Source organism: Brevibacterium album DSM 18261 (assembly GCF_000426445.1).
Classification (GTDB): Bacteria; Actinomycetota; Actinomycetes; order Actinomycetales; family Brevibacteriaceae; genus Brevibacterium; species Brevibacterium album.
The window spans coordinates 172,595-285,525 of sequence record NZ_AUFJ01000011.1; the positions used below are offsets into that span (position 1 = coordinate 172,595).

Sequence of the window (112,931 nt, forward strand, 5' to 3'; positions counted from 1 at the left end):
AATACGCCGTCGGCACGGCGTTCCTCGACGCCGCGGATCCGGCCGGCGGCCGTGCGCTCGTGGAGGAGCTCGCCCGTGAAGAGGCCCTCACCGTGCTCGGCTGGCGCGAGGTGCCGGTGGAGCCTGCGGTGCTGGGCGCCTCGGCGCGGGCGGCGATGCCGCACTTCGCCCAGGTCTTCCTCGCAGCGGATCCGGACCGCCCCCTCCGGACCGCGGAGAACGGCGAGGCGGATCCCTGGGCGCTCGACCGGCGCGCGTTCGCACTCCGCAAGCGCGCCGAGCGGGCCGGCGTGTACTTCCCCTCGCTGTCCACGCGCACGCTCGTGTACAAGGGCATGGTGAGCACGGGACAGCTCGAGCCGTTCTACCCGGACCTCTCGGACCCGCGGTTCGCCACCCGGATCGCGATCGTCCACTCGCGCTTCTCCACAAACACCTTCCCGTCCTGGCCGCTCGCGCAGCCATTCCGGATGCTCGCGCACAACGGCGAGATCAACACGGTGCGCGGCAACCGCAACTGGATGGCCGCCCGGGAGTCCGAGCTCGCCTCCCCGCTCCTGGCCTCCCCGGACGGGGACGGCTCCAATGCGGACCTCGCGCGGCTGTTCCCCGTCGTCAACCCGCACCTGTCCGATTCCGGCACGCTCGACGAGGTGCTCGAGCTCCTCGTGATGTCCGGCCGTTCGCTGCCGCACGCGATGGCGATGCTCATCCCCGAGGCGTGGCAGTCCGATCCCCACGTCTCCGAGCAGCGGCGCGCGTTCTACCGCTATCACGCCCTCCTCATGGAGGCCTGGGACGGTCCCGCGTGCGTCTCCTTCACCGACGGGGAGCTCGTGGGCGCGGTGCTGGACCGCAACGGCCTGCGGCCGGCGCGGTACACGCTCACGGACGACACCGTCGTCCTCGCGAGCGAGACCGGCGTCATCGACCTGCCCGAGGACCGGGTGCTGGCCCGCGGCCGGGTGCGCCCCGGCCGCATGTTCCTCGTCGACACGGCCGCCGGCCGGATCGTCTCCGACACCGAGATCAAGGCGCGGCTGGGGGCTGAGGCGCCCTATGACGCATGGGTGGCCGAGACGACGATGGCGCTCGGGGAGCTGCCCGAGCGCGAGCGCGTCACCTACCCCCACGCCTCGGTCGAGCGGCGCCAGCGCACGTTCGGCTACACGGACGAGGAGCTGCGCATCCTCATCGGCCCGATGGCGGAGACGGGCGCGGAGCCGCTCGGCGCGATGGGCTCCGACACCCCCGTAGCGGCCTTCGCCGAGCGTCCCCGGCTGCTCTTCGACTACTTCGCGCAGAGCTTCGCACAGGTGACGAATCCGCCGCTCGACGCGATCCGCGAGGCGCTCGTCACCTCCGTGAGCGTGGGGATCGGCAGCGAGGGCAATCTGCTGGCGGCCGGACCGCAGGACATCTTCCAGGTGGACCTGCCCTACCCCGTCATCGACAACGAGCACCTCGCGGCGTTCGTCCACCTCCCGCCCGAGCGGTCGCACGGCGGCAGGGGGACCGCGACCTCGGTCCTGCGGGCCCGCTACCGGCCCGGCGGCGGCGAGAGCCTCGGCCGGCGCCTCGCCGATCTCTGCTCCGCGGCGGACGAGGCGATCGAGCGCGGTGCGCGGTTCCTCGTGATCTCCGACCGGGACTCGAACGCCGAGCTCGCGCCGATCCCCTCGCTGCTCGCGACCTCGGCCCTGCACCACCACCTCATCCGCAACCGGACCCGCACGCGCGTGTCGCTGCTCGTCGAGGCCGGCGATGTGCGCGAAGTCCACCATGTCGCCGCGCTCATCGGCTACGGGGCCTCGGCCGTCAACCCCTATCTCGCGATGGAGACCGCCGCGCTCATGGTGCGCGAGGGCCGGATCGCGGGGGTCGACGAGGAGACGGCGGTGCGCAACGTCCTGCGCGCGCTCGGCAAGGGCCTCCTCAAGGTCATGTCGAAGATGGGCATCTCGACGGTGCACTCCTATCACGCCGCGCAGACGTTCGAGGCGCTCGGGCTCTCCTCGGAGCTCGTCGCCGAATACTTCACCGGCACGCGGGCCCGCCTGGAGGGGATCGGCCTCGACGGCATCGCCGCCGAGGTCGAGGCCCGGCACCGGCAGGCCTACCCCATGGACTCGAATCCCCTCCCGCACCGGCCGCTCGAGGTCGGCGGCGAGTACTCCTGGCGGCGCGAGGGCCCGCCGCACCTCTTCGACCCGGAGACGGTGTTCCGTCTCCAGCACTCCACCCGCACGCGGCAGTACGGGATCTTCAAGGACTACACGGCGCGGGTGGATGCGCAGGCCGAGGAGCTGCTCACCCTCCGCGGCCTCTTCGATCTGCGGCCGGCCGAGGGCGGGCCGGTCCCGCTCGAGGAGGTCGAGCCGGTGTCCGCGATCGTCAGGCGCTTCTCGACGGGCGCCATGAGCTACGGCTCGCTCTCGCAGGAGGCGCACGAGACGCTCGCGATCGCGATGAACCGCCTGGGCGCGAAGTCGAACACGGGCGAGGGCGGCGAGGACGTCGAGCGCCTCCTCGATCCCGAACGGCGGTCGGCGATCAAGCAGGTGGCGAGCGGGCGGTTCGGCGTCACGAGCCTCTACCTCACCGAGGCCGACGACATCCAGATCAAGATGGCCCAGGGGGCGAAGCCGGGCGAGGGCGGACAGCTGCCTCCGTCCAAGGTCTACCCCTGGGTGGCGCGCACGCGGCACGCCACGCCCGGGGTGGGGCTGATCTCGCCCCCGCCGCACCACGACATCTACTCGATCGAGGACCTCGCGCAGCTCATCCACGACCTCAAGCGCGCCAATCCGGCCGCCCGCGTCCACGTCAAGCTCGTCGCCTCGTCCGGCGTCGGCACGGTGGCCTCAGGCGTGGCGAAGGCGCAGGCGGACGTCGTGCTCATCTCCGGGCACGACGGCGGCACCGGCGCGAGCCCGCTCAACTCGCTCAAGCACGCGGGCGTGCCGTGGGAGCTCGGACTGGCCGAGGCGCAGCAGACGCTCATCCAGTCGGGGCTGCGCGAGCGCGTCTCCGTGCAGGTCGACGGCCAGCTCAAGACGGGCCGGGACGTCGTCATCGCAGCGCTCCTGGGGGCGGAGGAGTTCGGCTTCGCGACCGCGCCGCTCGTGGTGAGCGGCTGCATCCTCATGCGCGTGTGCCACAAGGACACGTGCCCCGTGGGCGTCGCGACCCAGAACCCGGAGCTGCGCGGCCGCTTCAGCGGGAAGCCGGAGTTCGTCATCACGTTCTTCGAGTACATCGCGCAGGAGGTGCGGGAGCTGCTCGCCGAGCTCGGCTTCCGGAGCCTGGACGAGGCGATCGGCCAGGTGGAGCGGCTCGACCGCAGGCGGGCGATCCGCCACTGGAAGGCCGCGGGCCTCGATGTGAGCGACATCCTCACCGTCCCGGTGACCGCGGCCGGGGAGACCGCCGTGGTGCGCAAGCGCACGGTGGGACAGGACCACCGGCTCGGGGAGCACTTCGACGCCCCGCTCATCGCCGAGGCCGCCGAGGCGATCCGCGCCCGCCGCCCGCTCGTGCTCACGCGGACGGTGACGAACGTGGACCGCTCGGTGGGCACGATGCTCGGGCACAGGGTCACCGCCGAGCACGGCACGGACCTGCTCGGCGACGACACCATCGAGCTGCGGCTCACCGGCAGCGCGGGGCAGTCCCTGGGCGCCTTCCTGCCGGCCGGCGTGACGATCACGCACACGGGCGATGCCAACGACTACGTGGGCAAGGGGCTCTCGGGCGGCATCGTCTCCGCGGCGCCGGCGCCCAGCGGCGTCGTGGGGGCGGCGGACCTCCGCCCCGAGGACCATGTGATCGCGGGGAACGTGATCGGCTACGGGGCCACCTCGGGCCGCCTCTTCCTCTCGGGCCAGGTGGGCGAGCGGTTCCTCGTCCGGAACTCCGGTGCCGTCGCGGTGGCCGAGGGGGTGGGCGACCACGCCCTCGAGTACATGACGGGCGGCACCGCAGTGGTGCTCGGGCCCGTGGGGAGGAACTTCGCCGCGGGCATGTCCGGCGGCACCGCCTACCTCCTCGACTTCAATCCGGACCGGCTCAACCGCGAGGACAGGGCAGCCGGCCGGTTCCGGCTGCGGGCGCTCTCCGGGGCGGAGACCGATGAGCTGCACGGCATCCTCGCCGAGCACCTCGCGCGCACCGGCTCGCCGCTCACGGCCTCGCTCTTCGCCTCGCTCGACCGCGGCGAAGACGTGTTCGGCCGCTTCACCACCCTCGTCCCCGCCGATTTCCTCTCCGTCACCGCCATCCGCGCGGCCGCGGAGGCCGACGGCGCCGATCCCGACGGTCCAGAGGCCTGGACCCGCATCCTGGAGACCACCCATGGCTGATCCCACCGGCTTCCTCACCGTCCGCGAGCGCGAACTCCCGCCCAAGCGCCCTGTCCCGCTGCGCCTCCTCGACCACCGGGAGATCCAGCAGCGGCAGGACGGTGCGGCGTTCATCCGCCAGGCCGGCCGCTGCATGGACTGCGGTGTGCCGTTCTGCCACCGCGGCTGCCCGCTCGGCAACCTCATCCCGGAGTTCAACGACGCGATGTGGCGGGGGCAGACGGCGCGTGCGAGCGAGCTCCTGCACGCGACGAACAACTTCCCCGAGTTCACGGGCCGGGCCTGCCCCGCACCGTGCGAGGACTCCTGCGTCCTCGGCATCAACCAGCCCGCCGTGACGATCAAGAACGTCGAGGTGACGATCATCGACCGCGCCTTCGAGCAGGGGCTCGTGACCCCGCAGGTGCCGGAGCGGATGTCGGGGCGCACCGTGGCCGTCGTGGGCTCGGGGCCGGCGGGGCTCGCGTGCGCCCAGCAGCTCACGCGCGCCGGGCACGCCGTCGTGGTGTACGAGCGCGAGGACCGGGCAGGCGGCCTGCTCCGCTACGGCATCCCGGACTTCAAGCTCGAGAAGCACCACATCGACCGCAGGCTCGAGCAGATGCGCGCCGAGGGCACCCGGTTCCGCACCGGGATCGAGGTGGGCGTCGATCTGAGCTGGGAGGAGCTGGCCGCGCGCGTCGATGCGGTCGTCGTGTGCACGGGTGCGGTCGTGCCCCGCGAGCTCGCGGTGCCCGGCGCCGAGCTCGACGGCGTGCACTTCGCGATGGACTACCTCGTGCCGGCCAACCGCCGGCAGGCCGGCGATGAGCTCGGCGGAGAGCTCATCGACGCGGCGGGGAAGCACGTCGTCGTCATCGGCGGCGGCGACACCGGCTCCGACTGCATCGGCACGGCGCTGCGGCAGCAGGCTGCGTCCGTGACGAGCCTCGCGATCGGCAGGCGCCCGCCCGGGGAGCGGCCCGAGGACCAGCCGTGGCCGACGGTGCCGCGGGTCTTCGAGGTGTCGACGAGCCACGAGGAGGGCGGGGAGCGGCGCTTCCTCGCCTCGACGGTGCGCGCGGTGGGCGATGAGCACGGGCGCGTGCGCGCGCTCAGCGTCGCCCGCACCGAGTACACGGAGGCCGGCCGTGTGCCGGAGCCGGGGACGGAGGAGGAGATCCCCGCGGACCTCGTGCTCATCGCGATGGGCTTCTCCGGTCCGGAGACGCAGGCGCTGGAGGACTGGGGGCTCGGCCTCTCCGGCCGCGTCCTGGGCCGGGCGGCCGACTACTCCACGGCGCTGCCCGGCGTGTTCGTCGCCGGCGACGCCGGACGCGGGCAGTCGCTCATCGTGTGGGCGATCGCCGAGGGCCGCGCGGCCGCTGCGGCCGTCGACGCGCACCTCAGCGGTGCCACGGCGCTGCCCTCGCCGGTGACCGCGCATGATCGGGCGCTCGCGGTGTGAGGGGTGCCGGGCGGCTCTGACCAGCGGAGGGATGGACTAGGCTGGAGCCATGAGGCATGCCAAGATCGTCGCCACGCTCGGACCCGCCCAGAACTCCTACGAGGACATGCGCGCCCTGATCGACGAGGGCATGAATGTCGCGCGCTTCAACCTGAGCCACGGCACGCACGAGGACCACGCCGTGCGGCTGGACTGGCTGCGGCGGGCGGCGCACGACTCGGGGCGCACGGTCGGGGCGCTCCTGGACCTCCAGGGCCCCAAGATCAGAGTGGGCAGGTTCGCGGACGGGCGGAAGCCGGAGCTCGCCGAGGGCGCGCGCTTCACGATCACGACGCGCGAGGTCGCAGGCGACGCCGAGGCCGTCTCCACGACCTACGCCGGGCTGCCGGGCGATGTGGAGCCCGGCGACCCGCTGCTCATCGACGACGGCAGGATCCGCCTGCGCGCCGTCGAGGTCACGGACACCGATGTCGTCACGGAGGTCGAGATCGCCGGCCGGATCTCCGACCACAAGGGCATCAACCTCCCGGGTGTGGCCGTCTCCGTCCCGGCCATGAGCGAGAAGGACGTCGACGATCTGCGCTGGGGCCTGCGCGCGGGCGTGGACTGGGTGGCTCTGAGCTTCGTGCGCAGCGCGGAGGACGCCCAGGACGTGCGCGCCATCATGGCCGAGGAGGGCGTGTTCGTCCCGCTCATGGCGAAGCTCGAGAAGCCGCAGGCGGTCGATAACCTGCGCGCGATCATCGATGCCTTCGACGGCATCATGGTGGCGCGCGGGGACCTCGGGGTGGAGCTGCCGCTCGAGGACGTGCCGATCGTGCAGAAGGAGGCCGTCGAGCTCGCGCGCCGGCAGGCCAAGCCCGTCATCGTCGCGACCCAGATGCTCGAGTCCATGATCGACTCGCCGCGTCCCACCCGCGCCGAGGCCAGCGACTGCGCGAACGCGGTGCTCGACGGCGCGGATGCGCTCATGCTCTCGGGGGAGACGTCGGTCGGCGCGCACTGGCGCGAGGCGGTGCGCACTATGGCCCGGATCATCGAGTCCACGGAGCAGCGCGGCCTCGATCGGATCCCGCCGCTGGGCACGGAGCCGCACACGCGCGGGGGAGCGGTGACCGCGGCGGCGGTGCAGATCGCCGAGCAGCTCGGCATCGACCTGCTGTGCACGTTCACGCAGTCCGGCGACTCCGTGCGGCGCATGTCCCGCCTGCGCCAGCGGCGGCCCGTGCTCGCCTTCACCCCGGAGGAGAAGGTGGCGAATCAGCTGGAGCTGAGCTGGGGGGTCGTCTCCCACCTCGTGCGGCAGGTCCACCACACCGACCAGATGGCGCGCCAGGTCGACCGGACCCTGCTGCAGCAGGGGATCGCGGACGAGGGCTCGCTGTGCGTCATCGTGGCGGGCTCGCCTCCCGGCATCCCCGGCTCGACCAATGCGCTGCGGATCCACCAGCTCGGCGATGCCCTCCGCGGTGCGACCGCGGCCTATCGCGACGAGGTGGACGACGAAGGGATCTGAGCGGGTCGGGCTCGACGTATGCGGTCTCTGCGCGTGCAGCCCTGCTGCGACGCAGTTAGCACATACGTGCGGTGATCGCTCTCAAGACGACTGTGCCGGATGAGGGACTCGAACCCTCACGCCCGAAGGCGGCGCATTTTGAGTGCGCTGCGTCTGCCGATTCCGCCAATCCGGCCGCGCCCGCCGCACTCCTGCGCGCGGGCACCACAGCAGTGTAGACGAGGTCACGCCGCGAACCGAAGTCCGCGCGCGCCGCAGCACGGCTCAGGGCGGTAGCATGGTGGGCGTGAGTGAAACAGAGAAGACTTCGAACTCCGGCACAGGACCAGTGAAGCGCGTCGTCGTCGCCGAGGACGAGGCGGTGATCCGGCTCGACATCGTCGAGATGCTGCGCGAGGTGGGCTACGACGTGGTCGGCGAGGCCGCCGACGGCGAGTCCGCCATCCGCCTGGCCGAGGAGCTGCGCCCCGACCTCGTGGTCATGGACATCAAGATGCCCGTCCTCGACGGCATCTCCGCGGCCGAGCGGATCGTCTCGGCCCGCATCGCGCCCGTGGTCCTCCTCACGGCCTTCTCCCAGAAGGAGCTCGTCGAGCGCGCCCGCGACGCCGGCGCGATGGCCTACGTCGTCAAGCCGTTCTCCTCGAACGATCTGCTGCCGGCCCTCGAGATCGCCCTCTCGCGCCACGCGGAGATCACCGCGCTCGAGACCGAGATCTCCGATCTCACCGACCGCTTCGAGACCCGCAAGCTCGTCGAGCGCGCCAAGGGCCTCCTCATCTCGTCGATGGGGCTGACCGAGCCGGAGGCCTTCCGCTGGATCCAGAAGACCTCGATGGACCGCCGCCTGACCATGCGCGAGGTCGCGGAGACCGTGCTCTCGCAGATCGGCGCGAAGAAGGACTGAACTCCGCCGAGGGGACGGGCCCCTCAGCCGCCCAGCACCATATTGGAGATGCGGACGATCGACAGCAGTCGGTCGTCCGCATCCGTCATCCTGACCTCGTGGCTGAAGAGGCGCCGCCCGCCGTGCAGCACCTCGGCCCGGGCGAAGACGGTGCCCGCCGTGATCGAGCGCAGATGCGTCGCGTTGAGGTCCACGCCCACGACGGCCGTACCCGTGCGCGCGGCCGAGTGCATGGAGGCCAGGGTCTCCGCGATCACCACATGGCCGCCGCCGTGGAACAGCCCGGCAGGCTGGAGGTTGCCCTCGACGGGGCAGGAGGCCTCCGCGAAGTCGTATCCCAGGCCCGTGAGCTCGATCCCCATCCGCTCCATGAGCGTGCCGGCCGGCATCGCGAACTGCGCGAGCATCCGCGCACAGTCCTCCGGGGTGGACTCGGGCGTGACGCGGGGAACGGCGGACAGCTGGTGCATGGGGACTCCTCTTCTGCGGGCGCCGTTCGTCTGCGGGCGCTGTGCGGTCCTCACTCTAGTCCGGCCCGCGTCCGCGCGGCCCGGTAGGCTGGGGGAGTGACTCAGAACGACAGCTCCTCACCGGAATCGCTCCTGCTCATCGACGGGCACTCGATGGCCTACCGGGCCTATCACGCCCTGCCGCCGGAGAAGTTCGCGACCTCGACGGGGCAGACGACGAACGCCGTGTTCGGCTTCGTCTCGATGCTGCTGACGGCGCTCGAGGCGGAGCACCCCACCCATGTGCTCGTCTCCTTCGACCGCGGCCGGCCCGCCTTCCGGCTGGCGGAACACCCCGGCTACAAGGACGGCAGGGCGAAGACGCCGCCGGACTTCCACGGGCAGGTCGAGCTCATCGAGAACCTGCTCGAGGCCATGCGCATCCCGGTCGTCGCACTGGAGGGAGTGGAGGCCGACGACGTGCTCGCCTCCTATGCCCGCCTCGGTGAGGAGGCGGGGATCGACGTGCGGATCGCCTCGGGGGACAAGGACACCTTCCAGCTCGTCCGGCCCGGAGTCACGGTGCTCTACCCCAAGCGCGGCATGTCGGACCTCACCCGGATGACGCCGGAGGCCGTGAGCGAGAAGTACGGCGTCACGCCGGTCCAGTACCGCGGCCAGGCCGCGCTCGTGGGGGAGAAGGCGGACAACCTGCCCGGTGTGCCCGGGGTGGGGGAGAAGACCGCGGCGAAGTGGTTGAACAAGTACGGCGATCTCGACGGGCTGCTCGAGCACGCCGAGGAGATCGGCGGCAAGGCCGGTGAGAGCCTGCGCGCCCACCTCGACGACGTCCGCCGCAACTATCGCGTCAACCGCCTCCTCGACGATCTCGAACTGCCCGTGCCGGTCGCCGAGGCCCGGCTCACGAGCCCTGATGCCGAGGCGCTCGGCAGCCTCCTCGATCAGCTCGAGTTCGCGGTGCTCGGCAAGCGCGCCGAGGCGGTGTTCGGGATCGCAGCCGGCGGGGGCGAGTCCGGCGGGACCGCCGCGGAGGTCCCGGAGCCGGCCTCCCCGGACTCCGCCGGGGTCACGGCCCTGCTCGAGGGCATGGACCCGGAGACCTGGGTGGGGCTCGCGACGGACGCCGTGTACGAGCTGGGCCTCGGCTCGGCCGATCTCCTCGCCCTCGCGCACGGCGAGGAGACGACGCTCGTGCGGCTCTCCGAGCTCGACGCGGCGGCCTCGGAGGCGGTCGCAGGCTTCCTCGCACGGCACCCGCGCCTCGTCCTGCACGATGCCAAGCCCCAGCTCAAGGCGCTGCGCGTGAGCGGGGTGCCCGGAGCGCACGCGGACTGGGACACGGAGCTCGCCGCCTATCTGCTGGAGCCGGACCGGCGCGGCTACGCCCTCGCGGAGGTCGCCGAGCAGCGGCTCGGCGCGGCCCCGGAGCTGGAGGGACCCGATGCCCTCCATGCGGCGGCGTGGACGATCCTGCAGCTGCGCCCCGTCCTCGCGGAGGCGCTCGAGGACTCGCACCTCACGCGCATCATGGACGAGATCGAGATGCCGGTGCAGGGCGTGCTGGCGCACATGGAGGCCCGCGGCATCGCGGTGGACGCGCAGCGTCTGCACGAGCTGGGGGAGGAGTTCGGCGCACAGGCCGAGGCGAGTGCGCGGGAGGCCTATGCCGCGATCGGCCACGAGGTGAACCTCGGCTCGCCCAAACAGCTCCAGACCGTCCTCTTCGAGGAGCTGGAGATGCCGAAGACGAAGAAGACGAAGACGGGCTTCACGACGGACGCCGACGCGCTCGCGGACCTCTTCGTGCGCACCGGCCATCCGTTCCTCCAGCACCTGCTGGCCCACCGCGACCGCATCAAGCTCCGCCAGACGACGGTGGGGCTGGAGAAGACGGTGAGCGAGGCCGGGCGCATCCACACCACGTACCTGCAGACGGCGGCGGCCACGGGCCGGCTCTCGTCGAAGGACCCCAACCTCCAGAACATCCCCGTGCGCACCGAAGCCGGGCGCCGCATCCGCGAGGTGTTCGTGCCGGGGCCGGGGAGCGAATCGCTCATGACGGCGGACTACTCGCAGATCGAGATGCGCATCATGGCGCACCTCTCCGGCGATCCCTCCCTCATCATGGCCTTCCGGGCCGGCGAGGACCTGCACGCCTATGTGGGCGGGCAGGTGTTCGGCGTCGCGACGGAGGATGTCACGGCGGAGATGCGGAGCAAGGTCAAGGCCATGTCCTACGGGCTCGTGTACGGGCTGTCCGCCTATGGGCTGTCGAAGCAGCTGGGCATCGGGGTGGACGAGGCGCGCGGCCTCATGGACGAGTACTTCGCGCGCTTCGGCGCCGTCCGCGACTACCTCTCCGCCGTCGTGGAGGAGGCGCGCGAGCGCGGATTCACCGAGACGATGGACGGCCGCCGCCGCTACCTGCCCGCGCTCAGCTCCGACCGCAGGCAGCTCAGGGAGATGGCCGAGCGCGCCGCCCTCAACGCGCCCATCCAGGGAAGCGCGGCGGACATCGTCAAGCGGGCGATGATCGCGGTGGAGGCGGCGCTGACCGGGGCGGACCTGGGCTCCCGCATGCTCCTCCAGGTCCACGACGAGATCATCGTCGAGGTCGCTCCCGGGGAGGCAGCGGCCGTCGAGGAGATCCTGCGCCGGGAGATGGGCGGGGCCGCGGAGCTGGACGTCCCGCTGGACGTGAATGTGGGGACCGGCGCGAGCTGGCACGCCGCCGCCCACTGAGCCTGCGGGCCGGCGCCTCGGCGGCCGGCCCGCCTCAGCCCCGCAGGCTCAGCCCCGCAGCCGCGCGGAGAAGATCGCGGTGCCGGGCATGAGCTGCCCGCGCAGCGGCGACCAGCCTCCCCAGGAGAGCTGGTTGGACTCCGGCCACTCCGGCTCCGTGAGGCCGGTGATCTCGAAGCCGGCCTCGACGAGCAGGCGGATCCAGTCGCCCATCGTCCGGTGGTGCTCGGCATAGGCGGGCTCGCCGGAGGCGTCGAGCTCCACATAGGGGGTGCGGTCGAAGTACGAGTACTCGACCGTGAGCCCGCTCTCACCGGGAACGTCCGGGAACATCCAGCGCAGCGGATGGGTGACGGAGAACACCCAGAGCCCGCCCGGGCGTAGCACGCGCGCGGCCTCGGCGAGCACCGCATCGGCGTCCTTGACGAAGGGCAGGGCCCCGTAGGAGGAGCAGGCGATGTCGAAGCTGCCCGAGGGGAACGGCAGCGAGCGCGCGTCCGCCTGGAGGAACGTGGGAGGCACGGAGCCCTCCCGGAGCGGATTCTCGCGGCTGAGCCGGGAGGCCTGCTCGAGCATGCCGGAGGAGAGGTCGACGCCCGTGGCCGTGGCCCCGTGCTCGGCGAGCCAGCGGGTGCACTGGCCGGCCCCGCAGCCCACGTCGAGCACCTGTCTGCCGGTGATGTCGCCGAGGAGCCCGATGTCGTCCTCCCGGACCCCTTCGGGGCACCAGACGAACTCGGAGGCCCCCAGGAAGCTGCCGTGCTCGGCGAGGTACTCCTCTGCGGAGCCGTCCCAGTATGAGCGGTTGGCGCGGACGGACTCCTCGTCCCCGATCGCCAGATAGCCGCCGCTGATGATCTCCGGCGAGTACTCTCCCTCGGTCACGTGCGGAACCTCTCTGTCGATGGGGTGTGCGATGCGGGTGCGGGACGGATCGACGCGTGCGCGAACCGCCCCGGAGGTGCTAGCATATTTGACCGTATGCACTCCGTGCACCTGTATCCCGGACGAGCACGGAACGCATGCGCAAGAGATCCAATCCACCACGAGACCGTGGTCCGTTCCGGGATCGCGGACCGCATTCCATTACACGGAGTCCCTTACCTAATGACCACCACCACGCCGGACGCGGCGAAGCAGAACCAGGTCGCAGTCAACGACATCGGGTCCGCAGAAGACTTTCTCGCCGCCGTCGACGAGACCATCAAGTACTTCAACGACGGAGACATCGTCGAGGGCACTGTCGTCAAGGTCGACCGCGATGAGGTTCTCGTCGACATCGGCTACAAGACCGAGGGCGTCATCCTCTCCCGCGAGCTCTCCATCAAGCACGACGTCGACCCCTCCGAGGTCGTCGAGGTCGGCGATGAGATCGAGGCCCTCGTCCTCACCAAGGAGGACAAGGACGGGCGTCTGATGCTGTCGAAGAAGCGCGCGCAGTACGAGCGCGCTTGGGGCGACATCGAGCGCATCAAGGAAGAGGACGGTGTCGTCACCGGCACGGTCATCGAGGTTGTCAAGGGCGGTCTCATCGTCGACATCGGGCTCCGCGGCTTCCTGCCGGCTTCGCTCGTCGAGATGCGCCGCGTGCGCGACCTCGCCCCCTACATCGGCCAGCAGGTCGAGGCGAAGATCATCGAGCTCGACAAGAACCGCAACAACGTCGTCCTCTCGCGCCGCGCCTGGCTCGAGCAGACGCAGTCCGCGGTCCGCCACGACTTCCTGCAGACCCTGCAGAAGGGCCAGGTCCGTCCCGGCGTCGTCTCCTCGATCGTCAACTTCGGTGCGTTCGTGGACCTCGGCGGTGTCGACGGCCTCGTCCACGTCTCCGAGCTCTCCTGGAAGCACATCGAGCACCCCTCCGAGGTCGTCGCCGTGGGCGACGAGGTCACCGTCGAGGTCCTCGATGTGGACATGGACCGCGAGCGCGTGTCCCTGTCCCTCAAGGCCACGCAGGAGGATCCCTGGCAGCACTTCGCCCGGACGCACGTCATCGGGCAGATCGTGCCGGGCAAGGTCACGAAGCTCGTTCCGTTCGGTGCGTTCGTGCGCGTCGAGGACGGCATCGAGGGCCTCGTGCACATCTCCGAGCTGGCCGTCCGCCACATCGACCTGCCCGAGCAGGTCGTGAGCGTGGACGAGACCATCTACGTCAAGGTCATCGACATCGACCTGGACCGCCGCCGCATCTCGCTCTCGCTGAAGCAGGCGAACGAGGGCGTGGACCCGGAGGCCGAGGAGTTCCTCGACCCCGCGCTCTACGGCATGCTCCAGGAGTACGACGAGGACGGGAACTACAAGTACCCGGAGGGCTTCGACCCGGAGACCAACGAGTGGCTCGAGGGCTTCGAGACCCAGCGCGAGGAGTGGGAGCAGCAGTACGCCGCCGCTCAGCAGCGCTGGGAGGAGCACAAGAAGCAGGTCGCCAAGGCGATCGCCGCGGACTCGGAGGCAGCAGCGGATGCCGCTGTGGAAGCCGCCGTCCCCTCGGCCGCCTCCTACGCCTCCGAGACGCCTGCCGACGAGGGCACGCTCGCCAGTGACGAGGCTCTCGCCGCGCTGCGCGAGAAGCTCGCGGGCGCCTGAGCACCGGTCGCTTCAGCTGTCCCTGCTGAGCGCTGAACCGAAGGGCTCCCGGACTCCGGTCCGGGAGCCCTTCGGCGCGTCCGAAAGCCTCCTTCGCCGCCCGGTCGCCCGGTGGGCGGGCTTCGCCCTCGTCCTCGCAGCACTCTCGGCACTCGTGTTCCGCGAGGTGCTCGCGGACCTCGGCGGACGGGTCTATGCGACCAGCGACGACAGCTCGCTGTTCATCTGGTGGTTCGCGCACGCCGCAGACGTGGCGGCCTCCTGGTTCGGCGCGGGCTCGGGGGAGACCACGGCGCTGCACACCGTGCGGATGAACCATCCGGACGGTGTGAACGCCGCCTGGAACACGAGCGTCCTGGGGCTCGCTCTGCCGCTGGCCCCGCTCACGTGGTGGCTGGGTCCGGTCGTCGTCTACAACCTGTGCATCCTCGCCTCCCCGGTCGCCGCGGGGATGGCGTGCGCGCTGCTGCTCACGCGGTTCACCCGGCCGGGAGCGGCGTATCCGGCTGCGACCCTCTACGCCTTCTCGCCCTACCTCGTCGCACAGGCCGGGGGCCATCTCAACCTCAGCTTCGCGGCGCTGCCGCCGCTCGTGGGCGTGTTCGTCCATGCGGCGGTGACGGGCCCGCGGGGAGGCGGCCTCGCGCACAGGCTCCAGCGCCTTCTCCCGGCGGGCGTGCTGCTGGCCGCGGCCGTCGGCTGGCAGTTCTACCTCTCCACCGAGCTCCTGGCCGGGACGTTCCTCGCGGCCTCGGTCTGCCTGCTTGCGACCGCCGTCGTGCTGCGCGGGCGCCTGCTCGCGCGACTCGCGCCGGCCGCCGTGGTGGGCGCGGGTGCGGCGGTGAGCGCGCTCCTGCTGGCGGCACCCCTGCTCTCGACGATGCTCGCGGGCCCTGGCGCTCCGCGCGAGGCGCTGCGGCCGCACGGGGTGTGGAGCAACGACCTCGCGGATGCGCTCGTGCCGCCGGGCTTCGCGCCCTTCGGGCAGGAGCCCGAGGCGATCGAGCGCGTCGTGGGCATCGACCCCGCGGAGGTGGGAGGCCACCTCTCACTCGTCTGGCTGCTGCTGGGCGTCTGGGCCGCCGTCCGCATGTGGAACAGCCCGCGGTACGGTGCGCTTGTGCGCATCACGGCGCTCACCGGCGTGCTCGTGTGGCTCCTGTCGATGGGCTCCTCGCTGCGGGTGGGCGGCGGCGACACCGGGGTGCCCGGGCCCTTCGCCCTCGTCGAGCAGATCCCGGTGCTCGACAACGTCCTGCCCATGCGGCTGTCGGTCCACGTCGTCCTCTGCCTCGCGGTGCTCACCGCGGTGCTGCTGCAGGACACGGCCGACCGCGCCGGCCGCAGCCGGATCGTCGCGGTCACCGGGCTCGTGCTCGCAGCGGCCTCGCTCGCACCCGCGGGCGTGCAGGCCAGGGAGATCGCGATCCCGGAGTTCTTCCGGGACGGCGCATGGGAGCAGAGCATCCCGGCCGAGGCCGTCGTCAAGGCGGTGCCGCAGCCGCGCGCGCTCGCGGAGGCCGACGCCGACCAGGCGATGGTGTGGCAGGCGCTCACGGGACTGCACTACCGGGAGACCGGGGGCTATTTCATCGGCTCGACCCCCGAGCACCCGGTGATCTACCAGTCCCTCCTCGACCCGCTCGATCAGGCGCTGGGCCGGATCGGCGAGGAGGGCCTCGACGCAGTCCCGCGGGAGGAACTCCGCACCGCCGTCCTCGACTCCGCGGCGCGGGGCACGGACTTCGTCCTCGTGCCGGCGGACGTGCCTCGGCTGCCCGCCGCCGGCGACGAGCTCGCAGAGGCGCTGCGCGCGGCCTCGGGCGCACAGGCCCGCCTCGTGGACGATGTGTGGGTCCTGGATCTGCGCGGCCTGGCCTGAGCTGTCCTGCCGGAGCGCTTCGCCTGCGCGCCGTCCGCAGAGCGGACTCCCTTTCCCGTCCCATCACTCGTCCTCTAGGCTCCTACTTGCATCCAAGATGGACTCAAGGAGGCCCCGCACTTATGAGGTCGCATGCAGGAGCGCAGGCCAAGCTCATCACCGCGCAGCTGTTCTCGGGAGCCGGCATCGCGTCGGGCTACGCCGTGGGCGGGCTGCTGGCCGAGCAGATCTCCGGCCGGACGGCGATGGCCGGATTCGCGCAGATGAGCGTGATCCTCGGCGCGGGGCTGCTCGCCTATCCGCTCGCGGCCCTGGCCGGCCGGAGGGGCAGGCGCACGGCGCTCACGCTGGGATTCGGGATCGGGACGGCGGGTGCGCTCGTGGTGATGCTCGGTGTCGCCCTCGACCTCATGCCCGTGTTCATGCTCGGCATGCTCATGTGCGGCTCCTCGACCGCCTCGGGCCTGCAGGCCCGCTACGCCGCCGTCGATCTCGCCGCTCCCGGGGCCACGGGGCGGGCGATGTCGCTCGTCGTGTGGGCCACGACGGTGGGCTCGGTGCTCGGACCGACGTTCACGGAGCCGGGGGCGCGGCTGGGGGAAGCGCTGGGGATGCATCCGCTCGCCGGCCCCTACGTCATCTCGATGGGCGCCTTCGCACTGGCCTCGCTCTCCGCGCTCTCCCTCACGGGGGAGGCGAGCGCGCCCGCGACCGCCGGCGAGGGCGAGGATGCGGCCCGCGCCCCGGCGCAGCTCCGGCTGGGACCCGCCCTGCGGTGGGCGCTGGCCCGCCCCGTGCCGCTGTTCGCGATCATCACGATCGTCGCCGGGCAGATGATGATGACCAATGTCATGGTGATGACGCCCGTGCACATGGACCACCAGCACTTCGAGCTGTCCGCGATCGGCATCGTCGTGAGCCTCCACATCGCCGGCATGTACGCGCTGTCCCCGGTCTTCGGCTGGATGTCCGATCGCTGGGGGCCGGCGACCGTCATCGCCTCCGGCGCCGTCGTCTTCGCGCTGACGATCGTCCTCGGGGTCTGGGACGCGCTCGCGCCGCAGTCCTCGATGGGCCTGCTCACGATCGCGCTCATCCTCCTGGGCGTGGGCTGGTCGATGTTCCTCATCGGCGGCTCCTCCCTGCTGACCGCGTCGGTCCCGGCAGAGGCGAAGGTGCCGCTGCAGGGCGCCTCGGACTCGGCGATGAATCTGGGCGGGGCGCTCATGGCCGCGATGGCCGGCACTGTGCTTGAGACGGGCGGCTTCCTCTGGATCAACCTCATGGCGACGGGCGTGCTCGTCGTCGCACTCGTCTTCTTCCTCCGGGCGGCACCGCATCTGCGCCGCTCCGGCCCGTGGGCGCGCGCATGAGCGCGGCCGAGCGCGCCTACCGGACGATCCGCGATGGGATCCTCGAAGGCACCCATGCACCCGGCACCATGCTGGGGGAGGCGACGCTGGCGGCGGAGCTCGGGGTGAGCCGGACACCGGTCCGCACGGCGCTCGCGCGGCTCGCCGACGAGGGCTGGATCGTCGTCTACCCCAAGCGCGGCGTCCTCGTGACCGGGATGAGCGCCGAGGCCGTCGCCGAGCTCGCCGATGCCCGCTTCGTCCTCGAGTCGACGGCGGTCGAGCGCGCCCCGGAGCCCCTGCGGCTGCGGCTCGCCGAGCGGCTCGCCGCATCCGTCGAGGCGCAGCGCGAGGCCTTCGCCCGCGGAGATGTGCGGGCGTTCATCGGCCTCACCCTGGAGTTCCACCACGGCTTCGTCGAAGCGGGCGGCAATGCCGTGCTCCTCGAGCTCTACGAGCGGCTCGCGGACCGGCACCGGTTCGTGCTGTTCGCCGCCGGCGCGAGGCTGCTCGCCCGCTGCGAGGAGATCATCGCCGAGCACGAGGCGCTCGTGGCGCTGCTGCGCGCGGGGGAGACCGCCGGCTTCGCCCAGGCCCTGCGCGCGCACATCGCCGAGGTGGCCCCGGCCGATGCGCTCGGACCGGCACGCCTCGCGGAGCGAGACGTCATCGTAGAGTGGCCCCATGACTGAGAGCACATCCGGCGGCTGCCGGTCGGCAGGTGCCGGCCCGCTGCGCATCGGGCTGACGGGGGGCATCGGCGCGGGCAAGTCCACCGTCGCGGGGCTGCTGCGCGAAGCGGGAGCGGCGGTGGTCGACGCCGATGCGATCGCCCGCGAGGTCGTGGCGCCGGGTCAGCCGGCGCTCGCGGCGCTGGCGGAGGAGTTCGGGCCCGGCGTCCTCACGGCGGAGGGGGAGCTCGATCGCCCGGCGCTGGCCGCAGCCGCCTTCGCCTCCGCTGAGGGCACGGCGGCGCTCAATGCGATCATGCACCCGGCGATCGGGGAGCGGACGCGCGAGCGGATCGCCGGACTCGCCGACCACGCGGTCGTCGTCCACGATGTGCCGCTGCTCGTGGAGAACGGAATGGGCGCCGCCTACCACCTGTGCGTGCTGGTGGACGTGCCGGAGGAGATCCGGCTCGACCGGCTCGTGCGCTCCCGGGGCCTGGACCGCGCGGATGCGCAGCGGCGCATCGCACAGCAGGCCGATGACGCCCAGCGCTACGCGGCCTGCGATGCGGTGCTCGACAACAGCGGCGCCCCGGGGGAGCTGCGTGCGCAGTTCGAGCGGCTCTGGGCCGGCCGCATCGCCCCCTTCGCCCGCGCGCTCGCAGAGGGGCGGCCGGAGCCGGGAGCTGCGGCGAGGGCAGAGCCGGAGACCGAGGCGCAGGCCGCCGTCCGCGCACATGCGGGAGCGCGTCTGCACGCGCGCCTCGCACGCGTTCTCACGGAGAGCGGGACGCTGGCCGAGGCGGCGCTGGTGGAGACGCCGTCGACCCCGACCTCCGTGCCGGGTGTGGGCCTCGCCTTCGATCTCGCGGCCGAGAGCGGCGCGGTGCCCGAGCTCGTGCGCGCCCTCACGGCCGCCGGCTGGCTGCCGGAGGCCGGGGCCTCGGCGAGCGCCGGGGAACGTCTGTTCCGGCACGCGGATCCGGGCCAGCCCGCGCGGCTCCGCCTGCGGACGTGGACCCTGCGGCTCAGCGCAGGGAGGCGCTGAGCGAGACGCTCACGCCCTTGAGCGCCTGCGACACGGGACAGTTCTTCTTCGCCCGCTCGGCCTCGATCCGGAAGTCCGCCTCGCTGAGATCCGGGACGAGGCCCACGACGTAGAGGTGGATGCCGGTGATCCCCCTGGCGGGATCGAACTCGACATCGGCTCCCGTCGACAGCTCCTCCGGGGGAGTCCCCGCCGCGGTGAGCGCATTGGCCAGCGCCATCGAGAAGCAGGCGGAGTGGGCCGCGCCCAGCAGCTCCTCGGGGGTCGTCGCGGAGCGGTCGCCGTCGGCGCGCGCCGTCCAGCTGAGGTCGAGGGCGGGGGCGGAGCCGGCGCTCACGGTGCCGGACCCTTCCCTGAGGGGACCCTTCCAGACGGTGTGGGCCTTCGAGACTGCGGTCATGTTCGCCTCCTGGCGGGGGTTGGCTGCCGCAGGCGAGTCTAGCCGCACGCGTCCGGGCCCACAGGCGGCGGGAGCCCCGTGTCCGTGCCTCGCGCTATCGTGTGGGGCATGAGCGCAGACCCGCAGACAGACGCACAGGCGCAGGGCGGCGAGACCGCCGCAGGCGCCCGGCAGATTCCCGTGCCGCTCGTCGGCCACCGGCCGGAGGTGGTCCGCTCGGTGGCGCCGTTCGAGGTCGTGAGCGAGTACTCGCCGTCCGGTGACCAGCCCACCGCGATCACGGAGATCTCCGAGCGGCTGGCGGCGGGGGAGAAGGACATCGTGCTGCTGGGCGCGACCGGCACCGGCAAGTCCGCGACGACGGCCTGGCTCATCGAGCAGGTGCAGCGGCCCACCCTCGTCATGGCGCCCAACAAGACGCTGGCCGCGCAGCTGGCCAACGAGTTCCGGCAGCTGCTGCCGCACAATGCGGTCGAGTACTTCGTCTCCTACTACGACTACTACCAGCCGGAGGCCTACGTCCCGCAGACGGACACCTTCATCGAGAAGGACTCCTCGATCAACGACGAGGTCGAGCGCCTGCGCCACTCCGCCACGAACTCCCTGCTCACCCGCCGCGATGTCGTCGTGGTCTCGACCGTCAGCTGCATCTACGGCCTCGGCACCCCGGAGGAGTACGTGGACCGGATGGTCTCGCTCACGGTGGGGCAGGAGCTCGACCGGGACGCGCTGCTCAAGCGGTTCGTGGAGATGCAGTACGCGCGCAACGACCTCGCGTTCACGCGCGGCACGTTCCGCGTGCGGGGGGACACGGTGGAGATCATCCCGCAGTACGAGGAGCTCGCGCTGCGCATCGAGTTCTTCGGCGACGAGATCGAGGCCCTCTACACCCTGCACCCCCTCACCGGGGAGGTGGTCCGCGAGGAGGAGGTCGTCCACATCTTCCCCGCGAGCCACTACGTCGCCGGCAACGAGCGGATGGGCCGGGCGATCGGGGACATCGAGACGGAGCTTGCGGACCGGCTGGCCGAGCTCGAATCGCAGGACAAGCTGCTCGAGGCCCAGCGCCTGAAGATGCGGACCACCTACGATCTCGAGATGATGCAGTCGATGGGCTTCACCTCGGGCATCGAGAACTACTCCCGGCACATCGACGGCCGTGCGGCGGGCACCGCCCCCAACTGCCTCCTCGACTACTTCCCCGAGGACTTCCTGCTGGTCGTCGACGAGTCCCATGTGACGGTGCCGCAGATCGGGGGCATGTACGAGGGGGACATGTCGCGCAAGCGCACGCTCGTGGACCACGGCTTCCGGCTGCCCAGCGCGCTGGACAACAGGCCGCTGAAGTTCGGGGAGTTCCTCGATCGGATCGGCCAGACCGTCTACCTCTCGGCCACTCCCGGCGACTTCGAGCTCGAGCGCTCCCGGGGGCATGTCGAGCAGATCATCCGCCCCACCGGGCTCGTGGACCCGCAGATCACCGTCAAGCCCACGCGCGGGCAGATCGACGACCTGCTCGAGCAGATCCGGCTCCGGGTCGAGCGCGATGAGCGGGTGCTCGTCACCACCCTCACCAAGAAGATGGCCGAGGACCTCACGGACTACCTCCTGGAGAACGAGGTGCGCGTGCAGTATCTCCACTCGGACGTGGACACCCTGCGCCGCGTGGAGCTGCTGTCCGAGCTGCGGGCGGGTGAGTTCGACGTGCTCGTGGGCATCAACCTGCTGCGCGAGGGCCTCGACCTCCCGGAGGTCTCGCTCGTGTCCATCCTGGACGCGGACAAGGAGGGCTTCCTGCGCTCGACCACCTCGCTCATCCAGACGATCGGGCGCGCGGCCCGCAACGTCCGCGGCGAGGTGCACATGTACGCGGACACCGTCACCCGCTCGATGCGCGAGGCGATCGACGAGACGGACCGCCGCCGCGCGGTGCAGATCAGGCACAACGAGGAGCACGGCATCGAGCCCCGTGCGCTCACCAAGAAGCTCTCCGACATCACGGAGCGCCTGCGCCGCGAGGACGAGGACACGCGCGAGATCCTCGCGGAGTTCGACTACGGCAAGGGGAAGCGCGGCTTCAACGCGACGATCACGGACGAGCAGCGCGCCGCCCGGGCCGGCCGCGAGACGCTGGCCCCGCCGGCCGAGGACCTCGTGGAGCTCATCGGGACGCTCACGGAGCAGATGCACCAGGCCGCCGCCGACCTCCAGTTCGAGCTCGCCGCGCGGCTGCGCGATGAGCTCGGCGATCTCAAGAAGGAGCTGCGGCAGATGCAGGAGGCCGGTCACGCCTGAGGCGCAGAACACATCGGGTGCGCTCCGCCAGCGTGTACCATAGTGCCTCGGTGAAGGGGAGTATCCCATCTGATCCGCACTCGTCAGCTCGATCCCAGTGAACCGCGCGCCCCAGTGGCGGGCGTGCGGGGTCCGGGTGCGGAGCGGCCCGCAGGGGCTGCGGGAGAGACTTTCGTCCGCGTCCGTCCCGCTTCTCCGCGAAAGGCACTCATGCAAGAGTTCTTCCAGGATCCCTATCACGTGTTCGAGGTCGTCTCGTCCGTGGTGCTGGTCCTCATCCTCGTCGCCGATCTGCTGCTGGTCGTCAAGCGCCCCCACGTGCCCTCGATGAAGGAGGCCTCCCTGTGGGTGGCCTTCTACGTCACCCTGGCGCTGGTCTTCGCGGGCATCCTGTTCGCGATGGGCGATTCCCAGCACGGCGTCGAATTCCTGGCCGGCTGGCTCACGGAGTACAGCCTGAGCATCGACAACCTGTTCGTCTTCGTCATCATCATGACGGGCTTCTCCGTGCCGAAGAAGTACCAGCAGCAGGTGCTCATGGTGGGCATCATCCTCGCGCTCATCTTCCGCGGCATCTTCATCGTCGCCGGCGCCGCCGTCATCGAGCGGTTCATCGAGGTCTTCTTCCTGTTCGGCCTGTTCCTGCTCTGGACCGCCTGGCGCCAGGCCTTCAAGGAGGAGGACGCGGACTCGGAGAACGGCCTCATCCGCATGCTGCGCAAGCGCGTCAACATCACCGACGAGTACCACGGCTCCAAGCTGCGGGTGGACATCGACGGCACCAGGTACTGGACGCCGATGCTCATCGTCTTCATCGCGATCGGCTCGACCGACATCATGTTCGCGCTCGACTCGATCCCCGCGATCTTCGGCATCACGCAGGATCCGTTCCTCGTCTTCACGGCCAATGTGTTCGCGCTCATGGGCCTGCGCCAGCTCTACTTCCTGCTGGGCGGTCTGCTGGACAAGCTCCCGTACCTGCACTACGGCATCGCCGCGATCCTCGCGTTCATCGGCGTCAAGCTGTTCCTGCACGCCCTGCACGAGTCCGACTGGTTCCCCGAGGCCTTCCGTGACAGCGTGCCGGTCATCAACACCTGGGTCTCGCTGGGCTTCATCGTGCTCGCGATGCTCGTGGCCACCATCGCGAGCCTCGTCGCGATGCGCCGCGAGGAGGAGCGTCCGCTGCGCCGCGAGTGAGCTGCCCCTGCACGACAGCAGCCCCTCCGCACCACTTCTGGTGCGGAGGGGCTGTGTGCGTATGCGCGCGTTGCCGTGCGTGCGGCGCTTCAGGCCGAGAAGGGCCCGAAGACCGGCGTCCAGCTGCGGATCACGGTCTCCTCGATGACTCCGGCCTCGGCATAGGGGTCCTGCTGCAGGAGCGCCTCGACCTCCTCCTTCGACTCGGCCGAGAACACGAGCAGCCCGCCGGGCGTGAGCTCGTCCTCGAGCGGTCCCGCCGCGAGCAGCGTCCCCTCCTCGTAGAGGCGGCCGAGCACCTCGCGGTGCGCGGGACGGACCCCCATCCGCTTCTCGGTGTCCGGTCCGTAGACGTATGTGACGGCGAAGACGGCCACAGTGACCTCCCTGGTGATCGTAGGATTGGGTGGTCAGAGCCTAACCCGTCTTCCGTCTAGGAGCTGTTCCACGTGCCCCGACTCGTCCCGATCCCCGAGGACTTCGCCACCGCGGACACCGTGTGGGAGGCCTTCGAGGAGCACCTGAGCGATCAGGGCATCACCCCCTATCCCGCGCAGGAGGAGGCCATCCTCGCCGTGCTCGCCGGCGACAACGCGATCGTCGCGACGCCCACGGGCTCGGGCAAGTCCACGGTGGCGCTGGCGGCGCTCTACTACGCGCTCTCGACGGGGCGCACCGCCTACTACACCGCACCTCTCAAGGCCCTCGTGAGTGAGAAGTTCTTCTCCCTCGTCGAGGCGCTGGGCGCGGAGAACGTGGGCATGGTCACGGGCGATACCGCCGTGAACGCGGATGCGCCGGTGATCTGCGCGACGGCGGAGATCCTCGCCAACCACGCTCTGCGCCGTGGCGCGGAGCTCGATGTCGCCCTCGTGGTGATGGATGAGTTCCACTACTTCGGCGACCCGCAGCGGGGCTGGGCCTGGCAGGTCCCGCTCCTCGAGCTGCCGCAGACCCAGTTCGTGCTCATGTCCGCCACCCTCGGCGATACGAGCGAGATCGAGCGGAGGCTCACGGAGCTCACGGGCCGGGACACCGCCTACATCGGCTCTGCGGAGCGGCCCGTGCCGCTGGAGTTCGAGTACTCGGAGAAGTCGCTGCTGGACAAGCTCGCCGAGCTGGTCCGGGAGGGCCGCGCGCCGGTCTACGTGGTGTCCTTCGTGCAGGCGCGCACCGTGGAGCTCGCGCAGTCGATCCTCAGCGCGAACCTCACGAGCCGCGAGCAGCGCGAGCGGATCGCGGAGGAGGTGCGCGGGTTCCGCTTCGGCAAGGGGTTCGGGCAGACGCTGCGGCGACTCGTCCTCGCCGGCGTGGGAGTCCACCACGCGGGCATGCTCCCGCGGTACAGGAGGCTCGTCGAGCACCTCGCCCTCGCCGGCCTGCTGAACGTGGTGTGCGGCACCGACACCCTCGGCGTGGGGATCAACGTGCCGATCCGCACCGTCCTGCTCACCTCGCTCACCAAGTTCGACGGCAGGCGGGTCCGCCAGCTGCAGGTCCGCGAGTTCCAGCAGATCGCGGGGCGGGCCGGCCGCGCGGGCTTCGATTCGGTGGGCTATGTCGTCGCGCAGGCCCCGGAGCACGAGATCGAGAACGCGGTGGCTCTGGCCAAGGCCGGGGATGATCCCAAGAAGCGGCGGAAGGTGCGGAGGAAGCAGGCGCCCGAGGGCTTCGTCGGCTGGTCGCAGCAGACCTTCGCGAAGCTGGTCGAGGGCACGCCGGAGGTCCTGCGCTCGCACATGCGGATCACGCATTCGACGATCGTCAACCTGCTCGCCCGCCCGCATGCGGGGGTGCACACGATCCGCGACTTCATCGAGCGGACCCACGAGAGCCGCGAGCGGCAGCTCGACCTCATGCAGCGCGGGCTGCAGATCGGCAGGACGCTGCTGGCCGGGGGAGTGATCGAGCGGGTCGAGGGGACGAACGGGCGGATCGAGTACCGGCTGCATGCGGACCTCGGGCCGGACTTCGCCCTCAACCAGCCGCTGAGCCCCTTCGCGCTGGCCGCGCTGGACCTCTTCGACGGGGAGGGGCAGAGCTGGCCGATGGACGCGCTCAGCGTCATCGAGGCGACCACCCAGATCCAGTACCACATCCTCCGCGGCCAGCTCGACCGGATCAAGGGCGATGAGCTCGCAGCCCTCAAGGCCGACGGGGTGGAGTACGCGGAGCGGATGGCGATCCTCGACGAGCTCGACGTGCCCCGGCCCAACCGGGACGTGCTGGAGGAGGCCTTCGAGGCCTATGCGGCCTCGGCGCCGTGGGTGCGGGAGATCGGGATCGAGCCCAAGGCGATCGTCGCGGACATGATCGAGCAGTCGATGAACTTCTCGCAGTTCGTCGCCTACTATGGCCTCGCGCGCGCCGAGGGCGGTCTGCTGCGGTACCTGCTCGATGTGTACCGGGGGCTCACGCAGACCGTCCCGGCCGACCGCCGCGGCGAGGAGCTCTCGCACGTCATCGCCTGGCTGGGCGATCTCGTGGTGCGGGTGGACTCGAGCCTCGTCGAGGAGTGGGAGAAGCTCGCGGACCCGGGGGAGGTGCTGGCCGAGGAGGCGCTCACCGCGCTGCGCGAGACCTTCACCTCGGACCGCCGCAGGTTCTCGGCCGCCGTCCGCAATGCGCTCTTCCACCGGGTGCTGCTTGCGGAGCGGGCCGCCTACCGGACGCTGGGGGACATGGACGGTGCCGACGGCTGGGGCGCACGCGAATGGGAGGACGCGATCGAGGACTTCTACGAGGAGTACGGGGAGCTCGGCATCGACCAGGCTGCGCGCAGTCCCCGCCTCGTGCAGATCGCGGACGGCCCCGGGGAGCGCGAATGGACGGTCCGGCAGACGCTCGCCGATCCGCAGGGCGACCACGACTGGGCGATCACGGCGATCGTAGACCTCGACGCCTCCGATGAGGCCGGCGAGGTGGTGCTCCGCATCGAGGACGTGGGGCCGCTCACGGAGGGATAGGAACGGGCCGGGCACTTGTGTCCGTGGGGTTCACTAGAGTGGGGGGCGTGACTTCGCAGACCATCTCCGCAGACGCGGCGCTCACCCTCCCGCCGGCAGACGCCCCCGCGATCAGGGTCGAGGGCGCCCGCGCGCACAACCTCAAGGACGTGTCCGTGACCATCCCCCGTGACGCCATGGTGGTGTTCACGGGACTGAGCGGCTCGGGCAAGTCCTCGCTCGCGTTCGACACGATCTTCGCCGAGGGCCAGCGGCGCTACGTCGAATCGCTGTCCTCCTACGCCCGCATGTTCCTGGGGCAGGTGGACAAACCGGACGTGGACCTCATCGAGGGACTCTCCCCGGCGGTCTCGATCGACCAGAAGTCCACGTCGAAGAACCCCCGCTCCACCGTGGGGACGATCACGGAGGTCAACGACTTCCTCCGGCTCCTGTGGGCGCGCGTGGGCGTGCCGCACTGCCCCACGTGCGGGGAGCGGATCGAGAAGCAGACCCCGCAGCAGATCGTGGACGCGCTGCTCCAGCTGCCGGAGCGCACGCGGCTGGCGGTGCTCGCCCCCATCGTCCGCGAGCGGAAGGGGGAGTTCAAGGACCTCTTCGCCTCGCTGCTCTCACAGGGCTACTCCCGCGCCGTGGTGGACGGCGAGCAGATCCGCCTCGACGATCCGCCCGTGCTGAAGAAGCAGTTCAAGCACTCGATCTCCGTCGTGGTCGACCGCATCGTCATCCGCGAGGGCATCCACCAGCGCCTCACCGACTCGGTCGAGACCGGGCTGGCGGCGGCCGAGGGCCGCATCGACGTGGAGCTCGTGGACGAGGGCACGGTGCGGACGTTCTCGGAGAACCTCCGCTGCCCCAACGACCACCCCCTCGTGCTCGACGAGATCGAACCGCGGACCTTCTCCTTCAACTCCCCCTTCGGCGCCTGCCCCGAGTGCGACGGGATCGGCACCCGGCTGAGCGTGGACGAATCGCTCGTGGTCCCGGACGAGGACCTCTCGCTCACGGAGGGCGCGATAGCGCCGTGGTCCGCGGGCAAGAACGTCTCCCAGTACTTCCTCCGCATCATCGCAGGGCTCGCGGAGGAGCTCGGCTTCGACCTCACCACCCCGTGGAAGGACCTGCCCGCGAAGGCGCGCAGGGCACTGCTGGAGGGCAAGGACTACAAGGTCCAGGTGAAGTTCAAGAACCGCTTCGGGCGGGAGCGGACCTATTCGACCGGCTTCGAAGGGGTGTACCAGTACATCCTGCGCAAGCACGAGGAGACGGAGTCCGACGCCTCCCGCGAGCGCTACGAGGCGTACATGCGCGAGGTGCCCTGCCCCGTGTGCGGCGGCGCCCGCCTGCGTCCCGAGGTGCTCGCGGTCACGGTCGGCGGCCGCTCGATCGCCGAGGTCTCCGACCTCCCCATCGACGAGGCCGCGGACTTCCTCGCCGGCCTCGAGCTGTCCTCCCGGGACGCGCAGGTCGCCGCACAGGTGATGAAGGAGATCAACGCGCGGCTGCGCTTCCTCCTCGACGTGGGCCTGGACTACCTGAGCCTCGGCCGCACCGCGGGCACCCTCTCCGGCGGCGAGGCGCAGCGGATCCGGCTGGCCACCCAGATCGGCTCCGGCCTCGTGGGCGTGCTCTACGTCCTCGACGAGCCGAGCATCGGCCTGCACCAGCGGGACAACCACCGGCTCATCGAGACGCTCGTCAAGCTCCGGGACCTCGGCAACACCCTCATCGTCGTCGAGCACGACGAGGAGACGATCGAGGCCGCGGACTGGATCGTGGACATCGGCCCGCGCGCCGGCGAGCACGGCGGCGAGATCGTCTACTCGGGCCCCGTCGCCGCACTCACGCATGCGCCGGACTCGCTCACCGGCGACTACCTCGCCGGCCGCCGGCTCATCCCGCTCCCGGCCGCCCGCCGGCCGGTGGAGCCCGAGCGGAAGCTCACGGTGGTCCGGGCCAGCGAGAACAACCTCAAGGACGTCACGGTGGACTTCCCCCTGGGCGTCCTCACGGTGGTCTCCGGCGTCTCCGGCTCCGGCAAGTCCACACTCGTCAACGACATCCTCTACACCGAGCTCGCGAACAAGCTCAACAACGCCAAGCGCGTGCCCGGCCGCCACAAGACGGTGAAGGGCCTCGAACACCTGGACAAGGTCATCCACGTCGACCAGTCGCCCATCGGCCGCACCCCGCGCTCCAACCCGGCGACCTACACCGGCGTGTTCGACCACATCCGCCGCCTGTTCTCCGAGACGGAGGTCGCGCGCATCCGCGGCTACCAGCCCGGCCGGTTCTCCTTCAACGTCAAGGGCGGGCGCTGCGAGAACTGCAAGGGCGACGGCACCATCCGCATCGAGATGAACTTCCTGCCGGACGTGTTCGTCCCCTGCGAGGTGTGCGGCGGCGCGCGCTACAACCGCGAGACGCTCGACGCCCGCTTCAAGGGGAAGTCGATCGCCGAGGTCCTCAGCATGCCCATCGAGGAGGCCGCTGACTTCTTCGAGGCGGTCCCCGCGATCTCCCGGCACCTGCGCACCCTGGTGGAGGTGGGGCTGGGCTACGTGCGCCTGGGCCAGCCGGCCACCACCCTGTCCGGCGGAGAGGCCCAGCGCGTCAAACTCGCCGCGGAGCTGCAGAAGCGCACCCGCGGACGCACCGTCTACGTGCTGGACGAGCCCACCACCGGCCTCCACTTCGAGGACATCTCCCGGCTCCTGGGCGTCCTCCAGGGGCTCGTGGACAAGGGCAATTCCGTCATCGTCATCGAGCACAACCTCGATGTCATCGCCGCTGCGGACCACATCGTCGACATGGGACCCGAGGGCGGTCGCGGCGGCGGACAGGTGGTCGCCCAGGGCACGCCCGAGGAGGTCGCACAGGTCGGGGAGAGCCACACCGGCCGCTACCTCGGGGCGCTGCTGCAGCGGAGGGCCGCCGGTGGATCCGAGTGAGTACCGCCCGCGGACGGGGGAGATCCCCACGTCCCCGGGCGTCTACCGCTTCCGCGACGAGGACCGTCGCGTCATCTACGTGGGCAAGGCCAAGAACCTCCGTCAGCGGCTGAACTCGTACTTCGCGGATCCTGCGGGCCTCCATCCGCGCACCTTCCGGATGGTCCACGCCGGTGCCTCCGTCGAGTGGACCGTCGTGGGCACGGAGGTCGAGGCCCTCCAGCTGGAATGGACGTGGATCAAGGAGTTCACTCCGCGATTCAACGTGATGTTCCGGGACGACAAGTCCTATCCGTATCTCGCGATCACCGCGAAGGACAGGTACCCGCGGGTGTTCGTCACACGCGGGAAGCGCAAGCCGGGCATCACCTACTTCGGCCCCTTCGGACAGGCCTGGGCGATCCGCGAGTCCCTCGACCTGCTCCTCAAGGTGTTCCCCGTGCGCACGTGCACCAAGGGCGTCCTCCAGCGCGCCGAGCGCAGCGGCCGCCCCTGTCTGCTGGGCTACATAGGGAAGTGCTCCGCGCCCTGTGTGGGAAGGGTGAGCGAGGAGGAGCACCGCGAGCTCGTCCGGGGCATCACGGACTTCATGTCCGGCAGCACCGGCACCATGATCTCGGACCGCAAGTGGCAGATGGCCGCCGCAGCGGAGGTCTACGACTACGAGACCGCGGCCCGGCTGCGGGACGAGATCGCCGCGCTGGAGAAGGTGCTCGCGAAGAACGCCGTCGTGCTGTCGATGAGCGCCGACTGCGATGTCTTCGCCGTGCACTTCGACGACCTCGAGGCCTCGGTGCAGGTCTTCCACGTGCGCGGCGGCCGCATCCGCGGCGAGCGCGGGTGGATCGTCGAGCGGCTCGAGGATTCCACACCCGCGACCCTGGCCGCCGACTACCTGCGACAGGCCTATGGGGAGGTCGATCCGCAGGCGGTGCCGCCGGAGGTGCTCGTGGACACGCTGCCGGAGGATCCCGGGGCGCTCACCGCATGGCTCGAGGAGCGCCGGGGCGGTCGGCGGGTGGACCTGCGGGTGCCCGAGCGCGGTGAGAAGCGGGCGCTCATGGACACCGTCCGGCAGAACGCGGAGCAGGCGCTCACGCTGCACCGGACCCGGCGTGCCTCCGACCTCACCACCCGCAGCGAGGCCCTGCGTGAGATCCAGGAGCACCTGGAGCTTACGGAGCCGCCCATGCGGATCGAGGCGATCGACAACTCGCACACCGGCGGCCAGGACGTCGTCGGCTCCCTCGTGGTGTTCGAGGACGGGCTGCCGCTCAAGCGCGACTACCGGCACTTCGCCGTCCGCGGGGAGGCGGCACGCGATGACACCGCCTCGATGTACGACGTCGTCTCCCGCCGGTTCACCCGGTATCTCGAGGCGCTGTCGGCCGAGGAGCCCGATGAGCGGTTCGGCTACCGCCCGTCCCTGCTGCTCGTGGACGGCGGCCCCCCGCAGGTCGCGGCCGCCCGCCGCGCCCTCGACGATCTGGGCCTCGCCCAGATCGCGGTCGCGGGGCTGGCCAAGAGGCTGGAGGAGGTGTGGCTGCCGGGGGAGGACCACCCCCTCATCCTGCCGCGCAGCTCCGAGGGTCTGTACCTGCTGCAGCGCATCCGAGACGAGTCCCACCGCTTCGCGATCGCCTACCACCGCAAGCGGCGCGGGAGGTCGAGCACAGCCTCGGCGCTCGACGGGATCCCCGGCCTGGGCCCGGAGAAGAGGAAGGCGCTGCTGAAGGAGTTCGGCTCCGTGGCCCGGGTGCGGCAGGCCGGACCGGAGGAGCTCATGCGCGTGCGGGGCGTGGGCCGCGTCCTGGCGGATACCATTCAGCGAGAGCTGGGCGGAGGGGAGACCGAAGGTGACGACTGAGAACGAGACGAGACCGGACGGGATCGACGTGCTGCTGGTGACCGGCATGTCCGGAGCCGGCAAGACGACGGCGGCCCGGGTGCTCGAGGACCTGGACTGGTACGTGGTCGACAACCTGCCGCCGCAGATGATCGCCGCGCTGCTGGAGCTCGTGGGCCGTGCCGAGGGAGCGCTGCCCAAGGTCGCCGTCGTCGCGGACATCCGCGGGCGCAGCACCCAGCGCACGGACCTCGACCACGCCGTCGACGAGTACCTCCAGCAGGGGATCATGGTCCGCGTCCTGTTCCTCGACGCGAGCGACGACGTGCTGGTGCGCCGCTTCGAGTCCGTGCGGCGCCCGCATCCGCTGCAGGGCGAGGGCACGCTGCTCGACGGCATCGCGGCCGAGCGCGAAGCGCTGGACAACCTCCGCCACCGCGCCGAGGTCGTCATCGACACCTCCGAGCTCAACGTCCACGAGCTGGGCCGGGCGGTGCGGCAGGCCTTCAGCTCCGAGGAGGAGCAGGCGCTGCGGCTCACGATCATGAGCTTCGGGTTCAAGAACGGCCTGCCCAAGGACGCCGACCACGCCGCCGATGTCCGGTTCCTGCCGAATCCCCACTGGGTGCCGCACCTGCGCCCGTTCACCGGCACGGATCGGGAGGTCGCCGACTACGTGTTCGCCGACCCCGCAGCCGGCGAGTTCCTCGACCACTACACCGCCGCGCTGAAGATCGCGGTCGCCGGCTACATCCGCGAGTCCCGCGGCTATGCGACGGTCGCACTCGGCTGCACGGGGGGAAAGCACCGCTCCGTGGCGATGGCGGAGGAGCTCGGCCGCCGCCTGCGCGAGCAGACGGAGGCGCGCATCACGGTCCGCCACCGCGACCTGGGAAGGGAATGAGCCAGCATGACCGTCGAAACCGGCCGCGCCCCCAGCACGGAGGAGCTCCCTCTCTCCTTCACGGGCGGGCGCAGCGCGCAGCGCAATGAGCCGCAGATCGTGAGCTTCGGGGGCGGGCACGGGCTCTACGCCGCACTGCGCGCCTTCCGCCTCATCACGGACTCCCTCACCGCCGTCGTCACGGTCGCCGACGATGGCGGCTCCTCGGGCCGGCTGCGCCAGGAGATGGGAGGCCTGCCGCCCGGCGATCTCCGCATGGCTCTGGCCGCCCTGTGCGACGACGGCGAATGGGGGCGGGTCTGGCGCGATGTCATCCAGCACCGCTTCACCTCGGCCGGCCACCTCGACGGGCACGCGGTGGGGAATCTGCTCATCGCGGCGCTGTGGCAGCTCAACGACGACCACGTCGAGGGCCTCGACTGGATCGCACGGCTGCTGCGCGCGCACGGGAGGGTGCTGCCGATGTCCTCGGTGCCGCTGGCGATCGAAGCGGACGTCGTCCCCCCGGCCGGGGGGACGCCCCAGCTCGTCCGCGGGCAGTCCGTGCTCGCGAAGACCCCGGGCCGGGTCGCGGAGGTCCGCCTCGTCCCGGGTGCGCCGCCCGCGCGGGCGGAGACCATCGAGGCCGTGGGCGCGGCGGATGTGCTCAACCTGGGCCCCGGCTCCTGGTACACCTCCGTCATGCCCCATCTGCTGGTGCCCGAGCTCGCGCATGCCATCCAGGAATCCTCCGCGCTCAAGAGCCTCACCCTGAACCTCGGGGCCGCGCCGGGCGAGACGGCGGACCTCACGCTCGTCGACCACCTGCAGTCGCTGCATCTCCACGCCCCCCGCCTGCACCTCGACTACGTGCTCGTCGACGCCGTCGCGGCGGCGAAGGAGCCCACCCTGCCGGCGATCGCGGAATCGCTGTTCGGTGCACAGGTGCGCACGCACCCGCTCACCTCGCGCCGGCCGCGCCAGCATGACAGCCTCAAGCTCGCGGCCTGCTACCGTGACATGCTGCTGGACTCGGGTCTGCTCGAGGAGGACCAGTGGTGAGGCGGAGATGCTGAGATCGACGACGGGAGACGGAAGGCGGCCATGGCGCTGACGGCACAGGTGAAGGACGAGCTCGCACGGTGCGAGGTGACGCGGGTCTCGGCCCGGCGTGCGGAAGTCTCGTCGATGCTGCGCTTCGCGGGTGCTCTGCAGCGGTCGCAGGAGGCGGTGCTCGTCGAGGCCGAGCTCGACACCGCCGCGGCCGCCCGGCGCCTCCGGGCGGAGATCCGGGCGCTGTTCGGACCGGTCGCGGAGATCGTGGTGATCTCCGGGGGAACCCGCTCCCGCGGCAGCCGCTACCTCGTGCGCGTGGCGCGCGAGGGCACCTCGCTCGCCCGGCAGGCAGGGCTCCTCGACGCGCGCGGCCGTCCCGTGCGCGGGCTGCCCTCGGCGATCGTGGGCGGTGCGGTCGCGGACTGCGAGGCCGCCTGGCGCGGAGCCTTCCTCGCCCACGGCTCGCTCACGGAGCCGGGCCGGTCCGCTGCGCTCGAGGTCACGTGCCCCGGGCCCGAGGCGGCGCTCGCGCTCGTCGGTGCCGCCCGGCGCCTCGACATCACGGCGAAGGCGCGCGAGGTCCGCGGGGCTGACCGCGTCGTCATCCGCGACGGGGACGCGATCGCGGCGCTGCTCACGCGGATGGGCGCGCATGAGGCCGTCCTCGTCTGGGAGGAGCGGCGGATGCGCCGCGAGGTGCGCGCGACGGCCAACCGCCTGGCGAACTTCGACGACGCGAACCTGCGCCGTTCTGCGCGCGCGGCTGTCGCCGCGAGCGCACGGGTGGAGCGGGCGCTCGAGATCCTCGGCGACGATGTGCCCGAACACCTGCGCTATGCGGGCTCCCTGCGGATGAGCCACAAGCAGGCCTCGCTGGAGGAGCTCGGCCAGCTCGCGGACCCCGTCATGACCAAGGACGCGGTCGCCGGACGGATCCGCCGGCTGCTGGCCACCGCGGACAGGCGCGCCGAGGAGCTCGGCATCCCCGGCACCGACGCGAACCTCACGCCGGACATGCTGGAGGAGGGGTGAGCCGCGGTCGATAGGATGGCGGTGCCGCAGTGCACACACGGCACCGCCCACGAGGAGGGAAGCTCTCGCATGACCACACGCATCGGGATCAACGGCTTCGGCCGCATCGGCCGCTCGTTCTTCCGCCAGGCGCTCACCACCCCGGACGTCGAGGTCGTCGCCATCAACGACCTCACCGACAACGCCTCGCTCGCGCACCTGCTCACCTACGATTCGGTGTGGCGGCGGATCGAGGCGACCGTGGACCACGACGAGGACTCGCTCATCGTGGACGGCAGGCCCGTCCAGACCTTCGAGAAGTCGGTGCCCGGGGAGATCCCGTGGGGCGAGTACGGCGTCGACGTCGTCATCGAGTCGACGGGGCGGTTCCGCTCCGCGAGCCAGGCCGAGGCGCACCTCGAGGCCGGTGCGCGGACCGTCATCATGTCCTCGCCCGGCAAGGGCGTCGACGGCATGTTCGTCATGGGCGTGAACGAGGACGACTTCGATCCGGCCCGTCACCGGATCATCTCCAACGCCTCCTGCACCACGAACTGCCTCGCTCCCATCGCGAAGGTGCTGCACGAGACCGTGGGCATCGCCTCGGGCCTCATGACCACGGTGCACGCCTACACCGGCGACCAGCGCCTCGTCGACGGCAACCACAAGGACCTCCGCCGTGCGCGCGCCGCCGCGGCCAACATCGTGCCGACCACGACGGGCGCGGCCCGGGCGGTGGGCCAGGTGCTGCCGGAGCTGGAGGGGCGGCTGAACGGGCTGGCCGTGCGCGTGCCGGTGCCGACGGGCTCGCTCGTCGATCTCACCTTCGTCCCGGAGCGGGCGACGGACCCGGCTGAGGTCAACGCCGCGCTCCTCGCGGCCGCGCAGGGTCCGCTCAAGGGGATCCTCGCCTGCACGGAGGATCCGATCGTCTCCTCCGACATCGTCATGGACCCGCACTCGGCGATCGTGGACGCCCCGCTCACCGAGCAGGTCGGCGACCAGCTCAAGGTGATCGCCTGGTACGACAACGAGTGGGGCTACTCGCACCGTCTCCTCGATCTCGCCGCCCACGTGGGCCGGCACCTGAACTGAGAATGCAAACGGCGAAAGGCAACCGAATGAAGACACTCGACAGCGCCGGTCCCCTCGCGGGCAGGCGCGTGCTCGTGCGCAGCGACCTCAACGTCCCCATGAGCGAGGGCAGGATCACGGACGCCGGGCGGATCACCGCCTCGGCCCCCACGATCCGCGGCCTCGCCGAGGCCGGCGCCAGGGTGATCGTCATCGCCCACCTCGGCCGGCCCAAGGGGGAGGTCGTGGATGCGCTCTCGCTCGCACCCGTCGCGCCGGCGCTGGCCGAGGCTCTCGGCCGCGAGGTCGCCTTCGCCGGCGACACCGTGGGACCGGAGGCGCGCGCCGCGGTCGAGGGGCTCGCCGACGGCGGGATCGTGCTGCTCGAGAACCTGCGCTTCGATCCGCGCGAGACCGCGAAGGACGACGCTGCGCGCGGCGAGTTCGCCGATGCCCTGGCCGAGCTCGCGGACGTCTTCGTCTCCGACGGCTTCGGCGTGGTCCACCGCAGGCAGGCGAGCGTCGTCGACATCGCCGAACGGCTGCCCGCGTACGCCGGCGGCCTCGTCGCCGCCGAGGTCGAGGTCTCCCAGCGCCTCCTCACGGACCCGGCGCGGCCCTATGCCGTCGTGCTGGGCGGCTCGAAGGTCTCGGACAAGCTCGGCGTCATCGACAGCCTGCTCGAGCGCGCCGATGTCCTCGCGATCGGCGGCGGGATGGTCTTCACGTTCCTCGCCGCACAGGGGCGCGCGGTGGGCAGGAGCCTCGTCGAGGCCGATCAGCTCGAGACCGCGCGCGGCTGTCTCGCGAAGGCCGCCGAGCGCGGCGTCGAGATCCTGCTGCCCACCGACATCGTCATGGCGGCCTCCTTCGCCGCGGACGCCGAGCACTGGGTCGCACCCGTCGAGGCCCTCGAGGAGACCCCGGGAGGGGCCGAGGCGCTCGGCCTCGACATCGGGCCGGACTCCGCCGCGGCGTTCGCCGAGCGCATCCGGGGCGCCCGGACGGTGTTCTGGAACGGTCCCATGGGCGTCTTCGAGTTCCCTGCCTTCGCCGCGGGCACCCGCGCCGTGGCCGAGGCCCTCACCACCGTCCACGGTGGAGCGGAGGAGGGACGCCTCACGGTGGTGGGCGGCGGCGACTCCGCTGCCGCGGTGCGCGCTCTGGGCTTCGTCGACGAGCAGTTCGGCCACATCTCCACCGGCGGCGGCGCCAGCCTCGAGTACCTCGAGGGCCGGACGCTGCCCGGTCTGTCCGTGCTGGAGGGCTGAGGCGATGGCGGCGAACAGGACGGGCGGCTCCCCGCGGACCCGCCTCATCGCGGGCAACTGGAAGATGAACCTCGACCACTTCGAGGCGCTCACCCTCGTGCAGAAGCTCGACTGGGCGCTGCGCGACGCGAAGGTCGACCGTGAGGCGATCGACATCGCGGTGCTGCCCCCATTCACGGACATCCGTTCCGTCCAGACCCTTGTGCAGGGCGAGAAGCTGGTGCTCTCCTACGGGGCGCAGGATCTCTCGCCGCACGACTCCGGCGCCTACACGGGAGAGGTCTCGGGCAGGTTTCTGCAGCGGCTCGGATGCGCCTATGTCCTCATCGGCCATTCGGAGCGCCGCGAGCACCACGGCGAGGACGATGCGCTCATCGGCGCGAAGATCCGGGCTGCGGTCCGCCACGAGCTCGCTCCCGTCCTGTGCGTGGGGGAGGGGCTGGAGACGAGGCAGGCCGGTGCGCACATCGCCCACGTCCTCGCGCAGCTCGACGCCGCCCTCGAGGGGCTCACCGCGGCCGAGGTCCCCGGCCTCGTGCTCGCCTACGAGCCCGTCTGGGCGATCGGCACGGGGGAGACGGCAGGTCCCGAGGAGGCGGCAGAGATGGCGACCGCGCTGCGGGGCCGTCTCGCCGAGCTCATGGGCGAGGCCTTCGCGGAGGCCACGCGCATCCTCTACGGCGGCAGCGTCAAGGCGGACAATGCGGCGGCCATCGTGGCTGCGGCCGATGTCGACGGCGCCCTCGTGGGCGGTGCGAGCCTCGACCCCGCCGGCTTCGCCTCGCTCATCACGGAGGCGGCGGGCGCCTGAGGCGTCGGCACGGCTTCGCTCACGATCCGCATCAGCGGCTAGACTGAAGGGCATTATGGAGATCCTCAACTGGACGCTCACGGCGATCCTCGTCCTCACCAGCGCCTTCCTCATCCTGCTCATCCTCATGCACAAGGGCAAGGGCGGCGGCATGTCCGATATGTTCGGCGGGGGCATGAGCTCCTCGCTCGGCTCCTCGGGTGTGGCCGAGCGCAACCTCAATCGCTTCACGACCCTCGTGGCGATCATCTGGGTGGCGAGCATCGTGCTGCTGGGGCTGGCGGTGCGCTTCGCCTGAGCCGGGCTGCTCGCACACATGAGCGCCTGAGCACGCGGAAGCGGCCCGGAGGGAGAGATCCCGCCGGGCCGCTTCGCTGCGCGCCGGCGCTCGTGCTCCGCTCACTTCTCCCAGCCGCGGTGCGCCCCACGGCTGGGAGAAGTGATCAGACAGCGGGCTGCTGGGCCGGTCCCACGCCGGGCTCGTTCTCCGCGGAGTCTTCGCCCGGCTCACGCTCGAGGGAGCTGTCCTCGGGGGAGTCCTCCCCGCCCGCGCCCTCCGAGCCGGTGATCGCGGCGAACAGGCGGGCCAGACCGGCCTCGCGCTCGCGCAGGTGCACGCGCAGCACCCTGCGGCCGAGGCCCTCGAGGACGGCCGCATCGCCGGCGGCCTGTGCGGCGATGAGACGGGCGAAGCCGAAGCCCGCTCCCGGGACCGCCATGTCCTCCTCGGGCGGCGTCTCCGCCGTGACGAAGAGGTAGGAGCCGGAATCGGGTCCGCCCTTGTGCAGCTGCCCCGTCGAGTGGAGGTACCGCGGACCCCAGCCGAAGGAGACCGCAGCGCCCTCGGCCCGCTCCGCGAGCAGGGGGCGCAGACGTGCCGCCTCCGGATCGCAGATGCTGCTGAGGAAGGCGCACACCGCGAGGTAGCGCTCGTCGTCGCGTTCGGGGAGGACTGCGTCGAGCAGGCCCGGGAGCGTGCGCTCGTGCAGCTCCAGATCGTCGATGAGGTGGGGCGAGGCGTAGAGCTCCACCGCACCATCGACGAGGAAGGGCGCCTCCGGCTCCTGCCCGGCACCATCGGCGGAGTGGGCGTCCTCCGCGTTCCCTCCCGCAGAGCCGTCGTCTGCGGCATCGGCCTCGGCGAGGCTCTCGGTCTGATCCTGCCCGTCCTGCTCCCCGGCAGCCTGCGGGGCCGAGGCGAGGATCTCGCGGGCGCGGATCTTCGCGGACTCCACATCCGGCTGGTCGAAGGGGTCCACTCCCAGGCCCGCGCACAGCAGCGCCGTCGCGGTCTCCCAGATGAGGAACTGCGCGCCCAGCGGGGCCGCACAGGAGACCGCGACGCCCGAGACCGGCTGGTGCTCGCCCACCGGCTCGCCGAGGAAGCACACGCCGGTGCCCGCATCGGCGTCCGTGAAGCCCGGAGCCTCGACGTCCTCGCAGGCGATGGGGAGGACACCTGCCCCGTCCTTGCCGGTCGACTCCGCGATGAGCTGCTCGAGCCAGGCCGGCAGCGCGGCGAGTGCGGGGTCCGTGGCCGCGACCGCGAGCAGCCGGATGCTGCGGGCGTGCGCGGCCGACAGCGCCGAGGCCAGCACGACGGCGGGGTTCTCGGCGTTGTCGGCATGCAGAGCCTCGGCCACGGCTGCGGCCTCGGAGACGACCTGCTCGACATCCGCACCCGCCAGACCCGCGGGCACGAGGCCGAACGCACCCAGCACGCTGAAGCGGCCGCCCACATCCGGATCGGCGAGGAACACCCGGCGCCAGCCCTCCTCGAGCGCCTGCTCGGCGAGCGTCGTGCCGGGATCCGTGACGGCGATGAGACGTCCGGCGGGCTCGATGCCCCGGGCCCGGAGCGCCTGGGCGAACGCGGAGGCCGCCGAGATCGTCTCGATCGTCCCGCCGGACTTGGTGCTCACGACGAGCGCGGAGCGGTCGAGCGAGTCCGCACCGACGACGGCGCGGACGGAGAGGGGATCAGTGCTGTCGAGGATCGTGAGCTCGACGCCGTGCGCGGCCGCGATGACCTCGGCACCCAGCGAGGAGCCGCCCATCCCGGCCAGCACGATCCGGTCGATGCCCTCGGCTGCGAGTTCCTCCCGCAGCGCCGCGATCTGCTCGACGAGGCCCGCGGACCGCGTGTGCAGATCCGTCCAGCCCAGCCGGCTGCCGGCCAGGCGGCTCGCCGCCGGCCCCCAGAGCGCGGTGTCCCGGGCGGCGAGGCGGGAGGCCAGCGCGTCCGCGATCATCCTGTCCTGTTCGGCCCGGTGCTCCTGAGGAGCGGGGAAACCCACTGTCGCACTCATCGCGCACTCTCCCTTCAGACCGCGTCCGCCCGACGCGAGGCGACGACGTCCACCAGCTCGGTCCAGCTGGCGGAGAACTTCTCAAGCCCCTCCGTCTGGAGCCTGTCCATGACCTCGGCGTAGTCGATGCCCAGACCGGCGAGCGCGTCGAAGTGCGCATCCGCGGCCGCGTATGCGCCGGGCATGGTGTCGGCGGGCACCTCGCCGTGGTCGGCGAAGGCCTCCATGGTCTTCTCCGGCATCGTGTTGACGGTGCCGGGGGTGACGAGCCCGGAGACGTACATGGTGTCCGGGTACGCCGGATCCTTCACTCCGGTCGAGGCCCACAGCAGGCGCTGGATGCGGGCCCCCGCGGCGGCGAGGACGCGGAACCGCTCGGAGTCGAAGACCTGCGACTGCACGCGGTGGGTGAGCCGGCAGTTCGCCAGTCCCGCGCCCCCGCGCAGGGCCGCGGCCTCCTCGGTGCCGAGGGCATCGAGCCTGCGGTCGATCTCCGCGTCCACCCGGGACACGAAGACGGAGGCCACAGAGGCGATGGAGGAGAGGTCCGCCCCGTGCTCGCGCGCCCGTTCGAGGCCCGTGAGATACGCCTCGACGACCTTCCGGTACTGGTCGAGGCTGAAGACCAGCGTGACGTTGACGCTGATGCCGGCCTCGAGCACGCGGGGGATCGCGTAGAGGCCGGCCTCCGTGGCCGGGATCTTGATCATGACGTTCTCGCGGCCGACCGCGGCCGCGAGGCGCTTGGCGGCCTCGATGGTGCCCTCGCCGTCGTGTGCGAGGACGGGGGAGACCTCGAGGGACACCCGGCCGTCGATGCCCTCGGTGCGCTCGTACACCCCGCGGAGGGCATCGCAGGCGTCCTGGACGTCGGCGACGGTGAGGAGGTCGATGAGCTCCTCGGGGTCCGCCTCGGCGCCCGCGGTCGCGACGGCCTCGGCGAGCCGGGGCTCGTACGCGGGATCCTGCGAGATGGCCTGGGCGAAGATCGTCGGATTGGTCGTCACGCCCGCGATCGAGTGCGAGGAGAGCATCGCGGCGAGCGAGCCGGAGTCCAGCCGGGACCGGGAGAGGTCGTCGAGCCAGACGGAGACGCCCGCCTCGCTCAGGGAGTGCAGCGGTCCGCTCATGCCGGTCCTCCTGTCCGCGTCGCGGCCAGTGTCGTCCGGGCCGCCTCGACGACGGCCCCGGAGGTGAAGCCGAAGCGCTCGAACAGCTCCGCACCGGGAGCGGAGGCGCCGAAGTGCTCGATCGAGACCGGCACGCCGTGGGTGCCGAGCCAGCGGTGCCAGCTCTGCGCGCCGCCGGCCTCCACGCTCACGCGGGCGGCCACGGCGGCGGGAAGGACGGCCTCACGGTACTCCGCCGGCTGCGCGTCGAACCACTCCATGCAGGGGACGGAGACGACGCGGGCGGCCACGCCCTCGCCCGCGAGCGCCTCGCGGGCGGCGAGCGCGAGCTGGACCTCCGACCCGGAGGCGAGCAGGAGCACGTCCGGCAGGCCCGTGGCCTCGTTCGCGGACTCGGCGAGGACATAGGCGCCCCGACGGGTCTCGGTCGCCGGTGCGAGCTCGCTGCGGTCGAGGACCGGCAGTCCCTGACGGCTGAGGACGAGGCCGGAGGGGCCGTCGGTGCGCTCGAGGACCTTCAGCCAGGCCTCGGCGGTCTCGGCGGCATCCGCCGGGCGGACCACATCGACGCCGGGGATGGCCCGGAGCGTGCCCACGTGCTCGATGGGCTGATGGGTGGGACCGTCCTCGCCCACGCCGATCGAGTCGTGCGTCCACACGAAGATGCTCGGCACCTGCTGGAGCGCGGCGAGCCTCACGGCCGGGCGCTGATAGTCGCTGAACACGAGGAACGTGCCGTTGTACGGGCGGGTGGGACCGTGCAGGGCGATGCCGTTGCAGACGAGGCCCGCGGCGAACTCGCGCACTCCGAAGTGGAGGTTGCGGCCGTAGGGGGTGCCGGGGAACATCGCCGAGGAGCGGTGCTCGGGCAGGAACGACGGCTCGCCCTTGACGAGCGTGTTGTTCGAGCCCGCGAGGTCCGCGGAGCCTCCCCACAGCTCCGGCATGAGGGGCGCGAGCGCATTGAGGACCGTGCCCGAGGCCGCACGCGTGGCGATCTTGGAGCCGGCCTCGAACTCGGGCAGCGCCTCGCGGAGACCGGCGGGCAGCGCGCCCGACTGCAGGCGGTCGAAGAGCTGCGCGCGCTCGGGCTGGGCGGCGCGCCAGGCGTCGAAGCGCTCCCGCCAGGCCGCGTGCGCGGCCGCACCGCGCTCGCGCAGGCCGCGGGTGTGTGCGAGCACTGCGTCCTCGACGGCGAAGGAGGCGGCGGGGTCGAAGCCCAGGAGCTCCTTCGTCGCAGCGATCTCCTCGGCCCCGAGGGCCGAGCCGTGCGCCCCGCCCGTGTTCTGCTTGCCCGGTGCCGGCCAGGCGATGATCGTCGAGAGCCGGATGAAGGAGGGGCGCGGATCGGCCTTCGCGGCCTCGACGGCCGCATGGAGGGCCGCGAGGTCCTCGGTGTACTCGCCGGCGCCGGGGTTGCCGCGGCCGTCGGTGCGGCCCGTGAAGTCGACGTGCTGGACGTGCCAGCCGTAGGCGGCGTAGCGGGCCTCGACGTCCTCGGTGAACGCGATGCTGGTGTCGTCCTCGATCGAGATCCGGTTGTCGTCCCAGATGAGGATCAGATTGCCGAGCTCCTGCGTGCCCGCCAGCGAGGAGGCCTCGGAGGAGACGCCCTCCTGGAGGCAGCCGTCGCCGGCGACGACGTAGATGCGGTGATCGAACACGGACTCACCCGCCGGCGCCTCCGGGTCGAAGAGGCCGCGCTCGCGACGGGCGGCCATCGCCATGCCCACCGCCGAGGCGATGCCCGAGCCCAGCGGGCCGGTCGTGATCTCGACGCCGTCGGTGTGGCCGACCTCGGGGTGGCCGGGCGTGAGCGAGCCCCAGCTGCGCAGGGCCCTGAGGTCGTCGAGCTCGAGGCCGAAGCCGGCGAGGTAGAGCTGCACGTACTGCGTGAGGCTCGAGTGCCCTGCGGAGAGGACGAAGCGGTCGCGGCCGACCCAGCGGGGATCGGCGGGATCGTGGACCATGGCGTGCTGGTAGAGGTAGTAGGCGGCCGGCGCGAGGCTCATGGCGGTGCCGGGATGGCCGTTGCCGGCCTTCTCGACGGCATCGGCGGCCAGCAGGCGAGCGGTGTCCACCGCCCTCGCGTCCAGGTCTGACCACTCGAGTGTGCTCGTGCTTGTCATGCGCGCGAAGTGCTCCTTGCATAGGGCTTGAGGTGACGACGGACCTCAGCTTACCGGCTGGGAGCGTGCGTGCGGGGGCATGTGGCGCACCGCTCCCCGCGAGGTTGTGCGGAACTCTTCTACAAGGGATAGAATCGCCTGGACGTTCCCTGAAACAGGAAGGTGCGAAGGACGCTCGTGTCTCATTCCCCGCACTCCGCGACGACCAGCGCCACGGCCGGCACGGCCGACGAGCGACCGCTGCAGCGGACAATCGACGAGAAGCTGGCCGGCGCACGCGGGCGCGGCACGGTGGGCGGCACGATCCGCGCCTACATCGCGCTGACCAAGCCGCGGGTGATCGAGCTCCTGCTCGTGACCACCGCCCCTGTGATGTTCCTCGCCGCGCGCGGGCTGCCCGATCTCTGGCTCGTCCTCAACACGCTCATCGGCGGTGCCGCCGCCGCGGCCTCGGCCTCGGTGTTCAACTGCATCGCGGACCGGGACATCGACGCGAAGATGAAGCGCACGGAGAACCGGCCGCTCGTCACCGGAGAGATCACGCCGCGAGCGGCCACGATCTTCGCCTTCGTGCTGGGCTTCGGCTCGATCTTCTGGCTGGGCGGCTTCACCAACTGGGTGGCCGCGGGCCTCACGGCCGTCGCGATCCTCCTCTACGCCGTCTTCTACACGCTCGTGCTCAAGCGCCGCACCTCGCAGAACATCGTGTGGGGCGGGGCGGCCGGCTGCATGCCGGTGCTCATCGGGTGGTCCGCGGTCACGGGCTCGCTGGGCTGGGAGCCGCTGCTGCTGTTCCTCGTCGTGTTCTTCTGGACGCCGCCGCACTACTGGCCGCTGGCCATCAAGTACAGGGCCGACTACGAGGCCGCCGATGTGCCCATGCTGCCCAACAAGGTGCCGCCGGCCAATGTCGCCTCGCAGATGGTCTGGTACACCGTCGCGATGATCGCAGCCTCGCTCGCACTCGTGCCGCTGGCTCCGATGGGGCCGCTGTACATCGCCGTCGCCGTCCTCTCCGGCGCCTGGTTCATGTGGGAGTGCATCGGCCTCATCAAGCGCGCCAACCGGGGTCTGTCCGGCACGCGCCTCAAGGCGATGCGCGTCTTCCACGCCTCGATCACCTACTTGTCGGTGCTCTTCCTCGCCGTCGCGATCGACCCCTTCGTCAACCCCTGGATGTGACGCGCTGAGCGCAGAGCTCGGTGCACCCCTGAGCCACTTTTCTCGCAGACGCCCAGCTGTTCGGTCGGACAGCTGGGCGTCTGCGTGAGAACTGGGCGTGCAGGCAGGTGTGACGAAGCTCAGGCGGCCTCGGCGAAGTCCACGCCGTGCTCATGGGCGAGCTGGGCCTCGAGTGCGCGCACGCGGGGGATGATCTCCTCGCCGAAGTGCGTGAGCTCCTCCTGGAAGTGCAGATAGGCGGTCAGCAGCAGGTTCACGCCCTGCTTCTTGAACTCGACGATGCGCTCCGCGATCTGCTCGTCGGTGCCGATGAGGCCGGTCTTGAAGCCGTCGTTGTACTGGACGAGGTCCTCGAAGGAGGAGTCCGCCCACATGCCCCTGCCATCGCCGGTGCTCCGGCCTGCCTGCCGGACGGAATCCCGGAAGCCCTCGACGGCGGGCCGGTGCGCGTGGGCGACGATCTCCCGCAGCTGCTCATGGGCCTCGGCCTCCGTGTCGCGGGCGATGACGAAGCCGTTGATGCCGAAGCGCGGGCGGGCGGAGGCCGTGCGCGCACCGGACTCCGCGGCCGCGATGACCCCGGCCGCATTGTCCCGGTAGCCCTCCAGCGTGCGGCCGTTCGAGAAGTACCAGTCGGCCACGCGACCCGCCGTCGCCTGGGCCGCGGTCGAATTGCCGCCGAAGAAGATGTCCGGGTGCGCGCGTCCCGGCAGGTCGGCAGGCCCCGGGCGCAGGGTCACGCCGTCGATCGCGTAGTGGCGGCCGAACTGTGCATAGCCCTCCTCCGTCCACAGACCGCGGAGCGCGCGGATGAACTCCTCCGTGCGCGCATAGCGCTCATCGTGCTCGAGCCAGGGCAGTCCGAACCCGGTGAACTCGGCCTTGAGCCAGCCCGAGACGATGTTCACCGCAGCGCGGCCGCCGGAGAGCTGGTCGGCCGTGTTGATGAACTTGGCGAGCACTCCGGGATGCCACATGCCCGGGTGGACCGCGGAGATGACCCTCAGCCGCTCGGTGGCCAGCAGCAGGGCGAGCGAGAAGCTCGTCGCCTCGTGCTGCTGGGAGGCGCCGTAGCTGGCCTGGTAGCGCGTCTGCGTGAGCGCGTACTCGAAGCCCAGGCGCTCTGCCGTCCGGGCCAGGGTCCGGTTGTAGTCGATGCCCCAGTCCGTGCGCTGCTCGACCTGGGAGATCACGAGTCCGCCGGAGACGTTGGGCACCCAGTAGGCGAACTTCAGGGGCGTCGCTAGATCGGCCCAGGGCGAGACCTCGGCAGAGGTGGAGGGGGCGGACATGCGGGGACTCCTTCTGTGTGAGGGCCGGCTTCCGGGAGGGGCCGGATCCGCATCATTGTGGAGCGCTCCGATGAGCACAGCCTCCGATCGCCCCCGGAAACGTCATGGGACGTCACCTGCCGTCATGGAGGGGCGGGGGCATGGAGGTGAGAGCGCTCAGCCCTCTGCGGACTCGCCCGCGTGCTGGGCGGCCTGCAGCGCGGCGTAGTGACCGCCCGCGGCCATGAGCTCCTCGTGCGAGCCCTGCTCCACGATGGAGCCCGCGTCCATGACGACGATGACATCCGCGTTGCGGATCGTCGAGAGCCGGTGGGCGATGACGAAGCTCGTGCGCCCGCTGCGCAGCTGGCCCATCGCCTCCTGCACGAGCACCTCCGTGCGCGTGTCGACCGAGGACGTGGCCTCGTCGAGGACGAGGACGCGAGGGTCGGAGACGAAGGCGCGCGCGATCGTGATGAGCTGACGCTCACCGGTGGAGACGTTGTCCGCCGTCTCCGTGAGCATCGTGTCGTAGCCGTCCGGCAGGTGCGAGACGAAGCGGTCCACATAGGCGCTGCGGGCGGCGGCGAGCACCTCCTCGCGGCTCGCCCCCTCGCGGCCGTAGGCGATGTTGTCGAAGATCGTCCCCTCGAACAGCCAGGAGTCCTGCAGCACCATCCCGATGGGAATGCGCAGCGATGTGCGCGAGACCGTGCGGATGTCCGTCCCGTCGATGAGCACGGCGCCCGCGTCCACATCGTAGAACCGCAGCAGGAGGTTCACGAGCGTGGTCTTGCCCGCTCCCGTGCGGCCGACGATGGCCACCGTAGATCCGGGCTCCGCGACGAGGTCCAGCCCGCGGATGAGCGGCGTCTCCGGATCGTAGGAGAAGTCCACGCCGCGGTACTCCACGCGCCCGCGGGCCACGGTCAGCGCGCGCTCGGGTGCGGGCTCCTCGTCCGGCTCGTCGAGCACCTCGAACACCCGCTCCGCACTCGCCGCGGCCGACTGCAGCTGGGCGAACATCGCGCCGAGGCCGGCGAGGGGCTGGGAGAACTGGCGCGAGTACTGGAGGAAGGCCTGGACGGTGCCCAGCGTCATCGCCCCGCCGGCCACCTGGACGGCGCCCACGATCGCGATCCCCACGAACACGAGGTTCGAGGCGAACTGCATCGCCGGGCCCATCGTGCCGCTGAGCGACTGCGCTGTGACGGAGGCGCGGTACACCTCGGCATTGTTCCGCTCGAACTCGTCCGCCATCCGGGCACGCGCACCGTGGACGCGCAGCAGCTGCTGCGCGGCGATCGACTCCTCGACGTGCGCGTTGAGTGCGCCCGTGCGCTCCCACTGCGCGGCGAAGGCCCGCTGCGAGCGCGGTCCGATGACACCCAGCAGCAGCGCGGTCACGGGGATCACCGCGAGCGCGATGAGGGCCAGCCGCCAGGACAGCGCGAACATGATCGAGAGCGTGCCCAGCAGGATGAGCACATCCGTGAACAGCTGCTGCGCGCTCTGGCTGAGCACATTGGCGAGGTTGTCGACGTCGTTGTTGAGCCGGGAGAGCAGATCGCCCTTCTTCGACCGGTCGACCACCGCGAGCGGCAGGCGATGGAGCTTCTGCTCGACCCGCTCACGCAGGCGCTGGACGGTGCGCTGCACCGCCTCGTTGAGCAGCCAGCCCCCGGCCCACAGGCACACCTGGGCCACGATGTAGACGACCGCGGCCAGCAGCAGCGCCCGGCCGAGGGCGCCCAGATCCACTCCGGCCCCCGGGGTGAAGTCGAGGCGGGCGAGCATGTCCGCGCGCTCGTCCTCGCCCTCGGCACGCAGCTGCCCGAGCACCTGAGCGCGATCCGCACCGGGGTCCATGCCCCGGGAGAGCCAGCCGGCGAACACGAGGTCGGTGGCCCGCGCGATGAGCAGCGGTGCCCACACCGTCCCGACGGTGGCGAGGACGAGCACGGCGAAGGCGCACGCGATGCCGACGGTGTGCGGGCGGAACATGCGCAGCAGCCGGAGCGCGGTCGCCCGGAAGTGCGTCGCCTTCTGCCCCGGCCTGGGGCCCTGCGCCTGGCTCATGCCGCGGCTCCCGTCTGCGAGTCCACGATCTCCGCGTACACGGGGGAGGAAGCGAGCAGCTCCGCATGCGTGCCGAGACCGGCAGGCGCCCCGTCGTCGAGGACGAGCACGCGGTCGGCGTCCTCGGCGGCGGAGACGCGCTGGGTGATGAGCAGGACCGTGGACTCGACGCCGGCGAGCGCCCTCCGCACCGCCGCGTCCGTGCGGGTGTCGAGGGCGGAGAGGCTGTCGTCGAGGACGAGCACGGGAGCCCGGCGGACGAGCGCCATCGCGATCGCGATGCGCTGCCGCTGCCCGCCGGAGAGGTCCCGGCCGCCCTGCGCGAGGACGGTGTCCGAGCCCTCGGGCAGCTCGGCGACGAACTCCCAGGCCTGAGCGGCCTCGAGTGCGGCGCGGATCTCCGCGTCGGTGGCCTCCGGCGCACCCAGGCGCAGATTGTCCGCGACCGAGCGGCCGAGCACCTGCGGAGTCTGCGGCACATAGGCGAACTGCGCGCCGTAGGCGGCCGGGGACAGCGCCGAGACGTTCGCGCCGCCCACCCGCACCGTGCCCGAGGTCGGCTCGAGCAGGCGCAGGACGAGCTGCGCCAGCGTGGTCTTCCCCGAGCCCGTCGCCCCGATGACGGCGAGCACCTCGCCGGGGGAGGCGGACACGGTGACCTCGCGCAGGACCGGGGCGGCGGCACCGGCGTAGGAGAAGGTCACGCGGTCGAGCTCGAGAGCGCCGGGCTCGGGCACGGTCTCGAGGGTGCCCGATTCCGCATCGAGCGCGACCTCCGCGTCGAGCACCTCCACGAGGCGCCCGGCCGAGACCTCGGCGCGCGGGATCATCATGCCGATGAAGGCGACGAAGGTCACACCCATGAGGATGAGCATGAGGTACTGGACGAAGGCGAGCACGACGCCCACGTCGAGGCTGCCGGCGTCCGCCCGCAGGCCGCCGAACCACACGACCGCCACCGAGCCCAGCGAGACGATGCCCATGACGGCGGGGAAGAGGAGGACGAACCAGCGCCCCACCGCCAGCCCCGCATCCGTGAGGGCGCTGTTGACGGCGGAGAACCGGGCGCGCTCGCGGTCCTCGGCGGTGAAGGCGCGGATCACGCGCAGGCCGCCCAGCTGCTGGGAGACGACGGAGGTCACGGCGTCCACCCGCTCCTGCATCACCCGGAAGGAGGGCACCATCCGCCGCACGACGAGCACGAGCACCGCGATGAGCACCGCGACCGTGGCGAGGATGACGAGGGAGAGGCCGAGGTCCTGGCTCAGGGCCATCGCGAGCCCGCCGAGCGCCATGAAGGGCGCCATGACGACCATCGTGAGCGCCATGACGATGAGCATCTGCACCTGGCGGACGTCATTGGTGGCGCGGGTGATGAGGCTGGAGGAGCCGAAGCGGGAGAGCTCCGCACCGCCGTAGTCCATGACCGAGCCGTAGACGCCGCTGCGCAGGCTCCTGGCCGCGCGCATCGCGACGACCGCACCGGCGACGACGGCGACGACATTGGCGATCACCTGGACGAGCGCGACGGCGAGCATGAGCCCGCCGAGTCGCCACACGAGGCCCACATCGCCGGCGGCGATGCCGTCGTCGATGACCGAGGCGTTGAGCGTGGGCAGCCACAGCGTCGCGAGGATCTGGGCGATCTGCAGGACGAGGATCGCCGCGAGGAGGCTCCGCTGCGGCAGGACGTACCGGCGGACGAGCTCCGCCAGCATCCTCATGCCGGCTCCCGCATCGGCTCCGGTGCGTCCGCCCCCTGCGGCACAGGCCGGAGACCCGGCCTCCGGTACTGGGCGTCGAGGAGCCAGGTCGCGGCCGCGAGCACTGTGCAGATGCCGACGATGTGCACGGCGACGAGCATCCACGGCACACCCGTGAAGAACTGGACGTAGCCCACCACGCCCTGGGCAGCGACGACGCCGACGGTGGTGAGCAGGGGTGTGAGCATCCGGCGAGCCTCGGCGGGCTCCGTGCGCGCCTGCCTGCGGTTGAGGACGAGCAGACCGATCAGCACCGCGCACAGGGCCCAGACGGGCGCGGCGTGGAGACGGGCCATGAGCAGGGTGTCGAGGCCGTTGCGGGCGCTGATCTCGTCACCGGCGTGGGGTCCGGCGCCCGTGACGAGCACGCCCATGACGACGACGATGCACACGAGGGCGAAGGCCGCCCACGCGAGGACGCGCTGGGCCCGGCTGCCCACGGGGACGCCGGGCAGGCCGGAATCGCGGGTGCGGCGGACGAAGAGGGCGCTCGCGACGACGGCGGCGGCCGAGGGGAAGAAGTGCGCGGCGACGATCCACGGGTTGAGCTCGGTGAGGACCGAGACCCCGCCGAGCACGGCCTGCACCGGCACGACGGCCGTGAGGCCCACGGCGTACCAGAAGAGATCCGGGCGACGGCGGCGGGACGTCCACAGCGAGAGGATCGTCACGGCGCCCAGGAGGCCGAGGGCGACGCCGAGGAGCCGGTTGCCGAACTCGATCGCCGAGTGCATCGAGAGATCGCCGTAGGGGACCAGGGCACCGTCGTTGCAGGTGGGCCATTCGGCGCAGCCGAGGCCGGAGCCGGTGAGCCGCACGAGCGCACCCGTGAGGACGATGAGGGACTGCGCGGCCAGCATCGCCCAGGCGAGCGACCGGTGCAGGGGGGTGGTGTCGCGGGTGCCGGTGGTCACAGCGGGATGCCTCTCTTCCAGGGGTGCGGTCGGTCGGAGCGGTCAGTCGAAGGAGAACCAGCGCCGCGCGGCCAGGGCGCCTGCCAGTGCCCAGGCCGCGAGCACGAGGAGGGGGACCCAGGCGATGGTCCCGGCCGTCACGGCCGCGCGCAGGGCCTCGCCGAGCGCGCCGGGCGGCAGCCAGCCGACGAGCTGGCCCCACAGGCCCTCGCGCGGCAGCAGCAGGCCGCCGGCCGCCGCCATGAGGACCCACAGCAGATTGGCCACCGCGAGGGTGGCCTCCGGCCGCAGGGTCCCGGCCATGAGCACACCCCAGGACACGAGCGCGCCCGAGCCGGCGAAGAGGGCGAGCGCGACCCCCGTCCAGCTCACGGGTGCGGGGTCGAGGCCGAGCACCGCGGCGCATACGAGCACGAGCACGGTCTGGACGGCGAGCACGCACAGCACCGCCCCCAGTTTGCCGCCGATCACGCCCGAGGCGCCCAGCGGGGTCGTCGCGAGCTGCCGGAGCACCCCGTACCGGCGGTCGAAGGCTGTCTGGATGCCCTGCCCCGTGAACGCGGTCGAGGCCACGGCCAGCCCGAGCACCCCCGCTGCCGCCGTCTGCACGCCGGCGAGGCCGATCTGCGGCAGGCCCACGAGGGCGATGAGGGGCAGGATGACGGCGAGCAGCAGCTGCTCGCCGTTGCGCAGCACCGTGAGGGTCTCGAAGCGGGTCTGCGCGAGCACCCGGCGGAGTGTGAGATTCACCGCAGCGCCCTCCCGGTGAGTTCGAGGAACACGTCGCCGAGCGAGCGGCCGCGCCATTCGAGGGAGCGCAGCGCGATGCGGTGCTCGGCCAGCAGGCCCGTGACCCGGTGCAGGGCATCGGGGTCCGGGCCGCAGTCGAGGGTGAGCACGGTGCGGTCGGCGTGCAGCACGCCCTCGGCCGCGAGCGCGATGAGGAAGCCCTCCGGCGGCTCGGCCTCCGCGACCATGCGCACGGTGCGGTGCGCCGTGGTGCCCACGACCTCGTCGACGCTGCCCTCGGCGATGACGCGTCCGTGGTCGATCACCGTGACGGTGTCCGCGAGGCGCTCGGCATCGGCCATGTCGTGGGTCGTGAGGACGATCGCGACGCCCTCCCCGCGCAGCCGGGCGATGACCTCGTCGACGGCTATGCGGGCCTGGGGATCGAGGCCGGCCGTGGGCTCGTCGAGGAACACGAGCCGGGGCCTGCCGATGAGCGCGGCCGCGAGCGCGACCCGCTGGCGCTGGCCGCCGGAGAGCCGCCGCACCGAGCGCTGGGCGAACTGGTCGATGCCGAGCCGCTCCGCGAGCTCGCCGACGTCCGCGGGCGCGCTGTAGAGGCGGGCCAGGTGCCTGAGGATCTGCAGGGGCCTGGCCGACATGGGCAGGCCGCCGTCCTGGAGCATGACCCCGGCGTGCGCGGCGGTGACCGAGTGCTGTGTGAGAGGATCGGCGCCGAAGATCCGGATGCGGCCGGCGGCGGGCCGGCGCAGGCCGACGGCGCAGGCGATGGTCGAGGACTTGCCGGCGCCGTTGGGGCCCAGCAGCGCCCGCACCTCGCCGGGGCCCACCCGCAGGGAGACGCCGTCGACGACGGTGCGGCTCCCGTACGCGAGGGAGAGGCTCTCGATGCTCAGCGGCACGTCGAGGCGCGGGGGCACAGTCGTCATAGCGCCACCACTCTACCCCTCCGCCCGCGGCGCTCCCACCGGTGCTTAGGGGCTCCTTCGTTTACAATCCCGCATTTAGGTAAGACACTTGTTGCTGAAGGCGATGGAAGAGGGGGTGACAGTGGCGGCAGCTGCGGAGACGACGCCGTCCGAGGACGGCCGGACGCGGCAGCGCGTGCTCGGCTACGTCCTCGACCAGGGGCCGGTCTCGGCCTCGGCGCTCGCGAAGACGATGGACCTCACCGCGGCCGCGGTGCGCAGGCACCTGGACGCGCTCGAGGCCGACGGCCTCATCGAGGTCCGCGCCCTCACCGGCCAGAAGGCCGGGCGCGGCCGGCCGGCCCGGCAGTACACCGTGACGCCCGAGGGCCACTCGCAGATCTCGCACACCTACGACGAGCTCGCACTCGACCTGCTCACGTTCATGCGCGAGACGGGCGGGGAGGAGGCAGTCGGCTCCTTCGCCCGCAGCCACGCGGACAAGCTCCGCGAGAGGCTGCGGCGCCGACTCGAGGACTTCCGGCCGGGGGAGGCCCCCCGCGGCACGGTGGCCGAGCGCTCGCGCAGGCTCGCCCGTGCGCTCGCGGCCGAGGGCTTCGCCGCCTCGTCCACGCCGGTGGCGGCGGGCACTCCGCTGGAGGCGCTCCAGCTGTGCCAGGGGCACTGCCCCATCCAGCACGTCGCGGAGCGCTTCCCGGAGTTCTGCGAGGCCGAGCTCGAGGTGATCTCGGAGTACCTCGCGGTGGACGTCCGGAGGCTGTCCACCCTGGCAGGCGGCGGGCACGTCTGCACCACGCACATTCCCACGTCCGCGCTGGCCCGTCCCCTGCTGGGCGGACCCGCACCCGACCACAACCAAGGAGGTTCGCGGTGACCGAAACCACCGAGGCCGCTGAGACCAACCGGATCATCGAGCTGAATCCCGAGCTCAAGGACATCGGCGCCTACCAGTACGGCTGGCACGATGCCGACGACGCCGGCGCCCAGGCCGAGCGCGGCCTGAGCGAGGACGTCGTCCGCAACATCTCCGCGCTGAAGAACGAGCCGGAGTGGATGCTCCAGCGCCGGCTCAAGGCCCTGCGCCTGTTCGAGAAGAAGCCCATGCCCGGCTGGGGCGCGGACCTCTCGGGCATCGACTTCGACGACATCAAGTACTTCGTCCGCTCCACCGAGGGGCAGGCGCAGTCCTGGGAGGACCTGCCCGAGGACATCAAGAACACCTACGACCGCCTCGGCATCCCGGAGGCGGAGAAGCAGCGCCTCGTCGCGGGCGTGGCCGCGCAGTACGAGTCCGAGGTGGTCTACCACAAGATCAACGAGGAGCTCGAGCGCCAGGGCGTCATCTTCCTCGACACCGACACCGCGCTGGCCGAGCACCCCGAGCTGTTCGAGGAGTACTTCGGCACCGTGATCCCCTCCGGCGACAACAAGTTCGCCGCGCTGAACACGGCCGTGTGGTCCGGCGGCTCGTTCATCTACGTGCCCAAGGGCGTCCACGTCGAGATCCCCCTGCAGGCCTACTTCCGGATCAACACGGAGAACATGGGCCAGTTCGAGCGCACGCTCATCATCGCCGACGAGGGCTCCTACGTGCACTACGTCGAGGGCTGCACCGCGCCGATCTACAAATCGGACTCGCTGCACTCGGCCGTCGTGGAGATCATCGCGAAGAAGGACGCCCGCGTCCGCTACACGACGATCCAGAACTGGTCGAACAACGTGTACAACCTCGTCACCAAGCGCGCGATCGCGGAGCAGGGCGCGACGATGGAGTGGGTCGACGGCAACATCGGCTCGAAGGTCACCATGAAGTACCCGGCCATCTGGCTCACGGGCGAGCACGCCCGCGGCGAGACGCTGTCGGTGGCCTTCGCCGGTGCCGGCCAGCACCAGGACACGGGCTCCAAGATGGTCCACGCCGCGCCCCACACGCAGTCCTCGATCGTCTCGAAGTCCGTCGCCCGCTCCGGGGGACGCGCCGGCTACCGGGGCCTCGTGCACATCCACCCGGGTGCGGAGGGCTCCTCGAACAACGTGCTGTGCGATGCGCTGCTCGTGGACAACATCTCGCGTTCGGACACCTACCCCTACATCGACATCCGTGAGGACGATGTGACGCTCGGCCACGAGGCCACGGTCTCGAAGGTGAGCGAGGACCAGCTCTTCTACCTCCAGTCCCGCGGCATGGAGGAGACCGAGGCGATGGCGATGATCGTCCGCGGCTTCATCGAGCCGATCGCGCGCGAGCTGCCCATGGAGTACGCGCTCGAGCTCAACCGCCTCATCGAACTGCAGATGGAGGGCGCGGTGGGCTGAGGCCCGCGCATCCCGCAGGCACCCACCCCCTCGCACCTCTTCACAAGGAGACCCCTCAATGACCCAGACCCTCGAGTCCGCGCCCAGCGGCGTCCAGGTTCCCGCACAGGGCAGGGCGGACCGCACGCGGAGCTTCTCCGTCGACGCCTTCCCCGCCGTCACCGGCCGGGAGGAGGAGTGGCGCTTCACTCCCGTCCGCCGGCTCGCGGACCTGTTCGAGAACACCGTCGTCGACGGTGCGCTCACGGTCCGCCAGGAGCTGCCCGAGGCCGTGACGGTCGAGACGATCGACCTCGCCTCGGCCCAGGCCCACGGCGTCCTCGCCCCCGAGGACCGTCCGGCCGCCGTCGCCGCGTCCAATGCCGCAGGCGTGCTGCACTACCACCTGGCCGATGAGGTCGAGCTCGACGAGCCCGTCATCATCCACGCCGACGGCACCGGCACCACGGCCCACGGCCACATCCTCATCACGGTGGGCCGCCACGCCAAGGCCACCTTCGTCATCGAGCACGAGGGCATCGCCCGCTACTCGGAGCTGCTCTCCGTCGTCGTGGGCGAGGGCGCGGACCTCACGCTGGCCTCGCTCCAGCTGTGGGAGGACGGCAGCGTCCACCTCGGCCAGCACGATGCGCTCGTGGGACGCGACGCGAAGTACAAGCACATCGCGGTGAGCCTCGGCGGGGACATCGTCCGCCTCAACTCGAACGTGCGCTACGACGGCCCCGGCGGCGAGGCGGAGCTGCTCGGCCTCTACTTCTCCGATGCCGGCCAGCACCTCGAGCACCGTACGTACATCGACCACAACACGCCCAAGGCGACCTCGAACGTCATGTACAAGGGCGCCCTCCAGGGCACCGACGCGCGCAGCGTCTGGGTGGGCGATGTGCTCATCCGCCCCGAGGCGCTGGGGATCGACACCTACGAGCTCAACCGCAACCTCATCCTCACGGACGGGGCGCGCGCGGACTCGGTGCCGAACCTGGAGATCGAGACCGGCGACATCGAAGGCGCCGGCCACGCGTCCTCGACGGGCCGCTTCGACGAGGAGCACCTCTTCTACCTCATGAGCCGCGGCATCGACGAGGCGAGCGCCCGGCGGCTGGTGGTGCGCGGCTTCTTCAACGAGGTCATCCAGAAGATCGGCGTGGCCGAGGTCGAGTCCGTCCTCCACGACCGGATCGAGGACGAGCTCTCCCGGAGCGTTCTGTGAGCCTGACGCCCGTCCTGGACTCGGATGCCCTGGCTCCGGGCCAGGCCGTGCGCCTCGTCGTCGCCGACCGCGAGGTCTGCGTGGCGCGCACGGCCGACGGAGCCGTCCACGCCATCGACGACCTGTGCACGCACGGCGAGGTCTCGCTGGCCGAGGGCGAGGTGTCCGGCTGCACCATCGAGTGCTGGCTGCACGGCTCCGCGTTCGACCTCACCACCGGTGAGCCCACCACACCCCCGGCGTTCGAGCCGGTCGAGGTGTTCGCCTGCGAGGAGCGCGACGGCCGGATCCTGGTCGACGTGACCCCCTGAGACTCAAACCAGATAGGAAAAGCAACAGACATGAGCACCCTGAAGATCAGCGATCTCCACGTCGACGTCGTCACCGATGCCGGCAGCAAGGAGATCCTCCGCGGCATCGACCTCGAGCTGAACACGAACGAGACCCACGCGATCATGGGTCCCAACGGCTCCGGCAAGTCCACCCTGGCCTACGCCCTGGCCGGCCACCCGCGCTACGAGGTCACGAGCGGCTCTGTGACCCTCGACGGCGAGGACGTGCTGGCGATGAGCGTGGACGAGCGCGCCAAGGCCGGCCTCTTCCTCGCGATGCAGTACCCCGTCGAGGTCCCCGGCGTCACCGTGACGAACTTCCTGCGCACCGCCAAGACCGCGATCGACGGCGAGGCGCCCAAGCTCCGCACCTGGACGAAGGAGCTCTCCGAGTCCATGAAGAGCCTGCGCATGGACCCTGAGTTCTCCTCGCGCAACGTCAACGAGGGCTTCTCCGGCGGTGAGAAGAAGCGCCACGAGATCCTGCAGCTGCAGATGCTCAAGCCGCGCTTCGCGGTCCTCGACGAGACCGATTCGGGCCTCGACGTCGATGCGCTGCGCATCGTCTCCGAGGGCGTGAACAAGGCCAAGGCGGACACCGGCCTCGGCGTCATGCTCATCACCCACTACACTCGGATCCTCAACTACATCAAGCCCGACCGCGTGCACGTCCTCGTGCAGGGCCGGGTGGCGGAGTCCGGCGGCCCCGAGCTCGCCGACCGCCTCGAGGCCGAGGGCTACGACCGCTTCCTCGTCGGGGCCTGAGCCGTGGAGGCGCTCGAGGTGGCACGGCTGCGCGGGGACTTCCCGATCCTGGACCGGGAGGTCTCCGGGCACCGGCTGACGTACCTGGACTCCGGTGCGACCGCGCAGAAGCCGGTGTGCGTCATCGATGCGGAGCAGGAGTTCCTCACGCGGTCGAACGCAGCCGTCCACCGCGGCGCTCACACCCTGGCCGTCGAGGCCACCGACGCCTATGAGGCCGGGCGGGCCGCGCTCGCGCGGTTCACGGGCGCGGGCGAGGACGAGATCGCGTGGACGAAGAACGCGACCGAGGCGCTCAACGTGGTGGCCTACGGCTTCGCCAACGCCTCGGCCGGACTGGGCGGGTCCGAGGCCGCGCGCTTCCGGCTGGGGCCGGGCGATTCGATCGTCGTCACGGAGATGGAGCACCACGCGAACCTCGTGCCGTGGCAGCAGGTCGCCGCGCGGACCGGGGCGCAGCTGCGCTGGCTGCCGCTCACGGACGACGGCGAGCTCGACCTGAGTGCGCTGGACGAGACCGTCGATGCGAGCACGAAGGTGCTCGCCTTCACCCACGTCTCCAATGTGCTCGGGACGATCAACGACGTCGAACGGCTCGTGGCCCGCGCGCGGGAGGTGGGCGCGCACACCGTGCTCGACGCCTGCCAGTCCGTCCCGCACATGCCGGTGGACCTGCGCTCCCTGGGCGTGGACTTCGCGGCGTTCTCCGGGCACAAGATGCTCGGGCCCACGGGGATCGGGGCGCTCTACGGCCGCTCCGAGCTCCTGAACGCGCTGCCGCCCGTGCTCACGGGCGGCTCCATGATCACGACCGTGACGAGGGAGGGCGTGGAGTTCATGCCCGCCCCCCAGCGCTTCGAGGCGGGCACGCAGCCCGTCGCCCAGGTCGTGGGCCTGGCTGCCGCGGCCGACTACCTCACACACATCGGCATGGACCGCGTGGCCGCCCACGAGCGCGAGATCGCAGGTCTCCTGGTCGAGGGCGTGCAGCGGATCCCCGGTGTGCGGCTGCTGGGTCCCGCAGACCCGGCCCGGCGGATCGGCGCGGTGGCCTTCGACGTCGCCGGCGTCCACTCGCACGATGTGGGCCAGTACCTCGACGCCGCCGGGGTCGAGGTGCGGGTGGGCCACCACTGCGCCCAGCCGCTGCACCGGCGCTACGGCGTCACCTCGTCCACGCGCGCCTCGGCGGCGGTGTACACCGACCGCGAGGACGTCGACCGCTTCCTCGAGGCCCTGGCCGGCGTGCGCGCCTTCTTCGGGGCGGCCGCATGAGCGATCTCGCGCAGCTCTACCAGCAGGTGATCCTCGACCACTCCCGCCAGCGCACGGGCGAGGCCGCGCTGCTCGCACCTCCGGCCGGCGAGCGGCCGGAGGGCTACGGCTCCTCGCACCAGGTGAATCCCACCTGCGGCGACGAGATCACGGTCGAGGTGTTCGCAGGCTCCGCCGCGCCGGTCCGCTGGCAGGGTGAGGGCTGCTCGATCTCGATGGCCGCGGCCTCCGTGGCGAGCGAGATCCTCGCCGAGGACGGTCCTGAGCGGTTCCGCGCCGCGGAGGAGGCCTTCCGCGCGCTCATGCACTCCCGCGGCCGGGGCACCGCGGACGAGGAGCTGCTCGGCGATGCCGCGGCGTTCCACGGCGTCGCGAAGTTCCCCGGGCGCATCAAATGCGCTCTGCTGGCGTGGGCCGCGATCGCGGACGCCCTCGCGCAGGCGGAGAGCACCTCCCACGCAGAGTACACAGAAGGAGGACGACCATGACCGATGTCGTCGACGCACCCCGCAACGCCACCCCCGAGGAGGTGAAGGAGGCCCTGTACGACGTCATGGACCCGGAGCTCGGCGTCAACGTCGTGGACCTCGGGCTCCTCTACGGCACGAGCGTGGACGAGGAGGGGATCGCGGTCATCGAGATGACGCTGACCTCGGCGGCCTGTCCGCTCACGGACGTCATCGAGGACCAGATCGCACAGGTCCTCGACGGGATCGTCCCGGCCTTCCGGCTCAACTGGGTCTGGATGCCGCCGTGGGGTCCGGAGAAGATCACCGAGGACGGCCGGGAGCAGATGAGGGCGCTTGGGTTCAACATCTGAGCGGGGCCGCCGCATGCGGGGCTCGGCGCTGCCGCATCCGGTCCTCCCATGACGGAGCCGCTCGTCGCCGCCTGCGACGGATCGGCGCTGGGGAACCCGGGACCCGCCGGCTGGGCCTGGTACGTCGACGAGGCGTGCTGGGCCGCCGGCGGCTGGCCGGAGTCCACGAACAACCGCGGCGAGCTGCAGGCGGTGGCGGAGCTGCTCGCCTCCGCCCGCGGCCTCGACCGCGATCTGCACATCCTGTGCGATTCCAAGTACGTCATCAACGCGGTGACGAAGTGGATGCACAAGTGGCGGCTGAACGGCTGGAAGAAGGCCAACCGCGAGGACGTGCTCAACCGCGACCAGCTGGAGGTCCTCGACGCCCTCGTGCGCGAGTACGAGGCCGCCGGCCGCCGTCTGCGGTTCGAATGGGTCAAGGGCCATGCGGGCCACCCGCTCAACGAGGCCGCCGACGCCCGTGCGCAGGCCGCGGCACGGGCCTTCCGCGACGGCGCGCCCGTCGCCTCCGGGCCGGGAATGGAAGGGCTCGCCGCCAAGGCGGGCCCCGCGCCCGAGGAGCGAGCTTCCTCACAGCGGCCACCCGTCGTCGTCTCGTGTCCCCTCGAGGCGGAGCTGGCCGATAGGATCGTCGATCGTGCGCGCGCCTCGGGCCGCACTCCGCAGGAGGAGCTTGCGGACATCATCAGGAAGGGGATGTCGCTGAGATGATCGCGGCCAGTGACCTGCAGGTCGTCGTGGGGTCGCGGACCCTCATGTCGGGAGTGTCGTTCCGCGTGGACAAGGGCGATCGCGTGGGTCTCGTGGGCCGCAACGGCGCCGGCAAGACGACGCTGACCCGGGTGCTCATGGGCGAGGTGCTGCCCACCGAGGGCACCGTGACGGCCTCCGGCACCGTGGGCTATCTGCCGCAGGACCCGCGCGCGGGCGATCCGGCGTCGACGGGACGCGAGCGCATCCTCGGCGCCCGCGAGCTCGATGTGCTGGCCAGGCGGATGCGGAAGGCCGAGGCGCAGATGTCGGATCCCGATCCGACGGTGATGTCCAAGGCGATCGACCGGTACCCGCGGATCGAGGCCGAGTTCATCGCGGCCGGCGGCTATTCCGCGGAGTCCGAGGCGCTGTCCATCGCCGCGAACCTCGGGCTCACCGAGGCCCTGCTCGACCAGACGCTGGACACGCTCTCGGGCGGCCAGCGCCGCCGGGTGGAGCTCGCGCGCATCCTCTTCGCGGCTCCGGACACCATGATCCTCGACGAGCCCACCAACCACCTCGACGCGGAATCGGTCACGTGGCTGCGCGACTACCTCAAGGTGTACTCCGGCGGCCTGGTCATCATCTCCCACGACCTCAGCCTCATCGACGAGGTCGTGAACAGGGTGTTCTTCCTCGACGCGAACCGGCAGGTCATCGACATCTACGCGATGGGCTACCGGCACTACCTGGAGCAGCGCGAGGCCGATGAGCGCCGGCGCCGCCGGGAGCGGGCCAATGCGGAGAAGAAGGCCGCGGCCCTGCACGCGCAGGCGGACAAGATGCGGGCGAAGGCCACGAAGACCGTCGCGGCGCAGAACATGGCCAAGCGCGCGGACAGGATGCTCTCCGGGCTCGAGGCCGAACGGGCCGCGGACAAGGTCGCGAACCTGCGCTTCCCCGCCCCCGCGTCCTGCGGGCGGGTGCCGCTCACGGCGGAGGGGCTGAGCAAGTCCTACGGCTCCACCGAGGTGTTCACGGGCGTGGACCTCGCGATCGACCGCGGCACCCGCGTCGTGGTGCTCGGCTTCAACGGTGCGGGCAAGACGACGCTGCTGCGGCTGCTCGCAGGCACGGAGGAGCCCGATTCCGGGCAGGTGGAGCCCGGCCACGGGCTCAAGCTCGGCTACTACGCGCAGGAGCACGAGACGCTGGACACCTCGCAGACGGTGCTCGAGAACATGCGCAGGGCCTCGCCGCACCTCGACGACACCGGGGTGCGGACGGTGCTGGGCTCGTTCCTGTTCTCCGGCGACGATGTCCACAAGCCGGCCTCCGTGCTCTCCGGCGGGGAGAAGACCCGGCTCGCGCTCGCAACACTCGTGGTCTCGAGCGCGAACGTGCTGCTGCTGGACGAGCCGACCAACAACCTGGACCCTGCCAGCCGCGAGGAGATCCTCTCCGCGATCCGCCGCTACGAGGGCGCGATCGTGCTCGTCACCCACGACGAGGGCGCGGTCGAGGCGCTCGACCCGGACCGGGTGCTCCTCCTGCCCGACGGCGATGAGGACATCTGGTCCTCCGAGTACCTCGACCTCGTGACGCTCACCTGAGCTGCCGGTCCAGCGCCGCATCCTCGAGCTCCTCGGCCTCGCGGGTGCGGCGCTTCGCCGTCTTCCGGGACCGCGCCGGGCGGCCGGCGGCATCCCTGCCCGGACGTCGTGAGTCCGGGCCCCTCGCTCCGGCCAGGAGCGCGGCCTTGTCCACGACGACGTACTCCGCCTCCGGGCCCGCCGCTGTGCCCGCGGCGTCCCCTGTGCCCGCGGCATCGGGGCCCCGCTCGCCGCGGCGCACCGCATCGCGCTCCCGCTTGGCGGCATAGGCGACGCCGGCGAGGATCATGATGCCGAAGGCGATCCACTGGAACGTGTAGCTCAGGTGCGAGCCCGGATCCGTGTCCGGGGCGGGCAGCGCGTCCACGGGTGCGGCAGCGGCGGGGTCCTCGGCTTCTAGGTAGCCGTAGGCGTGGTCGTAGGCGCCGGGGCTGCCTGCGAGGATGAGCCCGGGGTCCACCGCGCGCACCGAGCCGACCGCCTCGGCCGAGGCCTCCGTGTTCTCACTCGCATCGCCGTCCTGTGCCGGCCGGAGCCAGGCGGTGACGGCGACCTCGCCGTCCGGGGGAGCGGGCAGATCGCTCGCCGCGGCCTCGGCCCCGGAGCCGGCGATCCAGCCGCGCGCGATGAGCAGCGTGGCGCCCTGGTCGGTCTCGAAGGGGACGAGCTCCCAGAAACCCGCACGGCCGTCCTTGGGACGGTTGCGCACCAGCACCGTCTCCTCCGGGCGGTACGAGCCCTGCGCGCTCACCCGCGTCCAGTCGGCCTCCTCGCCGAATTCCGCATCGGGGGACCCGAGCACCGTCTCCAGCGGAACGGGGGCGGCGCTGTAGTGGGCCTCGATCCGCTCGATCTCCGCATCGCGGGATTCGCGCCGCTGGTTCTGCCAGTTCGCGAGCAGACCGCAGGCGATCGCCGCGACCACCGCCAGGCCGATGTACTGGAGCCAGCGGCGGGTGAAGAGGAATCTCATCCCACTCCTTCGGGGATCGTATCGGCGGGGACGGTGTCGCGGAGGAAGCCGCGCAGCGAGAGGAACTCCGCGAGGCTCTCGGTGTGCGCGGGGCACGCGAGCCAGACCTTGCGGCGGGCGGGCGTGTGGAGCCGCGGATTGTTCCACAGCAGGGCCGAGGTCGCGGATGCGCGGCAGCCCTTGGCCGAGCAGATGAGCTCGGGCGCGCTCACGGCGTCCTCATGCACCTTCGCCCCTCCCATCGTCCTCGGCGCGTCCGTCCTCCGCGCGCTCTCCTTCGACCACTTCGCCCTCGATCGTCTCCGGCTCCTCCGCCGCGGGCTCCTGAGCCGCCGCATCGAGCTCGGCGGGCGCGGGCGGCCGGTACTCGGCCATCTCGTAGGTCATGAAGCGCTCGTTGGCGGCGTTGGCGATGAGGACGGCCACATAGGGCAGCACCACGGCGCCTGCGATCATCACCCAGCGGAGCCAGCCGGTCACGACGAAGGCCAGGAGCAGGCAGATGACGCGGATGATCATGGAGATCGTGTACCGCCGCACCCGCTCCCGGTAGTCCTTCTCCGCGGACTCCTGTGCCTGGGTGACAGAAGTCGGCCTTCTTCGTTCGACCATAACGACCACCGATTCTATCTCCGCTAGGCTGATGCGAGCTGAGTGCACCCGGTGTGCACCCCCATGATCCCAGTTCCACAGGAGAGCACATGGCACCGACCTCGCAGACCCCCGCCTCGCGCGTCGTCCTCGTCACGGGCGGCAACCGCGGCATCGGCCGGACGATCGCCGAGGAGATGGCCGCGGCCGGCCACCGCGTCGCCGTGACCTCGCGCAGCGGCGAGGCCCCCGACGGCGTGCTCGCGGTCGCCGCCGACGTCACCGACCCCGCCTCGCTGGATGCGGCCTTCGCCGCGGTCGAGGAGCAGCTGGGACCCGTCGAGGTCGTGGTCGCGAACGCGGGCATCACCGCAGACAACCTGCTCATGCGCATGAGCGACGAGGAGTTCTCCTCCGTGCTGGACACCAACCTCGGCGGGGCCTACCGCACCGTGCGGCGGGCCATCACGAACATGATCCGCGCCAAGTACGGCCGCATCGTCCTGATCTCCTCCGTCTCCGGCCTCTACGGCGTCGCGGGCCAGGCGAACTACTCCTCCTCGAAGGCCGGCCTCGTGGGCCTGGCCCGCTCGATCACCCGCGAGGTGGGCGCGCGCGGCATCACGGCCAATGTCGTGGCCCCGGGCTTCATCCGCACGGACATGACCGATGAGCTGCCGGAGAAGCAGCAGAAGGAGTACCTGCAGGCGATCCCGGCCAAGCGGTTCGCCGAGGCCGAGGAGGTCGCGAAGGTCGTCCGCTGGGTCGCCTCCGACGAGGCCGCCTACATCTCCGGCGCCGTCATCCCCGTCGACGGCGGCCTGGGCATGGGCCACTGAGCCCGACCCCCTCATCACCAGAAACTCCAACAGAAAGGCCCCGCACATGGGAATCCTCGACGGCAAGCGCATCCTCGTCACCGGCGTGCTGACGGAGGCCTCGATCGCCTTCGCAGCCGCCCGTCTGGCCCAGGAGCAGGGCGCTGAGGTCATCCTCTCGTCCTTCGGCCGCCAGATGAAGATCACCTCCGTCATCTCCGAGCGGCTGCCGCAGCCGGCGCAGGTCATCGAGCTCGACGCCACGAGCGACGAGGATCTCGCCGCCCTGCCCGAGCGCCTGGGCGGGAACATCGACGGCATCGTGCACGCGATCGCCTTCGCTCCCAAGGACGCCCTCGGCGGAGTGTTCCTCGACACGCCGTTCGAGTCCGTCTCGAACGCCGTGCACGTCTCCGCATACTCGCTCAAGGCCATCACGGTGGCTGCGAAGCCGGTGCTCAACCCCGGCGCCGGCGTCGTCGCGCTCACCTTCGACGCCACCGTCGCCTGGCCCGTCTACGACTGGATGGGCGTGGCGAAGGCCGCCCTCGAGTCCACGGCCCGCTACCTCGCGAAGTACGTGGGCGCCGACGGCATCCGCGTGAACCTCGTCTCCGCGGGCCCGCTCAAGACGACGGCCGCGACCTCGATCCCCGGCTTCGAGGGCCTCGAGAGCATGTGGGGCGACCGCGCGCCGCTGGGCTGGGACCAGAAGGACACGGAGCCGGCGGGGAAGGCGATCGTCTCCCTGCTCTCCGACTGGTTCCCCGCGACCACCGGCGAGATGGTCCACGTGGACGGCGGATTCCACATGACCGGCGCCTGAGAGAGCGCGGGGCCTGAGGCCCCCGGCCGGCGGGCGGGTACCGTGGGGGCATGCCCCTCCTGGTACTCGCCCGTCACGCATTCACCCCGCCGGCAGCTCCCGGCGGCTCGGACTTCGAGCGGCCGCTCGACGCGACCGGCCTCGAGCAGGCTCGCCGCATGGGCCGCTTCCTCGCGGGGTTCTGCGCTGAGACGGAAGCGAGCATCGACACCGTCATCGCCTCGGCCGCACGGCGGACCGTGCAGACAGCCGAGGCGGCTGCGGCCGGTCTCGGGCTGCCTGCCGATGCCGTGCGCCGGGACCGCGCGCTCTACGCCTCCGAGGCGGGGGACTGGGAGGAGGCGATCGCGAGCGTCCCGGCGGAGGCCTCGGGCGCTCTCATCGTCGGGCACCAGCCCATACTCGCCGAGGTCGTGGCCATGGCCGCGGGGACGAGCGCGCTGCCCGCCCTGCCGCCCAGCAGCATCGCGGTCTTCCGCCCGGATTCCTGGGAGCAGCTGATGCCCTTCGGCGCGCCGGAGCTCATCCGCGACTTCCGGTGATCCGTCTCAGACGCGGCTGAGCAGCTCCTGCGCGCCCGTCCACACCCGCATGAGATCGCGCTCGTCGACGATGAGGTCCGCGTGCGGGCGCAGCGCCGGTTTTGCGCAGAAGGCGACGCCGATCGCGGCGGCCTCGAGCAGGTCGATGTCATTGGCACCGTCGCCCACGCCCACCGTCCTGCGGGGGTCGATGCCGAGGCGCGCGGCGATCTCGCGCAGGCGGGCGGCCTTGCCCGCGCGGTCGACGATCTCGCCGCGCAGCTCACCGGTGAGCGTGCCGGACTCCTCGTCCGTGCCGAGGCCGTTGGCCCAGATCTCCGTGATGCCCAGGCCCTCTGTGAAGCGCTCGATGACCGAGGTGAAGCCCCCGCTCACGAGTGCGACGGTCCAGCCCGCGGCATGGGCGGCGGAGACGAGCTCACGTGCGCCGTGCGTGAGCGTGACCGCGCGGGCGGCGGCCTCGACCTCGCTGAGCGGGACGCCGCGGAGGACGGCGACGCGCTCGCGGAGGCTCGCGGCGAAGTCGAGCTCCCCGCGCATGGCGCGCTCCGTCACCGTCGCGACCTCCGCCTCGCGCCCCGTCGAACGGGCCAGCAGCTCGATGACCTCCTGGTCGATGAAGGTCGAGTCGACATCGGACACGAGCAGTCCCGCGGTGCGGGGCCGGCGTGCTGCGGGGTGCGGGGAGGCTGCGCTCATGCGTCCATCCTAGTGAGGGCCGTGATGACGCGGGCCGCGGCCGCGTGCACCTGCTCCAGTGCGGGGCCGAGGCGGGGGCCGCCGGTCTGGCCCGGCACCGCGAGCGCGGAGAGGCTGTGGTGGACGTGCATCGCGGTGTGCAGGCTGCGGGCGCGCTCGTGGCCGCCGAGGACGAGGGCGAGAGCCGCGTGCGCGGCGTCGTCGCGGGCGCCGGCGAGCTCGGCCTGCCAGTCGCGCCAGGGGAGGCCGTCGACCTCTCTGGCGCCCTCGGCCTCGACCGCGGCGAGCGCGTGCATGACGGTCTCGCGCAGGCGGCGGGAGGCCTCGGCGGGGGTGAGGTGGTCGACCGTCGTGAACGGCGTGGGCGCACAGGGGACCACGGCGGTGTCGGCCTCCGTGCCGATCGCGAGGACGGCCAGCGCCGTGCCTGCGGCGTCCTCGACGACGCACAGCGCGCGGGTGCGGGCGGCGGGCCGGGCGGTGGCGCGCCGGGCTTCGCGCGTCAGGCGCGGGACTCGGAGCGGGAGGGCGGGGTGGACGGGTTCGGCGCGCACGCGCGCGGCCCCGCAGCGGCGGGCGCCTGCCTCCCAGAGCAGCAGACCCGTGGGCACCTCCTCACCGTCGCCGGCCGGCGGGGCGAAGACGGCGTCGGTGACGATGAGCGGCACCGGCAGGCCGGCTGTGAGGAACGCCTCAGCGGCCTCGTCCGGGGCGATGCGACCGCGCAGGCGGGCGGTGAGCGCCGCGGCGAGGAGGACGGGCTGGAGCGGTGTCGTCTGATGCATCGCTGGAAGTATAGGGTGAGTGACATGAGCGGAGTAGTTGAATTCGACTCGGTAAGCGTGCGGCGGGGACGGTCGTTCCTGCTCGACGACATCAGCCTCACCATCGCCGAGGGTGAGCACTGGGTGGTCCTCGGACCCAACGGCGCGGGCAAGACCACGCTCCTGCAGCTGGCGGGTGCGCGCATGCACCCGACCACCGGCGCCGTGGGCATCCTCGAGGAGAGGCTGGGCCGGGTCGATGTGTTCGAGCTGCGGCCGCGGATCGGCTTCGCCTCCTCGAACCTCGCGCAGCAGACGCCGCGCTCCGAGGTCGTCCGCGATTTCGTCCTCACCGCCGCCTACGGCGTGCTGGGCCGCTGGACGGAGGAGTACGAGGCCGATGACGTCGCGCGCGCCGAGGACCTGCTCGCCGCCTTCCACATCGGCGAGCTCGCCGAGCGCACCTTCGGCACGCTGAGCGAGGGCGAGCGCAAGCGCGCCCAGATCGCCCGCGCGCTCATGACCGATCCCGAGCTGCTCCTGCTCGACGAGCCCGCCTCCGGCCTGGACCTCGGCGGGCGCGAGGAGCTGCTGCAGGCGCTCACGGAGATCCTCGGGTCCGCGCACGCGCCCACGACCATCATGGTCACCCATCACGTCGAGGAGATCCCGCTGGGCGTGACGCATGCGCTGCTGCTGCGTGAGGGCGGCGCCGTCGCCGCGGGGCCGATCGGGGAGGTGCTCACGGAGGGGAACCTCGAGGAGACCTTCGGCATCCCGGTCGTCCTCACGGAGCAGGACGGCCGCTACAGCGCCCGCGCCCGCCTCTGAGCGGGTCCGGACGCGATGGCACTCTTCGAGAGCATGGACCTGCTCACGGCGGTCCTCATCCTGCTCGCCGGCCTCGGCGCCGGTGCGATCAACGCGGTGGTGGGCTCGGGCACGCTCATCACGTTCCCCGTCCTCGTGGCCGCGGGCGTGCCGCCGGTGACGGCGACGATGAGCAACGCCCTCGGCCTCATCCCGGGCAACATCGCCTCCTCCTTCGGCTACCGCGAGGAGATCAGGGGGCAGGGCAAGCGGCTGCTGCGGCTCGTGCCCGCCTCGCTCGCGGGCTCGCTCGTGGGCGCCTATCTGCTGCTGCACCTGCCCGACTCCGCGTTCGAGTCGATCGTGCCGGTGCTCATCGTGCTCGCGCTGCTGCTCGTGATCTTCCAGCCCGTCCTCCAGCGCATCGTGCGCGATCGGAAGCAGGGCGAGGGGCGCGCTGAGCTCAGTTCCGGTGCCGCACCCGGTGCGGGTGAGGACCCGGCTCCGCTCATGTCCACCGGCCGGTGGATCGCGGTCGTGGCGGTCGTGTTCCTCACTGCGATCTACGGCGGCTACTTCGCCGCTGCGCAGGGAGTCATCCTCATCGGTCTGCTGGGCCTGCTGCTGCCGGATCCGCTGCAGCGGATCAACGGCGCGAAGAACGTGCTCGTGCTCGTCGTGAATGTCACGAGCGCGACGGTCTACACGATCGTCGGCTACGACCGGATCAACTGGGGCGCGGTGATCCTCATCGCGATCGGCTCGCTGCTGGGCGGATACTTCGGTGCGCGGATCGCCCGGAAGTTCAGCCCCGTGGTGCTCAGGGCCGTCATCGTCGTCCTGGGGCTCGTGGCCTTCTGGAGGATCGTCACGCTGTGAACACGCCCAGGAAGCCCGAGCCGACGGATGCGGAGATCCGCGAGCTGGCGCAGCGATGGGGGATCGCGGGCGAGCGGATCGTGCTCATCGACGGGCTCGCCGGCGGCGAGGCGGACTCCGGTCACGCGGACGGCGCCGGCTCGCTGCTCGGGGAGTACGAGCGCCTCACGGACGTGCGGCTGCGCTCGTCCTCGGAATCGGACTGGGGGCTCTACATCGCCGAGTCCACCAAGATCATCGAGCGGGCGCTGGCCGCCGGGCACCGCCCGCGCTCGTTCTTCATGACCCGCGAGTGGTTCGCGCGGCTGGCCGAGCGGCTCGGCCGGGGGAGCTGGGCTGAGACGGCGTGCCCGATCCTCATCGGCTCCGAGGCGCGGGTGGAATCGCTCACGGGCTACCACCTGCACCGGGGTGCGCTCGCGTCGATGCATCGGCCGGCACTGGCGCCCGTCGAGGACGTGGTCGCCCGGGCTGCGGCCGATGCGGAGGCCGAAGCCCGGCATTCGCGGATCGCGGTGTTCGAGAACCTCGTGGACCACACGAATCTGGGTGCGGCGTTCCGATCCGCGGCGGCGCTGGGCGTGGATGCCGTGCTGGTGACGCCGAGCTGCGCCGATCCCCTGTACCGGAGGGCGATCCGGGTGTCGATGGGGACGGTCTTCCAGGTGCCGTGGACGCGGATCGAGGAGTGGCCGGCCGGGATCGGTGTGCTGCAGGAGGCGGGCTACATCGTGGCCGGGATGACGCTGGGGGCGGGCGCGATCACGATGCGCGAGCTCGTCGCGGAGGAGCACGCCCGCCTTGCCCTGGTGCTCGGGACCGAGGGGCAGGGGCTGACGCCTGCGGCGGATCGGCTGCTGGACCGGCGGGTGACGATCCCGATGATGCACGGGGTGGACTCCCTCAATGTGGCGGCCTCGGCGGCGGTGGCGTTCTACGCGATGCAGTGAGGGCGGGTGCCTTCACTGTTTTGGATCATGAAGTCCATAATGCTGTAGAGTGTCCGCATGGCCCGACCACGCAGCTTCGATGAGACCGCCGTGCTCGATGCGGCGGCAGGTGAGTTCCGTGTCCACGGCTTCGCCGAGACCTCGACCGAGCAGCTCTGCGCGGCCGCCGGCGTGCGGCGCAGCAGCCTCTACAACGCCTTCGTCTCCAAGGATGAGCTCTTCGTGCGGGCCCTTGAGCGCTATGTCGCGACGACCGGGGCTCGCCAGAGTGCGATCCTCACCGATGCGGCGCTTTCGGGTGCAGAGAGACTGCGCGCCCTCATCGACGTCATCGTGAACGAGGAGCTGCGCGCCGCGGGCGGCGGTCATGCGGCCGGATGCATGGTCGTGCAGAGCCTCATGAGCCCCGATCTGCGCGAGCGCGATGAGCGCATCGCACGGATTCTCGACCGCGATCTGCGCGAGAGGCTCGCGCTCCTGTCCGGTGCGATCCGTACCGGACGGAGCGATGGTTCGATCCCCGCGCGCGTGGACCCGAACGAGGGCGCCGTGCTCGTCACCACCGTGATCTCCGGCCTCCGCGTGACGGCGCAGACCGGGGCGGATGCCGAGACTCTGCGGCGCACCGCCTTCGCCGGACTGTCCTCCCTGCTGGGCTGACAGCTCGGCCGGACTGATGACTGCCGGACTGACAGCTCCGCTCGACCGGCGGCTCTGCCCGGCCTGACCCTCTGCTCCCCGAACCACCCTGACCCCATCATGCCCTCAATTTGGATAATTAAGTACAGAAAGGTGTGCCCATGCGCACAGCAGGACCCGCACCGACGGCGAAGAGCACCATCCCGCCGGCGGTGTACGTCCTCGCCGCAGGCGTGTTCGCGATGGTGACCAGCGAGTTCACCGTCGCGGGTCTCATGCCCCAGCTCGCCGAGGGCCTCGGCACCGGAATTCCGCAGATCGGCTACCTCGTGACGATCTTCGCCGCTGCGATGGCCCTCGGCGGCCCGCCGCTCACCCTCGCCCTGCTCCGCGTCCCGCCGCGCATCGCGCTCCTCCTCGTCTTCGCGCTCTTCCTCTCCGGCAATGTCCTCGCCGCCCTCGCGACCGGGTATCCGATGATGGTGCTCGCCCGGATCCTCAGCGGCGCCGCCTCACAGGCGTTCTTCGGCATCGCGGTCTCGATGGCCGTCCGGCTCGTGGACGAGCACGTGCGCGGCCGGGCGGTCGCGGTCGTCATGAACGGGCTGATGCTGGGAACCCTGCTGGGCCTGCCCTTCGCGACGTTCATCGGCGGCCGGTTCGGATGGCAGTCCGCGTTCTGGGCGATCTCCGCGCTCACCCTGATCGCGGCCGCGCTCACGCTCGCCGTCGTGCGCAGCCCGGCCCCGCAGGCAGGGGAGGGCGCCGAGGCGCCTGCCCCCGTCCGCACGGAACTCGCGGTGCTCCGTCGGCCGCAGTTCCTGCTCGCGCTCGCCTCCAGCACCCTGATCATCGGCGCGACGTTCTCCGCGTTCAGCTTCCTCACCCCGATCCTCACCGAGGTCACCGGGTTCTCCGCGGGCACCGTCCCGGTCCTCCTGCTCGCCTACGGCGCTGCGACCCTGCTGGGCAATGTCGTCGTGGGGCGCCTCGCGGACCGGCACACCGTCTCCACCCTGCTCATTGGCACCGGACTCAACGCGCTCTTCCTCACCGGCTTCGCGCTGTTCGCCGGGCTGCCTCCGCTCGCGCTCGCGTTCATGCTCGGCATCGGCCTCGTCGGAGTCACCATGAATCCCACGATGGCGGTGCGCATCCAGCGCGCCGGGAGCACGGCACCCCTCGTGAACACGATTCACGGCTCCTTCATCACCCTCGGCGTCATGATCGGCTCCGCCGCCGGCTCGGCGCTCATCCCCCTCGGCGGTCTGCGCGCCCCGGTGGTCCTCGGCATCGGCCTGGCAGTGCTCGCGCTCGTCACGATCCTGCCTGCTCTGGGAAGCGCCCATCTGCGTCGTGGTCTGCGATGAGGCAGTGAGCGGACCGCATGCTCACACGGGCCGCAGGGGCGTGATCTGTTCGCCCTCCGCGGTGAAATTGGAGGGAGCGAGCCACTCCTCGAACGCCGCACGCCGCGCCGGCCATTCGCCGTCGATGATCGAGTACCAGGCAGTGTCCCGGTTGCGCTCCCGGTACACGACCGCCTGGCGGAACGTGCCCTCGTAGGTGAAGCCCAGCCGCACCGCGGCCCTGCGCGAGGGCGTGTTGAGGCTGTCGCACTTCCACTCGTACCGGCGGTACCCCAGGTCGTCGAAGGCATGGCGCATGAGCAGGTACTGCGCCTCGGTCGAGGCCGGGGTGCGCTGCAGCGCACGGGAGAAGACCACATTGCCGACCTCGATGACGCCGCCTGCTGGGTCGTGCCGCATGAGGGAGAGCGTGCCGAGGGCCCTGCCCGTGCCGTTCTCGACCACCGCATAGTGGCGGGGGTCCTCGCTCTCCGCGGCGGCCTCCGCCCAGGCGCGGTAGGCCGGGAGGGAGGGGAAGGGGCCGAAGGGCAGGTAGGTCCAGTCCCGGTCGTCCGCGGCTGCGGCGTAAGCGGCGAAGAGGTCCCCGGTATGCCGCCCGGGATCGAGGCGCTCGAGTGAGCAGTATCGTCCGGGAAGTCGCATCGCCTCCGGTCTCGGCACCCCGCTCCAGCCGGGGAGCGCGCGGCCGATCGGCTGTCCGTGCTCGTTCTGGGCGGTCACGCCTCCCCCTCGGGGCGGGCATCATAGGTGACCCAGTCGGTGCGTGCGGCGACCCGGTCGTAGAGGGCCTGCGCCTGCCGGTTGTCCGCCGCCGTGATCCACCTGACCACCGAGCTGTCCTCGGCAGAAGCGAGGGCGGTGAGGTGCGCGATGATCGCGCGGCCCGCTCCCCGGCCCCTCGCCTCGGGCGCGGTGAAGAGGTCGTCGAGCCAGATGCCGACGGTGCCGGTCGAGGGCCGTGCGAAGCGCCGGTGGTGGCCGATGGCCGTGATCCCGTCCGGCCCTTCGGCCACGAGTCCCTCGCATTCGTGCGCCGGGTCCATGAGCCAGTCCCACACCCGTGAGACGACCTCCTCCGACTCGGGCAGGAGGTAGAACGCGCGGTATCCGCGGAACAGCTCCCTCCAGCGCGGTTCATCGGAGGCGGTGAGCGGGCGGACGTGCAGGGGAGCGGTGAGCGTCATGGGCAGGGCCTTTCCGGGAGGCGGGGGTGTCCGTGCGCTCAACGCTACGGCTGATTCCGGACCCCTGCAGTGCCGGAAAACTCGGAACTCATTGGACCAGTATGATGCCCCTATGCGCCACCCCTTCCCGATGGATCTCGTGCTCGATGCCGAACGCTCCCCGGGCATCGGTGCCCGCGAGCATCTGGTCGAGCAGCTGCGCGCCGCGATCCTGGCCGGCCAGGTCGAAGCTGCTGAGCCGCTGCCGTCAACGCGCTCCCTCGCGACCGCCGCCGGGGTCTCGCGGGGCACGGCCGTAGCGGCCTACGAGGAGCTCGCCGGAGAGGGGTATGTGACCATCGTGCCCGGCTCCGGCACCTTCGTCACCGCCGGTCTGCCCGCTGCGGGGACGGATGCTGCGGGGACGGATGCTGCGGGGCCGGGCGCGCCGTCCCATGGCGACCCGATTCGCCGAGAACCGCCCCGCCGGACGCCGGCACCGGCCGCTGAGGTCGGGGCAGGCGACACAGGACGAGCGCAGGGGGCGGCTCCACACTGGGACCTGTCACCGGGGCTGCCGGCGAGCAGCGTCGCCACGAACCGCGAATGGGCGGCCGCCCGGCGGAGGACGAACGGTCAGGGGCTCCCGGTCCGTGAACCGGATCCGGCGGGGGAGCCCGGTTTGCGTGCACAGGTCGCAGCGCACCTCCGCGCCTCCCGTGGAGTGCGCTGCGAACCGGAGGACATCGTGGCGACGGCGGGCACGAGCGACGGGCTCGGGCTCCTCGTGCACGCTCTGCGCGCCGGGAGTCGAGGCGAGGTGCGGATCGCGACGGAGAATCCGGGCCACCGGGCGTCCCGCAGGGTGATGAGCCGGCTCGGAGCCGTCCCCGTGCCCGTCCGGGTGCGCGACGGCGGGATGGACGTCGCCGCGCTCTCGGACGCGTCGGGTCCCATCGACGCGGTTCTCGTCACGCCCAGCCACCAGTACCCGCTCGGCGGCAGGCTCCCGGTCGCCGCACGGCTGGAGATGCTGGAGTGGGCGCGGACGGCCGGTGCGCTCATCATCGAGGACGACTACGACAGCGAGTTCCGGCACGGCGCACCGCCGCTGCCGGCGATCTCCTCCCTCGACCGGGAGCAGACGGCCGTGCTCGTCGGCAGCTTCTCGAAGACGCTCTCGCCGTGGCTGCGGTGCGGTTACCTCCTCGTCCCGGACCCCGTTCTGCGGGAGCGCATCCTCGATGTGCGCGATGCCCTCGGCCAGCCGGTCTCCGGTGCGCTGCAGGCCGCGCTGGGGGAGTTCCTGCGCACCGGGGGCCTCCGGCGCCATCTGGCCCGGGTGGGCCGTGAGTACGCGCATCGGCGCGGGCTGGTCCGCGAGGCGACGGCCGGCCTTGCGCCGCACGTGCGGATCGACGGCCTCGACGGCGGCCTGCACGCCGCGCTGTCCTGGCGGGGGGAGGGGCCCGCTGACGAGGACGTCGTCGCGGTCCTCGCAGCCAGGGGCATCGCGGTCACGGCACTGAGCCCGCACTACCACGGTCCGGGCGGGGCCGAGCGGAACGGCATCGTCCTCGGCTACGGCGCTCCAGCCGATCTTCAGCTCCGCTCTGCGCTCAGGACCGTCCGTGCGGTGCTGACGGAACGGGTGTGCGCCGATGCGATGGGAGAATGAACCCATGACGCAGGACATCCAGGACCGGCGCGCGCAGCTGGCCGCGCATCTCGACGCCGCACGCATCACAGGAGAGGTCGCGACACCGCGGGAGGGAAACCTCGCGCACATCCACCGCTTCCTCTCGCAGGAGAGGCAGTTCGACTTCGGAGTGCGACTGGAGCGCGACTGGGACTACGAGTCCGTCTTCGCGCTCATGGTCGAGCGCGTGGGGCTGCGCCCGGACCCGGCCTTCGCGGAGGGCGTGGACACGATCTCGGCGGAGAAGTGCATCGCGGCGCTGGACCGCATGCGCGCGGTGCTGGAGGAGACGGTCACCGCGGGCGGGCGGATCCTGTTCGCATCGGGGCATCCCGCGGGGCTGCTGCCCGTCCACGAGGCCGTCGCTGAGTGGGCGCAGGAGCGCGGCGCCGAGGTGGTGGCCGGTGAGGCGTGCGCCGCCGATCCCGCGACGCTGCGGATTCCGGTGCCCGCGCCGGTCGGCGGGGACGTGAGGCGGCTGGGGCGCGTGCACGTGTGGCACCAGCACGGCGGTGTGCCGCACACGCACCTGGCCGAACCCATGCACGCCCTGCTCGATGCGCTCGAGGCCGCAGGGGCCCCGCAGCCGGACCTCGTGGTGGCCGATCACGGCTGGGCGGGCGCCGCGGGCTCCCGGGGCGTGCGGACCGTGGGCTACGCCGACTGCAACGATCCCGCGCTGTTCGTCGCCGAGGCCCAGGGCCAGGTCGAGGTCTCCGTGCCGCTCGACGATGATGTGGTTCCGCAGCTGTACGGGCCCATGCTCGACTACCTGCTGCGGTGAGAGGCGTCCGGCGAGGCGGGTTCGGCGCGGCACCCGCGCGGGAGCGTCAGCAGTCCGGACCGTGCGGGTTCGCACGGCAGTCGTCGCCCACGCGGTACTTGTGGAAGCGGTACACCGTCATGGGGAGCGCATCGCTCGCGACCGAGGCGGTTCCGGCGATGGGGTTCCAGCCGTCCCCGTAGTTGTACTCGCCGGTGTAGACGGTGGTGAGGGTGACGCTGCGCTCGCCCTTCGCGCCGTAGGCGTGCGTGACGCTTCCGTCCGCCGGGCGCCGAGGCTCGCGCCCGGGATCTGCGGTCCTGTCGCCTGACCCGTCGCCGAAATCCCACAGGAACTCAATGGGAGTGGCGCGCACTCGCAGGGGGAATCCGAGGAGTTCGGCATCGAACACCTTGACCCCCGATTCCGCCCAGAACGCCGTCTTCTTCCCGGTGACCGTCCAGTCGTGCGGCAGCGCATGGGCGATGGAGGGTGGGATGGGGAACGAGGCGAAGTCGGATTCGTCCGGAATCGGCGGCGGCATCGGTTCAGGGGCCGGGCCGTCGGGCACGGTGGGAATGCGCGGACGGTCGTCGCGGGGAGGAGGCGCACCGCATGGCGCACCGAAATCGCATCGCGGCCCCCACCGCGGGTATTCCGGCTGCCAGGGCCTGTGCGGCTGGCCGCCTCCACCGCCTCCGCGATCACGGTCGCGATTGCCTCCGCCGCCCCCGTCCTGCCGCGGTCCGCGGTCGGGACTCCTATCGCGCTCGGGCGGCGTACCCGGGCGCTCGCGTTCGCATTTAATAGAAGCCCCATCGTGATAGCAACCGGCAGTTGATTTTATCATCGAATTCGAAGAACCAGCAGGTGACGTTAGGACCGCGATCAAGAGTACTAGCGAAGCTAACTTACTCATCGCTGGTCTCCAGTCTGATTTCATTGCAGGTTGAGTCGTAAAATGAGTCACTTTGTATGACCCAATTATCATCAATCATATTGACGGTGTATAGATGAAGGCGCTCTTGGTGGCCTGTGCCTTGCGTGGCCGAAGAGCTTTGCATGTCGCTCTCTCTGCGGTAGTTCGAATAGTCGAAGCAGACCCATATTTCAGCATCTTTACTCGCAGAGTACCTGTCAATCAATGAGGTGCTTATTACCACTTCGCCGATTGCTCCATGGCCTTTGTCTATCATTTCCTTCTGGTGAGACTTAAGGTCTTTAAATAAGTCTTTTGCAAGGTGTGGCTCTAACTTCTGGACACCACTACTGTGATACTCAGTGCTCCCCGACGTGTACTCCGTGTACTCGTCGATCAGCAGGAGGAGCTCGTCGATCTGCTCACGGTCGGCGTCGGTGAGTTCCACGGTGCTCTCGTAGGGGAAGGTGCTCGGCTCGTAGCTCGGCTCCGGGCCGGGTCCGGCTGTGGGGCCGACGGTGGCCGGTGCCTCGGGGTCGCCCGTGCAGGCTGTCGCGGTGGTGAGCGCGAGTGTGAGCACACTCAGAAGAGCTGCCGCCCGCCGCGCTCGCGGAGCCTCCCTCATGATTGGAGTTCGCGCCGTCTCCGGGGCGTGCCTCGGCCTCGGAGGCTGTGCGGCTCCTTGGACTTGCCGCTCACGCCGCGCAGGCGGAGTTCTGGGTGCTTCCGGGCTCCTCCGGGCGTGCCCATCCCCTCGGGCTCCGCTCATGCCTCTCACCTCATTGTGATCTCGGGCCACCGAGATTCAACATAGTGCGCCCCCTCGGTTCCCGGAAGACCGAAGTGCTGATCTGTGGACAAGAGTCCGAAGATTCCCGCTTTTACCAGGGGAGGGGAGTGAGGGGGCGGCCCTGCCGGCCCGGCGGCCTCCGCTCGGGGTGAGGACTTCAGCCGGTGACCTCCACGGCCAGGTCCTCGACCACCTCGGCGCCGGGGAGCTGTGCGAGCACCGCGCCGGGCAGCATGATCTTCGAACCGCGGACGCCCGAGCCGATCACCACGGCCTCCTGCTCCACGACGCGGGAGTCGACGAGCAGGCGCCAGCTCTCCGGCAGGCCGATGGGGCCGATGCCCCCGTACTCCATCCCGGACTCCGCGACTGCGCGGTCCATCGGGAGGAAGGAGGCCTTGCGCGCATCGAGGAGCTTGCGAATGCGCTTGTTCACGTCCGCCTTCGTCGAGGCGAGCACCACGCAAGCCGCGATCCGCTCCTCCTCGCCGCGGGTGCCGGCGACCACGACGCAGTTGGCAGAGGCCTCGGCGGGGAGGTCGAACGCCTCCATGAGCGCGGCGGTGTCGGCGAGGTTGGGGTCGATCTCGAACACCTCGACGGTTTCGGGGGAGGCGACTGATCCCGAGGCGGCCGCCTGTGCGACGGGTGCCCCGAGCAGGGGCGTCTCCGCGGCCGATGCGAGACTGACGGTGGCGACGTGTGAAGGCAGAAGGCTCATGCTCCGAGGGTACTGCGCGCGGGTGCCGACGGCTCGTCCGGAGAGGCGCCCCAGTGCTGGTATAGTGGTCTGCTGGTCCGCGCGCGATCACACGATCAGGCCTCCATGTCTGCGCGGTCCGAATTGGGAATTCGGGCACTGGCCGGCGGCTCACGCAGCTGCATCAGGCGCCTGATGAGAATTCACAGCGAAGGAAATCATCATGAAGAAGGACATCCACCCGGACTACCAGCCCGTCGTGTTCAACGACCTGGCCTCCGGCACCAAGTTCCTCACCCGCTCCACCGCGACAAGCGAGAAGACCATCGAGTGGGAGGACGGCAGCACCTACCCCGTCATCGACGTCGAGATCTCCTCCGCCTCGCACCCTTTCTACACGGGCAAGCAGCGCATCCTCGACTCCGCCGGCCGCGTGGAGAAGTTCAAGGACCGCTACAAGGGCTTCGGCAAGCGCTGATCCCTGCTCGCGGCTGAGGGCCCGCCGCACCTGGAACTCCAGGTGCGGCGGGCCTTCTTGTGCACTCTGGTGCACTCAGGCGCGTTCGAGCACCTCGACGCTCACCTCGACATCGGGATGAGGCTGTACGCGGGCTGCGGGATGGAACAGGGAGTCCACGCCGATCGCATTGGGCAGCGAGGCGGCGATCGCGTGGGCGACCTTCTCCTTGGCGGTGCGCACCGCCTCGGCGACGGAGAGCCCGGTGGCGAGGCCCGCCGCGATCGAGGAGGCGAACGAGCACCCGGCCCCGTTCACCAGCTTGTCGTGGGTCTTGCGGGAGGTGAGCACGCTGATCCGCTCGCCGGAGCCGCCGGCCTCGCCTTCAAGCAGCACGTCCACGGCCTCCTCGCCCGCAAGGCGGGCACCACCCTTGACGACGACGTTCTCTGCCCCCAGTGCGCGGAGCCTCCGGGCGGCCTCGATCATCTCCTCGACCGAGGTGAGCGGCTCCATGCCGGTGAGCGTGGCCGCCTCCTCGAGATTGGGCGTGATGACCGTGGCCAGCGGCACGAGGTTCTCGAGGAAGAGGTCCTTGAGGTCGACCATGGTCCCGCTGCCCTTGCACACGAGGACGGGGTCGAAGACGTAGGGCAGCGGATCGTCCTGTTCGTGCTGCTCGCGCAGGCGCCTGGCGAGCTCGAGCGCCGAATCCACGGAGCCGAGCATGCCGGACTTGATGGCGGAGAACTCATGGATCTGCATCGTCGATTCGAGCTGGCGGATGATCTCCTCCGTCTCGATGAAGTGCACCACGTGGACGAACTCGTTCTCCGGGTCGAAGGTGACGATGCAGGTGACGACGGCCGCGCCGAAGGCCCCGTACTCATCGAACATCTTCAGGTCCGCGCCCAGACCCGCGCCGCCGGAGACATCCGAGCCTGCGATGGTGAGGACGCGAGCCGGGCTGCCGGCTGCCTGTGGAGCTGTCGTCATGGAGGGATCCTTCCTTCGGTGAGATGAGGGGCGGGCTCAGGCCCCGCCGGAGTAGCCGTTCTGGCGCCATGCCTCGTAGACCGCGATGGAGGCGGAGTTCGCGAGGTTGAGAGAACGCCGCGAGGGGAGCATGGGGATGCGCACCCGGAGGTCCACGTGAGGGTCGTCCGCGACCTCGGCCGGCAGGCCCGTCGATTCGCGGCCGAACAGGAGGACGTCGCCGGGAGCGTAGGACACCTCGGCGAAGCTGTCCTGCGCATGGGTGGTGAAGGCGATGATCCGGCGGTCGCCCAGCGCCTCCCATACGTGCGCGATGTCCGGGTGGACCGTCACGTGCGTGAGGTCGTGGTAGTCGAGCCCGGCTCGGCGCAGCTTCGCATCGGACAGGTCGAAGCCCAGTGGTTCGACGAGGTGCAGATGCGCGCCGGTGACTGCGGCCAGCCGGATGGCGTTGCCGGTGTTGCCGGGGATCTCTGGGGTGTGGAAGACGATGTCGAGGCCGTTCATAGCGGTCCAAGCCTAGCCGCAGCGCGGGACGGTGTGGCGCGGGACCGGGGCCGTCCTCGAAGGAGCAGGTGCGATCCGCTGGTGAGGTCGATGAGCTGCGTGACTCTCGGCTCGCTCCTCTCGATTTTCCCCTCGCGACTGATTGTGATCTGCCATCGCCTGTGCTTCACTTGAAGTGATTGCGGTTCACAACTTCTTGCGGTCTGTGCACTGCGATGCATCGGACGCGGGGCGCAGGCGCGACGGAGACGCATCGTCTCCGCCCATCGATCCGATGACAACGGCGTCGTCTTCACCGGCGCCCTCTCGGAAGGAGGCCCGCTATGCCGCTGTTCATCGCAATCGGATACGGGGATGAGGCCGGATACAACCGCACCCCGCCCGAAGTTCGCGGACGCGCCCACGACCACGACGAATGGCTGCGCAGGGGCGGCGTGCGGATGGGGCACACGGGCGAGCCTGTGCGGGTCAGCAACACGGAGGAGCGTGGCGTACGGCGCACGCAGGGGGCGTTCATGCGCTCCGAGCTGCCGGTCGCGGGTTTCGGGATCATCGAAGCGGATGACCTCGAGCATGCTGCCGATCTCGTCACCGGTACGCCCTGCGCGGTCGCGCACGGCGTCGTCGAGGTCTGGCCGGTCATCGAGCAGGGGGAGTAGCCTCTCCGCTTGGATGGAGTCGGATCTGCAACAGAAGGGTTGCAGAAGCCTGAGGGCTGTGTCAGACTTATCTGCAACCGCAAGGTTGCACACCTTGCGGGATCCGCTGACTGGTCGGCGGAGCGGTGGGGCGCTCTCAGGCGGTGACCAGTTGCAGCCGATCACTCGCCGCCCTCACAGGGAAGAGGAACCGCAATGGAGCACACCAGGAATCCCCGGGCCATGATCGACGCCGATGCCTTCAGCGTGCGGCGCACGATCCACATCAATGCGCCTGTGGAGAAGGTCTGGCGCACTGTCACCGAGCCTGAGCTGGTCTCACAGTGGTTCGGCAGCATCACCCTCTCAGGCACCGGCGCCGGAGCCCTCGGCACGATCGGCTGGCCGGGTGAGCGGCGAGTGCCGATCAGGGTCGAGACCTACAACCCGCCGTCGGAGGTGTCCTATCGCTGGTGCAATGAAGAGGACCCTCTGCCGGAGACGGCCGATGAGGAGCGCTCGACGGTCTTCGCCTTCACACTCGAGGCGACCTCGGGCGGCACTCAGCTCACCGTCGTCGAGACGGGTTTCGAGCGGACAGGCGACCCGACCCAGTTCATGATCGATCATCGCGGCGGCTGGGACGAGGAGCTCGACAAGCTCGTCGCCCTGCTGGAGAACAGCGCATGAGCGAGTCCACCGTGCTCGACGGAGCTCTGGTCGCCATGTGCAACGCGCTCGGTGAGGAGACCCGCTGGAGCATCCTCACAACCCTCGGCGAGGGCGATGCCTCGGCCTCCGCCCTCGCGCGGAGCCTGCCGGTCAGCCGGCAGGCGATCGCGAAGCACCTGGCGGTCCTGCATGAGGTCGGTCTCGTCGAGACGGTGGAAGCCGGGCGTGAGGTGCGGTTCCGAGTCGTCGGGGCAAGGCTCAGCGCCACCGCTCGCCGCCTTGAGGCCATCGGCGCCGAATGGGATCGCCGCTTGGCTGCGATCAAGCAGATCGCAGAGAGCATCTGACGGGTCATGGGCCGATGCGAGCGGCCGGCGGGCCGGCATCTCAGGCCGGGTCAGGGCGCGAGGAGGATCTTGCCGCGTGCATGGCCGGTGTGTGAAAGCCGCAGGGCATCAGCCGCGTGAGCGAGGGGGAACGTCTCGCTGATCCTGACCGTGAGCGCCCCTCGGGACGCCAGTGCGATGGTCTGCTCCAATTCGTCGTCGGGATGGTGCACCCACGGGATGCCCGCCGCTTGGGAGTGCGGATCGCCCCATGCGGTCACCGCGCGACCTCCCGGCGCGAGGACGGCCCGGGTCGCGGCGACCGAGGCGCGGCCGCCGACCGCATCAGCGCTCGCGGTGAATGGACCCAGACTGCGGAGGGCGTCGATGAGACCGCCGCCGTAGGGGAGAGGGGCAGCCCCGAGTGAGCGCAGATACTCGTGGTTATGAGGCGAGGCGGTGCCGATGACCCTGGCACCGCGGTCGATGGCGATCTGCGCGGCGGCCGAGCCGACACTCCCGGCCGCACCGTACACGAGGAGAGTGTCTTCCCCGGTGATGCCGAGATGCTGGACCATCGAATAGCCCGCGACTGCTGAGGACGGCAGAGCAGCGGCCAGTTCGAGGCTCATCCCCGCGGGCCGGAGAGCGATCCGGGAGGTTTCCGTGACGACGTGCTCTGCGAAGGTCCCGCTGCGGCTGCCCGACGTGATGGGCAGCCGGGCGCGACTGTCCACGATGACCGGCTGCCCGACGGTGCACTCGGTCACCCCGTCGCCGACGGCTTCGATGGTGCCGGTCGCCGCCCATCCGGGCGTGCCCGGGAACGGTGCGGGGTCGACGTGTGCGAAGGCTCCCGCAAGGAGTTTCCAGTCGATCGGATTCACCCCGATCATCTCGGTGCGCACCCGCACCTGGCCCGCGCCGGGCTCGGGTGCTGCGCTGTCCTCGACGCGCAGAACATCGGGGGTGCCGTATTCGGAGTAGGTGATGCGTGTGCTCATGCCCGAGAGGCTAAAGCCTGACGTCGGTGTGAGGGTCAATCCGGCCTCGGGCTCGCGGAGATCACGGCATCGAGGGCGGCGGCCGAAGCGCGGAGCGCGTCCATGCGGGCGAGGAGCTCATCGCGCTCGGCGACGAGCTCGTTGTAGAGGTCTCCGCAGGAGAGGGCGAGGCCGCCGTCGTGCTGGGTGAGGCAGGGGAGGACGCGCACGATCCTGCGAGTGCTCAGCCCCGCTGCGAGGAGCACCTGGATGCGCCGCACTCGGAGCACGTCGGGCTCGTCATAGACGCGATATCCGCTGGGCAGCCGTGCCGGGGTGAGCAGATGCTGCTCCTCGTAGTACCGCAGTGAACGGATGCTCACTCCCGATCGCTCGGCCAGCTCGCCGATCCTCATGTCCGCCTCCTCTCCCCGTCCGATGTCAGAGCTTAGCGTCGCAGGCCTCACCCGGTCAGGCGGAGGGGCGACCGCCTGACTGACCCTGCCGGTGCTAGGCAGCTGAGGGCCCTGGCTGTCTCTCCACGGCCCGCGCAGGGTGGATGCGTGACCGGGCCGCAGCGCGTGCGGCGGGTCTCCGCGAAACCCGATCATGGAGGAGCACGCAGGATGACGACCACCGTTGAGACCACGACCGGGGCCGCCGCCGTGACGCGGCGCAGAGCGTCGTCGGCGCTGTTCGCGCTCAGCCTGGGCGGATTCGGAATCGGGCTGACGGAATTCGTCATCGCCGGCCTCCTGACCGAGGTCGCCGTCGACCTCGGTGTCTCGATCAGCCGGGCCGGGCATCTCGTCGGCGCCTATGCCCTCGCCGTGGTTCCGGGAGCACTCCTCCTCACGCCGCTGCTCATGCACCGCCCGCCGAAGACGGCTCTCACGATGCTGCTGGGGTTCTTCGTCATCGGGAACGTGCTCTCGGCCTGGGCGCCCGGGTACGAGGTGATGCTCGCCGGACGGGTCGTCGCCGCCCTCGCGCACGGCGGCTATTTCGGCATCGGCGCCGTGCTCGCCGCCTCCCTCGTGCCCGCATCGAAGAGGGCGTCTGCCGTGGCGGCCCTGTTCGCGGGGCTCACGATCGCGAACGTCCTCGGTGTGCCCGCCGGTGCACTCGTGGGGCAGCAGCTCGGCTGGCGCACGGTGTTCTGGCTCATCAGCGCCCTCGGCGTCCTCGCGCTCGCCGGTCTGCTCACACTGGTGCCCCGCACTGATCCCGAACAGGACCGGCTGCCCGTCGCCCAGCAGTTCCGCGCCCTGGCGCGCCCGCAGGTGCTCGCCTCGCTGCTGACGACCGCGCTGGTGTTCGGCGGCATGTTCGGCGTGTTCACCTACATCGAGCCGCTGCTGCGCGAGGTCACCGGCTATTCGGCATCAGCGATCCCGTGGCTGCTGGTTGTCTTCGGGGCGGGTCTGTTCGCCGGTAACATCCTCGGCGGCAGAGCCGCGGACAGGAACCCCGACACCGCAGTGCTGGTCCTCGCGATCCTGCTGCCGGTCGTGACCCTGGGCCTCGGCGCGGTCGCGCGCATGCCGGTGCCCGTGGCGATCCTGCTGTTCATGCTCGGTCTGATCGGCTTCGCGACCGTTCCCGGGCTGCAGGCGCGCGTGATGCGGCACGCGCAGGGTGCGGCCACGCTGGCCTCGGCGACGAACATCGCCGCGTTCAACCTCGGCAACACCCTCGGCGTCGGCCTCGCAGGGGCGGTCATCTCCGCCGGATGGGGGCTGCACAGCCCGACCCTCACGGGCGCCGGGCTGACACTCATCGGTCTCGTCCTGATCGTGAGCGCGCGGATCGCCGCACGCCGTGGAGCTCATGGGCGGCGGGACACCGCTGCTGTCAGATGACCCGATCGGGCGGCGCCGGCCGGGTCTCCCTCAGCCCTGCCCGGAGTGGGCGAGCTCCCACTGGTGCCCATCGGGATCGAGGAGGTACCCCATGTAGAGGCCCATCTCCGGATCGACTGCGCCCTGCTGCGCAATCGCCCCGCCATGAGCGGTCGCAGTCTCCAACATGGCGTCGAGGTCAGGACGGGTCGCGACGGCGCAGCTGAGGATCACGCCGACGCCCGCAGCCGCGCTCGGGTATGCGACGCCGCGGCCCGCCTTCCTGCTGTACGACTCGAAAGCCCGCTCCTCGATGAGGAAGAGCGAGAGTCCCGGCAGCTCGACGGTGACGATCCCCTCGTCCACCGTGAGGCCCGGTATGCCGAACACGGCCCGGTAGAACTCCAGGGCGGTGTCCACGCTGCTCACAGGGAGGCACACGACGGTGCCGATGACACGGGATGCGGGTTCTGCACTCATGGCCGCCAGTCTAGGAGCCGGCCCCTCCCGGTGGAACTGCTATGCGGTCGACGTCAGCAGCCGCAGGGCGGCGGCGGATGCGCTGCCGGGCTCGGCTGTGTGGGTGAGGATGCGCTGCCCGTTGCCCTCGGGCAGGTGCAGCACCTCGTAGCGGAGCTCGAGCTCGCCGACCTCGGGATGGCGGAACCGCTTCGATCCGCTCGTGCACAGGCGCACATCATGCCCAGCCCAGAGGCGGGCGAACTCGGGGCTGTTCACCGACAGCTCCCCGACCAGTTCGGCCAGGCGACGGTCGTCGGCGAAGCGTGCGGCGACGTAGCGCAGGGAGGCGACGGCGAGAGCGGCCTCGTCCGCCCAGTCCCGGTGCAGATCGCGGGTGTGCTCGTCGAGGAACAGCAGCCGCAGCTGGTTCGGGCGGTCCGCCTCCCGGGCGGGAGCTCCGAAGTCGAGGTGGCCGGCCAGCAGGAGGTGCCCGGCGCGGTTCCAGGCGAGGATGTCGTTGAACCGGCCCAGCAGCAGCGCCGGCACCTCGCCCATCGCGTGCAGCAGCCGCTCCGCGCCGTGCCCTGCGACCTCCGGCAGTGAGGTGCGAGGCCGGCGGACCGTCACCGGACGGGCGAGTGCGTACAGGTGGGCTCGTTCGTCGGCATCGAGCAGGAGCGCGCGGGCGAGCGCGTCGATGATCGCATCGGAGGCGTTCTGCGACTGCCCCTGCTCCAGCCGGGTCAGGTAGGTGACCGAGACCCCGGCCAGCTGGGCCAGCTCCTCGCGGCGCAGGCCGGGCACCCGGCGGCGACCGTAGCTGGTGATGCCGACCTCAGCGGGGGTGAGGCGGTCCCGGCGCGAGCGGAGGAACTCGCCCAGTTCGGTGACCGGGCCGTCGGTGTCCAGGGACTGTGCTGACATGCACCCAGTGTCTCGCACGGGGGTGCGCGGAGCCTGACCCCGGCAGTGCCAGGCAAGCGCAGGCCAGGCACGTGCAGACCGGTCACCGCGGGGTTCTGGCTCTGCGGTGCGCGCAGTCCGAGGCTGGACGGCATGGGCACAGCAGAGACCACCTCATCAGCAGAGACCGCACCCTCGTCCGCCACCACCGCCGGGCCGATCTCGGAGCAGGGTTTCACCCCGCTCCAGAAGGTCGCCATGGCCGTCCTCCTGACGGCGAACTTCACGCTCGCCGTCGACTTCTCCATCCTCAACGTCGCGCTGCCGCACATCGGCGCGGAGCTCGGCTTCGCCACCTCCGCACTGCAGTGGATCGTCACCTCCTTCGCGCTCTGCGCGGCCGGGTTCACGCTGTTCTTCGGCCGGGTCGCCGACCTGTTCGGCCGCAAACGCCTGTTCCTGATCGGGATCGTGATCCTCGGCGCCTCCTCGCTCGCCGGCGGCCTCGCCGCCGAGCCGATGCTGCTCATCGCCGCGCGCCTCGGCCAGGGCATCGCCACCGCGATGGTCACGCCCGCCGCGCTCTCGCTGATGACGACGATGTTCCCCGAGGGGCCGGCCCGCTCCCGCGCGCTCGGCCTCAACGGCGCCCTCATGGCCGCAGGCTTCACCGCGGGCGCCGTCCTCGGCGGGCTGCTCACCGGGGCGGTGTCGTGGCGGTGGGCCTTCTTCCTCAACGTCGTCGTCGCCGTCGCGGTCATCGCACTCGCCCCGCTCGTCCTCCGCGAACCCGCCCGCGGGCCGCGCCCGAGGCTCGATGTGCCGGGCGCGGTGACCATCACTCTCGCGCTCGTCGCACTCGTGTTCGGGATCGACACCGCCGGGCATGCCGGCTGGGCGCATCCGGACAGCTGGGGGCCGATCCTCGCCGCCCTGCTCCTGTTCCTCGTGTTCCTGAAGATCGAGAGCCGCGTCGCGGAGCCCCTGGTCGCGCCCGCGCTGCTGAAGCGCCGCAGCATCGGCTGGGGCAACACCGCCGGCCTGCTCGCCTTCGGCACCTTCACCTCGCTCGTCTTCCTGCTCACGCTGTACCTGCAGGAGGTGCTCGGCTGCTCCGCGATCACGGCCGGGCTGATCCTCGGGGTGCTCGGGATCGGCACCGTCCTCGGCGGACTGCTCGCTCCGAGAGTCATCGGCAGGAGCAGCGCGAAGACGGCGATCGTCGGCGGCCTGCTCGTGCAGGCCGGTGCGACCCTGCCGCTTGCCTTCGTGAGCGACAGCCGCACCTGGCTGGTGCCGCTGCTGATCCTCACCTTCGCCGGCGGGATCGCGAACCTCGTCGCGATCGTCGGCTACACCGTCGCCTCCACGTCCGGCGTTCCCGCCGGTGAGCAGGGGCTGGCCACCGGGCTGGTGACGATGAGCCAGCAGGTCGGCATCGCGCTGGGCACTCCCGTCATGTCTGCGATCGCCACCGGTGTCGTCTCCGCGACGCTGCTGTCGGGCCTGCAGCTCGCGATCGGCGCCAATGCGGCCATCGCGGCCGCCGCGGCTCTCCTGCTCGCGATCTTCCTGCGCCTGCCCCGAGCCGCCGACCAGGAGCCGTCGGGCAGGAGGGGCAGCTGACGGCCGAGGCGGCCTCGGCGGCAGAGGAAGGACGGTGATCCCGGGAGGTCGCCCTGCGCGACCGCCGGGGCGTCACGGCTCCGATGCTCTGATCGCGTCGCGGACGGCAGGCAGCTCCGTGATGCCCTCTGCCGCGAGGAAGTGCCCCGCCCCGGGCACCACCTGCGCTGAAACGCCGAGTCGTGCGGCAAGACGATCGGTGTGTGCGGGCGGCACGATGGAGTCGTCGTCGGAGCGGATGACCGCGATCCGCCCGATGCGCTCCGTGAGCCCGGACACATCGCATCCCTCGCCGATGAAGGCATCAAGCTCGGGGAGGACGGGGAGCCGATCCGTGAAGCCCGAGACGAGCACCAGGGCGCCCAGCCGCCAGCCGCGGGAGAGCGAGCGCAGGGAGCGCAGCAGCGACAGGCAGCCGAGGCTGTGCGCAACCGCAACCGTGTGTGCATCGGGTGCGCCGAGGGCGGCTCGCACGCAGCTCTCCCACTGCTCCGGGCGCGGGTCGAGCGGCTGGGGCAGGGCGGGGACCTCGGTGCTGATGCCCTCGGCCTCGAGCTGCTGGGCGAGCCAGCCGAACCAGTGGTAGGCAGGAGTCGCACCGTAGCCGTGGAAGATGGCGGCACGCCGATGCGTTGTGCGTGGGGTTCTGGACGGTGCAGGTGTCATGGCACAGGACGCTAGAGGTTCACGCCAGCGTGAAGGTTAAATCGAGCAGGAGAAGCGAAGCATGCGGATCAGCGAACTCGCGAGGTTGACCGGGGTGAGCGCCAGAGCGCTGCGTCACTATGAAGACTGCGGCCTGCTGCGTCCCGAGCGCACCAGCGGCGGATATCGCAGCTACTCCGCAGACGATGTGACCCGTGTGGCGCAGGTCAGGGCCATGATCGACGCCGGCATGAACACCGCCGCCATCCAGCGGTACCTCGACTGCGCGCGCACCGGCGAGCACGGCACATCGCTCGAGATGTGCCCGGATCTCCGTGCCGAACTCGAGGCCCTGGTCACCCGCCTCGCAGCGAGGCAGGCCGAGCTCCGTGAGCGGCAGAGTCGGCTGCAGGCGCTCGTGCCCGCCGGCTGACGCCCGTTCTCGAAAGAAGCAGGCGCCGCTCGATGAGGACCGCCTCCGGCACGGCGGCACATCACCTGCGTCCCTCATGATGGGCCGTCTGCGGCGCTCGCCGCTCCGGAGTCGCGCGCAGCGCCGAGGTCAGAGCGGCCCACCCCTCAATAGGCGGCGGTCGTCGTGCGCGGTCCGCGGAAGCGGGCCTTCTTCGCCCGGTTGCCGCAGACGTTCATCGAGCACCAGCGGCGGTTCCGCCCCTGGCTGGTGTCGACGTACAGGCCCTGGCACTCGGGGTTCTCGCACGTCTTGACCCGACCGCGCTGCGGACCTCCGAACAGCATGACGGCATCGTGGGCGATGCGGCTCAGCGCTCCGCGCACGTGTCGTCCCGGCGCGGGCCTCCAGCTCAGCCCGGCCTCGGTGAGCTGGGGGCAGAGCTGATCCTCGCGGAGCAGGGCATTGAGCAGCTCCCGGTCCTCCTCGCGCATCGGCTCATCGCGGGCGATCGCAGTGCCGAGTCGATGGATCGCCTCGCGCAGCCGGTGGGCCGATGCCAGGTCGGCCGTGGTCGCTTGCTCACCGCCGACCGCGAGGTCGCCCGCGGCGAGCCAGTCGTCCAATCTCCCCGGAACGGGCAGGCGCTCGACCGGGGTTCCGTACCGGTCGCTGAGGGTCGCGGTGAAGCGGAACGCGAGCTGGTCGTTGTCGAGTCGGAATGCCGGTGCGTCTTCCGGGGGCGTGGCGGCAGAAGCAGTCATGGAACCACTTTAGACGGTTCCACCTCGGCCTCTCATGTATTCTGGAACCATCTCAGAGGGTTCCAGATGAAAGGCGGAGATGATGACTGATGTGACAGTGGTCGGCACGGGCGGCATGGGGGCGGCGATCGCCCGGAATCTGCTCGGTGCCGGGCACCGGGTGGCGGTGTGGAACCGGGATCGGGCAAGTCTCGCTCCGCTGGCCGATGCGGGTGCGGTGGCGCTGGAGCATGTGCGCGAGGCGTTCTCCTCACCGGTGGTGCTCTCGGTGCTCGCCGATGACGCGGCGGTGCGCGAGGTGTTCCTCGATTCCGGCGTGCTCCAGGCGGCCCCGCAGGGTGCCGTCCACGTCAACCTCGCGACGATCAGCCCGGCCCTGGCCGAGGAGGCCGCGCTGCTCCACGCCGAGCGCGAGGTCGGGTATGTGGCGGCGCCGATGTTCGGCGGAGTGCCGGTCGCCGAGGCCGGCAGGCTCAACCTCGTCACCGCCGGCGAGCCGGCCCTGCTCGCGCAGGTGCGCCCCTTGCTGGAGGCGATCAGCGCCGGCGTATGGGCGGTAGGTGAGTCGCCGCGACAGGCGAACGTCGTCAAAGTGGCCGGCCAGGTGCTCATCGCCTCGGCGATCCAATCGCTGTCCGAGGCCGTCGCGCTCGCCGAGCGCGGCGGCCTCGACGCCGGAACCGTGGTGGAGCTGTTCACCTCGACCATCACCCCCGGCCCCGTGTACTCGAACTACGGTGGGCGCATCGCGGCAGGTGAGTACACGCCGGCAGGGTTCACCCCGGTGCTGGGACGCAAGGACATCGATCTCGCGCGCGCCCAGGCCGCCTCGACGGGCCTGCGGCTGCCGGCGGCCGATCTGCTCTCCGGTCTGCTGACGGAGGCGATCGACGCCGGGCACGAGCGCGAGGACTGGGCCTCCCTCGCCGTCGTCCAGCGCCACCGCGATCTGCCCGAGGCCGCCCGATGACCGTGGCCGAGACCGTCGACACCCGGGCGGCCGCGCGGCTGCCGTGGACGGCGCTGCTGGCACTCGCCGCAGCTGGATTCCTCGCGATCTTCACCGAGACGATCCCCGCCGGCCTCCTCCCGCAGCTGGCGGAGGGCCTGGGGGTCTCCACGTCCGCCGCCGGACAACTCGTCACGCTCTATGCGGCTGGCTCTGTGCTCGCGGCGATTCCGCTGGTGGCGGCCGTTCGCCGGATCAGCCGCAAGAAGGTGCTGCTGGCGGCGGTGGGCGGTCTGTTCGTGTTCAACACGGTCACCGCGCTCGCGCCGTGGTATCCGCTCATCCTCGTCGCCCGTTTCATCGCGGGCGCCGCAGCCGCGCTGATCTGGGGCGTCCTGGCCGGATACGCCCGCAGGCTGGTCGTGCCCGCGCTGCAGGGGAGGGCGCTGGCGGTCACCGGGATCGGCCAGCCCATCGCGCTGGCAGCCGGGGTGCCGCTGGGCGCGCTGGCCGGTTCGCTGGTCGACTGGCGCTGGGTGTTCGCGGCGATCTCCGCCGCCGCGGTCCTGCTGGCGGTCTGGATCGCCGTCTCCGTGCCCGATGTCCCGGGCCTGGCGGCGGGCGCGCGGACGCCGCTGCGGCGGGTCGTGATGCTCCCCGGCATCTGTGCCGTGCTGGGTGCTGCGCTGCTGTGGGTGCTTGCGCACAACGTCCTCTACACCTACATCGCCCCGCTGCTGGCGCCCACCGGGCTGCGTGTGGACATCGGCCTGGCGATCTTCGGCCTCGCCTCGTTCATCGGGATCACCCTCACCGGCGTCGTCATCGACCGTGCGCTGCGTGCGACCGTGCTCGCCGCGCTCGGTCTCATGGGTGCGGCGAGTGCTGCGCTGGCATGGCCTGCGTCAGGAGCCGTCATCGTCGCGGTCGTGATCGCGGTCTGGGGACTCGGCTTCGGCGGCGCTCCCGCCCTGCTGCAGACCGCGCTCGCGGACAGGGCCGGAGAGCACACCGATGCCGCCCAGTCCGTGTTCGTCACCGTGTTCAACGCCGCAGTCGCCGGGGGCGGCCTCATCGGCGGTGCGATCCTTCTCACCGGAGCGACTGCTCCTGCACTGGCCTGGACCGCGTTCGGCCTGGTCATCGCGGCACTCGTCGTCACGGCGAGCAGGCGGACGCTGCCTCCCGGGCGACGGAGCGACTGAATGCCGTGCCGAATCAGGTCTCGTGGACCTTGCCCGCGGCGACGACGGCACGGATCGCGATGTGAGGCGCGGTCAGCCGGTGCTCTTGAGGAGTCCGGCGAGCGCTGACAGCGCCGGACTGGCGTGGTCGGTGCGCCAGACCAGTCCGAGCTGGCTGGTGGCTTCGAGGCCGCGGACGCCGAGGAAGCGCAGATCGGTGCGGGCATGGTGTTCGGTCACGGGACGGCAGGCGAGCATCGCGTAACGGCCCGAGGCCACCAGGCTCATGCCCTGGCCGATGCTGGTGATGCCGGTCGTGGACGGGATCGTCGTCCCGCTGGGGGTCACCGGCGGAGTGCGCGCGGTCTTCCAGTAGTCGGGGGCGTCTCCGATCCGGTGCAGGAGGTCGAGATCGGCGAGGTCCTCCAGGTCGAGGATGTCCCGGCCCGCAAGGGGGTGTTCGCTGCCGAGGGCGAGGAGCTGGTCCTGGGCAGGGAAGCGGAATCCGACCGTGAGTTCGGGTTCGTGCGCCGGAAGCTCGGCGATCACGGCGTCGACCTCGCCGTCGAGCACCGCCGTGAACGGGGAGCCGAGCGGGAGGTCATGGGTATGGACGGTGATGCCGTGCTGTTCGTGCAGTGTCCGGAACGCGGCGGTGATCTCCTCGTAGACCATGCCTGTGAATCCGATCCGCAGCTCCTCCAGCGCTCCGCGCATCGCCCGCTCGCGGGCGCGGGCGAACGTGCGCACCAGCCCGTGATAGGCCGGTCGCACCTCCTTGGCGAACTGCGCCCCGATCCGGGTCAGGGACACCCGGCGGCTGGTGCGTTCGACCAGGCGCGCCCCGATGCGTGCCTCCAGTTCGGCGATGAGCTGGCTGACCCGCGACTGTGACAGCCCGAGGCGTTCGGCGGAGCGCCCGAAGTGCAGTTCCTCGGCCAGGACGAGGAGGCACTCGATCTGCTGCACACGCGCCTGGTGCATCGTGGGAGTCCCGGTGCTCATGCCGCTGAGACTAGCAGCCGATCAATCAGCATGGCTCATCGTTCGATGAGAAGATCGGCGTTGCTCCGGCTCCTCGCAGACGATGGAGTGGAGGACATGAGCTCTTCTGTGTCTTCTGCTGATCCGGTCCGCGACGAGCGGACCGCCCTGCCCCAGTGGGTCGCCGTGGGCGTGCTCACGATCGCCACGTTCCTGGTGGTGACCTCCGAGATGCTGCCGGTCGGGGTGCTGACCCCGATGGCCGAGGGCCTGGGCATCTCTGCGGGCGCCACCGGCACCAGCCTCACCATCACCGGCCTGGTCTCGGCGGTCACCGCTCCCGTGGTGCCCCGGCTGCTGGGCGACCTCGACCGCCGGTCGGTCCTCGCGGCGGCGATGGTGGTCCTCGCCCTCGGCAACGCGCTCACGACCGTCGCCGGTGGCTTCGCCATGCTGGTGGTCTCGCGGATCATCCTCGGCCTCGGCATGGGCGTCGTGTGGGGCATGGCATCGGCGGTCGCAACCCGACTCGTCTCTCCCCGGAACATCGCCCTGGCCGTGTCCTTCGCAGTCAGCGGCGTCGCCTCGGCTTCTGTGCTCGGGGTGCCGCTGGGCACCTTCATAGGCAACGCATTCGGCTGGCGAGCCGCCTTTGGAACCCTCACCGTCCTGGCGCTGCTCGTCTCTGTCGCGCTCATGCTCGCCCTGCCGGTGCTGCGCAGACCCGAGGCGACCGGCGACGAGGCCGAGGCCGGATCGCGTCGCTCGCTCGCACGCCCGACCGTGCTCACCGGGCTGGTCGTCGTGGTGCTGCTGGTGACCGCGCACTTCGCCGCCTACACCTATATCCGCCCCGCACTCGAGGAGCTGCCCGAACTGTCGGCCAACACGATTGCGCTGCTGCTGTTGCTCTACGGCGTATTCGGGCTGATCGGCAACTTCGCCGCCGGTGCGGCTGCCGGACAACGTCCCGTGCTGACCGTAATGCTGCTGGCCGCCGGCATCACCCTCGCACTCGTCATCTTCGCCCTGTTCGGCACCCTCGCTCTCGCCGCGGGTATCGCGATCGCCCTGTGGGGTGTGGCCTACGGCGGCCTGTCCGTCGGTGCGCAGCTGTGGATGACGACCGCCGCGCCGGACCGCATCGAGCACGTCACCGGCCTCTATGTGGGTGTGTTCACCGCTTCCATCGCACTCGGTGCCGCGGCCGGCGGGCTCGTCGTGGAGGGCGCGGGCATCGTGATGCTGCTGTGGTCGACGGCGGCTCTGGCGCTGGCCTCCCTGCTGGTCGGGCTGATCGGGCCCGGTCCGAAGCACCGGCTGAGATCGGAGGCGTGATCGTCGACGAGGCTGTGAGCCGCTCGCGGTGCTGCGCGTCAGCCGCGCTTGCGCACACTCTCGGCGAGTTCCAGAACGGCCGCGACAAGGTCGGTGAGGCCGGGCTCTTCGCATGGGAAGTGCCCGCATTCGCGGAGCATGACCACCGTGCCGGGTGACGCGAGTCGCCGGAACACGCGCATGCTGAGTTCGACCGGGGTCCACGCATCGGCGCTGGGATGCAGCAGCGTCACCGGCGTCTGCATCGATTCGGGCGGCGCGTGCCTGTAGCGCAGCGCATCGGGATCATCGCTGTGGCGAGTTGGCCCCGCGCCAGGGCCGCGAGCGGGCCGCTGAGGATGCCGAAAACACCGAAGCGGGTCATGTGTGCACGGGCTCGCCAGTCTCTGGGATCGAGGAGGCAGGTAGCAGCGACAGCTGCGACGTGCGGCGAGTGTGCGGCCACCTCATAGGACAGCATGCCGCCGATGCTCGCACCGAGCAGGATCAGGGGCCGCCCGTCGTGCTCGGCCGCGACCAGATCGATGAGAAGCTGCACCCAATCGTCGTAGCGGACCTCCCCCGGGTTCGGCACAGCCGTGCGACCGTACAGCGGAAGGTCGACGGCGGCGATGTCGAGCCCGCGCTCGGCGAGCAGGGCCGCCAGCGGCCACAGGGCCCCGCTGTGGCCTCCCGCGCCGTGGATCACCAGCACCCGGACCGGCGCCTCAGCGCTGCGAGCTCGTGCGATGTGGACGTCATGACCCCGTCAGGCCCACCAGGTCGCCTCCGGTTCGTGCTCAGCGGCCGGACGCCGCTCGGGCGGAAGGAACGCGGCATAGGGGTTGGCTGGCACTGTTCCATCGTACTGACCGTGCAGCGGCCGGTCTTGACGCTCTCCGCGCTCCATCGCCGTGCGCCGGCAGTCTTGGGGTGCGAGGCCTACGCAAGTATGCCGAAAGTGATTGTAAACTTGTGCGCCAGTGGATGGTCCTGCTGACCAGGAAGCACGGTCCCCGCGTAGACGGGGGTGATCCGGACTCATCACGCACGCCTATCCGATCGCCTGGCTCGTCCGGCACGCCCTGAACGCTCCGGCCGTGTGGTGGCTCGGGCTGAGCGGCGCCCCGCCCAGCCGCCGAGCATCCTCATGGTCGACGACATGCGCCGACTCCGCCCCGATCTGCGCTGGGCGTGATTCTCTGAGCCCCTGAACTCGACGGAAAGACCGAGAGGCAGGCGGAACGCCGGCGCTCCGTCACTGACCGTTTCTGCATGGCACGCCTCGGGAATGCGCTCGCCCCGTCACTGTCACCCGCGGACTCGCGCCCAGGAGCACCGCCCCGCCGGGACCACCAGCGCATTTGCGGCATTCGAACACACGTTCGATACTTGTGTCATGTCCGTCGCGCCCGTGCTTCCGCTCCGCTCCGGGGAGAGCCCTGCGGCCGATCTCGGCCGTGCGCTCGGCATTCCCACCGCGACGATGCTGCTGGACAGGGTGCGGCCGCGGCCGGTCGATCCCGCGCTCGCGGGCCTCTTCGCCCGAGGCGGACTGCCCCGGGGTGAGATCGTCGCCCTCGCCGGCCGCCACGTCCTGGCCCTCGCCCTGGCCTGCTGCGCCGCCACGACAGCCGCGGGCGGATGGTGCGCGGGGATCGGCCTGGGGGAGCCCGCCGTGGCCGCACTCCGCGATATGGGCATCGAGCTCTCCCGCTTCGTCTGCCTCCGGACCCCGGCGCAGGACTGGATGCGCGTGGTCTCCGTCCTCGTCGACTCCTTCGCCGTCCTGGTCGTGGCGCCCGGCTTCGCGGCCTCCGCGGCAGAGCGCGCCCGGCTGGAGGCCAAGCTGCGCGAGAGCGGTGCGACGCTCCTGTTCCTCGAGGACGGGGAGCATGATGCACGACCCGGCAGCTCCAGCAGTCGCGGCAGGAGAGCAGGCGGCACAGGCACGCGCGCCAGGGGCGAGCGCATCGAGGTGCTGGGCGAGGACTGGGACGGCCTCGAGCACGGAGCGGGCAGGCTGCTGCGGCGCAGACTCCGGCTGCGCAGCGCGCGCACGGGCGAGCACTGCCTCGTGCTGCCCGATCCGCAGGGCCGCGTGCGTGCCGTGTCGCAGGGGCTCTCCGCCGTCCCGCAGCCGTCTGAGGCACACCCGCAGCCGTCCGAGGCGCACACCCCCGCGGGGACTCTCCGCGTGCTCCCGGGCGGCGCGGCGGACCGCACGGGAACCGCAGGCGGCACGCCATGAGCGCCCGCACCCTCGCCCTCATCGTCCCCGACTGGCTCGCGCTCGCCGCCGCCGGCGAGGCCGAGCTCGCTCCCACCGCCCCCGTCGCGGTGGTGCGCGCCGGACGCGTCGTGTCCTCCACGGCACAGGCGCGCGCCCTCGGGGTGGAGCGCGGCCAGCGTGTGCGCCTGGCCCGCAGACTGTGCCCGGAGCTCGCGCTCTTCGGCGCGGACCGGGACCGGGAGGAGCGCCTCTTCTCCCCGTTGATCGACGCACTCGAGGGCGTCGTCGCTCGCTTCACCGTGCTGGGGCCGGGCGCCGTGGGCGTGCCCGCAGACTCGCTGCGCCGCACTCACGCCGAGGAGGCCTCGGCGGTGGAGGAGATCCTCGACCGCCTCACCCGGGACTCCGGCTGGGAGTTCCGTCCCGGCCTCGCGGACACGGTGCCGGCCGCCCTCCTCGCCGCACAGCACAGCCACCGGGTTCCGCCGGGGGAGACCCCGGCCTTCCTCGGGGAGCTGCCCATCGGCGCGCTGGAGGTGCTCCACCTCCTCGACGAGGCGATCGAGGAGGACGCGCTCCTCGACCTCCTCAGCGTGCTGCGCCGGCTGGGCATCACCACCCTCGGCGCGCTGGGCGGCCTCACGGGTGCGGACGTGGGCACGCGCTTCGGGGAGCTCGGCCTCCGCTGCCGCCGGCTCGCCCTCGGTGAGGACACCCCGGTGCTCCCCGAGCACCTCCGCACCGCCGAGCTGCAGGTCGCAGCACCGCTCGACCCGCCCACTCCGCGCACGGACGTCCTCTCGTTCCGCGCGCGGACGGCAGCGGCGGAGCTCTTCGCGACCGTCCGCGCCCGGGGGCTGGCCTGCACGCAGGTGACGATCCGGCTGCAGGTGCCCTCGGGAGCGGCGAGCACGCGCACCTGGCGGCTCGAGGACATGGACGAGGGGCGGGTCGCGGACAGGGCACGATGGCAGGCCGAGGGCTGGCGGGCGAGCGCGGGGGAGGCTCCCGCAGACGGCGAGGCGCTCGCCGAGGACGAGGGCGTCGCGCTCATCACGCTCATCGCCGCCGAGCTCGCCCCGCCCCTGTCGACCCAGCACTCCCTGTTCGGCGAGGACGCGGGCACCGGCTCCGTGGCCCACAGCCTGGAGCGCCTGCAGGGGCTCTTCGGACCGGACGCCGTGCTCGTCCCCGCACTGCAGGGCGGCCGTGACCCGGGGGAGACGAACATGTGGACCCCCTGGCAGCAGGCTCCGCAGCCGGACCGCGACCCCGCCGCGCCCTGGCCCGGCGCCGTCCCGCGGCCGCATCCCGTCCGCGTCCTCGACACGCCGGTGGAGCTGCTCGACGCCCGGGGACGGGACATCGCGGCGCGGCCGGGCGGCCTCGGCGGCGTCCCGGCCGAGCTCAGGGTGCCGGGAGCCGGCTCCCACCGCATCGTCGACCACTCCTCGGCCTGGCCCCTCGAGACCGGCTGGTGGGAGCCGGGGCAGGAGCAGTACCGCACCCGCCTGCAGGTGCTCGCCGCGGACGGCACGGCCTTCCTCCTGTGCAAGGAGCAGGGCCGGTGGCGCCTCCTGGGGGAGTACGCATGAGCCCGCAGACCTCCCGGCGCATCCCCTACGCCGAGCTCCATGTCCACTCGGACTTCAGCTTCCTCGACGGCGCCTCGGAGCCGGAGGAGCTCGTGGCGACCGCCGCGGCGGCCGGGCTCACGGGGCTCGCGCTCACGGACCACAACGGCCTCTACGGAGCACCCCGGTTCGCCGCGGCGGCCGCCGCGCACGCTCTGCCCACGGTCTTCGGCGCGGAGCTCTCGATCGGACTGTCCGAGCGGATTCCCGGCCAGGTCGATCCCGCCGCCGAGCATCTGCTCGTCCTCGCCCGCGGGGTCGCAGGCTACCGCGCGCTCTCCGCGGCGATCACGGAGGCCAATCTCGCAGGCGAGAAGAACCGGCCGGTGTTCGAACGGGAAGCGCTGCTCGCGCACACCCGCGAGTCCGGGCACTGGCAGCTGCTCACGGGATGCCGCAAGGGGGCGCTGGCCCGGGCGCTCGCCGATCCGGACGACCCCGACGGCGGGCTCACCGTCCTGCGCCGGCTGGCCGCTGCCGCCGGCCGGGACAACCTCGCCGTCGAGCTCACCCGCGCGGGTCTGCCCGACGACGACGAGCGCATCCGCCACCTCACGGAGCTCGCCGCCCGCACCGGCCTGCGCACCGTTGCCACGAACGCCGTGCACTACGCCACCCGCGCCCGCTTCCGCGATGCCTGCGTCCGGGCCGCCGTCCGCGCCCGCCGCCCGCTCGCGGACATGGCCGGCTGGCTGCCGCCCACCGCCGCCGCCCGCATCCGCTCGGGGGAGGAGATGTCCGCCCTCTTCTCCCGCACCGCTGTGACCGATGCCGCCGCTCTGTCCGCCGAGGCCGCCTTCAGCCTCCGCCTCGCCGCCCCGGAGCTGCCGCGGGCGCCCATGCCGGCCGAGGACGTCGCCGCCGGCGTCACGGAGTGCGCGCGCCTCCGCGCCCTCGTCGAGGCCGGCGGCCGGGAGCGCTACGGCACCCGGGCGGCACGGCCGGACGCCTGGGCGAAGATCGAGCGCGAGCTCGAGGTCATCGAGCGGATGGGCTTCTGCGGCTACTTCCTCATCGTCCACCACATCGCGGCCTTCTGCCGTCAGCAGGACATCTACTGCCAGGGGCGCGGCTCGGCGGCGAACTCCGCGGTCTGCTACGTGCTGCGCATCACCGAGGTCGATGCGGTGAGGTTCGATCTCCTCTTCGAGCGCTTCCTCACCCCCGAACGCACCGGCTACCCGGACATCGACATCGACATCGAGTCCGACCGCCGCGAGGAGGTCATCCAGCACGTCTACTCCCACTACGGCCGCGACCGTGCCGCCCAGGTCGCCAATGTCATCACCTACCGCGCCAAGTCCGCCGTCCGGGACGCCGCGGCCGCACTCGGCTACGAGCCCGGCCAGCAGGATGCGTTCTCCAAGGGGATGCACCGCTGGTCGGACCTGCCGGAGCCGGCGGGCACGGAACCGGGAGCAGAGGCCGGGGAGGAGGCGTCCGAGGTGCCCGCCGAGGTGCTCACGTACGCCCGCGGCCTCCTCGGCACGCCCCGCCACATGGGCATCCACTCCGGCGGGATGATCCTCGCCGACCGGCCCATCGGCGAGATCGTCCCCATCGAACCCGCGACGATGGCCGAGCGCACCGTCGTCCAGTGGGACAAGGACGACTGCGCGGCGATGGACCTCGTGAAGTTCGACCTGCTGGGCCTGGGCATGCTCACCGCCCTCCACGAGATGCTCGACCTCGTGGCCGCGCACACGGGGGAGCGCATCGACCGCGCGGACATCCCCGCGGAGGATCCGGAGGTCTACGACATGCTCTGCGCCGGCGACGCCGTGGGCGTCTTCCAGGTGGAGTCCCGCGCGCAGATGGCGACCCTGCCGCGGCTGGGCCCACGCAGCTTCTACGATCTGGCCGTCCAGGTCGCCCTCATCCGGCCGGGGCCCATCCAGGGCGGCTCCGTCCACCCCTACCTCCGCCGCAAGCAGAAGCGGGAGGCGCCCACCTATCTCCATCCGCTGCTCGAGCACAGCCTGGGCCGGACGCTGGGCGTGCCGCTGTTCCAGGAGCAGCTCATGCAGATGGCGATGGACGTGGCCGGCTTCAGCGGGCGGGACGCGGACGAGCTGCGGCGGGCCCTGGGCGCCAAGCGCTCCGCACCGGCGCTCGCACGGCTCTCCGCCCGCTTCCTCTCAGGCGCCCGCCAGCGCGGGGTCCCGCAGGACACCGCACAGGCGATCTTCGACCAGATCTCGGCGTTCTCCGGCTTCGGCTTCCCGGAGTCCCATGCCATGAGCTTCGCCAAGCTCGTGTACGAATCGGCCTGGCTCAAGCGCCACCACCACGCCGCCTTCACCGCCGGGCTGCTGCGCGCACAGCCCATGGGCTTCTACTCGCCCCAGTCCCTGCTCGCCGATGCCCGCCGCCACGGGGTGCGGACCCTTCCCGTGAGCGTCCATCATTCCCGCGCGCAGGCGGACCTCGAACCGGATGCGGACTCCGCCGGCGGCCTCGCCCTCCGGCTGGGACTGGCCTCCGTGCGGGGGATGAGCGCGGCCTCGGCCGAGGCCGTGGTCGCCGCGCGCGAGGAGGCCGGCGGGCGCTTCGCCTCCCCGGGCGATCTGGCCCAGCGCGCAGGCCTGAGCCGGGAGGCTCTGGAGGGCCTGGCGACGGCAGGGGCGTTCGCCTGTCTGGGACTCGACCGCAGGCAGGCCCTCTGGATCGCGGGCGCGCAGGCAGGCGCCTCGCCCGCGGTGCTGGCGGGCACCTCGGGCCCGGAGACCGCTCCCGCCCTGCCCGGGATGGACGCCTTCGAGGAGACCCTGGCCCAGCTGTGGGCGACCGGGGTGACCGCCGAGGGCTATCCCACCCGGCTCCTGCGCGAGCGGCTGAGGGAGCGCGGCTACGGCTCCACCGCGGATGCGCTCGCCGCGGAGCCGAACACCCGGGTGACGATCGCCGGCATCGTCACCCACCGTCAGCGGCCGGGCACCGCCGGAGGCGTGACGTTCTTCAACCTCGAGGACGAATGCGGCATGCTCAACGTCGTGTGCACCCCCGGGCTGCTGCGCCGGCACCGGCGCATCGCGCTCACGCACAACGTCCTCGCGATCACCGGGATCATCCAGCGCGCCGAGGTGGCTGAGGGCTCCCGCGGCCGGGTCGTGAGCCTGTACGCGGACCGGCTCGTGCCGGTCGAGACGGAGCTGCCCGCGCGCTCGCGCGATTTCCGGTAGTACGGGCTCTGTGACGCAGTGTGACGTCATATGACATGCGGGGACCCGCTTCGTCACACGGACCGTGACCATGAGTGCATGACTGCTTTCGAGACGCTCCAGATCCACGCAGGCCAGGAGCCGGACTCACAGACCGGTGCGCGCGCCCTGCCCATCTACCAGACGACCTCGTTCGTGTTCGACAGTCAGCAGACGGCCGCCGACCGCTTCGCGCTCGCCGAGCTCGGCCCCATCTACACCCGCCTGGGCAACCCCACCAATGAGACGGTGGAGGCCCGCGTCGCCGCGCTCGAGGGCGGGGTGGGGGCGGTGCTGCTGGCCTCGGGGCAGTCCGCGGAGTTCCTCGCGATCGCGAACGTCGCAGGCGCCGGCGACCACATCGTCGCGAGCGCGAGCCTCTACGGCGGCACCTACAATCTGCTCGACGTCACCCTGCGCAAACTGGGCATCGAGACCACCTTCGTCACGGATGCGGCGAACCCGCAGGCGTGGAAGGACGCGGTCCGGGAGAACACGAAGGCGTTCTTCGGCGAGTCCATCGCGAACCCCCGCTCCGAGATCCTCGACATCGCCGCCGTCGCCGCCGTCGCGCACGAGACCGGCGTCCCGCTCATCGTCGACAACACCATCGCCACCCCCTACCTGCTGCGGCCCATCGAGCACGGCGCCGATGTCGTCGTCCACTCGGCGACGAAGTTCCTGGGCGGCCACGGCACCTCGATCGCCGGCGTCATCGTGGACTCGGGCAACTTCGACTACGGCCGCCACCCCGAGCGCTTCCCCGGCTTCAACGAGCCCGATGCCTCCTACAACGGCCTCGTCTACGCCCGCGATCTGGGCCCCGACTCGCCCTTCGGCGCCAATGTCTCCTACGGGATCAAGATCCGCGTGCAGCTCCTGCGCGACCTCGGTCCGGCGGCCTCCCCGTTCAACGCCTTCCTCATCGCCCAGGGCATCGAGACGCTGAGCCTGCGCATGGAGCGCCATGTGGAGAACACGCAGAAGGTCCTCGACTTCCTCGACGGCCACCCCCAGGTCGAGGCCATCCAGTACGCGAGCCACCCCTCGAGCCCCTGGCACTCCCTCGCGCAGAAGTACGTGCCCAAGGGCGCGGGCTCGGTGCTCGGCTTCACGATCGCGGGCGGCTTCGACGCCGCGGTGAAGTTCGTCGACGCCCTCGAGCTGCACTCCTACGTCGCGAACATCGGCGACGTCCGCTCGCTCGCGATCCACCCGGCCTCGACGACGCACTCCCAGCTCTCCGCCGAGGCCCAGCTCGCGGCCGGGGCAGGCCCGGCCTTCGTGCGCCTGGCCGTGGGCCTGGAGGGCATCGAGGACATCCTCGCGGACCTCGAACGCGGATTCGCGGCGGCGAAGACTGCATGACCGCCGAGCCCCTGGCCCCCACGGCAGAGCCCGCCGAGGTCCGCGCGCACAGCCACCGCTCGCTCGGCATCGGCGAGCTGCGGCTGGAGAGCGGTGCGGTCCTGCCGGAGGTGACGCTCGCCTTCGACACCTACGGCGCGCTCTCCCCGCACGGCGACAACGCGATCCTCGTCGAGCACGCGCTCACGGGCGATTCGCACGCCCACGAGTGGTGGCCGGGGCTCATCGGGCCGGGGCTGGCGCTGGACACGGACCGCTTCTTCGTCGTGTGCGCGAACGTGCTCGGCGGCTGCTCGGGCTCCACGGGGCCCACCAGTCCGGACCCCGAAGACCCCGAGGGACGGCCCTACGGCGGCCGCTTCCCGCACATCACGGTCCGGGACACCGTCTCAGCCGAGCTCCGGCTCGCCGATCTGCTCGGCATCGAGCGCTGGCATGCGGTCCTCGGCGGTTCGATGGGCGGGGCGCGGGCACTGGAGACCGCGCTCATGGCACCCGAGCGCGTGGCCCGCACAGGCATCCTGGCGGCACCGGCGCACTCGGAGGCCGACCAGATCGCCTGGGGCCACATCCAGCTCCAGGCGATCCGCAGCGATCCCGCGACCGGCCTCGGCATCGCGCGGCAGATCGCGCACCTGACCTACCGGGCCGATGTCGAGCTCAACCACCGCTTCGGCGCGGACCAGCAGGCGACCGGCGTCCCGGCCGAGCACGCGGGAGACCGCTACTACTCGATCCAGAGCTACCTCGACCACCAGGCGGCGAAGCTCATGCGCCGGTTCGACGCCGAATCCTATGCGGTGCTCACGCAGGCGCTCATGGACCACGATGTGCGCCGCGGCCGCAGCAGTGATCTCAGAACCGCGCTCGCCGGGGCCGGCGGGGAGTTCCTCGTCGCGGCGGTGAGTTCCGACCGGCTCTACACCCCCGAGCAGGTGCGCCGCCTCGCCGAGGCCCTGCCCGGCTCCGTGCCGTGTGAGACCATCACGAGCTGGGCCGGGCACGACGGCTTCCTCACGGAATCGGCGCAGGTCGCCGAGCTGCTCCGGGAGTTCCTGGACTGAGCCGCTTCCCACCCGAAATGCCGCTGGACGCCCCGACGTACATGGGCGTCCAGCGGCATTTCGGGTGGGTGGGGAGTTCAGCCCCGCTTCTTGGCCCGGCGGCGCAGCTCCTTCTCGTCCACCGGCCAGTCCGCGCGGGCGCGGGCCCTGCGGTAGTACTCGCGCGCCTCGGCCTGGCGCTCGCGCTCCGCGTCCTCGGCGATGGGCGCCCGACGCTGCTGCGGTCCGTAGCCGAAGGCGGCGACGAGCTCCACGGCGTCCGCGGCGAGCTTGGTGCACAGCCGGTCGACCGTCTCCTCGATGAGGCGGGCCCGTGCCATCGGCAGCCGGCCGTACATGAGGTGCCAGGCCATGTGCCGGCTGAGCAGGGTGAGGCCGTGAAGGTCTCGGATGCGGCGCAGCGCCTTCGCCTCGGCCGGCGCATGCCCGGCGTCCTCCAGCCGGTGCATCGCCTCGTTGAGGCTGCGCCACTTGAGCAGCTCCACATAGGCGATCGCGGCCTCGACGAGTTCGTTCTGATGGCGGTTGAACAGCTCCGCGCCCGCCGCCGGGCTCATCTTCGCGGCCGGGCGCAGCGCCTGGGCGAGCCCTGACACCATCGTCTCCACGCGGTCGGCCAGCAGCGCCTCCTGCACCTTGCCGGAGCGGATCCGCTTCTCCTTGACGGGAGCGGTGACGAGATCGCCGATCGCGCGGCCCACGTTCGCCAGGCCCGTGCGGTGGAGCGTGTGCTCGGCGGCCTGTGCGCCGATGAAGCGCGCCGCGCCGCCGAAGTCGATGTCCCGGAACTCCTCCGCGTAGTCCTGCAGCAGGCGCTTGCCCACGAGCTGGAGGAGGACGGTGTTGTCGCCCTCGAAGGTCGCGTAGACGTCGAGGTCCGCGTGCAGGCCCACGAGGCGGTTCTCGGCCATGAAGCCGGCGCCGCCGCAGGCCTCGCGGCACTCCTGGACGGTGTCGAGGGCGGCCCAGGTGCTCAGCGCCTTGAAGCCGGCGGCCTGGGTCTCGAGCACCTGGCGGGTCTCATCGGTGTCCTCGGCCCCGGAGAAGACCCGCTCGAAGGACTGCAGGAGGGTCTCGTGCGCGATCGCGTGGGCATAGGCCTCGGCCAGGCGCGGCATGAGGCGGCGCTGATGCCGCTGGTAGTCGAGCAGGCGGGTCTCCTCGAGGGAGGAGGCCGAGGCGAACTGCCGGCGCTGGTCCGCATAGCGCACCGCGATGTCGAGGGCGAGCTTCTGGCCCACGACCGCGGCCCCGTCGAGGGAGACGCGGCCCTGCACGAGCGTGCCGAGCATCGTGAAGAAGCGGCGGCCCGGCGAGTCGATGGGCGAGGAGTAGGTGCCGTCGGCGGCCACGGCGCCGTAGCGGGTGAGCAGGTTCTCGCGCGGCACGCGCACCCGGTCGAAGGCGATGCGGCCGTTGTCCACGCCCAGCAGGCCGCCCTTCTTGCCGTCGTCCTCGAAGGACACGCCCGGCAGGGGCGCGCCGTCCTCGGTGCGGATCGGCACGACGAGGGCGTGGACGCCGTGGTTGACCCCGTTCGTCACGAGCTGGGCGAAGACCACGGCGGCGCGGCCGTCGCGCGCGGCGTTGCCGATGTACTCCTTGGTGGCGGCGCGGAAGGGCGTGTGGACGACGAACTCGCCGGTGTCCGGCTCGTAGGTCGCGGTGGTGCCGAGCTCGGCGACGTCCGAGCCGTGGCCGATCTCCGTCATCGCGAAGCAGCCCAGCAGCCGCCCGCTCACGGCGTCGTCGAGCCAGCGCGCGTGCTGCTCCTCGTTGCCCAGGTGCTGGATGGCCCCGGCGAAGAGGCCGAACTGCACCCCGGCCTTGATCTGCAGGCTGGGGGAGGCGGCGACGAGCTCCTCGAAGCCGGCGACGTACTCGCCGTGGGAGTTCCGTCCGCCCATCGCCTCGGGCAGCGGCAGGCGGCTGAGTCCGGACTCCGCGACGAGCCCCACTCCGGCCGTCGTCGCCGCGCGCAGCTCCTCGAGCGAGCCCCCGGCGGGCAGGTGGGCGCGGGGGTCGGCGGCCATCTCACGGCCGCGCCTGCGGGCGGCGGCCCAGCTGCCGTCGAGCACCTCGGTGAGGACCGAGGGGGAGAGCGCTGTCGCGTTCTTCGAGGGTGCTGCTGTCGTGTTCACATCGCGTCCTTTCGGGTGGCGGTGCTCGGGGCGCGGGAGGCCCAGAGCCAGTCGGTGAGCCTGTCTGCGAAGGCGGCGGGATCGGTGGGCTCCTCGAGCCAGGCGAGCGTGCAGCTGCGCACGAACCCAGCCGCGCCCGCGGCCCACATCCGGTCCTCGGGGGCGGAGAGCCCCATGCGCGCGCACAGGAGTTCGGCGACATCGGTGTGGAGGGCGCCGCTGCCGATGTCCGGGGTGAGCGCAGAATCGCAGAAGCGGTAGACCGCGGGCGAGCGCATGCCCAGCCGGAGGAAGGCCGCGATCATCGCCCGCAGGCTCCTGCGGGGATCGGCCTCGGCCTGGCCGGCCTCGTCCAGCGAGGTGCGGATGACGCCGGTCGCCCATTCCGCCATCGCGAGGGTGAGACCGCTCCTGTCGCCGAAGTACCGGTAGATCACCGTCTTGGAGGTGCCCGTGGCCTCGGCGAGGGCATCCATCGACAGCGTCTCGCCGCGGGCGTCGATGGCCCGCCTCACGGAGCGGAGCAGCTCGCGGCGGCGGGTGCGGCGATGCTCCTCCCAGCGCGCGCTGCGCCCATCGACTTCCTGTTTCATGTGACCGACGGTATCAGGTACTGTCGGTACCGGTGAATTCGCTCACAGCGGCCCTCGCGCCCGCGACGGCATCGTCCGCAGCCACCTGCACAAGGGAGAGAACATGACGACCACCCCGACACCGCACACCATCCGCCGGGCCGCGATCCTCGGCGGCAACCGCATTCCGTTCGCCCGGGCGAACAAGCAGTACGCGCGCGCCTCGAACCAGGACATGCTCACGAGCACCCTCGACGGCCTCATCGCCCGCTTCGGCCTCGCAGGGGAGAGGCTGGGCGAGGTCGCCGGCGGCGCCGTCCTCAAGCACTCGAAGGACCTCAACCTCACCCGCGAGGCCGTTCTCGGCTCCGCCCTCGCACCCACCACACCGGCCCTCGACCTGGGCCAGGCGTGCGCCACGGGGCTCGAGTCCGTCGTGACGATCGCCCAGAAGATCCGGCTGGGCCAGATCGACTCCGGCGTCGGTGCGGGTGCGGACTCGGCCTCGGACGCGCCCATCGCGGTGAGCGAGGAGATGCGCCAGGTGCTGCTCGAGGTCTCACGCGCGCGGACGGTCGGACAGCGGCTGAGGGCGCTGGCCCGCCTGCGTCCGGCGGACCTTGCACCGCAGGCGCCCTCCAACGGCGAGGCGCGCACGGGGCTGTCGATGGGCGAGCACCAGGCTCTCACCACGGCGGAGTGGGGGATCGGCCGCGAGGAGCAGGACGCGCTCGCGCTCGCCTCCCACCAGAACCTCGCAGCGGCCTGGGAGCGGGGCTTCTTCGACGACCTCGTCACCCCGTATCTGGGGGTCACACGGGATGCGAACCTCCGCGCGGACTCCACGGCGGAGTCGCTGGCGAAGCTCTCGCCGGTGTTCGGCCGCGGGCTCAGCGCCGAGCCGACCATGACGGCCGGGAACTCGACCCCGCTCACGGACGGCGCCTCGGCGGTGCTCCTGTCCTCCGAGGACTGGGCGGCCGAGCGCGGACTGACGCCGCTCGCCTACCTCGCCGATGCCGAGGTCGCGGCCGTGGACTTCGTCAGCGGTGAGGAGGGGCTCCTCATGGCACCCGCATACGCGGTGCCCAGGCTCCTGGCGCGCAACGGGCTCACCTTCGCGGACTTCGACGTGTTCGAGATCCACGAGGCCTTCGCCTCGACGGTGCTGTGCCACCTGGCCGCATGGGAGAGCGAGGAGTTCTGCACGCAGCGGCTGGGCCTGCCCGCCGCACTCGGCGCGATCGACCGGGAGAAGCTCAATCCCAACGGCTCCTCGCTGGCGGCCGGGCACCCCTTCGCGGCGACCGGCGGGCGCATCATCGCCTCCGTCGCCAAGCACCTGCACGAGACGGGCGGCAGGCGCGCGCTCGTGTCCGTCTGCGCGGCGGGCGGCCAGGGCCTCACCGCCATCGTGGAAGCCTGAGACCGAGACGATCCCGGACCGGAGACAGTGGAGACAGCCATGACGAAGCACACCGACACCTACACCGAGCTCGCCAACGGGCCCCTGAAGCTCCTGGTGAAGAAGCTGGGCCTGCCCAGCCCCGTCCCCCTGCGCAGGTTCTCTCAGGGCGCCTATCTGCCAGAGCCGGTGCTCGTGCTCGGCCCGTCCGCGGCCGCGGACACCTATGCCGAGCTCCTCCTGGACAACGGCTTCGACGTCCGCCGCACACCCACCTCGGAGAAGCTCTCCGCGGTGCTCGCGTTCCTCGACGAAGCGGACGATCCCGCCGCCCTCTCCCGGACCGCGCTCGAGGTGGGCGGGGCGCTGCGCAGCCTCGTGCGGTGCGCGCGGGTCATCACCTTCTCCCGGACGCCGGGGACCGCGCAGCACCCGGACGCGGACCTCGATCCCGCGCTCGCCGCCGCGCGCAACGGCGTCACGGGCCTCACTCGCTCGCTCGCCCACGAGATGCGCGCGGGCGGCACCGCCAACGGCATCGTCGTGGCCGATGGCGTGCCCATGGACGCGCCGAGCGCGCGGGCGGCCCTGTGGTTCCTGCTGTCGTCGAAGTCCGCCTATGTCTCCGGGCAGTTCCTCGAGATCGGCTCCGTGGTGGGCGCGGAGCTCAGCGCGCAGGAGTTCACCGGCCGCACGCTCGCGGGCCGGACCGCCGTCGTCACGGGTGCGGCTCGGGGGATCGGTGCGGCCATCGCGGAGACGCTCGCGCGGGAGGGCGCCACGGTGCACGGCGTGGACGTGCCTCAGGCCGGCGACGCGCTCGCGGCCACGATGAACCGCGTGGGCGGCAGGGCGCTGCAGCTCGACATCACGGCGGCGGATGCGGCCTCGGCCATCGCCTCCCATGTGGGCGGGCCGGTCGACATCCTCGTGAACAACGCCGGGATCACCCGCGACCGGATGCTCGCGAACATGGACGCCGGCCGCTGGGACTCCGTCCTGGAGGTCAACATCGGCGCCCAGCTGCGCCTGAACGCCGGGCTCACGGAGGCCGGTGCGTGGGGGAGCAGCCCCCATGTGGTCTCGCTCGCCTCGATCTCCGGCATCGCGGGCAACCGCGGCCAGACCAACTATGCGGCCTCGAAGGCGGGGGTCATCGGGATGACGGCGGCCTCGGCGGGTGCGTTCGCCGCGCTCGGAGGCTCTGTGAACGCCGTGGCTCCCGGATTCATCGAGACCGAGATGACGAAGAAGGTGCCCGTCCTCACCCGTGAGCTGGGCAGGCGCGTGTCCAGTCTCCAGCAGGGCGGGCTGCCGCAGGACGTGGCCGAGGCCGTCGCCTTCCTGGCCTCGGACGCGGCCGGCGGGATCAACGGCTCCACACTGCGGGTGTGCGGCCAGAACATGATGGGGGCATGATGCTGAGGACCTATGCGCAGGGGGCGCTGCAGAGCCTGCGGCTGCGACTCCGCCCGGCGGCCAGCGGCGATCTCTCGCGGGTGGCCGGACCGCAGGCCGAGCGGCGCCGCATCGAGTTCGTCGCCGACCCCCAGCGGGTCGCGGAGTTCTGCCGGGTGGTGGGGGAGCCGGTGGGCAACACCGTGCCGGTGACCTGCCTGCACGCGGAGGCCTTCGGCGCATCGCTTGAGCTCATGAGCCGGCCGGACTTCCCGCTGCCGCTCATCGGGATGGTCCACCTCGCGAACTCCGTCACCCAGCACCGGCCGGTCGAGGTGGGGGAGACGGTCGTCGCCGAGGTGTGGATCGTGGAGCTGCGGGCGCATCCGAAGGGCACCGAGGTGGTCGTCACCGTGCGCTTCGAGGTTGCCGGTGAGATGCGTGTCGAGGAGACCTCGACGATGCTCGCCAAGGGCATCACGCTGGAAGGTGCGGCCCCGGCCGCGGATGCGCGGCGGAAGGACTTCACCCCTCCCGAGGCGCCGACGCAGCGGTGGCGGTTCACGGGCGCGGATGCGAGCGCCTATGCCCGGGTCTCCGGCGATCGCAATCCCATCCACCTGAGCGCGGCGGCGGCGAAGGCGTTCGGGTTCCCGGCTCGCATCGCGCACGGCATGCACACCGCGGCGCGGGCGCTGGCCGCCGCACAGGTGCGCACGCGCCCATTCTCCTGGGAGGTCGAGTTCGCAAGCCCCGTGCTGCTGCCGGGCACGGTCTCCGTCCGCATGCGGAATCTGCCCGCCGAGACGGTGACGGAGGTGTGGAGTCCGAAGAAGGGACGGCCGCACATGTTCTCGCGGATCGCACTGCGCTGAGACTTCCCTCACATGGTGTCTCTGGGGCTTTGACCTGCGGGAAAGCGCGTGTAAGCTGTCTTCTGTTGCCCGCGCGGGTGGCGGAATAGGTAGACGCGCTAGCTTGAGGTGCTAGTGTCCAAATTATCGGACGTGGGGGTTCAAGTCCCCCCTCGCGCACAGTGTGAAACGGCCCCTGACCTGGGAATCGATTCTCCGGTCAGAGGCCTTTCGCATGGGTGGGAGCACTGTGCCCGCCGCCCATGATCCTCACCGGATGTTCGATTTCGGCGCATCGGGTCAGGTGAAGCTCCATTCGAGGAGCCGGCCGGCCTCGCACGCCGTGATCTCCACCCGTGCCGTCCGGTGCTGGGGCCGGACCCGGAGGGGACTCCCGTCCGGGCGCTCCCGCAGCGCATGTGCCGTCCACTGTGTGCCGACGACAGGCTGCGGCGGCACATCCTCGACGCTGCCGATGCCCGGCTCCCATTCCGGCATCCGCGCCGGATCGGCGAGCATCTCCCACACCTGCGAGGCCGTCGCGGGTGCGAATCCCTCGCACTTCCCGGACAGCGCACCCGGCTCGAACGCCTCCCGCGGTTCCCGGAACGGGAGCCCCTCGGCCTCGTCGAGCCGGGTGCGCACGCTCTCCGGTGTGGTCCCCAGCCGCTGCAGCACCGCTTCGACGAAACCGCTCGGCTCGTCGAGCAGCTCGCGGAGCACCGCTGCGGCATCGCCCCTCCTCCCGCCTTCAGAGGAGCGCCTGATGACCGCGAGTGCACCCTCGCCCCACTCGTAGCCGTGCGTCTCGTGGAAGGTGATCCCGCCGGGGGCCGGGGCCTCGGTGCGGATGCCCAGCGAGGCGAGCTGCGCATCGTGCTGGGCGGCGACGGCCTCGCGCGCCGCGGGGAGGGTGATGCCGATGCTCCTCAGCACCTGCCCCGCGGTCTGCTCCGTCACCATGAGGGCGAGGAACAGGTGATCGACGCCGGCAGTGCGCTCCCCGCCGCGGGAGGCCTCCTCCATCGCGGTGAGCGATAGGGTCTGCATCGTCGCTGCCGCGGAGATGAGTCTGCTCATCTGCTCCTCCTCGGGACGGGGATCGAGGGATCGATCCGCTTCGCATACTTCTTGTGCACCGCCTGCCGGGACACTCCCAGCGCCGCGGCGATGTCCTGCCAGGCCAGTCCCGCCCGCAGTCCCGCTTCGACCTGCGCGAGCTCCAGTCGGTCCGTGAGGGCGCGGAGGGAGGCTACCGCCCGCAGTCCTACCCGGGGGTCGCTGGTGTCTGCGGCGGCCTCGGCTATCCGGATTGACTCCATGCTGTCAACCTATGTTGCTCAGCACTGTCTGTCAACCGAAGTTGCTTGCCGGTATTGAGGGGTCCCGATTGCCTGCCCTCGCCCGGGCGTATGCTGTTCCGCCTGCTGTCTGCGCGGGTGAGGGAATAGGCAGACGCGCCCTATGCGCTGATGGCCACCGCCTCGGCCTGCACGAGCAGGGATGGATTCGCCAAGTGCTCCAAGAGGAGGAGCGTTGCAGCGGGCTGGTGGCCCCTGAGGCAATCGTTCGCCACTCATGTGAAGCCCTCAATGTGATCGTGCGAGGTCAGGTAGATCCGCAGCGAAGCGACATCGCTGAGGCCCAGGCCTGCTTCGGCCAGCACGCGGGCGATGTTCTCGAATGCGATGCGCGTCTGCTGCTCTGCGCCGATCCCGGCAGTCGCGTCAGGACGGATTCCCACCTGCCCGGAGACGAAGGCGATCCCACCCGGAGACGGCACCAGAACTCCCTGGCGGTGGAGGGGTGAATCGAAGTTCCTTGGTGGTTCCAACGGAAAGATTCGCATGCTCCCATCCCTTTCCGGATTACTCGTGCGGGACCTCGGCGCCTGCTTCGCGCAGCCTGGCCTCGGCGGGTGGCCAGTCGGGGACCAGCGATCGGACCAGGAGGAACCCCTCACGATGCAGGGCCGCGTACTCCGGGGCGAATCCCACTCCGCCCATTCGGCCGAGGACCGCGCACGCGCGGTCGGGCAGCAGAGTGTGCTCTCCGCCGGCGAGCCGCCGCAGGAGGTCCACCGAACGATACCTGCGGCAGCCGTTGCCGCTGCCTGGCCGATCGTGACCCCCGGGCGTCATCTCGGCGAACTCCGTTCCGCAGCTGCCGCGGTCTCGCGGATGGCATTCGCGACAGCCCGGAACTCGCGGCGCAGGATCTTGGCATGATTGCTGGGAACGGTCGCGGTGACCCGGATGTTCGGCTTGCGCTCCAGCGCCGGGTCGAGAGCGGCGCGCACCTTCGCCATCTCCTCGTCGTTCGTGCCGAGGTGGCCGCCCGGCGCGACGACATGCGGCGTCATCGATCCATTCGTACGGCATCGCCCCGTCGACAGCGACCACCCCGAGAGTGCGGCCCGGGTTTCGCTGCGTCCAGTGCGTCGCCAGCGTCGCTCCGCAGGACCAGCCCGCCAGCAGCGGCCGCTCCACACCGGCAGCGTCGAGCACGGCGTCGATGTCGCGCAGACACGCCTCGAACGAGTAGTCAGCCGATCGCTTCGAACGGCCACGGGCTCGTTCGTCGGAGCGGATATGACGCCAGCCATGGGTGCCGAGTTCGGCGATCACCGCGTGCCAGTGCTTCAGATCCGCGTACGCACCGTTCAGATATACGACCGGAGTGCTGGTGCCTCCTGAGTCGGCGACGAACAGCGCGGTGTCGTCAACGGGAACCAAACCTGTCCGGGGATTGGTCTGGTGAGTCATGTTCTCAGCGTGAACCCTGGCCTCGGCCCAAGGTCAAGGGGATCCCGCGGTCGGTCCTGCTGCGGCGCGCTCGCAGGATCCCATCGACACTGTCCCAGATGGCGATCGCCACCACGAGGAGGAGGAACGGCTCGGTGAGCCCCGACCAGTCGGTGGTCGTCTCGAAGATGGTTCCAGCCTGCGTCGGCAGAGTCGGGGCGAACAACTCACCCTCGGCCGTCAGCGCAATGATCGCGGCCGCGCCCATCCAGTTCGCCGCAGTGTTCACGATTGCACTCGGCATCGTCCACCTCCGACGCGCCGACACGAGGAGGCTGCAGGCGGTACTGATCCCGACAGCTGCCACAATCACCGTCTTCCAGATCAGATGGAGATCCGGATTGAGCACTTGGAACTGCAGTCCGTCATCGGCGACTCCGGAGAACTGCCAGATGAGAAGCGTCAGCAGGCCGACCCCGAACACGACCGAGGCGATGAGTCCCGGCGGGCGCCGATCCGATCCGGCAGCTGACCGGTCGGACGCGATGGCCTTGTACTGCTCATTCACCATGACTCCGACACCTTCCATTCGATACCCGTGAGCACGGAGGCCAGCGCGAACGCCCCAGCCGTGATCCCGACAGCGGCGATGACCGTCATCACGATGGTCGGTACCGTCCAGCGCACCGGAGGCAGCATGTGGACAACGAGCATTCCGAGCGGCAGGAGCACGACGATCCCGCTGAAGACGCCGGGCATCGGGTGCCACGAGAGCAGGCTCAGCACGGCATGGCTCGCACCATTGACCATCAAGGCGTAGGCGACGCACACCAGGACTTCGGCACTCCAGCGCGGACGGACGGCAACGGCGACGCCGGCGATCGCGAACACAGCCACCGTGACGAGAGCGAGCACGACCGCGAACTCTGCCTGGTCGCCGTGCAATGAGCGTCCCGGAAGCCAGGAGTGGCCGGCGATCCAACCGGTCATGTCGAGCAGCCACTCTTCGAGGTTGTGAAGTGCCGCGGCACCGGCCGCCGCCGCCCACAGCATCGCCAGATGCCGGCCGCTGACTTTTGCGACAGCTCTGTCACTCGCGGTCTCGGCGAATCCCTGATCCATGATTCCACCTTACGTTTGTATTGGTGAGTATCACGACTGTATGATAGGCATCATGGCTGATGCAAGGGGTGGTAAACACAGGCTGGCCGAGGCGCTCACGCGCGTCGTGGCCCGCGAGGGGATTGCGGGTGTCAGTGTGCGTGCAGTCGCGGCCGAGGCGGGGGTGAGCGGCGGAACGGTGCAGCATTACTTCTCCACCCGCGCCGAGATGATCCGGTACGCCATGGAATGGACGTCGGCGCAGGTGGAGCAGCGGCTGGTCGGAGTGCAGCGCTGGGGAGGGGTGCCGGAGTGGACACGAGAGATCCTGCTGGAGTTGCTGCCGTTGGATGCCGACCGGCATCGTGAGCATGCGGTCTGGCTCGCCTTCGTCGCCCACGCCAAGACTGACCCTGCACTCGCGGAACTGAGGCGATTGACGAATGAGAAGCTGGGCGAGCTCTACTCGCGCATCGTCCGCGCGCGGCGAGGCCTTCCCGTCCACTCTGAGGGTGCCGAGCCGCCCAACCTCGAAGTCGACGCCGACGCGATGCTCCTGCAGTCTCTGCTCGACGGGCTCGCACTCCAACTCGCAGATCTGGGGCCGGACGAAGCCGCGAAAGCAGGCCCGGAGCTTCTCGACCGGTATCTCGCCCTAGCCGTAGATGAGCCCGTTGAGCATGAAAGTCCGTGAGCGCCGCAGGAGAACCGCAAGCTCCACCGATCCGCTACCGGACTGGAACGATCGCGCGGGTCTGGGCGGCGATGTGCTGCCGGGCCAGTCCCGCCCGCAACCCTGCTTCGACCTGGGCGAACTCCAGTCGCTCAGCAGGGGCGCGGAAGGAGGCTGCCGCCGATGTGATCCCGACCGAAAGGGCCCTTCGTCATTCTGCTTCCCCGCGCCTCGCCGGTTCGTCTTGCCTCATGTCAATAGGTCCGGGAGTGATTGGTGCTTGCCTCACGTAAAAGGTCCGTGTAGCTCAGCCTGCGGGACGAGTGCCTTGGGTGCGGGCTGCGGCGAGGTCGACGAGCTGCTGCTGGATGCGGAGGATGCGGCGGGTGATCGCCGCCGGGTTCAGCTTGGCATGCTCGGCTTCGAGCGCGGCGTGGGCAGCGATGTCCAGCACGCCGGCGTCGAGGAGCCGCTGGTAGGGGGTGCGCGGGGCGTCGTAGACGCGCTTCTTCCGTCCCGAGCTGGTGTGTGTCCAGCCGGTGGCTTTCACGCAGGGCAGCAGGTGGTTCTTGCGCTTCATGACAAGGCCGTGCAGTTCGTTCAGCAGCCGTAGCTCGTGGTCGGTCTCGTAGCGGTAGCGGAACGCATGCCGCCTCACCCAGTCGCCGTTGCGCTGCTCGACGTGGGCGTTGTCGTTGTGCTGGTAGGGGCGGCCCCGGGTGACGGGGATCTCGCGCTCGTCGCACCAGGCGAT

The 112,931-nt window shown here is 71.2% G+C and carries 106 protein-coding genes, 2 tRNA genes and 1 pseudogene (2 of these 109 running past the window's edge); 63 read left to right on the forward strand and 46 right to left on the reverse strand.

Going from position 1 to position 112,931, the window contains the following annotated elements; all coding sequences use genetic code 11:
* The 3 genes in view from gltB to pyk are tightly spaced (at most 49 nt apart) and all read left to right on the forward strand, a layout consistent with a single transcriptional unit that may run on beyond the window.
* On the forward strand, positions 1-4,361 hold the 3' portion of the coding sequence (gene gltB, locus K318_RS0108120) for a glutamate synthase large subunit (RefSeq protein WP_029089125.1). Its footprint begins 298 nt before the window's first position; the window shows 4,361 of its 4,659 coding nt (coding positions 299-4,659); its start codon lies beyond the left edge, outside the window; its stop codon occupies positions 4,359-4,361.
* On the forward strand, positions 4,354-5,808 hold the full coding sequence (locus tag K318_RS0108125) for a glutamate synthase subunit beta (protein WP_029089126.1): 1,455 nt from the start codon (positions 4,354-4,356) through the stop codon (positions 5,806-5,808). The genes gltB and K318_RS0108125 overlap by 8 nt, the downstream gene beginning before the upstream one ends.
* Before the next feature lie 49 nt (positions 5,809-5,857).
* On the forward strand, positions 5,858-7,324 hold the full coding sequence (gene pyk / locus K318_RS0108130; RefSeq protein ID WP_029089127.1) for a pyruvate kinase: 1,467 nt from the start codon (positions 5,858-5,860) through the stop codon (positions 7,322-7,324).
* 93 nt (positions 7,325-7,417) lie between these two features.
* Here the strand turns inward: pyk and K318_RS0108135 are convergent.
* A tRNA-Leu gene (locus K318_RS0108135) sits at positions 7,418-7,499 on the reverse strand.
* A 102-nt stretch (positions 7,500-7,601) separates the two neighbouring features.
* Here K318_RS0108135 and K318_RS0108140 point away from each other — a divergent pair.
* Positions 7,602-8,231, forward strand: coding sequence for an ANTAR domain-containing response regulator (locus K318_RS0108140; RefSeq protein WP_035281135.1), 630 nt, complete (start codon positions 7,602-7,604; stop codon positions 8,229-8,231).
* Positions 8,232-8,254: 23 nt separating this feature from the next.
* On the opposite strand, the gene K318_RS0108145 is transcribed toward K318_RS0108140, so the two are convergent.
* A complete protein-coding gene (locus K318_RS0108145; RefSeq protein WP_029089129.1) occupies positions 8,255-8,701 on the reverse strand; it encodes a PaaI family thioesterase in 447 nt (148 codons plus the stop codon).
* 96 nt (positions 8,702-8,797) lie between these two features.
* Between K318_RS0108145 and polA the strand changes: the two genes are divergently transcribed.
* Positions 8,798-11,443 carry a DNA polymerase I gene (polA, locus tag K318_RS0108150; protein WP_029089130.1) on the forward strand — a complete coding sequence of 882 codons (2,646 nt, stop codon included), beginning with the start codon at positions 8,798-8,800 and terminating at the stop codon, positions 11,441-11,443.
* Between the two features lie 48 nt (positions 11,444-11,491).
* On the opposite strand, the gene K318_RS0108155 is transcribed toward polA, so the two are convergent.
* Positions 11,492-12,328 (reverse strand): class I SAM-dependent methyltransferase, encoded by an 837-nt coding sequence (locus K318_RS0108155; RefSeq protein ID WP_029089131.1) that lies wholly within the window; start codon positions 12,326-12,328, stop codon positions 11,492-11,494.
* A gap of 222 nt (positions 12,329-12,550) precedes the next feature.
* On the opposite strand from K318_RS0108155, the gene rpsA reads away from it, so the two are divergent.
* The 5 genes from rpsA to coaE all read left to right on the forward strand — a co-directional run bounded on the left by rpsA (position 12,551) and on the right by coaE (position 18,982).
* On the forward strand, positions 12,551-14,029 hold the full coding sequence (gene rpsA / locus K318_RS0108160) for a 30S ribosomal protein S1 (protein WP_029089132.1): 1,479 nt from the start codon (positions 12,551-12,553) through the stop codon (positions 14,027-14,029).
* A gap of 154 nt (positions 14,030-14,183) precedes the next feature.
* A complete protein-coding gene (locus K318_RS20330) occupies positions 14,184-15,911 on the forward strand; it encodes a hypothetical protein (RefSeq protein ID WP_156913864.1) in 1,728 nt (575 codons plus the stop codon).
* 122 nt (positions 15,912-16,033) lie between these two features.
* Positions 16,034-17,284 (forward strand): MFS transporter, encoded by a 1,251-nt coding sequence (locus tag K318_RS20335; protein ID WP_035281261.1) that lies wholly within the window; start codon positions 16,034-16,036, stop codon positions 17,282-17,284.
* Positions 17,281-17,955, forward strand: coding sequence for a GntR family transcriptional regulator (locus K318_RS20340; protein WP_051297755.1), 675 nt, complete (start codon positions 17,281-17,283; stop codon positions 17,953-17,955). The genes K318_RS20335 and K318_RS20340 overlap by 4 nt, the downstream gene beginning before the upstream one ends.
* Positions 17,948-18,982 carry a dephospho-CoA kinase gene (gene coaE, locus K318_RS20345; protein ID WP_051297709.1) on the forward strand — a complete coding sequence of 345 codons (1,035 nt, stop codon included), beginning with the start codon at positions 17,948-17,950 and terminating at the stop codon, positions 18,980-18,982. The genes K318_RS20340 and coaE overlap by 8 nt, the downstream gene beginning before the upstream one ends.
* Here the strand turns inward: coaE and K318_RS0108190 are convergent.
* Complete coding sequence (locus K318_RS0108190) at positions 18,963-19,382, reverse strand: OsmC family peroxiredoxin (protein WP_029089134.1); 420 nt, start codon at positions 19,380-19,382, stop codon at positions 18,963-18,965. The two genes, coaE and K318_RS0108190, sit on opposite strands and share 20 nt — an antisense overlap.
* Positions 19,383-19,490: 108 nt before the next feature.
* On the opposite strand from K318_RS0108190, the gene uvrB reads away from it, so the two are divergent.
* Entirely contained in the window at positions 19,491-21,677 is a 2,187-nt protein-coding gene (gene uvrB, locus K318_RS0108195) for an excinuclease ABC subunit UvrB (RefSeq protein WP_245579812.1), read from the forward strand.
* Positions 21,678-21,887: 210 nt separating this feature from the next.
* Positions 21,888-22,877, forward strand: a complete 990-nt coding sequence (locus tag K318_RS0108200; RefSeq protein ID WP_029089136.1) for a TerC/Alx family metal homeostasis membrane protein — start codon at positions 21,888-21,890, stop codon at positions 22,875-22,877.
* An 89-nt stretch (positions 22,878-22,966) separates the two neighbouring features.
* Here K318_RS0108200 and K318_RS0108205 read toward each other — a convergent pair whose 3' ends face one another.
* Positions 22,967-23,254 (reverse strand): YciI family protein, encoded by a 288-nt coding sequence (locus tag K318_RS0108205; RefSeq protein WP_029089137.1) that lies wholly within the window; start codon positions 23,252-23,254, stop codon positions 22,967-22,969.
* 72 nt (positions 23,255-23,326) lie between these two features.
* Here K318_RS0108205 and K318_RS0108210 point away from each other — a divergent pair, with 72 nt between their 5' ends.
* The 10 genes from K318_RS0108210 to secG all read left to right on the forward strand — a co-directional run bounded on the left by K318_RS0108210 (position 23,327) and on the right by secG (position 37,044).
* Positions 23,327-25,843, forward strand: coding sequence for a DEAD/DEAH box helicase (locus K318_RS0108210; RefSeq protein WP_051297710.1), 2,517 nt, complete (start codon positions 23,327-23,329; stop codon positions 25,841-25,843).
* A gap of 62 nt (positions 25,844-25,905) precedes the next feature.
* Positions 25,906-28,794 (forward strand): excinuclease ABC subunit UvrA, encoded by a 2,889-nt coding sequence (uvrA, locus tag K318_RS20350; protein ID WP_051297756.1) that lies wholly within the window; start codon positions 25,906-25,908, stop codon positions 28,792-28,794.
* On the forward strand, positions 28,781-30,661 hold the full coding sequence (uvrC, locus tag K318_RS0108220; RefSeq protein WP_029089139.1) for an excinuclease ABC subunit UvrC: 1,881 nt from the start codon (positions 28,781-28,783) through the stop codon (positions 30,659-30,661). Before uvrA ends, uvrC begins: the two co-directional genes overlap by 14 nt.
* Positions 30,651-31,544: an RNase adapter RapZ gene (gene rapZ, locus K318_RS0108225; RefSeq protein ID WP_029089140.1), complete on the forward strand. Its 894-nt coding sequence runs from the start codon at positions 30,651-30,653 to the stop codon at positions 31,542-31,544. Before uvrC ends, rapZ begins: the two co-directional genes overlap by 11 nt.
* Positions 31,545-31,550: 6 nt before the next feature.
* A complete protein-coding gene (locus K318_RS0108230; RefSeq protein WP_029089141.1) occupies positions 31,551-32,585 on the forward strand; it encodes a gluconeogenesis factor YvcK family protein in 1,035 nt (344 codons plus the stop codon).
* Between the two features lie 42 nt (positions 32,586-32,627).
* Positions 32,628-33,611, forward strand: coding sequence for a DNA-binding protein WhiA (gene whiA / locus K318_RS0108235; RefSeq protein ID WP_029089142.1), 984 nt, complete (start codon positions 32,628-32,630; stop codon positions 33,609-33,611).
* A gap of 69 nt (positions 33,612-33,680) precedes the next feature.
* On the forward strand, positions 33,681-34,685 hold the full coding sequence (gap, locus tag K318_RS0108240; RefSeq protein ID WP_029089143.1) for a type I glyceraldehyde-3-phosphate dehydrogenase: 1,005 nt from the start codon (positions 33,681-33,683) through the stop codon (positions 34,683-34,685).
* A gap of 26 nt (positions 34,686-34,711) precedes the next feature.
* A complete protein-coding gene (locus K318_RS0108245) occupies positions 34,712-35,935 on the forward strand; it encodes a phosphoglycerate kinase (protein WP_029089144.1) in 1,224 nt (407 codons plus the stop codon).
* 4 nt (positions 35,936-35,939) lie between these two features.
* A complete protein-coding gene (gene tpiA, locus K318_RS0108250; RefSeq protein ID WP_029089145.1) occupies positions 35,940-36,746 on the forward strand; it encodes a triose-phosphate isomerase in 807 nt (268 codons plus the stop codon).
* Between the two features lie 55 nt (positions 36,747-36,801).
* Positions 36,802-37,044: a preprotein translocase subunit SecG gene (gene secG / locus K318_RS0108255; protein ID WP_029089146.1), complete on the forward strand. Its 243-nt coding sequence runs from the start codon at positions 36,802-36,804 to the stop codon at positions 37,042-37,044.
* Positions 37,045-37,189: 145 nt separating this feature from the next.
* Here secG and K318_RS20355 read toward each other — a convergent pair whose 3' ends face one another.
* The 3 genes from K318_RS20355 to tkt are packed head-to-tail and all read right to left on the reverse strand — an operon-like array spanning position 37,190 to position 42,314.
* On the reverse strand, positions 37,190-39,055 hold the full coding sequence (locus tag K318_RS20355; RefSeq protein ID WP_156913865.1) for a glucose-6-phosphate isomerase: 1,866 nt from the start codon (positions 39,053-39,055) through the stop codon (positions 37,190-37,192).
* Between the two features lie 14 nt (positions 39,056-39,069).
* A complete protein-coding gene (tal, locus tag K318_RS0108265; protein ID WP_029089147.1) occupies positions 39,070-40,185 on the reverse strand; it encodes a transaldolase in 1,116 nt (371 codons plus the stop codon).
* Positions 40,182-42,314 carry a transketolase gene (tkt, locus tag K318_RS0108270; RefSeq protein WP_029089148.1) on the reverse strand — a complete coding sequence of 711 codons (2,133 nt, stop codon included), beginning with the start codon at positions 42,312-42,314 and terminating at the stop codon, positions 40,182-40,184. Before tkt ends, tal begins: the two co-directional genes overlap by 4 nt.
* Before the next feature lie 177 nt (positions 42,315-42,491).
* Between tkt and K318_RS0108275 the strand changes: the two genes are divergently transcribed.
* Positions 42,492-43,496 carry a heme o synthase gene (locus K318_RS0108275; protein WP_211233304.1) on the forward strand — a complete coding sequence of 335 codons (1,005 nt, stop codon included), beginning with the start codon at positions 42,492-42,494 and terminating at the stop codon, positions 43,494-43,496.
* 119 nt (positions 43,497-43,615) lie between these two features.
* On the opposite strand, the gene sfnG is transcribed toward K318_RS0108275, so the two are convergent.
* The 6 genes from sfnG to K318_RS0108305 form a co-directional block, all read right to left on the reverse strand.
* The gene (gene sfnG / locus K318_RS20360) at positions 43,616-44,788 is read right to left on the reverse strand and encodes a dimethylsulfone monooxygenase SfnG (protein ID WP_051297712.1); all 1,173 of its coding nucleotides are present in this window, start codon (positions 44,786-44,788) and stop codon (positions 43,616-43,618) included.
* 156 nt (positions 44,789-44,944) lie between these two features.
* Positions 44,945-46,846, reverse strand: coding sequence for an ABC transporter ATP-binding protein (locus K318_RS20365; RefSeq protein ID WP_035281140.1), 1,902 nt, complete (start codon positions 46,844-46,846; stop codon positions 44,945-44,947).
* Entirely contained in the window at positions 46,843-48,570 is a 1,728-nt protein-coding gene (locus K318_RS0108290) for an ABC transporter ATP-binding protein (protein WP_245579814.1), read from the reverse strand. The genes K318_RS20365 and K318_RS0108290 overlap by 4 nt, the downstream gene beginning before the upstream one ends.
* Positions 48,567-49,523 (reverse strand): COX15/CtaA family protein, encoded by a 957-nt coding sequence (locus tag K318_RS0108295; RefSeq protein WP_029089151.1) that lies wholly within the window; start codon positions 49,521-49,523, stop codon positions 48,567-48,569. Before K318_RS0108295 ends, K318_RS0108290 begins: the two co-directional genes overlap by 4 nt.
* 42 nt (positions 49,524-49,565) lie before the next feature.
* Positions 49,566-50,273: an ABC transporter permease gene (locus K318_RS0108300; protein ID WP_029089152.1), complete on the reverse strand. Its 708-nt coding sequence runs from the start codon at positions 50,271-50,273 to the stop codon at positions 49,566-49,568.
* Positions 50,270-51,202, reverse strand: coding sequence for an ABC transporter ATP-binding protein (locus K318_RS0108305; RefSeq protein WP_035281142.1), 933 nt, complete (start codon positions 51,200-51,202; stop codon positions 50,270-50,272). The genes K318_RS0108300 and K318_RS0108305 overlap by 4 nt, the downstream gene beginning before the upstream one ends.
* Positions 51,203-51,317: 115 nt before the next feature.
* Here K318_RS0108305 and K318_RS20370 point away from each other — a divergent pair, with 115 nt between their 5' ends.
* The 10 genes from K318_RS20370 to abc-f are packed head-to-tail and all read left to right on the forward strand — an operon-like array spanning position 51,318 to position 60,229.
* Positions 51,318-52,076 (forward strand): helix-turn-helix transcriptional regulator, encoded by a 759-nt coding sequence (locus K318_RS20370; protein ID WP_245579815.1) that lies wholly within the window; start codon positions 51,318-51,320, stop codon positions 52,074-52,076.
* Positions 52,073-53,518 (forward strand): Fe-S cluster assembly protein SufB, encoded by a 1,446-nt coding sequence (gene sufB / locus K318_RS0108315; protein WP_029089154.1) that lies wholly within the window; start codon positions 52,073-52,075, stop codon positions 53,516-53,518. The genes K318_RS20370 and sufB overlap by 4 nt, the downstream gene beginning before the upstream one ends.
* Before the next feature lie 58 nt (positions 53,519-53,576).
* On the forward strand, positions 53,577-54,728 hold the full coding sequence (sufD, locus tag K318_RS0108320; protein ID WP_029089155.1) for a Fe-S cluster assembly protein SufD: 1,152 nt from the start codon (positions 53,577-53,579) through the stop codon (positions 54,726-54,728).
* Complete coding sequence (locus K318_RS0108325; RefSeq protein WP_029089156.1) at positions 54,725-55,039, forward strand: Rieske (2Fe-2S) protein; 315 nt, start codon at positions 54,725-54,727, stop codon at positions 55,037-55,039. Before sufD ends, K318_RS0108325 begins: the two co-directional genes overlap by 4 nt.
* 30 nt (positions 55,040-55,069) lie before the next feature.
* Positions 55,070-55,825: a Fe-S cluster assembly ATPase SufC gene (gene sufC, locus K318_RS0108330; protein WP_029089157.1), complete on the forward strand. Its 756-nt coding sequence runs from the start codon at positions 55,070-55,072 to the stop codon at positions 55,823-55,825.
* A gap of 18 nt (positions 55,826-55,843) precedes the next feature.
* Positions 55,844-57,100, forward strand: coding sequence for a cysteine desulfurase (locus tag K318_RS0108335; RefSeq protein ID WP_245579816.1), 1,257 nt, complete (start codon positions 55,844-55,846; stop codon positions 57,098-57,100).
* Complete coding sequence (gene sufU, locus K318_RS0108340) at positions 57,097-57,588, forward strand: Fe-S cluster assembly sulfur transfer protein SufU (RefSeq protein ID WP_029089159.1); 492 nt, start codon at positions 57,097-57,099, stop codon at positions 57,586-57,588. The genes K318_RS0108335 and sufU overlap by 4 nt, the downstream gene beginning before the upstream one ends.
* Complete coding sequence (locus K318_RS0108345) at positions 57,585-57,920, forward strand: metal-sulfur cluster assembly factor (RefSeq protein ID WP_029089160.1); 336 nt, start codon at positions 57,585-57,587, stop codon at positions 57,918-57,920. The genes sufU and K318_RS0108345 overlap by 4 nt, the downstream gene beginning before the upstream one ends.
* Positions 57,921-57,968: 48 nt before the next feature.
* Complete coding sequence (locus K318_RS20375) at positions 57,969-58,634, forward strand: ribonuclease H family protein (RefSeq protein ID WP_035281144.1); 666 nt, start codon at positions 57,969-57,971, stop codon at positions 58,632-58,634.
* Positions 58,631-60,229 carry a ribosomal protection-like ABC-F family protein gene (gene abc-f, locus K318_RS0108355; protein WP_029089161.1) on the forward strand — a complete coding sequence of 533 codons (1,599 nt, stop codon included), beginning with the start codon at positions 58,631-58,633 and terminating at the stop codon, positions 60,227-60,229. The genes K318_RS20375 and abc-f overlap by 4 nt, the downstream gene beginning before the upstream one ends.
* Here abc-f and K318_RS20380 read toward each other — a convergent pair.
* From K318_RS20380 to K318_RS25220, 3 genes are read right to left on the reverse strand one after another with little or no spacing between them, the layout of a single operon-like run.
* Positions 60,222-61,202, reverse strand: a complete 981-nt coding sequence (locus tag K318_RS20380) for an SURF1 family cytochrome oxidase biogenesis protein (protein WP_051297714.1) — start codon at positions 61,200-61,202, stop codon at positions 60,222-60,224. The genes abc-f and K318_RS20380 overlap by 8 nt on opposite strands.
* Positions 61,199-61,444 carry a hypothetical protein gene (locus K318_RS0108365; RefSeq protein ID WP_051297715.1) on the reverse strand — a complete coding sequence of 82 codons (246 nt, stop codon included), beginning with the start codon at positions 61,442-61,444 and terminating at the stop codon, positions 61,199-61,201. The genes K318_RS20380 and K318_RS0108365 overlap by 4 nt, the downstream gene beginning before the upstream one ends.
* Positions 61,422-61,814, reverse strand: coding sequence for a DUF3099 domain-containing protein (locus K318_RS25220; protein ID WP_051297716.1), 393 nt, complete (start codon positions 61,812-61,814; stop codon positions 61,422-61,424). The genes K318_RS0108365 and K318_RS25220 overlap by 23 nt, the downstream gene beginning before the upstream one ends.
* Positions 61,815-61,903: 89 nt before the next feature.
* Between K318_RS25220 and fabG the strand changes: the two genes are divergently transcribed.
* From fabG to K318_RS0108385, 3 genes are read left to right on the forward strand one after another with little or no spacing between them, the layout of a single operon-like run.
* Positions 61,904-62,632 (forward strand): 3-oxoacyl-ACP reductase FabG, encoded by a 729-nt coding sequence (fabG, locus tag K318_RS0108375; protein ID WP_029089163.1) that lies wholly within the window; start codon positions 61,904-61,906, stop codon positions 62,630-62,632.
* Positions 62,633-62,678: 46 nt separating this feature from the next.
* Positions 62,679-63,437, forward strand: a complete 759-nt coding sequence (gene fabI, locus K318_RS0108380) for an enoyl-ACP reductase FabI (RefSeq protein ID WP_029089164.1) — start codon at positions 62,679-62,681, stop codon at positions 63,435-63,437.
* Between the two features lie 50 nt (positions 63,438-63,487).
* On the forward strand, positions 63,488-63,979 hold the full coding sequence (locus K318_RS0108385; protein WP_029089165.1) for a SixA phosphatase family protein: 492 nt from the start codon (positions 63,488-63,490) through the stop codon (positions 63,977-63,979).
* Positions 63,980-63,985: 6 nt separating this feature from the next.
* On the opposite strand, the gene serB is transcribed toward K318_RS0108385, so the two are convergent.
* Positions 63,986-64,678, reverse strand: coding sequence for a phosphoserine phosphatase SerB (gene serB / locus K318_RS0108390; RefSeq protein WP_029089166.1), 693 nt, complete (start codon positions 64,676-64,678; stop codon positions 63,986-63,988).
* Positions 64,675-65,463, reverse strand: a complete 789-nt coding sequence (locus K318_RS20390) for a hypothetical protein (protein ID WP_051297717.1) — start codon at positions 65,461-65,463, stop codon at positions 64,675-64,677. Before K318_RS20390 ends, serB begins: the two co-directional genes overlap by 4 nt.
* 24 nt (positions 65,464-65,487) lie before the next feature.
* Between K318_RS20390 and K318_RS0108400 the strand changes: the two genes are divergently transcribed.
* The 5 genes from K318_RS0108400 to K318_RS20395 all read left to right on the forward strand — a co-directional run bounded on the left by K318_RS0108400 (position 65,488) and on the right by K318_RS20395 (position 70,090).
* Entirely contained in the window at positions 65,488-66,273 is a 786-nt protein-coding gene (locus K318_RS0108400) for an ABC transporter ATP-binding protein (RefSeq protein ID WP_029089167.1), read from the forward strand.
* 15 nt (positions 66,274-66,288) lie between these two features.
* Positions 66,289-67,131: a sulfite exporter TauE/SafE family protein gene (locus tag K318_RS0108405; protein WP_245579818.1), complete on the forward strand. Its 843-nt coding sequence runs from the start codon at positions 66,289-66,291 to the stop codon at positions 67,129-67,131.
* The gene (locus tag K318_RS0108410) at positions 67,128-68,081 is read left to right on the forward strand and encodes a TrmH family RNA methyltransferase (RefSeq protein WP_029089169.1); all 954 of its coding nucleotides are present in this window, start codon (positions 67,128-67,130) and stop codon (positions 68,079-68,081) included. Before K318_RS0108405 ends, K318_RS0108410 begins: the two co-directional genes overlap by 4 nt.
* Positions 68,082-68,138: 57 nt before the next feature.
* Positions 68,139-68,741, forward strand: coding sequence for a TetR/AcrR family transcriptional regulator (locus K318_RS0108415; RefSeq protein ID WP_029089170.1), 603 nt, complete (start codon positions 68,139-68,141; stop codon positions 68,739-68,741).
* A 140-nt stretch (positions 68,742-68,881) separates the two neighbouring features.
* On the forward strand, positions 68,882-70,090 hold the full coding sequence (locus tag K318_RS20395) for an MFS transporter (RefSeq protein WP_211233305.1): 1,209 nt from the start codon (positions 68,882-68,884) through the stop codon (positions 70,088-70,090).
* 21 nt (positions 70,091-70,111) lie between these two features.
* On the opposite strand, the gene K318_RS0108425 is transcribed toward K318_RS20395, so the two are convergent.
* Both K318_RS0108425 and K318_RS0108430 read right to left on the reverse strand, forming a co-directional pair.
* Positions 70,112-70,810 carry a GNAT family N-acetyltransferase gene (locus K318_RS0108425; protein ID WP_029089171.1) on the reverse strand — a complete coding sequence of 233 codons (699 nt, stop codon included), beginning with the start codon at positions 70,808-70,810 and terminating at the stop codon, positions 70,112-70,114.
* Complete coding sequence (locus K318_RS0108430; RefSeq protein ID WP_029089172.1) at positions 70,807-71,274, reverse strand: GNAT family N-acetyltransferase; 468 nt, start codon at positions 71,272-71,274, stop codon at positions 70,807-70,809. The genes K318_RS0108425 and K318_RS0108430 overlap by 4 nt, the downstream gene beginning before the upstream one ends.
* Before the next feature lie 112 nt (positions 71,275-71,386).
* Between K318_RS0108430 and pdxR the strand changes: the two genes are divergently transcribed.
* Entirely contained in the window at positions 71,387-72,931 is a 1,545-nt protein-coding gene (gene pdxR, locus K318_RS0108435) for a MocR-like pyridoxine biosynthesis transcription factor PdxR (RefSeq protein ID WP_051297718.1), read from the forward strand.
* Between the two features lie 4 nt (positions 72,932-72,935).
* Positions 72,936-73,736: a phosphatase gene (locus K318_RS0108440; RefSeq protein WP_029089174.1), complete on the forward strand. Its 801-nt coding sequence runs from the start codon at positions 72,936-72,938 to the stop codon at positions 73,734-73,736.
* Between the two features lie 46 nt (positions 73,737-73,782).
* On the opposite strand, the gene K318_RS0108445 is transcribed toward K318_RS0108440, so the two are convergent.
* From K318_RS0108445 to K318_RS0108455, 3 genes are all read right to left on the reverse strand, one after another.
* Positions 73,783-74,259 carry a PKD domain-containing protein gene (locus K318_RS0108445; RefSeq protein WP_029089175.1) on the reverse strand — a complete coding sequence of 159 codons (477 nt, stop codon included), beginning with the start codon at positions 74,257-74,259 and terminating at the stop codon, positions 73,783-73,785.
* 367 nt (positions 74,260-74,626) lie between these two features.
* Positions 74,627-75,214 carry a hypothetical protein gene (locus K318_RS0108450; RefSeq protein ID WP_029089176.1) on the reverse strand — a complete coding sequence of 196 codons (588 nt, stop codon included), beginning with the start codon at positions 75,212-75,214 and terminating at the stop codon, positions 74,627-74,629.
* A gap of 367 nt (positions 75,215-75,581) precedes the next feature.
* Positions 75,582-76,145 (reverse strand): YbaK/EbsC family protein, encoded by a 564-nt coding sequence (locus tag K318_RS0108455; RefSeq protein WP_029089177.1) that lies wholly within the window; start codon positions 76,143-76,145, stop codon positions 75,582-75,584.
* A gap of 202 nt (positions 76,146-76,347) precedes the next feature.
* Between K318_RS0108455 and K318_RS0108460 the strand changes: the two genes are divergently transcribed.
* Positions 76,348-76,602 (forward strand): type B 50S ribosomal protein L31, encoded by a 255-nt coding sequence (locus K318_RS0108460; RefSeq protein WP_029089178.1) that lies wholly within the window; start codon positions 76,348-76,350, stop codon positions 76,600-76,602.
* Positions 76,603-76,677: 75 nt separating this feature from the next.
* Here K318_RS0108460 and thiD read toward each other — a convergent pair whose 3' ends face one another.
* Positions 76,678-77,577, reverse strand: coding sequence for a bifunctional hydroxymethylpyrimidine kinase/phosphomethylpyrimidine kinase (gene thiD / locus K318_RS0108465; RefSeq protein ID WP_029089179.1), 900 nt, complete (start codon positions 77,575-77,577; stop codon positions 76,678-76,680).
* Between the two features lie 36 nt (positions 77,578-77,613).
* Entirely contained in the window at positions 77,614-78,084 is a 471-nt protein-coding gene (locus tag K318_RS0108470) for a tRNA (cytidine(34)-2'-O)-methyltransferase (protein ID WP_029089180.1), read from the reverse strand.
* Positions 78,085-78,407: 323 nt separating this feature from the next.
* Here K318_RS0108470 and K318_RS0108475 point away from each other — a divergent pair, with 323 nt between their 5' ends.
* The 3 genes from K318_RS0108475 to K318_RS0108485 all read left to right on the forward strand — a co-directional run bounded on the left by K318_RS0108475 (position 78,408) and on the right by K318_RS0108485 (position 79,741).
* Positions 78,408-78,743 carry a YciI family protein gene (locus K318_RS0108475; protein WP_029089181.1) on the forward strand — a complete coding sequence of 112 codons (336 nt, stop codon included), beginning with the start codon at positions 78,408-78,410 and terminating at the stop codon, positions 78,741-78,743.
* A 195-nt stretch (positions 78,744-78,938) separates the two neighbouring features.
* Positions 78,939-79,412 carry an SRPBCC domain-containing protein gene (locus tag K318_RS0108480; RefSeq protein WP_029089182.1) on the forward strand — a complete coding sequence of 158 codons (474 nt, stop codon included), beginning with the start codon at positions 78,939-78,941 and terminating at the stop codon, positions 79,410-79,412.
* Complete coding sequence (locus K318_RS0108485; RefSeq protein ID WP_029089183.1) at positions 79,409-79,741, forward strand: ArsR/SmtB family transcription factor; 333 nt, start codon at positions 79,409-79,411, stop codon at positions 79,739-79,741. The genes K318_RS0108480 and K318_RS0108485 overlap by 4 nt, the downstream gene beginning before the upstream one ends.
* A gap of 50 nt (positions 79,742-79,791) precedes the next feature.
* Here K318_RS0108485 and K318_RS0108490 read toward each other — a convergent pair whose 3' ends face one another.
* Both K318_RS0108490 and K318_RS0108495 read right to left on the reverse strand, forming a co-directional pair.
* Positions 79,792-80,724 (reverse strand): NADP-dependent oxidoreductase, encoded by a 933-nt coding sequence (locus tag K318_RS0108490; protein WP_029089184.1) that lies wholly within the window; start codon positions 80,722-80,724, stop codon positions 79,792-79,794.
* Positions 80,725-80,759: 35 nt separating this feature from the next.
* Positions 80,760-81,119 (reverse strand): MerR family transcriptional regulator, encoded by a 360-nt coding sequence (locus K318_RS0108495; protein ID WP_029089185.1) that lies wholly within the window; start codon positions 81,117-81,119, stop codon positions 80,760-80,762.
* Between the two features lie 210 nt (positions 81,120-81,329).
* Here K318_RS0108495 and K318_RS0108500 point away from each other — a divergent pair, with 210 nt between their 5' ends.
* Positions 81,330-82,565, forward strand: a complete 1,236-nt coding sequence (locus K318_RS0108500) for an MFS transporter (protein ID WP_029089186.1) — start codon at positions 81,330-81,332, stop codon at positions 82,563-82,565.
* A 30-nt stretch (positions 82,566-82,595) separates the two neighbouring features.
* On the opposite strand, the gene K318_RS0108505 is transcribed toward K318_RS0108500, so the two are convergent.
* Complete coding sequence (locus K318_RS0108505; protein WP_035281146.1) at positions 82,596-83,024, reverse strand: VOC family protein; 429 nt, start codon at positions 83,022-83,024, stop codon at positions 82,596-82,598.
* A gap of 39 nt (positions 83,025-83,063) precedes the next feature.
* The gene (locus K318_RS0108510; protein WP_051297719.1) at positions 83,064-83,930 is read right to left on the reverse strand and encodes a helix-turn-helix transcriptional regulator; all 867 of its coding nucleotides are present in this window, start codon (positions 83,928-83,930) and stop codon (positions 83,064-83,066) included.
* Positions 83,931-84,062: 132 nt separating this feature from the next.
* On the opposite strand from K318_RS0108510, the gene K318_RS20400 reads away from it, so the two are divergent.
* Positions 84,063-85,535 carry an MFS transporter gene (locus K318_RS20400; protein ID WP_084499881.1) on the forward strand — a complete coding sequence of 491 codons (1,473 nt, stop codon included), beginning with the start codon at positions 84,063-84,065 and terminating at the stop codon, positions 85,533-85,535.
* A gap of 72 nt (positions 85,536-85,607) precedes the next feature.
* Here the strand turns inward: K318_RS20400 and K318_RS0108520 are convergent, their stop codons facing one another.
* Entirely contained in the window at positions 85,608-86,201 is a 594-nt protein-coding gene (locus K318_RS0108520; protein WP_051297720.1) for an RBBP9/YdeN family alpha/beta hydrolase, read from the reverse strand.
* A 61-nt stretch (positions 86,202-86,262) separates the two neighbouring features.
* Here K318_RS0108520 and K318_RS0108525 point away from each other — a divergent pair, with 61 nt between their 5' ends.
* A complete protein-coding gene (locus K318_RS0108525) occupies positions 86,263-86,613 on the forward strand; it encodes a MerR family transcriptional regulator (RefSeq protein ID WP_029089190.1) in 351 nt (116 codons plus the stop codon).
* Positions 86,614-86,759: 146 nt separating this feature from the next.
* Here K318_RS0108525 and K318_RS0108530 read toward each other — a convergent pair whose 3' ends face one another.
* Positions 86,760-87,356 (reverse strand): CGNR zinc finger domain-containing protein, encoded by a 597-nt coding sequence (locus tag K318_RS0108530; RefSeq protein WP_029089191.1) that lies wholly within the window; start codon positions 87,354-87,356, stop codon positions 86,760-86,762.
* Between the two features lie 82 nt (positions 87,357-87,438).
* On the opposite strand from K318_RS0108530, the gene K318_RS0108535 reads away from it, so the two are divergent.
* The gene (locus K318_RS0108535; RefSeq protein ID WP_029089192.1) at positions 87,439-88,326 is read left to right on the forward strand and encodes an NAD(P)-dependent oxidoreductase; all 888 of its coding nucleotides are present in this window, start codon (positions 87,439-87,441) and stop codon (positions 88,324-88,326) included.
* Positions 88,323-89,510, forward strand: a complete 1,188-nt coding sequence (locus tag K318_RS0108540) for an MFS transporter (protein ID WP_051297721.1) — start codon at positions 88,323-88,325, stop codon at positions 89,508-89,510. Before K318_RS0108535 ends, K318_RS0108540 begins: the two co-directional genes overlap by 4 nt.
* A 72-nt stretch (positions 89,511-89,582) precedes the next feature.
* Here K318_RS0108540 and K318_RS0108545 read toward each other — a convergent pair whose 3' ends face one another.
* Positions 89,583-90,494 (reverse strand): LysR family transcriptional regulator, encoded by a 912-nt coding sequence (locus tag K318_RS0108545; RefSeq protein WP_051297722.1) that lies wholly within the window; start codon positions 90,492-90,494, stop codon positions 89,583-89,585.
* Between the two features lie 96 nt (positions 90,495-90,590).
* Between K318_RS0108545 and K318_RS0108550 the strand changes: the two genes are divergently transcribed.
* Positions 90,591-91,811: an MFS transporter gene (locus K318_RS0108550; RefSeq protein ID WP_029089195.1), complete on the forward strand. Its 1,221-nt coding sequence runs from the start codon at positions 90,591-90,593 to the stop codon at positions 91,809-91,811.
* 38 nt (positions 91,812-91,849) lie between these two features.
* Here the strand turns inward: K318_RS0108550 and K318_RS25225 are convergent, their stop codons facing one another.
* Both K318_RS25225 and K318_RS25230 read right to left on the reverse strand, forming a co-directional pair.
* Positions 91,850-92,044: an alpha/beta fold hydrolase gene (locus tag K318_RS25225; RefSeq protein WP_211233306.1), complete on the reverse strand. Its 195-nt coding sequence runs from the start codon at positions 92,042-92,044 to the stop codon at positions 91,850-91,852.
* On the reverse strand, positions 92,041-92,505 hold the full coding sequence (locus K318_RS25230) for an alpha/beta hydrolase (protein WP_211233307.1): 465 nt from the start codon (positions 92,503-92,505) through the stop codon (positions 92,041-92,043). The genes K318_RS25225 and K318_RS25230 overlap by 4 nt, the downstream gene beginning before the upstream one ends.
* A 684-nt stretch (positions 92,506-93,189) precedes the next feature.
* Between K318_RS25230 and K318_RS23640 the strand changes: the two genes are divergently transcribed.
* The 5 genes from K318_RS23640 (at position 93,190) to metX (ending at position 101,289) form a co-directional block, all read left to right on the forward strand.
* Positions 93,190-94,041, forward strand: a complete 852-nt coding sequence (locus tag K318_RS23640) for a hypothetical protein (RefSeq protein ID WP_051297723.1) — start codon at positions 93,190-93,192, stop codon at positions 94,039-94,041.
* Positions 94,038-95,618 (forward strand): DNA polymerase Y family protein, encoded by a 1,581-nt coding sequence (locus tag K318_RS0108565; protein WP_029089196.1) that lies wholly within the window; start codon positions 94,038-94,040, stop codon positions 95,616-95,618. Before K318_RS23640 ends, K318_RS0108565 begins: the two co-directional genes overlap by 4 nt.
* Positions 95,615-98,839, forward strand: coding sequence for an error-prone DNA polymerase (locus K318_RS0108570; RefSeq protein WP_029089197.1), 3,225 nt, complete (start codon positions 95,615-95,617; stop codon positions 98,837-98,839). The genes K318_RS0108565 and K318_RS0108570 overlap by 4 nt, the downstream gene beginning before the upstream one ends.
* A gap of 78 nt (positions 98,840-98,917) precedes the next feature.
* Positions 98,918-100,225, forward strand: coding sequence for an O-acetylhomoserine aminocarboxypropyltransferase/cysteine synthase family protein (locus K318_RS0108575; protein ID WP_029089198.1), 1,308 nt, complete (start codon positions 98,918-98,920; stop codon positions 100,223-100,225).
* A complete protein-coding gene (gene metX, locus K318_RS0108580; protein WP_029089199.1) occupies positions 100,222-101,289 on the forward strand; it encodes a homoserine O-acetyltransferase MetX in 1,068 nt (355 codons plus the stop codon). Before K318_RS0108575 ends, metX begins: the two co-directional genes overlap by 4 nt.
* A gap of 77 nt (positions 101,290-101,366) precedes the next feature.
* Here the strand turns inward: metX and K318_RS20415 are convergent, their stop codons facing one another.
* Complete coding sequence (locus K318_RS20415; protein ID WP_035281150.1) at positions 101,367-103,430, reverse strand: acyl-CoA dehydrogenase family protein; 2,064 nt, start codon at positions 103,428-103,430, stop codon at positions 101,367-101,369.
* Complete coding sequence (locus tag K318_RS23645) at positions 103,427-104,023, reverse strand: TetR/AcrR family transcriptional regulator (protein WP_051297724.1); 597 nt, start codon at positions 104,021-104,023, stop codon at positions 103,427-103,429. Before K318_RS23645 ends, K318_RS20415 begins: the two co-directional genes overlap by 4 nt.
* A gap of 103 nt (positions 104,024-104,126) precedes the next feature.
* On the opposite strand from K318_RS23645, the gene K318_RS0108595 reads away from it, so the two are divergent.
* The 4 genes from K318_RS0108595 to K318_RS0108610 all read left to right on the forward strand — a co-directional run bounded on the left by K318_RS0108595 (position 104,127) and on the right by K318_RS0108610 (position 107,839).
* Positions 104,127-105,428 (forward strand): acetyl-CoA C-acetyltransferase, encoded by a 1,302-nt coding sequence (locus tag K318_RS0108595; RefSeq protein WP_029089200.1) that lies wholly within the window; start codon positions 104,127-104,129, stop codon positions 105,426-105,428.
* A gap of 39 nt (positions 105,429-105,467) precedes the next feature.
* The gene (locus K318_RS0108600; RefSeq protein WP_029089201.1) at positions 105,468-106,826 is read left to right on the forward strand and encodes a 3-oxoacyl-ACP reductase; all 1,359 of its coding nucleotides are present in this window, start codon (positions 105,468-105,470) and stop codon (positions 106,824-106,826) included.
* Positions 106,823-107,680: a MaoC/PaaZ C-terminal domain-containing protein gene (locus K318_RS20425; protein ID WP_035281152.1), complete on the forward strand. Its 858-nt coding sequence runs from the start codon at positions 106,823-106,825 to the stop codon at positions 107,678-107,680. Before K318_RS0108600 ends, K318_RS20425 begins: the two co-directional genes overlap by 4 nt.
* 71 nt (positions 107,681-107,751) lie before the next feature.
* A tRNA-Leu gene (locus K318_RS0108610) sits at positions 107,752-107,839 on the forward strand.
* Positions 107,840-107,959: 120 nt separating this feature from the next.
* Here the strand turns inward: K318_RS0108610 and K318_RS20430 are convergent.
* From K318_RS20430 to K318_RS20445, 8 genes and pseudogenes are all read right to left on the reverse strand, one after another.
* Entirely contained in the window at positions 107,960-108,739 is a 780-nt protein-coding gene (locus K318_RS20430; RefSeq protein WP_051297725.1) for an SRPBCC family protein, read from the reverse strand.
* On the reverse strand, positions 108,736-108,981 hold the full coding sequence (locus tag K318_RS0108620) for a hypothetical protein (protein ID WP_029089202.1): 246 nt from the start codon (positions 108,979-108,981) through the stop codon (positions 108,736-108,738). Before K318_RS0108620 ends, K318_RS20430 begins: the two co-directional genes overlap by 4 nt.
* Before the next feature lie 254 nt (positions 108,982-109,235).
* Positions 109,236-109,442 (reverse strand): RidA family protein, encoded by a 207-nt coding sequence (locus tag K318_RS20435; RefSeq protein ID WP_035281155.1) that lies wholly within the window; start codon positions 109,440-109,442, stop codon positions 109,236-109,238.
* Positions 109,443-109,527: 85 nt separating this feature from the next.
* Positions 109,528-109,740 (reverse strand): hypothetical protein, encoded by a 213-nt coding sequence (locus K318_RS0108635; protein ID WP_029089203.1) that lies wholly within the window; start codon positions 109,738-109,740, stop codon positions 109,528-109,530.
* A 56-nt stretch (positions 109,741-109,796) separates the two neighbouring features.
* Positions 109,797-110,021 (reverse strand): hypothetical protein, encoded by a 225-nt coding sequence (locus K318_RS25540; RefSeq protein WP_029089204.1) that lies wholly within the window; start codon positions 110,019-110,021, stop codon positions 109,797-109,799.
* Positions 110,022-110,073: 52 nt separating this feature from the next.
* Positions 110,074-110,424, reverse strand: a pseudogene (locus tag K318_RS25545) (alpha/beta fold hydrolase); the annotation flags it as partial.
* 4 nt (positions 110,425-110,428) lie between these two features.
* Positions 110,429-110,974 carry a hypothetical protein gene (locus K318_RS0108645; protein WP_029089205.1) on the reverse strand — a complete coding sequence of 182 codons (546 nt, stop codon included), beginning with the start codon at positions 110,972-110,974 and terminating at the stop codon, positions 110,429-110,431.
* Complete coding sequence (locus K318_RS20445) at positions 110,968-111,525, reverse strand: HXXEE domain-containing protein (RefSeq protein ID WP_051297726.1); 558 nt, start codon at positions 111,523-111,525, stop codon at positions 110,968-110,970. The genes K318_RS0108645 and K318_RS20445 overlap by 7 nt, the downstream gene beginning before the upstream one ends.
* A gap of 52 nt (positions 111,526-111,577) precedes the next feature.
* On the opposite strand from K318_RS20445, the gene K318_RS0108655 reads away from it, so the two are divergent.
* Positions 111,578-112,198: a TetR/AcrR family transcriptional regulator gene (locus K318_RS0108655; protein ID WP_035281302.1), complete on the forward strand. Its 621-nt coding sequence runs from the start codon at positions 111,578-111,580 to the stop codon at positions 112,196-112,198.
* Positions 112,199-112,484: 286 nt separating this feature from the next.
* Here K318_RS0108655 and K318_RS20450 read toward each other — a convergent pair whose 3' ends face one another.
* On the reverse strand, positions 112,485-112,931 hold the final stretch of the coding sequence (locus K318_RS20450; RefSeq protein ID WP_245579820.1) for an integrase catalytic domain-containing protein. 468 nt of this gene lie beyond the right edge of the window; only the last 447 of its 915 coding nucleotides appear in the window; the start codon falls outside the window, past its right edge; its stop codon occupies positions 112,485-112,487.

Coding starts and splice junctions, on each gene's coding strand:
- K318_RS0108125 (WP_029089126.1), top strand. CDS start 4,354: ATGGCTGATCCCACCGGCTTCCTCACCGTCCGCGAGCGCGAACTCCCG.
- pyk (WP_029089127.1), top strand. CDS start 5,858: ATGAGGCATGCCAAGATCGTCGCCACGCTCGGACCCGCCCAGAACTCC.
- K318_RS0108140 (WP_035281135.1), top strand. CDS start 7,602: ATGGTGGGCGTGAGTGAAACAGAGAAGACTTCGAACTCCGGCACAGGA.
- K318_RS0108145 (WP_029089129.1), bottom strand. CDS start 8,701: ATGCACCAGCTGTCCGCCGTTCCCCGCGTCACGCCCGAGTCCACCCCG.
- rpsA (WP_029089132.1), top strand. CDS start 12,551: ATGACCACCACCACGCCGGACGCGGCGAAGCAGAACCAGGTCGCAGTC.
- K318_RS20335 (WP_035281261.1), top strand. CDS start 16,034: ATGAGGTCGCATGCAGGAGCGCAGGCCAAGCTCATCACCGCGCAGCTG.
- K318_RS20340 (WP_051297755.1), top strand. CDS start 17,281: ATGAGCGCGGCCGAGCGCGCCTACCGGACGATCCGCGATGGGATCCTC.
- coaE (WP_051297709.1), top strand. CDS start 17,948: ATGACTGAGAGCACATCCGGCGGCTGCCGGTCGGCAGGTGCCGGCCCG.
- K318_RS0108190 (WP_029089134.1), bottom strand. CDS start 19,382: ATGACCGCAGTCTCGAAGGCCCACACCGTCTGGAAGGGTCCCCTCAGG.
- uvrB (WP_245579812.1), top strand. CDS start 19,491: ATGAGCGCAGACCCGCAGACAGACGCACAGGCGCAGGGCGGCGAGACC.
- K318_RS0108200 (WP_029089136.1), top strand. CDS start 21,888: ATGCAAGAGTTCTTCCAGGATCCCTATCACGTGTTCGAGGTCGTCTCG.
- K318_RS0108230 (WP_029089141.1), top strand. CDS start 31,551: ATGACCGTCGAAACCGGCCGCGCCCCCAGCACGGAGGAGCTCCCTCTC.
- whiA (WP_029089142.1), top strand. CDS start 32,628: ATGGCGCTGACGGCACAGGTGAAGGACGAGCTCGCACGGTGCGAGGTG.
- gap (WP_029089143.1), top strand. CDS start 33,681: ATGACCACACGCATCGGGATCAACGGCTTCGGCCGCATCGGCCGCTCG.
- K318_RS0108245 (WP_029089144.1), top strand. CDS start 34,712: ATGAAGACACTCGACAGCGCCGGTCCCCTCGCGGGCAGGCGCGTGCTC.
- tpiA (WP_029089145.1), top strand. CDS start 35,940: ATGGCGGCGAACAGGACGGGCGGCTCCCCGCGGACCCGCCTCATCGCG.
- secG (WP_029089146.1), top strand. CDS start 36,802: ATGGAGATCCTCAACTGGACGCTCACGGCGATCCTCGTCCTCACCAGC.
- K318_RS20355 (WP_156913865.1), bottom strand. CDS start 39,055: ATGAGTGCGACAGTGGGTTTCCCCGCTCCTCAGGAGCACCGGGCCGAA.
- tal (WP_029089147.1), bottom strand. CDS start 40,185: ATGAGCGGACCGCTGCACTCCCTGAGCGAGGCGGGCGTCTCCGTCTGG.
- tkt (WP_029089148.1), bottom strand. CDS start 42,314: ATGACAAGCACGAGCACACTCGAGTGGTCAGACCTGGACGCGAGGGCG.
- sfnG (WP_051297712.1), bottom strand. CDS start 44,788: ATGTCCGCCCCCTCCACCTCTGCCGAGGTCTCGCCCTGGGCCGATCTA.
- K318_RS20365 (WP_035281140.1), bottom strand. CDS start 46,846: ATGAGCCAGGCGCAGGGCCCCAGGCCGGGGCAGAAGGCGACGCACTTC.
- K318_RS0108290 (WP_245579814.1), bottom strand. CDS start 48,570: ATGAGGATGCTGGCGGAGCTCGTCCGCCGGTACGTCCTGCCGCAGCGG.
- K318_RS0108305 (WP_035281142.1), bottom strand. CDS start 51,202: ATGACGACTGTGCCCCCGCGCCTCGACGTGCCGCTGAGCATCGAGAGC.
- sufD (WP_029089155.1), top strand. CDS start 53,577: ATGACCCAGACCCTCGAGTCCGCGCCCAGCGGCGTCCAGGTTCCCGCA.
- sufC (WP_029089157.1), top strand. CDS start 55,070: ATGAGCACCCTGAAGATCAGCGATCTCCACGTCGACGTCGTCACCGAT.
- sufU (WP_029089159.1), top strand. CDS start 57,097: ATGAGCGATCTCGCGCAGCTCTACCAGCAGGTGATCCTCGACCACTCC.
- K318_RS0108345 (WP_029089160.1), top strand. CDS start 57,585: ATGACCGATGTCGTCGACGCACCCCGCAACGCCACCCCCGAGGAGGTG.
- K318_RS20375 (WP_035281144.1), top strand. CDS start 57,969: ATGACGGAGCCGCTCGTCGCCGCCTGCGACGGATCGGCGCTGGGGAAC.
- abc-f (WP_029089161.1), top strand. CDS start 58,631: ATGATCGCGGCCAGTGACCTGCAGGTCGTCGTGGGGTCGCGGACCCTC.
- K318_RS20380 (WP_051297714.1), bottom strand. CDS start 61,202: ATGAGATTCCTCTTCACCCGCCGCTGGCTCCAGTACATCGGCCTGGCG.
- K318_RS0108365 (WP_051297715.1), bottom strand. CDS start 61,444: ATGGGAGGGGCGAAGGTGCATGAGGACGCCGTGAGCGCGCCCGAGCTC.
- K318_RS25220 (WP_051297716.1), bottom strand. CDS start 61,814: ATGGTCGAACGAAGAAGGCCGACTTCTGTCACCCAGGCACAGGAGTCC.
- fabG (WP_029089163.1), top strand. CDS start 61,904: ATGGCACCGACCTCGCAGACCCCCGCCTCGCGCGTCGTCCTCGTCACG.
- fabI (WP_029089164.1), top strand. CDS start 62,679: ATGGGAATCCTCGACGGCAAGCGCATCCTCGTCACCGGCGTGCTGACG.
- K318_RS0108385 (WP_029089165.1), top strand. CDS start 63,488: ATGCCCCTCCTGGTACTCGCCCGTCACGCATTCACCCCGCCGGCAGCT.
- serB (WP_029089166.1), bottom strand. CDS start 64,678: ATGAGCGCAGCCTCCCCGCACCCCGCAGCACGCCGGCCCCGCACCGCG.
- K318_RS20390 (WP_051297717.1), bottom strand. CDS start 65,463: ATGCATCAGACGACACCGCTCCAGCCCGTCCTCCTCGCCGCGGCGCTC.
- K318_RS0108400 (WP_029089167.1), top strand. CDS start 65,488: ATGAGCGGAGTAGTTGAATTCGACTCGGTAAGCGTGCGGCGGGGACGG.
- K318_RS0108405 (WP_245579818.1), top strand. CDS start 66,289: ATGGCACTCTTCGAGAGCATGGACCTGCTCACGGCGGTCCTCATCCTG.
- K318_RS0108415 (WP_029089170.1), top strand. CDS start 68,139: ATGGCCCGACCACGCAGCTTCGATGAGACCGCCGTGCTCGATGCGGCG.
- K318_RS20395 (WP_211233305.1), top strand. CDS start 68,882: ATGCGCACAGCAGGACCCGCACCGACGGCGAAGAGCACCATCCCGCCG.
- K318_RS0108430 (WP_029089172.1), bottom strand. CDS start 71,274: ATGACGCTCACCGCTCCCCTGCACGTCCGCCCGCTCACCGCCTCCGAT.
- pdxR (WP_051297718.1), top strand. CDS start 71,387: ATGCGCCACCCCTTCCCGATGGATCTCGTGCTCGATGCCGAACGCTCC.
- K318_RS0108440 (WP_029089174.1), top strand. CDS start 72,936: ATGACGCAGGACATCCAGGACCGGCGCGCGCAGCTGGCCGCGCATCTC.
- K318_RS0108445 (WP_029089175.1), bottom strand. CDS start 74,259: ATGCCGCCGCCGATTCCGGACGAATCCGACTTCGCCTCGTTCCCCATC.
- K318_RS0108455 (WP_029089177.1), bottom strand. CDS start 76,145: ATGAGCCTTCTGCCTTCACACGTCGCCACCGTCAGTCTCGCATCGGCC.
- K318_RS0108460 (WP_029089178.1), top strand. CDS start 76,348: ATGAAGAAGGACATCCACCCGGACTACCAGCCCGTCGTGTTCAACGAC.
- thiD (WP_029089179.1), bottom strand. CDS start 77,577: ATGACGACAGCTCCACAGGCAGCCGGCAGCCCGGCTCGCGTCCTCACC.
- K318_RS0108470 (WP_029089180.1), bottom strand. CDS start 78,084: ATGAACGGCCTCGACATCGTCTTCCACACCCCAGAGATCCCCGGCAAC.
- K318_RS0108475 (WP_029089181.1), top strand. CDS start 78,408: ATGCCGCTGTTCATCGCAATCGGATACGGGGATGAGGCCGGATACAAC.
- K318_RS0108480 (WP_029089182.1), top strand. CDS start 78,939: ATGGAGCACACCAGGAATCCCCGGGCCATGATCGACGCCGATGCCTTC.
- K318_RS0108485 (WP_029089183.1), top strand. CDS start 79,409: ATGAGCGAGTCCACCGTGCTCGACGGAGCTCTGGTCGCCATGTGCAAC.
- K318_RS0108490 (WP_029089184.1), bottom strand. CDS start 80,724: ATGAGCACACGCATCACCTACTCCGAATACGGCACCCCCGATGTTCTG.
- K318_RS0108495 (WP_029089185.1), bottom strand. CDS start 81,119: ATGAGGATCGGCGAGCTGGCCGAGCGATCGGGAGTGAGCATCCGTTCA.
- K318_RS0108500 (WP_029089186.1), top strand. CDS start 81,330: ATGACGACCACCGTTGAGACCACGACCGGGGCCGCCGCCGTGACGCGG.
- K318_RS0108505 (WP_035281146.1), bottom strand. CDS start 83,024: ATGAGTGCAGAACCCGCATCCCGTGTCATCGGCACCGTCGTGTGCCTC.
- K318_RS0108510 (WP_051297719.1), bottom strand. CDS start 83,930: ATGTCAGCACAGTCCCTGGACACCGACGGCCCGGTCACCGAACTGGGC.
- K318_RS20400 (WP_084499881.1), top strand. CDS start 84,063: ATGGGCACAGCAGAGACCACCTCATCAGCAGAGACCGCACCCTCGTCC.
- K318_RS0108520 (WP_051297720.1), bottom strand. CDS start 86,201: ATGACACCTGCACCGTCCAGAACCCCACGCACAACGCATCGGCGTGCC.
- K318_RS0108525 (WP_029089190.1), top strand. CDS start 86,263: ATGCGGATCAGCGAACTCGCGAGGTTGACCGGGGTGAGCGCCAGAGCG.
- K318_RS0108530 (WP_029089191.1), bottom strand. CDS start 87,356: ATGACTGCTTCTGCCGCCACGCCCCCGGAAGACGCACCGGCATTCCGA.
- K318_RS0108535 (WP_029089192.1), top strand. CDS start 87,439: ATGACTGATGTGACAGTGGTCGGCACGGGCGGCATGGGGGCGGCGATC.
- K318_RS0108540 (WP_051297721.1), top strand. CDS start 88,323: ATGACCGTGGCCGAGACCGTCGACACCCGGGCGGCCGCGCGGCTGCCG.
- K318_RS0108545 (WP_051297722.1), bottom strand. CDS start 90,494: ATGAGCACCGGGACTCCCACGATGCACCAGGCGCGTGTGCAGCAGATC.
- K318_RS0108550 (WP_029089195.1), top strand. CDS start 90,591: ATGAGCTCTTCTGTGTCTTCTGCTGATCCGGTCCGCGACGAGCGGACC.
- K318_RS23640 (WP_051297723.1), top strand. CDS start 93,190: ATGTCCGTCGCGCCCGTGCTTCCGCTCCGCTCCGGGGAGAGCCCTGCG.
- K318_RS0108565 (WP_029089196.1), top strand. CDS start 94,038: ATGAGCGCCCGCACCCTCGCCCTCATCGTCCCCGACTGGCTCGCGCTC.
- K318_RS0108570 (WP_029089197.1), top strand. CDS start 95,615: ATGAGCCCGCAGACCTCCCGGCGCATCCCCTACGCCGAGCTCCATGTC.
- K318_RS0108575 (WP_029089198.1), top strand. CDS start 98,918: ATGACTGCTTTCGAGACGCTCCAGATCCACGCAGGCCAGGAGCCGGAC.
- metX (WP_029089199.1), top strand. CDS start 100,222: ATGACCGCCGAGCCCCTGGCCCCCACGGCAGAGCCCGCCGAGGTCCGC.
- K318_RS23645 (WP_051297724.1), bottom strand. CDS start 104,023: ATGAAACAGGAAGTCGATGGGCGCAGCGCGCGCTGGGAGGAGCATCGC.
- K318_RS0108595 (WP_029089200.1), top strand. CDS start 104,127: ATGACGACCACCCCGACACCGCACACCATCCGCCGGGCCGCGATCCTC.
- K318_RS0108600 (WP_029089201.1), top strand. CDS start 105,468: ATGACGAAGCACACCGACACCTACACCGAGCTCGCCAACGGGCCCCTG.
- K318_RS20425 (WP_035281152.1), top strand. CDS start 106,823: ATGATGCTGAGGACCTATGCGCAGGGGGCGCTGCAGAGCCTGCGGCTG.
- K318_RS20430 (WP_051297725.1), bottom strand. CDS start 108,739: ATGAGCAGACTCATCTCCGCGGCAGCGACGATGCAGACCCTATCGCTC.
- K318_RS0108620 (WP_029089202.1), bottom strand. CDS start 108,981: ATGGAGTCAATCCGGATAGCCGAGGCCGCCGCAGACACCAGCGACCCC.
- K318_RS25540 (WP_029089204.1), bottom strand. CDS start 110,021: ATGACGCCGCATGTCGTCGCGCCGGGCGGCCACCTCGGCACGAACGAC.
- K318_RS0108645 (WP_029089205.1), bottom strand. CDS start 110,974: ATGGTGAATGAGCAGTACAAGGCCATCGCGTCCGACCGGTCAGCTGCC.
- K318_RS20445 (WP_051297726.1), bottom strand. CDS start 111,525: ATGGATCAGGGATTCGCCGAGACCGCGAGTGACAGAGCTGTCGCAAAA.
- K318_RS0108655 (WP_035281302.1), top strand. CDS start 111,578: ATGGCTGATGCAAGGGGTGGTAAACACAGGCTGGCCGAGGCGCTCACG.